The following is a 108,869-nucleotide window of genomic DNA, read 5'->3' as shown; positions in this document are numbered from 1 at the left end:
CGGAGCGGCCGCATCATGCGTTGAAATACAGAACCCCCGATGCGGTACATAGGGGGTTCTGAGTAGAGAAATGCTAGTTGAAAATGTGTAAACCTATTTCAGGACTAGACACTGCTTGCCGCAAACGGCCAACCTGAGCCCATAACAGGCCAGCCAAAGCAAAAAGGCGCATCCGGATGGACGCGCCTTGTTTACCTGGCCGATGCCGTTAACCGGCAGCGGGAACGCTCACTCAGGAGGAGAGTTTGCCATCCAGCTCGGCAATCTTGGCCGACCAGTAGGCAGGGCCGGTTTCGTGGATGTTGTTGCCTTCGGAATCGACCGCAACGGTCACCGGCATATCTTCCACTTCAAACTCGTAGATCGCTTCCATGCCGAGATCGGCAAAGGCCACCACGCGGGCCTTCTTGATGGCCTTGGCCACCAGATAGGCGGCGCCGCCGACCGCCATCAGATAGACAGCCTTGTGCTGCTTGATGCTCTCGACGGTTTTCGGGCCACGCTCGGATTTGCCGATCATGCCGATAAGGCCAGTTTCACCCAGCATCATGTCGGTGAACTTGTCCATCCGGGTGGAGGTGGTGGGGCCAGCCGGGCCAACTACTTCGTCACGCACCGCATCAACCGGGCCAACGTAATAGATAAAGCGGTTGGTGAAATCGACCCCTTCCGGCAGCCCTTCACCACGGGCCAGCATGTCGGCGATACGCTTGTGGGCTGCATCGCGACCGGTAAGGATTTTGCCCGATAGCAGCACGGTATCACCGCTCTTCCAGCTGGCCAGTTCGGCCTTGGTGATGCCATCGACGTTGACGCGGCGCACGTTGCCACCCGCTTCACGGGTGATCTCCGGCCAGTCGCTCAGTTTCGGCGGAGTCAGTTCGGCGGGGCCTGAACCATCCAGCTCGAAGTGAACGTGACGGGTCGCGGCGCAGTTGGGGATCATCACCACCGGCTTGGAGGCAGCATGAGTCGGCGCAGATTTCACCTTCACATCCAGCACGGTAGTGAGACCGCCCAGACCCTGGGCACCGATCCCCAGCTTGTTGACCTTGTCGTAGAGCTCGACCCGCAGCTTCTCTTCTGTGGTTTGCGGGCCACGGGCAATCAGCTCCTGAATGTCGATATGCTCCATCAAGGCCTCTTTGGCCAGTACCGCCGCTTTCTCGGCGGTACCGCCGATGCCGATGCCCAGCATGCCGGGCGGGCACCAGCCTGCGCCCATGGTCGGCACGGTTTTCAGCACCCACTCGACGATATCGTCAGAGGGGTTGAGCATCACCATCTTGGATTTGTTCTCGGAGCCGCCGCCTTTGGCCGCGATGCTCACTTCCACCTTGTTGCCGGGGATCATGTCGATATGCACCACGGCAGGGGCGTTGTCTTTGGTGTTTTTGCGACTGCCGGCCGGATCGGCCAGCACGGAGGCGCGCAGCGGGTTGTCAGGATTGGTGTAGGCACGACGGGTTCCTTCATCCACCATCTCCTGCACTGTCATGTCGCTGTCCCACTGCACCTGCATGCCGATCTTCACAAAACAGGTGACGATGCCGGTGTCCTGGCAGAGCGGACGATGACCTTCGGCGGACATGCGGGAGTTGATCAGGATCTGGGCCAGCGCATCTTTGGCGGCCGGGTTGGCCTCGCGGTCATACGCCGCTTTGGCAGCCTGAACAAAATCCAACGGGTGGTAATAGGAGATGTACTGGAGGGCATCTGCGATAGAATCGATGAAATCCTGTTTTTTTATAATGCTCATATCATCCTCACTGGTCCTTGTCTCTGCCACGGAGCAGGGCAAGGGCTTCCATATGATGGGCCGTGCTGACGTGCTGGCTAAAAACTATCAACCAGCAAAAAACGAACGACACGGCAGTTTTTTCTTAAGTCACCGACACCTATGATACGCTTGCCCACCAGCACCGACTAGGGTTCGGGAACCAAACTGTTGCCTGTGTAACATAAAATGACGCCAACACTTCATATCCATCATCTAGACCACAGTGCTGAACTCCATCAGCTTTTTGCCCGCCTGCAACATCAGCCGTGGGCCATGTTGCTGGAATCGGCGGGACCACTCGGTGCCGATAACGGCTTTGATATCATCACTGCCGATCCGCTGGCGACCCTCGAAACCCGTGGCGAGGTGACCACTCTGCGTGTCGGGGCGAATATCAGCAAACACCACGAAGATCCCCTCGCCCTGCTGGCCCATACCCAGCAACAGCTGCTGGGGGAGCTGGATTTGTGTGCCACTCACCTGCCCTTTATTGGCGGCGCCCTCGGTTTGTTTGGCTATGATCTCGGCCGTCGTTTCGAGCGACTGCCAGTGCAGGCCGCCGCCGATATCGCGGTGCCAGACATGGCGGTAGGTATCTACGACTGGGCGCTGCTGCGCAATGTGGCGACCGACGACTGGCAGCTGGTGCACTGGGGGGATAAAGCGGGCCTTGCCAACCGGCTGGCCTGGCTTGAACAGCAGCAGGCCAAACCGGCCCCCGCTTTTGCCTTGCAGGGGTCGTGGCAGAGCAATATGAGCCGCGCCGAGTATGGCGAGAAGTTTGCCCGCATTCAGGAATATCTCGCCGCGGGGGATTGCTACCAGATCAACCTGACCCAGCGTTTCAGCGCCCCCTATCAGGGGGATGAGTGGCAGGCCTACTGCCTGCTGGCAACCGCCAACAAGGCCCCCTTCTCAGCCTTTATCCGTTTGCCGGAGAGCGCGCTGCTGAGCCTATCCCCCGAGCGGTTCCTGCTGCTCGATGGCCGTCATATCGAAACCAAACCCATCAAGGGCACTCGCCCTCGCCACCCGGATTCGGTGACCGATCGGCAAGTCGCACGGGAGCTGGCGCAGGCCGACAAGGACAGATCAGAGAATCTGATGATCGTTGATCTGCTGCGCAACGACATCGGTCGGGTCAGCCGGCCGGGCTCGGTCAGCGTGCCTCATCTCTTTGCAGTGGAGTCGTTTCCGGCGGTACATCATCTGGTCTCCACCATCCACGGTGAGCTGGATGCACGCTGGCAAGGGGTCGATCTGCTGCGCGCCTGTTTCCCGGGTGGCTCCATCACCGGCGCCCCCAAGATCCGCGCCATGGAGATCATCGAAGAGCTGGAGCCCCAGCGCCGCAATGCCTATTGCGGCAGCATCGGCTATCTCAGCCAGCATGGCCGGATGGATACCAGCATCTGCATTCGCACTTTGATCGCCGAAGCGGGTCGCCTGCACTGCTGGGCCGGTGGCGGCATCATCGCCGACTCCGACGCCGACAGCGAATATCAGGAGACCTATGACAAGGTCGCCCGCATCCTGCCGCCGCTGTCGGCGCTGTAACCCTCCCCACTGTCTGGCCAACGCACAGGAGAGCTCCCCGCCATGGATCGCCACGAACTGCTGACCCGCTTCCAGTTGCAGCGACCCGCCCCGGCCCATCGACTCGCCATCGGCGGGCTCAGTCCGGCGGCGGTGTTGATCCCGGTGGTGATGCGCGATGAGGGGCTCAGCGTGTTATTGACCCGGCGCAGCCCCCGGCTGCGTCATCATGGGGGGCAGATCAGCTTCCCCGGCGGGCGACAGGATCCCGGCGACGAGAACCTGATTGCCACGGCGCTGCGGGAGACCGAAGAGGAGCTAGGCATTCCGGCACGGCTGATCGAGGTGATCGGCACCCTCAACCCGCTCAATACGGTGTCACGATTCGAGGTACTGCCGGTGCTGGGGCTGCTCGATGGCAACTATCCCCTCATCCTGAGTCCGGATGAGGTGGATCACGCCTTCGAAGTGCCGCTGACACATCTGCTGGATCGGCGCAACCACATCCCACTGACCCTTTCCAGAGGGGGGAAAGCACACACCATCTACTGGATCCCCTGGCAACAGCACTTTATCTGGGGGGCTACCGCCAGCATGATCAACCAGCTAGCCCAGCATCTCGCAAAATAACAATTTACCTACATTTGGCTGAGCGAGATTTAATCATTAACACTAAAATAACGTGCCAATTGATAAACAATAATTGAATTTTTCTTGTTTTGATCACATTTCCATAAGAAAGTGCGGTTTTTCGTGCCGTAAAGATGAATTTGATCAACATTTTTGATTAGAAAAACCGTATCCTTGCGCCGACTTAATAAGAACCACACATTCGGGGTGAGATAGATGTCAAACACAGTCACTGGCACGCAGGGAGTTGCGGCGTCAACAGAGCAAGGGATCAGCTCTACTCAAACCACTCGTTGGGAAAAACGCGACTCTACCTGGGTCATCAGTCTGTTCGGGACCGCAGTTGGCGCGGGGATCCTGTTCCTGCCGATCAACGCGGGTATGGGCGGTTTCTGGCCGCTGGTTGTCATGGCGCTGCTGGTAGGTCCCATGACCTATCTGGCCCACCGTGGTCTGGCCCGCTTCGTGCTCTCCTCCAAAAAGCCAAATGCAGACATCACCGAAGTGGTGGAAGAGCACTTTGGCGTGGGTGCCGGTAAATTAATCACTCTGCTCTACTTCTTCGCCATCTACCCCATCGTGCTTATCTATGGCGTGGGCATCACCAACACCGTCGAAAGCTTTATGGTCAACCAGCTGCAGATGAGTGCCCCGCCGCGCTGGATCCTCTCCATCGTGCTGATCATGGGCATGATGTCGGTGATGCTGGCCGGTGAAAAGCTGATGCTGAAAGTGACCGAGCTGCTGGTTTATCCGCTGATCGCCATTCTGGCCGGTATCTCCCTCTACCTGATCCCGGACTGGACCGGCGCGGCGCTGGAGCAAGTGCCCTCTGCCAAGGATTTCGCCACTACCCTGTGGCTGACCATCCCGGTACTGGTCTTCTCCTTCAACCACAGCCCGGCTATCTCCAGCTTCTCTCTGGCCCAGCGCCGCGACCACGGTGATCAGGCTGTCGAGAAAGCCGATGCCATCCTCAAGCGTACCGCCATGGTGCTGCTGGGCTTCGTGATGTTCTTCGTCTTCTCTTGCGTCATGAGCCTGACACCGGCCCAGCTGGCGGAAGCCAAGGCTCAGAACATCGCCGTGCTCTCCTATCTGGCCAACCAGCATGCCAGCCCCATCATCTCCTACTTCGGTCCGCTGGTTGCGTTCGTCGCCATCGTATCCTCCTTCTTCGGCCACTATCTGGGTGCCCGTGAAGGTCTGAAGGGGATGATCGTGCAGAACATGCGCAAGTCAGGCAAAGAGCCGAACGCCAAGAAAGTCGAGATGTTCATCATCGCCTTCTTCATCCTGACCCTGTGGGGCACTGCCATTGCCAACCCCTCCATCCTGGGCATGATTGAATCCTTGGGCGGCCCGATCATCGCTACCATCCTGTTCATCATGCCGATGTACGCCATCAAGCGCGTACCGGCCATGGCGAAGTATCAGGGCCATATCAGCAACGTATTTGTCGCAGTGATGGGGATGATCGCCATCTCCGCCATCCTCTATCAGCTGGTCGGTTAATCCCCCACCTGACACTGATAGCAAAAAGCCAGCCGAACTCTCGGCTGGCTTTTTTATCTCTGCACTCTGTGCCACCGCGATTACCCTGCTCTCTCCTTATTACTCTCCTCACCTTTTTGGATATCTGCATGCTCACCAGCGCCATGCCAGAGCACATCGGGTATCAACATGACCCCCCCTGCCCGCAGCTCAATATCGCCAACACGTTTACTCCCCCTCACCAAACCATGATGGCGTGTCTAATAAGACGGGTTGGGCTCATCTGCCGCAGCCAGCTATCTTCGTTCTTATGTGATGCTGTGATTGTCTTGAAGATCTGGGGTAAGCCATAGCAATCGGCTCTTGGCAGAGCAGGCAAAAATGTGTAACGCACAACAGAAGGAGGAAGCACGACTCAAAGGGATAAAGATAAGGCAGCGCCCTAGACAAGGGCGACAGAATGTCCGGCACATCAGCCAAAGAGCCTGCTTAAAGAGGAAAAGAGAGCAAATCCGGCAATAAAAAGCGCCCTCCGAAGAGGGCGCAAGTGTGTTGCGAAACTGACCGTTACGAGATCAGGCTTCGCGGCTCGGTACCGGAGCCACATCCAGCAGGGTTTCATCTTCAGCCATGCAAGCTGCGGCGGTGAACAGCACGTCGGTGGAGCTGTTAAGGGCTGTCTCGGCAGAATCCTGCAACACGCCGATGATAAAGCCGACAGCAACCACCTGCATGGCGATATCGTTGCTGATACCAAACAGACTGCAGGCCAGCGGGATCAGCAGCAAGGAGCCGCCCGCCACACCGGAGGCGCCACAGGCACTGATGGTGGCGACCACGGAGAGCAGAATGGCCGTTGCCATGTCCACTTCCATCCCCAGGGTATGTACCGCCGCCATGGCGAGCACAGTGATGGTGATGGCCGCACCCGCCATGTTGATGGTGGCACCCAGCGGGATGGAGACAGCGTAGGTATCTTTGGGCAGGCGCAGTTTTTCACAGAGCGCCATGTTGACCGGGATGTTGGCGGCAGAGCTGCGGGTAAAGAAGGCGGTCACACCGCTCTCTTTGAGGCAAGTCAGCACCAGCGGATAGGGGTTGCGCTTGATCTTCCAGAAGACGATCAACGGGTTGACCACGAAGGCGATAAACAGCATGCAGCCGATCAGCACCACCAGCAGTTGGGCATAGCCAAACAGGGCGTCAAAGCCGGTCTCTGCCAGAGTGGAAGCAACCAGACCCAGGATCCCGAGCGGAGCACAGCGGATCACCGCTTTCACGATGGCGGAGACACCGTGAGACAGGTCAGTGATGAGCGCCTTGGTGCTCTCGTTGGCATGGCGCATGGCGATACCCAGACCGATGGCCCACGCCAGGATCCCGATATAGTTGGCATCCATCAGCGCCTTGACCGGGTTGGTCACCACGTTGAACAGCAGGGTCTGCAGCACCTCTGTGATCCCGCCTGGCGGGGTGATCTCGGCAGTATTGGCCACCAGATGGAGGTTGGAGGGGAACAGGAAGCTGGCAATCACCGCGACCACGGCCGCAGAGAAGGTACCAAACAGGTAGAGCGCCAGCAGCGGGCGAATATTGGTCTTCTGACCCTGCTTGTGACCAATGATGGCCGCCATCACCAGTACGAATACCAGCAGCGGGGCTACCGCTTTCAGTGCACCAACGAACAGACTGCCGAGCAGACCTGCCGTTTTCGCCCACTCGGGCGCAAACAGTGCCAGCAAGATACCGAATACCAGACCAACCAGGATCTGGCTGACCAGGCTGGTGCTATTGACCAGCCGAAGGAGGGGGTGTTGTTGTGTCATCAAAAAAGTCCCTAAGCACCGTAGTGCATGAATCATGAGTCCTGTCTGCAACCACTCATCGGGAAACCCCTGTCGCCCGAATGTGGTGTCTGTGGCCAGCCTTCTGTCGGGCCGATCCGCCAGTCACCGGATTGCATGACGGAATATCCCATTCGCCATCTTTTTTTTCCAGAGACTCACCAAAAAATATCCCGTTTCCATCACAAAAAACCGCAACAAAACCTTAACCACAGCGCAACCACCCATTTTCGTACGTTTTATCGACACTCTCTGCCCTCACCCTCACGACTATTCCTGTGTCATCCATGACCGGCATCGCTGTGCTATCATCCCCCATTTGCCGCGGAGCCTTGCCATGATCACATCCCTGCTCAACCAGTATTTTGGTTTCTCAGCACTCAGGCCAGGTCAGGAGGCGGTGATCAGCCGGGTGCTGGCAGGTCAGAGTGCCGCCGCCATCTTTCCCACCGGCTCCGGCAAGTCCCTCTGTTATCAACTGCCGGCCCTCGCCCTGCCTCACCTGACCCTGGTTATCTCGCCGCTGCTGGCGCTGATGCACGATCAGCTCGCCTTCCTCAAAAGCAAGGGAATAAGCGCCGCCACCCTCGACTCAAGCCAGAGTCCGGAGGAGAGCCGACGAGTGATGCAGCAGGCGCTGGATGGCCAGCTCAAGATCCTGATGATCTCGGTGGAGCGACTCAAGAACGAGCGCTTTCGCCGCTTTATCCAGCAAGTGCCGCTCTCGCTGATGGTCGTCGATGAGGCGCACTGTATCTCGGAGTGGGGCCACAACTTTCGCCCCGACTACCTCAAGTTGCCGAGCTATCGCCATGACCTCAAGATCCCGCAGGTGTTGCTGCTCACCGCCACCGCCACACCGGCGGTTATTCAGGATATGCAGACCAAATTCGGCATCGAACCGGAGGGGGTCGTGGTCACCGGTTTCTACCGATCCAATCTTGATCTGGCGGTCATTCCCCTATCGCCCGACGCGCGGGATAGCTGGCTCGCGCAGGAGTTGGCCAACGATCCGGCGGCCCCCACCATCGTCTACGTCACCTTGCAACACACCGCAGAAGCCTGTGCCGAGCAACTCATTAGAGAAGGGATCAACGCCCGCGCCTATCATGCCGGACTCGACTCGGCGCTGCGCAGTCAGATCCAGCACGACTTCATGGCGGGCAAGGTGGATTGCATCGTCGCCACCATCGCCTTTGGCATGGGGATCGACAAAGCGGATATCCGGCGGGTCATTCACTACGATCTGCCCAAATCTATCGAGAACTACAGCCAGGAGATTGGCCGCGCCGGACGGGATGGCCAACCATCGCGCTGTATCGTGCTGGCCAACCAGAGCCAGCTGCCGGTGCTGGAGAACTTCGTCTACGGCGATACGCCGGATTTGAGTGCCATCCTCCAGCTCCTTGCCCTCATCAAACAGAGCGGGAGCGAGTGGGAATTCACCCTGCTGCGCCTCTCCAACGACACCAATATCCGCCAGTTGCCCCTTAAAACCCTGCTGGTCTATCTGGAGATGGCAGGCATCATCACCCCGGCCTACAGCTACTACGCCGACTACCGCTTCAAGTTTGTGCTGGATAAAGGCGAGATAGTGAGCCGCTTCAATCCGGATCGTCGCCAGTTTCTGGAGCAGCTGTTCGCCTGCGCCCCGCAAGCCCGCAGTTGGTGCACCATGGACTTTGACGCCCTCTGGCAGGGCTATCAAGGGGAGCGACAGCGGGCGGTTGCGGCGCTCGACTACCTGCAGCAGCAAGGCTGGATCGAGCTTGAAAGCAAACAGATGACCGAGGTCTACCGGATCACCCGTCAGGGGTGGGACAACGAGCAGGAGGCAAAAGCCCTGCACACCCTGTTCCTGCAAAAAGAGCAAAGTGAGCTGGCCAGACTGCAAGCCATGCTCGACTTTTTCACCTCGGATGAGTGCCTGAGCCACCGCCTCGCCCGCTATTTTGCCGATGAGGTGGCGCCGGTTCATTGTGGCCACTGTTCGGTTTGTCGCGGCAAGGTGGCACATCTCCCTCCCCTGCCCCAACTGGCCATGCCAAACGAGGCGGGGATCCGCGCCTGGTGCGATCCGCTGATTGCCAAGACAGGTTCGGTGGATGCGCGTGTTCTGGCCCGTTTTTTGTGTGGTATCGCCACACCGCTGACCAGCCGGGTCAAGGCCAAATCGCTGGCGGGCGCAGGCCAACTGGCCGCCCACCCGTTTGCCCGCGTCCTGGCGGCAGTGCAACAAGCCTACCCTTGCTAGGTGAGTGCTGGCGGCGTCAATAGCCACCAGCAGAAACAAGCGTTTACAGACGCAGAAAAAGAAGACCCTCGCGGTTGCGAGGGTCAAGCCAACGGAAACGTGCTTAAACAGAGCTTGGTGAGGCAACAGTCAACTCTCTTGCTAAAGCGTCTTGCTGCTCACACATCGCCAATCTATTGCACTCAAAATGTAGCGTCAATGTAAAAATTAGAGCCTAAACTCCAAACAAGGTAACTTACGTTGACGTTCACGTAATGGCATTTCTATTCATAACCCCGCCAACCCGCAGCCCCATTGCCTTTCGTCAAACCCCTTAATCTTTTCGCAATAAGTTCCCTGTTTCCCATAAACATTTATTTTTTATGTCTTTGACATTTACCTCACTATCGTGGCAAAAATAATTTAACAGTCAGTAACATAGCGGTGTTGTTGACTGACCCTCCCCGCACAAGGATCGGGCAGGTTTCTTCAGAATTTAACCTATCAACCGTGATGGATTACTGGAGTCTGTTGACTAGGCTTTAAAAGCGCACAACACAAAAGCAGTCATCCACTTTTTTCAGGGTAAGCGACTATAACGAGGGCAAAGTTATGGGCATATTCGAGCATTACCAACAGCGATATGAAAAAGCGAGAGAAGAGGAATATACCATCCAGGAGTTCCTGGATATGTGTAAGCAGGACAAAGCCTGCTACGCCTCCGCAGCCGAACGTCTGCTGACCGCCATTGGTGAGCCGGAGATGGTAGACACCTCAGCCAACCCCAGACTGAGCCGACTCTTCTCCAACCGCGTCGTGGCACGCTATCCCGCCTTCAAGGATTTCTACGGGATGGAAGAGGCCATCGAACAGATCGTCTCCTACCTCAAACACTCCGCCCAGGGGCTGGAGGAGAAGAAACAGATCCTCTATCTGCTGGGCCCCGTTGGCGGCGGTAAATCCTCGCTGGCAGAGAAACTCAAATCCCTGATGCAGAAGGTGCCCATCTATCGCATCAAGGGCTCACCGGTCAACGATCACCCCTTCTGTCTGTTTGACATCGAAGAAGATGGGGAGATCCTGGAAAAAGAGTACGGCATCCCGCGCCGTTACCTGCGTCCCATCATGTCCCCCTGGGTGGCAAAACGCCTGCACGAGTTTGGCGGCGACATCACCAAGTTCAAGGTGGAGAAGGTCAACCCTTCCATTCTCGATCAGATTGCCATAGCCAAAACGGAACCGGGTGATGACAACAACCAGGATATCTCCTCACTGGTCGGCAAGGTCGACATCCGCATGCTGGAGCACTTCGCCCAGGATGACGCCGATGCCTACTCCTACTCAGGTGCGCTGTGTAAAGCGAACCAGGGGGTGATGGAGTTTGTGGAGATGTTCAAGGCCCCCATCAAGGTGCTGCACCCGCTGCTGACAGCAACCCAGGAGGGTAACTACAACGGCACCGAGGGGCTCTCCGCCCTCCCCTTTGACGGCATTCTGCTGGCCCACTCCAACGAATCCGAGTGGCAGCAGTTCCGCAACAACAAGAACAACGAGGCCTTCCTCGACCGCGTTTACATCGTCAAGGTCCCTTACTGCCTGCGCGTCTCCGAAGAGGTGAAGATCTACGAGAAACTGCTGATCAACAGCGAGCTGACCGAGGCCAAATGCGCTCCGGGCACCCTCGAGCTGCTGGGCCAGTTCTCTGTGTTGTCACGGCTGAAAGAGCCGGAAAACTCCAGCATCTACTCCAAGATGCGGGTCTATGATGGCGAGAGCCTGAAAGACACCGATCCCAAGGCGAAGAGCTATCAGGAGTATCGCGACTACGCCGGTGTGGACGAGGGGATGAATGGTCTCTCTACTCGCTTTGCGTTCAAGATCCTCTCCCGCGTCTTCAACTTCGACCACGCGGAAGTGGCCGCCAACCCGGTGCATCTCTTCTATGTGCTGGAGCAGCAGATCGAGCGCGAGCAGTTCCCGCAAGAGCTGCACGATCGCTACCTTGAGTTCATCAAGGGCTATCTGACCCCGCGCTATGTGGAGTTCATCGGCAAGGAGATCCAGACTGCCTATCTCGAGTCCTACTCCGAGTACGGTCAGAACATCTTTGATCGCTACGTCACCTACGCCGACTTCTGGATCCAGGATCAGGAGTACCGTGATCCCGAAACCGGCCAGCTGTTTGACAGAGCGTCTCTCAACAGCGAGCTGGAGAAAATTGAAAAACCCGCCGGGATCAGCAACCCGAAGGATTTCCGTAACGAAATCGTCAACTTCGTGCTGCGTGCCCGGGCCAACAATGCAGGCCGTAACCCCAACTGGACCAGTTACGAGAAGCTGCGCACCGTGATCGAGAAGAAGATGTTCTCCAACACGGAAGAGCTGCTGCCGGTTATCTCCTTCAACAGCAAAACCTCGGCCGAGGAGCAGAAGAAGCACGATAACTTTGTCGAACGGATGATGGAGAAAGGCTACACCCGCAAACAGGTGCGACTGCTCTCCGAATGGTATCTCAGGGTACGCAAGTCATCCTGACCCTGACTGTTCAAGGGGGAGTTATGGCGCATTTTATCGACCGCAGGCTCAACGGCAAAAACAAAAGCGCTGTCAATCGGCAGCGCTTCATTCGCCGCTACAAGAAGCAGATAAAACAAGCGGTCTCGGATGCTGTCTCCAAGCGCAGCATTCAGGACGTAGACAAGGGCGAAAGCATCAGCATCCCGACCAAGGATATCGGCGAGCCCCATTTTCATCAGGGGCACGGCGGTAAACGGGAGATGGTGCATCCCGGCAATGATCAGTTCGTCTCCGGCGACAAGATTGACCGCCCCAAAGGAGGGGGCGGTGGACAGGGTTCCGGCGAGGGACAGGCATCCAATCAGGGAGAAGGGGCCGATGATTTCGTGTTCCAGATCTCCAAGGATGAGTATCTCGATCTGTTGTTTGAAGACCTGGAGCTGCCCAGGCTGCAGAAAACCCAGCTCAACCAGCTGATGGAGGTGAAAACCTATCGGGCGGGCTACACCTCAAACGGGGTGCCCGCCAACATCAACGTGGTGCGTTCCCTGCAAAATTCGCTGGCACGTCGCATGGCGCTGCAAGCAGGCAAGAAACGCCAATTGCATGAACTGGAAGATCGGCTGGCCCTGCTGGCCAACGATCCCAACGAGCACTTTGCCGAAATAGCCCTGCTCGAGAAGGAGATTAGGGAGCTGAAACGACGGATCGATGCGGTGCCGTTTATTGACACCTTCGACCTCAAATTCAACAACTTCGTCAAACGGCCCGTCCCTTCCAGTCAGGCGGTGATGTTCTGCCTGATGGACGTATCGGGCTCCATGGATCAGGCCACCAAGGAGATGGCTAAGCGTTTCTATATCCTGCTCTATCTGTTCCTGAGCCGGACCTATAAGAATGTCGAGGTGGTCTATATCCGCCACCATACCCAGGCCAAGGAGGTGGACGAGCACGAGTTCTTCTACTCCCAGGAGACCGGCGGCACCATCGTCTCCAGCGCCCTCAAGATGATGAATGACATCATCAACGAGCGTTACCCCGCCAACCAGTGGAACATCTATGCGGCGCAGGCATCGGATGGTGACAACTGGGCTGATGACTCACCGCAATGCAGGGAGATCCTGGCGCGGGACATCATGCCAAGGGTGCGGTACTACTCCTACATCGAGATCACCACCCGTGCTCACCAGACCCTGTGGCACGAATATGAGTCGGTAGCCAGCCAGTTCCCCCACTTTGCGATGGAGCACATTCGCAAGGTCGAGGATATCTATCCGGTGTTCCGCGAGCTGTTCAAGAAACAAGCGGCGTGAGGAGGTCACATGATCGAAACAGAAAAACGTGTAGCGCCACTGGATGACGGACCAGACTGGAACTTCGATCTGCTGGAGACCTATCACCAGGAGATCGCCCGGGTCGCCCGTTTCTACAAGCTGGACACCTACCCCAACCAGATCGAGGTGATCACCGCCGAGCAGATGATGGATGCCTACTCCAGCGTCGGCATGCCCATCGGCTATCAACACTGGTCGTTCGGCAAGCGCTTTATCCATACCGAGCGCAACTACAAGCGCGGCCAGATGGGGCTGGCCTACGAGATCGTCATCAACTCCGATCCCTGCATCGCCTACCTGATGGAGGAGAACACCATGCCGATGCAGGCGCTGGTGATGGCCCACGCCTGCTACGGTCACAACTCCTTCTTCAAGAACAACTACCTGTTCAAGGCCTGGACCGATGCCTCCTCCATCATCGACTACCTGCTGTTCGCCAAGAACTACATCACCCAGTGTGAAGAGAAGCATGGCATCGAGGCAGTGGAGCAGCTGCTCGACTCCTGCCATGCCCTGATGAACTTCGGGGTGGATCGCTACAAGCGTCCCCAGAAGATCTCGATGGCCGAGGAGACGCGGCGTCAGAAGGCGCGGGAAGATTATCTGCAAACTCAGGTCAACGAGCTGTGGCGTACCCTGCCCAAACAGCATAAAGCCGCGGGGGTAGAGGACAGGCGCTACCCCGCAGAGCCCCAGGAGAACATTCTCTACTTTATCGAGAAGAATGCCCCCTTGCTGGAGCCCTGGCAGCGGGAAGTGGTGCGCATCGTGCGCAAGATAAGCCAGTATTTCTATCCACAAAAGCAGACTCAGGTGATGAACGAGGGGTGGGCCACCTTCTGGCACTACACCATCCTCAATCACCTCTATGACGAGGGCAAACTGAGCGATCGCTTCATGATGGAGGTGCTGCACAGCCACACCAACGTGGTCTATCAACCTGCTTACAACAGCCGCTACTACTCGGGGATCAACCCCTATGCGCTGGGGTTTGCCATGTTTACCGACCTGCGCCGCATCTGCGAGAACCCGACCGAGGAAGATAGATACTGGTTCCCCGACTATGCCGGCAGCAACTGGGTCGAAACCCTCCACTTTGCCATGCAGAACTTCAAGGACGAGAGCTTTATCAGCCAGTTCCTCAGTCCCAAGGTGATGCGCGACATGAAGCTGTTCGCTATTGATGACGACGATCTGAAGAACTATCTGAAGGTCTCAGCCATCCACAATGACGAGGGGTACCGTCAGGTGCGCAATACCCTGTCGGCCCAGTACAACCTCAGCAATCTGGAGCCCAATATTCAGGTGTACAACGTCGCCGTGAAGGGGGATCGCTCCCTCACCCTGCGCTATGTGCCCCACAACCGCATCCCCCTTGGCGACTCACGCCATGAGGTGCTCAAACACCTGCATCAGCTGTGGGGATTCGACGTGGTGCTGGAACAGGATAACGGCGATCTGCCTGCAGATATCATCGGCCGCTGCCCGGAGCGCAAACCGGGGATCTGACCCGCGATCAGATATCTCTACGGCCCACTTCGGTGGGCCGTTTTTTAATCGGTTGCTTCTGCCAGAATGAGCGCAGCCCAAGCCGTACAACCCGAACAAACCACAATATAGAAAGAGGCCCGCATGGTGTGCGGGCCTCTTTGCCTTGCGGTCAATCGGCAGCGGTTATCAGTAGAAGGTCTGCTGCTCTGCGGCCATCGCCTTGAGGCGGGCACAGGGAGCAAACCGGTCGCCGTGGCGCTTCTGGTAATACTCCAGACGGCCAACCAGATGATCGATCCCGAGGGTATCCATGTAGCGGAACGGGCCGCCCAGGAAAGGCGGGAAACCGATGCCGAAGATGGCGCCGATATCACCATCACGGGCCGACGCCACCACACCGCTATCCAGCGCCATGGCCGCTTCGTTGAGCATCAACAATACGCAACGCTCGGCTATCTCCTGACGGGCCAGCTTTGCAGAAGGCTTGATGCCGAGCACGCCATAGACGCTCTCGTCCACCGTCTTCTTGCCCTCTTTGCCGGTCAGCTTGTTGCGCGGTGCCGCCTTGCCATAGAGGTAGAAGCCCTTGCCGTTCTTGCGTCCCTTGCGATCATTTTGCAGCAGCTTGTCGAACGCCTTGGGCGCCTGGAACTGCTCGCCGCCCAGCTCTTTCTCGAGAATGGGGGAGATCTTGGCGCCCACATCGATCCCCACCTCGTCCAGCAAGGTGATGGGGCCAACCGGGAAACCAAAGTCCAGCAGTGCGCTATCCAGCACCTCCACCGGCTCCCCTTCCAGCACCAGTCGCGCAGCTTCGTTCATGTAGGGCGCCAGGATGCGGTTGACATAGAAACCGGCTTCGTCCTTCACCACGATAGGCGTTTTGCCCTGGGCGCGGGCAAAGGCCAGAGTGGTGGCGACCGTCTCAGCACTGGTGCCAGCGTGGGGGATGATCTCCGCCAGCGGCATCTTGTCCACCGGGCTGAAGTAGTGCAGACCCACGACTCGCTCCGGGTGTGCCGCCTCTGCCGCAATCTGGTTGATGGGCAGTGAAGAGGTGTTGGAGGCAAACACTGTGTACTCACCGCACTCACGCTCCACGTCCTTCACCATCTGGTGTTTGAGATTGAGATCTTCAAACACCGCCTCCACCACCATGTCGACCCGGTGGAAACCGGAGTAGTCGAGGGTACCGGTCAACAGGCTCATCTGCTTTTCCAATTCGCTGCGCAAGATGTGACGGCGCTTGAGCTTCTTGGCCAGAATGTCATAGCTGTAGCGCATGGCATTGCCGATCCCGGCGCTTGCCACATCCTTGATCCGCACCGGCACGCCCGCCTTGGTAGCGGTGACGAACGCGATGCCGCCCCCCATCAGACCACCGCCCAGCACGGCGGCATGGGCCACCTTGCGCGGCTCGGCCCCCTGATAGGTGACCTCTTTCTTCATCTCGGTGGTGGCAAAGAAGATGGAACGCAGGGCCGCAGACTCAGCAGTCATCACCAGCTCGCCAAAGTGGCGGGATTCAGCGGCCAGACCGGCCTTCATCTCCTCCTCCACGCCGATGCGCACAACATCCAGGATCCGCTCCGGCGCCGGGTAGTTGCCGCGGGTCTTGGCTTTCACCCCCTTGCTGGCCTGATCGAACAGCACCTTGCGGCCCAGCTTGTTGGTCTCCAGCACCTTGCCCTGCAGATCCCGCTTCAACTGATGGCGCGGTTTGCCCTTCTTGGCCAGCTTGATAGCGGCATCCAACAGGATGGAAGGGGGCACCACATCGTCCACCAGCCCCAATTTCTTGGCCTGTTTGGCCCGCACCTGCTTGCCGGTCAGCATCAGATCCAGTGCCTTGGCCACCCCGATGAGGCGCGGCAGACGCTGGGTACCGCCAGAGCCCGGCAGCAGACCGAGCTGAACTTCCGGCAATCCCAGCACAGATTTGCCATGATCGGTCACCACCCGACCATGACAGGCCAGCGCCAGCTCCAGCCCGCCACCGAGGCAGGGGCCGTGAATGGCGGCGATGACCGGAATGGTCAGCCCCTCGATCTCGGCAAAGATCTCCTGCCCTTCTCGTGACAGGGTCTCGGCATCCTTGGCACTGGTGCAGGCGGCCAGCATGGTAATGTCAGCGCCGGCGATGAAGGAGTCCTTCTTGCCGGAGGTGATCACCAGCCCGATCAAATCCTTGTTGCGTTTTACCTCGTCCAGTACAGAGCGGATCTCCTCGACAAAGGCGGCCTTGAGGGTATTCATGCTCTCGCCCGGCACATCCATGGTGAGGATGCCGATGCCATCTTTTCGAACATCCAGGGAAAAAGTCTTAGCGCTCATCATTCAACCTCCAACACCATAGCCACGCCCAATCCACCCGCCGCACAAGCGGTGTTGAGCCCCAATCCCCCGCCGCGACGACGCAGCTCGTGCAGAGTCTGGGTGATCATCCGCGCACCGGTCGCGGCAAAGGGGTGGCCATAGGCCAGCGAACCGCCGAGGACGTTGAACTTCTCCATGTCCACCTCGCCGATGGCCTGATCGCGGCCCAGCTTGTCACGGGCAAACTCGTGGCTGGCAAACATCTTGAGGTTGGCCAAGGTCTGGGCGGCAAAGGCTTCATGCATGTCGATCAGGGTGAGATCACCGAGCGTGATACCGGCTCTGTCCAGCGCCAACGGCGTGGCATAGGAGGGCCCCATCAGCATGTCCTGCCAGACATCGATGGCCGAGAAGGCGAAGCTGCGGATATAGCCAAGCGGTTCGAGGCCCAGCTCTTTGGCTCGCCCTTCCCGCATCAACAGCACGGCAGCGGCGCCGTCAGTGAGCGGGGTGGCATTGGCAGCAGTGACTGTGCCATGGACTCGGTCAAACACCGGCTTGAGCTTGGCGTAGCTCGCGAGATCCGAGCTTTCACGGATATTGTTGTCCCGCTCGAGCGGCGACTTGTAGGGCGGCACATGGGCGGTAAACACCTCGCCACTGAGCTTGCCATCAGCCCAAGCCTGCGCGGCCAGAGTGTGGGAGCGGTGAGCCAGCGCATCTTGCGCCTCGCGGCTGATCTGGTGACTCTTGGCCATCTGCTCGGCGGTCTGTCCCATCGAAAGTCCCGTAGAGTATTCCGCCACGGCAGGCGGCACCGGCAGCAGATCCTTGACCCGCAGCTGGCGTAAAATGTTGAAGCGCTGCTGCAGATTGCGCGCCTTGTTGAGATCCACCAGGGCGCGGGCCAGCTTCTTGCTCACTCCGATAGGCAGTACGGAGGAGGAGTCAGCACCGCCAGCGATGGCGATGTCTACGGTACCGGCCATGATGGATTCGGTGACGTTGGCCACCGCCTGAAAGCTGGTGGCGCAGGCGCGGGAGACGCTATAGGCATCGGTATTGACGCTCATGCCGGTACCGAGCACGATCTCGCGGGCAATATTGGGGGCTTCCGGCATCTGAACCACCTGACCAAACACCAGCTGGTCGATAAGCTTGGGGTCGAGATCGGTACGGGCGAGCATCTCGCTCACCACCAGTTTGCCGAGATCGACTGCAGGCACGCCATGAAAGGCGGTGGCCTGCTTGGCAAAGGGGGTACGCAGCCCCGCCACGACGGCAATCCGTTCGCCCTGGCGAGTCGTCAGTTTCAATGGCTGTTTCATCCTGGCTCCTTGGTTTAAAAGGCAGAGGTCTGACCTCATTGCGCCACATCTTAACAATCCAATCACAAGTTTCATACAGCTGATTGAAACTAAATTAAGCGCGGCAAGGCCCCTTTGCTCGCCCTTGGGAAGCAACTGGAGTATAAAAAGATCAACTTCCATAAAAACAACGGGTTTATCGCATGGCAACGGCCGAGTTCAGAGCACTTAGGGACTATCTTGGCAGTCAGATCCTGGGGCAGGAGGAGCTAATAGAAGGGCTCCTGAATGCCCTGTTATGTGAAGGACATGTATTAATCGAAGGGGCACCCGGTCTTGCCAAAACCCGCGCCGTCAAGGCGCTCGCTGGCGCCGTCGAAGGGCGCTTTGCCCGTATCCAGTTTACTCCCGACCTGCTTCCCGCCGATCTCACTGGCAGCGAGGTGTTTCACCCGCAGGATGCCAGCTTTGTATTCCAGCCCGGCCCCCTGTTCAATCATCTGGTGCTGGCAGACGAGATCAACCGGGCGCCGGCCAAGGTACAATCTGCACTGCTGGAAGCCATGGCTGAACACCAGATCACTGTGGGTAAAAAGAGCTGGCGACTGCCGCCTCTCTTTATGGTCGTCGCCACCCAGAACCCCATCGAGCAGGAGGGAACCTATCCCCTGCCGGAGGCCCAGCTCGACCGCTTTCTGCTCAAGCTGATGGTGGATTACCCGAGCCCTACGATGGAGCTCGCCATCTTGCAGCTCAATGCCAGCGGGGAACAGCTTGGCGCGGCGCCAGTGACTCTGAGTCAGACCAACTTGCAACGTGCTCGCAGCGAAGTGCTGGCGGTGACCATGCAAAGCCGACTGGAGCACTATCTGGTGGAGCTGGTCTGCGCTACCCGCCCGGGCAGTGGTCTTTGCCCTGCCCTCGAACCGCTGATTGCCGTGGGGGCCAGCCCTCGGGCTACGCTGGGGCTGGCTCGCTCTGCCCGCGCCCGTGCCTGGCTTGCCGGACGTGACTATGTGCTGCCGGAAGATATCCAGCTGCAAGCCTATCCGGTGCTGCGCCACCGCCTTATACCCAGCTATCAGGCACTGGCCGACAATCTGGATAACGATATCCTGATCGCTCAACTGCTGGATCAGGTGCCATGCCCCTAGAACCCGGTCTGCATCCCGATATCGCCCTGTCGCTGCCACGGCTGCTCAATATCCGGCTATGGGCCAAGGCCAGGAAGCCACCTCACGCAGGCAGAAGCAGCAGCGAACGCGGCAAACCGGGCCGCTCTCCCGGACTCACGTTTCGGGAGCTGCGCGCCTATCAGGCTGGTGACGAGGTACGCCATATCGACTGGCGAGTGACGGCGCGCCTCGGTCGTCCCTATACCCGCCTCTATAGCGAGGAGCTCGATCAGGCGCACTGGCTGCTGCTCGATCTCTCTCCCGCTATGTATTTCGGCTCCACACGGCAGCTCAAGGCGCGTCTGGGGTGCGAGCTGGCAGCAGCCCTGATCTGGCAAGGGGAGAAGCAGCAAAACACCCTGATCTGCCACGGGCTTACCCCCCATCACCAGAGCCAGCGCGGCAGCGTGCTGCCTCTGCTCGAATCCCTCTGCCATCACTACCAGCAAGGGCTGGCACGTCGGCCCCTTTCTCACTCGCTGGCCGACACTTTGTCCGGCGTGAAGCTGCCTCACGGTGCCAAGCTGACGATCATCACCGATCACAGACCCTGCGAGTCGGCGCTCTGTCAGCAATTGCAGCTGCTCTCGCGGCGCCACGATATCCACTATTGGCAGATCCGCGACCCCCTCGAGGCAGCCCTTCCTCCTGACGGCCAGCTGCCAGTGGCCATCGATCGGCCAGGGCAACACTATCAGGGCTGGCTGGATGGGGGCCATGCCGGTTTCTCCCAGCGCTACCGGTATGCCGCCGAGCAGCAGCAGGCCCACGGCAAACAGTTGCTGTTGCCACTGGTGCAGCGCCTCTATCTGCTCGATAACAGCCAGACGCTGCAACAGCAGTGGCAGGAGGGGTTATGTCATCAGGGATGATCTCGCCCGCCGAACTCGACATTGCCGGTCCCGCCTCCGAGGCTATCACTCCGCCACTGGCCGCCCTGATGCGAGACATCCACCCGGGGCCGGATTTGATTGAACAGAGTCTTGACCCCAGAGTGCTGGCGCTATTGTGGCTCCTGATCGCCGGTTTTCTTCTGCGGCTGCTCGTCCTGATTGCCCGCAGGGTGATACGTTACCGCCGCTGGTGTCGCCAGCTGGAGGGGGATCCGGCGCTGCTGGTGGCGCAAATACAGGAGGCCCTACGTCATGAAGCGCTACAGCGCTGGCCCGAGGCGCGCCAACTGCAAGGTGAGGCGTGGCTCGCCTTCATCGATCGCCACGGCGGCAGCGATTTTAGCCAGTTCTCGTCTCACTGGAGCCGTTGGCTCTATGGCAGCCAGAACCCGACTCGCGAGCAGTGCGAACAGCTTCAGAAACATTATCGCCGTTGGGGTCAAACCCTCTTCTTCCAGCTCGCCCCCCGCTCGAGGCGTAAAACCGCGCGGAGGCATCCATGATCCTGGCCTGGCCCTGGTTTGCGCTGGCGCTGGTGCTGCCCTTGCTGGTGCGCTTCGGCTTGCCGCCCCTGCGCCGCGGCTATCTGGCTCACCCCGGGTTTGCGCTGCTGCGTCCTCAGGCCGGATTACCGCTCTGGCGCGCCATGCTGCTCTGGTGCGCCCTTATCCTCGCCCTCTGCCGCCCCCAGTGGTGGGGAGAACCGGTTATTCAATATGAAGGGAGTCGAGATCTGCTGCTGGCGGTGGATCTGTCAGACAGCATGCGTACCCCGGATATGCTCGACAATGGCGAGCAGCAAGCACGGCTAACGGCGGTGCGCCAGCAGATCAAGGCGCTGATCGCCAAACGGGCCGGAGACAGGGTGGGCCTCATCGTATTTGCCGATCACGCCTACCTGCTCTCTCCCCTCACTCAGGAGATCCCGGCACTGTTGACCTTGAGCGACGAGCTCGATTTTGATCTGGTCGGCCGAACCACCGCCCTTGGCGAAGCCATCCAGCTGGCACGCCAGCATGGGGATCCTGGTCGCCCCACCGCCCTGCTGCTGGTCACTGATGGCCGCAATACCGCAGGCAATGCCGACCCGCTGCAGGAGGCCAAACTCGCCGCAGCGCAGGGAATACGGATCTACACGCTGGGGGTCGGGGCCGATCCCGATACCTTTATCCAACCCTATGATGAGGCGGGCAGCGGTCAGGCCGACCCCAGCAGCGAACTGGACGAGCCGCTCCTGAAAGAGCTGGCAAAAACAGGACAGGGGCGTTACTTTCGGGCACGCACCCAAAGCGATCTCGATGCCATCAACACAACCCTCAATGCCCTTGAACCTGCCCCCATGCCGATTGCCCACTACCAGCCGGTGATCGAGCTCTACCCCTGGCCGTTGGCACTGCTTTGTGGCTTGCTGCTTCTGCCATCAGGGCACGGCAGACTGGAGTTCCGCATGGTGCGTAACTGGCTGGCACGAGGCACGCGCAGATGGAGCTGATCTTGCTCCGCCCTCTGTGGCTGATCGCACTCATACCCTGGCTCTGGCAAGGGTGGCGCCGTCGTCGTCAGCCCCCGCTGCTCGCACCTGCGATGCAGGCTTATCTGCTGCCAACCTCCCGTCCTCCGCGCCCCTGGCTCTGGCTGGCAACCCTGCCCGTGATTTTGGCCCTGAGCGGACCGGCACTGCGCGGTGAGCTGCAACAGCAACCTGCGGCGCCGCTCGATATCTGGCTGCTGGACTTGTCACGCTCGATGACCGCCACCGACCTCAAACCAGATCGGGCAACCCGGGTCAGATGGCAATTACAGCAGCTGCTGAGCCGCGCCAAGGGCGAACGCATTGCGCTGATCCTCTACGCGGGCGATGCTTACCTCGCCATGCCGCCAACCCGGGATCATCAGGCCCTTTCGCTGCTACTGCCCGACTTGCGCCCCGATATCATGCCGCTGCAGGGCAGCAACCCGGCACGGGCGGTGGAACTTGCCATGAAGCAGCTGGCCCCTGGAGAACATGCGCGTCTGCTGCTGATCACCGACGACCTCACCCGGAATCAGATCACCCAAATCGCCGCCCTGTGGCCCTGCCAGCAACGCCTTCTTTGCCGCGACACCCAGTCGGCACGCCTCGATATTCTACTTGCCAGCAGCGGTCAACCGGCCCCCATGCCCGCCATTCCTGCCAATGAGTTGGGGTTTGCCACCCGCATGCCCGCGCAGTTGCCCGCCCCCGATAGTCAGGCCATTGCCGCACTGGCCAATCGCCTCGGCGGTGAGCTGCAGTGGCTTGGCAGCGACATCCCCCGCTTTGCCCCTCTCCCCACCACGACCTCGGCCCTCACCCCAGCACCACTGGATCTTGGCCCATGGTTGCTGATCCCCTTGTTACCACTGGCCTTGCTGGCCAGAGTCGGGGCCCGGTTGATGATGGCGCTTATAGTGGGAGCTCAGCTGCTTGCGCCGCAAGACCTGCAAGCAACAGAGAGAGGAGACCTGCAAGTGATGCAGGCTTATCAAGAGGGGGATTTTCAGCGGGCCGCCCGCACCTTCAACGATCCAGTCTGGCGCGGCAACGCCTGGTATCGAGCCGGTGCCTATCCGCAAGCCATCGCAGCCTATCAGGAAGCGGCGAGTGCCACTGCCCACTACAACCGCGGTAATGCCCTACTGCAACTGGGGGAGTTTGCCGCAGCCAAAGAGGCCTATCTGGCCGCTCTGGCGCTTGAACCCGGCCATGAAGATGCGCTCTATAACCTCTCTCTGTTGCAAGGCGGAGCGGTGGCTGCACCCGATAGCAACAGCAGCAAGCAGCCCGAACCATCGGTAGCTCAGCAGGCGACGGCAATGCCCCTGCCACCCTCTCCCCCGGTGTTGCTGCTGGAGCAGCGACTGCGCAAAGAGGCGCTGCGCCGGGATCTGATCAAGGTGGAGGAGCCCTGGTGACGCGGGCAGGATGGGGGCTGTTGCTCGCACTCGCGAGTCAACTTTGCTGGGCCCTGCCCCCACGGGCAGAGCTGCTGCCGGGGGCCGACCCCAACGATTGGCTACTGATCATCGAAGCGGATGGCGAGCGCCAGAGCAACGAGCTGGAGATCTCCCCCCTACTGCGCCAATTTGCAGTGGGCAGAGTGACCATGAGCCGGGTCACCACCCCGGTACAACAACTGACTCGCTGGCAGATCCCGCTGCACCAGAGCGGTTCACCTGCAAATACCGAGGTGGTGATTGCCCCGCTCAAGCTGGGAAATGAGTTTACCCCCTCGCTCACCCTGCCATTGAGAGAGGCGAAAACTGCCTCGCTGCCGCACCCCGCAGCCCCCTCGCCCCTCGAGATGCAGGCCAGCCTTGAGCATCAGGGCCCACTCTATCCCGGCCAGCCGGTGATCTACCGGCTGACACTGTGGCTGCCCACCAGCATGCAAAACCCGGCGCTAAGCGAGCTTAGCTCTGCCCACTTCACCATCCGTCGCCTCGGTAGCGACGAGTGGATCGCCCCCGCTCAGGCTGGTCTACCCGGTCGGCTCACCCGCAGCTGGCTCGTTCAGGCAAAAGCGCCTGGGCTCTGGCACCTCGACTCGCCCCGCTTGCAGGGGCAGCTCACGCAGCAAGGGAACAAGCCGCAAAAACTCTCGGCCCGCGCGGCACCGCTAGAGGTGAGGGTCGACAAAGCCCCCGCCACGCCGGTGGCCACCCGGCTGACCCTGAGCCAGCGGCTTGAACCGGCCACCATGGGGGAAGTGGGTGAACCGCTGATCCGGATCCTCACCCTGACCATGGAGAATGGTGACAGCGGCCAGATACAGCTTGTCCCCCTGATGGCCCATCAACTGCCAAGCGGCATACAGGCACATCCCGATGGCGAGCAACAGCAGGAGCGTTACCGAGATGGCAAGCTGCTGTTTGAGCGACAGTGGCGCCAGACTCTGGTCGCGGAGCAGAGCGGTGACTACCAGCTTCCCCCCATTGATCTGCCCTGGTTTAATACCCAAAGCGGCCGGATTGAGCAGGCCAGCCTGCCTGCCATCACGCTGACGTTTCAGGCAACGACAAATCGGCAACCTGATCAGCAGACATCGCAGATGGTACTGCGAGAGAGCCTTTGGTGGGTCGTGCTGGCCATAACGCTGCGTGAACTATGGCGCCACTGGCCCCGCTGGCGCGCCTTCTATCAACTGCAACGTGCCCTTGCCCGACACCAGCCGGATGCCAGTCGCAAGGCACTGATCCGATGGGCGACCTTGCGCTGGCAGGTCTCCTATTATCAATTAGGCCAGTTGCCCGACGCTGGGCATAATCGGCTCGGCAACGCGCTCGCCGCACTCGAGCGAGCCTGTTTTGCACGACCCTCTTCTGGTCCGCCCATCGAGTGGCGCGCTCTGGCGCGTACCCTCAGGGCTGATGAAACCGCCGGTATTGCGTACCTGATTTACCTGCTGGCGCACGGGAGTTCCCGCTCCCGCCACCACGCCCCCTGACAAGGATTGCCCTATGGCACTGCTGTTTTTTAGAAAAAAACGTGCTCAGCAGCATATTGGTGGAAATGATCCGGCCACTTCGCCGGTCTCTGATCCCATGGCTGACAAACAAACCAAATTTGAAGCACTGGTTCATGCGCTGCATGGCGATCTCTACCGGTATGCCTACTGGCTGACCCGGGATCCCAACGTAGCGGAAGATCTGGTGCAAGAGACCTTCCTGCGTGCCTGGAAGGCTATCGACACCCTGCAGGATGACAAGGCGGCCAAAGGGTGGCTGATCACCATCCTCAGACGGGAAAACGCCCGCCGCTTTGAACGCAAACAGCTGGAGCTGGTTGATCTCGACGATCACCCTCAACCCCAGCACGATGCACTGCACAGCGAACAGGAGATGGAGAACGAGTGGTTGCACCGTCACATCGCCCGGTTGCCCGAGGAGTATCAGGAGCCACTGCTGCTGCAAGTCGTGGGAGGATTCAGTGGTGAGGAGATTGCCGAGATGCTCGGCCTCAACAAAAACACCGTCATGACCCGACTGTTTCGCGCCCGCAACCAGATCAAGGAGGCGATGGAGCAGAAGAACCAAGCAAGAGGACACGGACATGGATGAACTCGAATTTCGCCGCAACGCCATGATCCAGCCCAACGATAAACTGCCGGATTTTCTCAAAGCCGCAGAAGCAAGCCAGGCCAATCGGAACTATCTCGACGAGATGAAGCAGTTCGACAGAACTCTCAAGCACGCCATGCAGGTTGAGGTTCCCGCCGGACTGGCCGAGCGGATCCTGCTCAGGCAAGCCATGCTGCAAGACAGTGATGCGCCAGATGATATGCCGCCATCCCGACCCCTTGGCACGGCGCCAGTCAAGCTCCGGACATCGACATCCTGGCGCCAGATCGCCCTGGCTGCATCGGTCGCCTTCCTGCTGGGAATGAGCACCCGCTGGATCACGCTGCCAGAAACGGCTCCTGCGGCCCCCTCCCTCGCACAGGTAGCGATGGCTCATGTCTATGGCGAAGAACCCTTTATTGAAGGTGTCGATGAGCAGGTCAATCTGCATAACATCAATGCCAAGATGGAGAAGTATGGCGCCACCTTGAGCGGAATGGATGGGCTCAAGGTGACCTATGTCAATCACTGCTCGTTTTATCAGGGACCAGCCTTGCACATGGTGATCCAGGGAAAGATGGGGCCAGTCACCCTCTTTTTAGTGCCCAAACATGTTCCATTAACCCTGCAACAGGCCACCTTTGAAGATGGCACCCTCAAAGGGGAGATTGTCCAGCTCAAAGGCGCCAATATGGTACTGATTGGCGAGATGAAAGAGCCACTTGCCCCCGTTGCCAATGCTCTGCAGTCACGTCTGCAGTGGGACATTTAACATCGCCGGTTAACAACCTCAGAACCATCCTCAATAGCAGGCGGCGGTCACGAGCCGCAGCCTGTTCTCTCCCTGTTTACTCCCCTTTGTCACTCATTTGCCTCAAGATTTCGAAAAATTGACAAAATTATTTTTGTGACGGAGATCGGCAATCCAGGTCAATAATCCACCTTTAGACCCTGAAAATGATGAATTAAACAGCAGGTTAAAACAAATGATTAACACATCGATCACTTTTATGTATTCTGCTGTCACTGGTCTGATTTCTTACCTCCTACCAGATCCATAGAATCACGCCAGAATTGATTGGGAAGAAGCTGAAATAAAAACGGATTTTGTCGAGGTTTGCATTGAACGTGCAGCCAATATCGGCAAAAAAATCTGCCTACAAGAGAGAACACCATGACGACAACTATTTTCAAGAAGAGCCTGATTGCCGCCACCATCGCGCTGGCCACCGGTCAAGTCCATGCCGCGGCATTCCAGTTGAACGAGCACTCGGCCTCCGGTCTGGGTCGCGCCTATGCCGGTGAAGCAGCTATCGCCGACAACGCCTCCGTCCTGGCCCGTAACCCGGCGGCCATGACCACCTTCGACAAGATGGCAGTTTCTGTCTCCGGCACCTACATCAAACCGGATGTCGATGTGGATGGTGCTGTTTACGCTGGCGCGAACAAAATGGCTCCAGCCAGCGAAAGTGGAATTGCTCCGGCAGCCTTCGTTCCCGCCTCCTACTTTATTCAGCCGCTGAATGACCAGTGGGCTTGGGGTATTGGTATCTTCTCCAACTACGGTCTCTCCACCGAATACTCCAAAACCTTCCCGGCTGGTGCCGGTGCTGGTGATACCGAGTTGATGACCTTCAATATCAACCCGAACATTGCCTATCGTGTCAACGAACACTTCAGTGTCGGTGCTGGTATCAACGCCGTTTACGGTGCCGCCGAACTCAACCGCTATGCCGGTCTGCTGGGCCCGCTGAACCCACCTAGCCAAGGTGGCCCGCTGCCGACAGATACTCGTCTGGCTCACCTGAAAGGCGACACCTGGGGCTTTGGCTGGAACGTTGGTACCCTGTATGAAGTCAATGAAAACCATCGCTTTGCACTGACCTACCGTTCACAAGTCGATATGAGCTTTGACGGTGATTTCCAAGGTGCAAGCTCACTGAATCGCACCGTGGATGGCAACCTGAAGCTGGATCTGCCTGCACAAGCCGAGTTCGCTGGTTACCATCGCCTGAGCCCGCAGTTTGCTGTTCATTACTCTGTAAACTGGACTGACTGGAGCGCCTTCCAGGAGCTGAAAGCAACCAGCAGCCAATGTGCTGGCGGCGTATGTCTGCAAAAAGATGAGAAGTTCAAAGATTCTACTCGCTACTCCATCGGCGGTACCTGGTATATCAACCCGGCATGGGAAGCTCGCATGGGCTTTGCCTATGACAACACCCCGATCGAAGCTGACTACCGCAGCCTGAGCATTCCCGACTCAGACCGTATCTGGTACAGCGCCGGTGCCACCTACCATATCAACACCGATATGAGCGTTGACTTTGGTATGGCTTATCTGGACGGTAAAGAAGTTGACGTCAACGAAGGTCTGCGTAGCCACTCCGACAGCCTGCGTTGGAAAGGAACTTCCCACGGCAACGCCTTCCTGGCTTCTGCCCAGTTCAACATGAAGTTCTGATTATTGATAGAATGGAAAGAGCGCCGCCAGGCGCTCTTTTTTTGTCCGAAATAGCCAGTTCAGCGCACACATGTAGCACACACGTGTTTATTTTTCTTTTCTAATCAATCTATTAGAGTGCATCATCCCAGCATTTAATCTTGTTTTATCCAGATACTGGCCATTACCGTTGCCTTACTGGTCATACCATATAAAATCCTGCCTCCATTCATATGACCGATTGAACCTTCGGGTAACAGCAAGGATTTTGCCATGCATCCCATCATCAAACCGTCCGCCATCGCCCTGCTGGTGATCGCGGGTCAGACTCATGCCGCCGGGTTCCAGCTGGCTGAACAGTCCGCTACAGGCCTGGGACGCGCCTTTGCCGGTGAGGCCGCCATCGCGGATAACGCCAGTGTGCTCTCCCGCAATGCAGCAGCCATGACCCGCTTCGATCAGATGGCACTCTCTGGCGGAGTCATCTATGTCAGTCCTGACGTCAATATTGAAGGTAACACCCGCTTGCCGACCAAAGCCGGTATCGTCACCTCCGATGCCAGTGCACACGATATCGCCGCCGCAGCCTGGGTACCCAACGCCTATCTCATCATTCCACTCAACGAGCAGTGGCGACTCGGCTTCTCGGCAACCTCTTACTACGGTCTTGGCGTCAAGATGCCGGATAACTACAGCGCGGGACACTTTGGCAATGTCTCCGATATCAAGACCATGGATCTGGGTACCTCACTCGCCTATCGCATCAATGAGATGTGGTCAATTGGTGCCGGGATCTCTGCTATTCAGGGCGAAGGCGAAGTCGGTGGCACCTTCCCTTCTCGCAACCTGATCGCAAAACATTTGCAAGGAGATGGCTGGGCATGGGGCTGGAATGTCGGCACCTTGTTGGAGTTGTCCGAACAAACCCGAATTGGCCTATCCTACCGTCACGATGTCACTTTGACCCTCTCGGGAGATGCTATCGTGGGCCGACCCAATGCAGATGGCTCCGTTACCGAGATCAGAGATACCGGCAGTCTGGATCTGCCGTTGCCAGCGACGGCAGAGTTGGCGGCATTCCATCAGCTGACTGACAAGCTGGCTATCCACGGCAGCCTGAACTGGACCAACTGGAGCAAATTCGTTCAATTGGAAGCTGATCTCAACAATTTGCAGAACATGCACATCAAGGACGAGCACTGGGAAGATAGCTGGCGCTACGCCATCGGTATGACCTATCAGGTCACTCCCAAGTGGCAACTGCGCTCCGGTGTGGCCTATGACGCCAGCCCGGTGCCAGCCGATCGTCGTACCATCTCCATCCCGGATGCCGATCGGCTCTGGTACAGCCTGGGAATGGGGTATCAGTTCACGCCCAACCTGACCGTGGATCTGGGGCTGACCCTGATCGATGGCAAAAAGGTGGATGTCACTGAAAAAATGGAGCTGCAACCGGGTAATCCGATGACGACCTCCACCTTCCAGGGCACTTCCGAAGGGGATGCCTGGCTGGCTGGTGCACAATTGAGCTATCTCTTCTAAATTCCTTCCCTGCAAAAAACGCTATGCCAATTATTGCCTTACTCAATAAGGTGAACACTGGCATAGTGTTCTGCAACACCATAAAATCAACCCAGTACCTTTACTGGAGCAAGGCATGTATTCCTACGTAGCAAGACAGCCGATCCTCGACAGAGACCTCAAAACTCATGCCTATGAGCTGCTCTTTCGCGATAGTCTGAATAATGTCTTCCCGAGCATCTCCTCCCAACAGGCGACGTCACGCCTGGTGGTCGAACAGTTCCTGCAACAAAATATCGATCAGCTCTTGGGCGGCCGCCCCTGCTTTATCAACTTCCCCCACTCACTGCTGCTGGAGGGATTGGCAGAGTGCCTGCCGCCCGAAAAAGTGGTGATTGAGATCCTGGAAGATTCCCCACCGGATGATGCCCTGCTGGAAAAGGTGAAACAGCTGCACAAGCTGGGATATCAACTGGCACTCGATGACTTCACCATGTCACCGGATTGGGAGCGCTTCCTCCCCTTTATCCACATCATCAAGTTTGATCTTCGTGCCACCCCCCTGATGCAGATCAAAGTGTTTATCCAGCGGCATCAGACGCTGGGGCTCACCTATCTGGCGGAAAAAGTAGAGGACAAGGCGGAGTTCGAGCGGGTCAAACAGCTGGGGATCCAGCTGTTCCAGGGCTTTTTCTTCAGCAGACCCGAGATGGTCAAGCAAGCCACCATGGAGCCAGCGCAAGTCGTGGTGATGCAGTTACTCAACGTGGTCAACGAGGCAGAGCCTGATATCAACAAGATTGAGCAGCTACTCGGTCAGGATATCTCCCTCTCCCTCAAGCTGCTGCGCTATGTCAACCATCTCAAAGGTCACACCAACCCTATTTCGTCATTTCGCCAGGCTGCCATCTATCTGGGCAACACCCAGCTAAAGCGCTTTGTCTCGCTGGTAGCCGCGACCAGCGCCGGCAAGGGCAAGAGCGCCGAGCTCTACCAGATGTCAATGATCCGAGCCCGATTCTGTGAACTGCTGGCCCACGCCCACGCCCCGAGCCAGCAGGCACAACAGGCCTTTATCACTGGTCTCTTCTCCCTGCTGGATGTACTGATGGAGCAGCCGATGGACAAGCTGCTCGGCACTATCCCTCTTATCGACGATATTCGGCTGGCGCTGCTGGAGCGAAAAGGTAATCTCGGTTTCTACCTCGCGTTTTGTGAAGATTACGAGAGCGCCAACTGGTCACGGGTCACGGCCAGAACAGCCCGCCTGGGGCTGAGCGAGGATAAGGTGAGTCACCTCTATCTGGCCGCCACCACTTGGGTCACGGAACAACTGCTGGCGATGGAAGCCACTAATTAATTCGTCTCGTCATTCACCTCGACCGCGATAGCGGTCGCCTCCCCGCCCCCGATACAGAGCGCGGCCACGCCTCGCCGCAAAACCCGTTGCCGCAGCGCGGCGATCAGCGTCACCAGAATGCGCGCGCCACTCGCCCCCAGCGGATGACCAAGCGCACAGGCCCCACCATGCACATTAACCTTGTGATGAGGGATGCCGACCCCGCTCATGGCCAGCATGGTGACCATGGCGAAGGCCTCGTTGATCTCAAAGAGATCCACCTCTTCCACCGACCATGCCAGACTCGCCAGCAAGCGTGAAATGGCGCCAATGGGCGCAGAGGTAAATTCGGCGGGCAATGCCGCGTGGCTCTGATAACCGACGATCCGTGCCAGCACTGGTACCTGCCAGGCTTGCGCCGTGGCGCCATCCATCAATATCAGCGCCGCTGCACCGTCCGAGATGGAGCTCGAATTGGCCGCCGTAATAGTGCCTTCCTTGCCAAACGTAGGCTTCAGGGTCGGGATCTTCTCCGGTCTGCCCTTGCCGGGCTGCTCGTCTTCGGCCAGCAACAAGCGATCACCGCGATAGACACTTGCCAGCTCGGATGCAAACGCGCCGGCTTGCTGCGCATCGCGCGCACGCTGCAACGACGCAAGAGCAAACTCATCCATGGCACTGCGGGTCAAACCGGCCAGATCGGCGCTGCGCTGGGCATGTATCCCCATCAGCTGGCCATCATAGGCATCTTGCAAACCGTCGAGGAATAGGTGGTCCAGCACCTTTTGATGCCCCATCCGAAAGCCGCTGCGGGCATTATCCAGCAGATAGGGGGCACGGCTCATACTCTCCATCCCCCCCGCGACCACTACCCTGTTGTCACCAAGGCGGATGGTATCCGCCGCCAGCATCACTGCTTTCATGCCGGATCCGCACACCTTGTTGACCGTGGTAGCAGGCACACTATCTGGCAACCCTGCTTTCAACAACGCCTGCCGGGCTGGCGCTTGCCCCACGCCCGCCGCCAGCACATTGCCCATAAACACTTCATCGACCTGCTCCGGACTCAGCCCACTTTGCTGTAGTGCCGCCTCAATGGCACAGGCACCCAACTCAGGCGCAGTTACCTCTGCCAATGCCCCCTGAAACGCCCCCATCGGAGTCCGTTTTGCCGCCACAATTGCAATATCCATTTGCCTGCCTCTGTTTGTTACATGGCCATAACATAGGGGTTCTGACGCGATGGAACAAGAGTTGCAGTGCAGTTTACGTTTAGGTAAGGTGCAGACAGGATTTAGTTCGCCAAGAAGTCTGTATGAACAACAAGGATGAAGGACGGCGCTTCAGCATCAGTGAGCTGGCCCGGGAATTTGATATTACGACGCGCAGTATCCGTTTCTACGAGGATCAGGGGTTGCTCAATCCCGCCAGAGAGGGACAGACCCGCATTTACAGCAAGCAGGATCGGGTTCGCCTCAAGCTCACCCTGCGCGGCAAGCGGCTCGGATTCAGCCTCGCCGAGATCCGCGAGCTGTTTGATCTCTATGATGCCGACAAGAGCAGCCGCACCCAGTTACAGACCATGCTGGGACTGGTTGAGGAAAAACGGGAGACCCTGCAACAGCAGATGGAAGATATCAGGATGGTACTGCTGGAGCTTGATGCCGCCGAGCAGCGTTGCCAACAAGCCCTTAGCCAGCTGGGATAACCGCCTTGCTGGCTTATCTGGCAAGTCCCTTCAGCCTGATCACAAGATGCCAGATAGCAAAAAGCCACTCCTGAGAGTGGCTTTTCTTCAACCTGACGGTTCGCTATTAAACGCGAACGAAGTCCAGGTGGATCAGCTTGTAACGTACCGGGTGACGCTGAATAGCTTTCACTTTTACGTTAACTTCTTCACCGTTGATAACCAGAGTCAGTACAGACTCATAGAATTCCGGCTTCTCTTGAGCCAGGATCATTTTCTTGTGGTCAACAGTGATGGACAGGGCTTCTTTGCCTGCACCGTAAACGATGGCAGGAACTTGGTCAGCTTGACGCAGGCGGCGGCTCGCACCTTTCCCCAGGTCAGAACGGACTTCAGCTTGGAATACGAAAGACATAGTATGTTCTCTTTTGGATGAATTTATGGTGCTAACTGCGACCGGTCAGCACCTCGCAAAACGAGCGCGAATACTACCACGGGCCAAACTCTGATACAAGGTACCGACTCTGCATTTAGCGCCCCTGCTCCAACCGGGCGAATTGCTGCTGACGCTGAGCCGGGCTCAGGGCATCAAACCGCGCCAGGGTCTCGGCGCGCGGGCAGTAGAGACCCTCCCCCGTTCTGACTCGAATGCTCTTGCCAAGCCGCTGCTGGTTCTCTGCCACCAGCGCCAGCAAATAGCTGTAGGTATCTGCTCCCTGGGCGCTGGATAACTGATTCGCTATACGCCACAGGGTCTCCCCTGCTGCGACCTGATGACACACAGTTTGTGGACCGCCGGCCGCAGGAGCCGAGAGGGTAAGCATGACGTCAATGCCTGCGGATAAGCTAGCCGTGTGGCTGGCGAGCGCCATATCGGTGCTCGCTACTCCCTCATATCCTTGGGCACCACTCATCCCCGCAGTGCGAAAGGTCACCCCCAGCTGAACCAGTAGAGGTTCGTTCTCGGCGGGGTCGGTGAGCATATCAACACCACCGAACGCGTCTTGGGGTGTACGGAACTCGGCGATAAAGGGCGCGACAGGTTGCGCGTGATAATCAGGGGAACCACTCCCCTGCTGCACGATTGCAGCGACCTGGCCGGGGGCGACCCCGTAAGCCATCTCGTCGATACGCCGCAGCCTTGCCAGATAGGTTTTGGAGAGCTGCGCCTCCCCCTCGAACAGGTCGAAGGGGGGCACCAACCGGGCAGGAAAGAGGATCTGCCAGCGACCGTGCTTTTGCTTTTGGGCCAGCGGCGGAAACTGATTGCCACGCCAGGCCACAAACATCGCAGGCGGCGTGCGCGCCAGCGGGTAATATTCCGGGTTCAACTGCACCCAGGTTTGTTCCGCGATGGGTTGATAACCGCTGATCACCACCTGCGCCACACTCAACCAGATCCCCAGCATCCTTGCCTCCCTGACTTGCGGTTTGAAGGGGCTACCTGACCGGCAACCCCTTCTCAGCACCCGCTATCATGCTGTTAAAACAGTTAGATAGCAGCTTAGCACTGAGCGATGGCGTTAAGCACCCGTTTATCGGAGACCGGATAAGGGGTCCCCAGATTCTGGGCAAAGAACGACACCCGCAGCTCCTCAATCATCCAGCGGATATTGGCCACCTCGGTGGGAACAAGCTGGGATTTGGGGATCTTGGCCAGCAGCGCCTTGTACTCCGACTCCACACTGTGCACCTTGAGCATGTAGACCCGATCCCGGTTGGGATCGATGGCCAGCTTCTCCAGGCGACGCTCGATGGCCCGCAGATAGCGCAGCAAATCAGGCAACCGCTGCCAGCCGGTCTCGGTGACAAAGCCCTTGTGGATAAGGTTGCCCAACTGCTGCTGGATATCGGACATGGCAAAGGCGGTATCGAGCTGCATCTTGCCCTTGAGCCGCTTCTTGATCTCATGGGACAACGTCAGCACAGCCTCCACCTGCTTAGCCACCTCCACTACCGCATCATTGAGCTCGGCGCGGACAAACTCCTTGAGCGCCTCGAAACCGGCCTCGTCCCAGGCCAGCCCGCCATGCTGCTCGATCAGTTTGTCGCAGCCGCAGGCGATACAGTCATCAATCAGCTCCGCCACCTTGCCAAACGGGTTGAAATAGAGCCCGAGCTTGGCCTTGTTGGGCAGCTTCTCCTGCAGATACTTGATGGGAGATGGCACGTTGAGCAGCACCAGCCGGCGCTGACCGGCCCACATCAGCTGCTGCTGCACCACAGGGCTCTCCACCAGCTGAATAGCAACCGAGTCCTTCTCGTCCACCAACGCCGGATAGGCTTTCACCTCGAAGCCGCCGCGCTTCTGGCTGTACTCCTGGGGCAGCTCGCCAAAGCTCCACAGGGTGAGACCGGACTGCTCGATGTCATCATCCGCCACTTGCGACAGGGTCTCCTGCACCTTGCCACGCAGCGACTCTTTCAAGGCTTCCAGATCTTTCCCTTCAGCCACCTTCTTGTGCTTGTCGTCCACCACCCGGAAGGTGAGTTTCAGGTGGTCGGGCACCGCATTCCAGTCCCAGGATTCGCGAGGTACGGTGACGCCGGTCATGCGGCGCAGTTGACGCTCCATCTCGTCCAAGAGCGGCCCCTGCTCGGGGTTGATGCTGGCAAGCAGCGCATCGGCATAGTTCGGCGCCGGCACAAAGTTCTTGCGCATCGGCTTGGGCATCGACTTGATAAGGGCCACTAACAGCTCGTGGCGCAGCCCCGGGATCAGCCACTCGAACCCCTTCACCTCCACCTGATTCAGGAGCGGCAGCGGAATATGCAGGGTCACGCCATCGGCGGCCTCCCCCGGCTCGAACTGATAGGTCAGCTTGAGCTTGAGGCGCCCCTGCTGCCAGAAGTTGGGGTAGTCGAGATCGCTGATGTGGGCCGCATCCCCCTTCATCAGCATCTCTTTCTCGAAGTTGAGCAGCTCGGGATCCCGCTTTTGCGCCTCTTTCCACCACTTGTCGAAGTGACGGGCAGAGATCACCTCCTCCGGCAAACGGGCATCGTAGAAGCGGAACAGATCCTCGTCATCCACCAGAATGTCGCGCCGACGGGATTTGTGCTCCAGCGCCTCCACCTCGGCCAGGAGCTTGCGATTGTCGCTGAAGAAACGGTGGCGGGTCTCGAAATCCCCCTCCACCAGGGCGCGGCGGATAAAGAGCTCGCGGCACAGCGCCGGATCGATACGGCTGAAGTTGATGGTGCGCTCGTTGACCAGTGTCAGGCCATACAGCGTCACCTTCTCCTTGGCCATCACGGCACCATTTTTCTTCGACCAATGAGGGTCGCTGTGGTGCAGCTTGATGAGGTGGCCCGCCAGCGGCTCCACCCACTCGGGTTCAATCTTGGCGTTGATGCGAGCGTAGAGACGCGAGGTCTCAACCAATTCTGCGGCCATCACCCACTTGGGCGGCTTCTTGAACAAACCCGAGGCCGGGAAGAGGTGGAAACGGCCGTTGCGGGCCCCCAGAAACTCCGGCTTCTCCAGATCCTTGTTGCCGATATGGCTCAAGAGGCCTGTCAAGAGCGCACAGTGCACCGTCTTGAAATCTGCAGGTTCATGGTTGGCTTTAAAACCGAGCTCCTTGACCGTCTGACGCAGCTGGAAATGGATGTCCTGCCATTCGCGCACCCGCAAGTAGGAGAGAAACTCCTTCTGGCACATGCGGCGGAACGGGTTGCTGCCAAGGGCATCCTGCTGCTCTTTCAGGTAGTTCCACAGATTGACGAAGGCGAGGAAGTCGGAATCCTTGTCCTCAAAGCGCCTGTGCTGTTCGTCGGCGGCCTGCTTCTTCTCCATGGGCCGCTCGCGGGGATCCTGAATGCTGAGGGCGGCGGTGATCACCATCACCTCGCTCAGGCAGCCGGTCTGCGCCGCGCTGATCACCATCTTCGCCAGACGCGGATCAAGTGGGATGCGCGAGAGCTGGCGACCGATCTCGGTCAGTTGCAGTTTGGCCTCGCGATCGCCGGTGGCGGGAGGCTCGCGCACCGCCTCCAGCTCTTTCAGGAGGGTCAGGCCATCCTTGATATGGCGCGACTCTGGTGGCTCGACGAAGGGAAACGCCTCCATATTGCCAAGGCCGAGCGCCAGCATCTGCAGGATGACGGAGGCCAGGTTGGTGCGCAGGATCTCGGGGTCGGTGAAGGCAGGGCGGCTGTTAAAATCCTCCTCCGAGTAGAGGCGGATACAGATGCCGTCCGCCACCCGACCGCAACGCCCTTTACGCTGGTTGGCACTGGCCTGGGAGACCGGCTCGATGGGCAGGCGCTGCACCTTGGTGCGCCAGGAGTAGCGACTGATGCGGGCGGTGCCCGGGTCAATGACGTAACGAATGCCCGGCACCGTCAGCGATGTCTCCGCCACGTTGGTGGCTAGCACGATACGCCGTCCGGCATGTTGCTGAAACACCTTGTTCTGCTCGGCGTTGGAGAGACGGGCGTAGAGCGGCAACACCTCGGTATCGCGCAGATTGAGCTTGCGCAAGGCATCGGCGGTATCGCGTATCTCCCGCTCGCCGTTCATGAAGATAAGGATGTCCCCGAGCCCCTCGCGGGCCAGCTCTTCCACCGCGTCGAAGATCCCCTGCAGTTCGTCGCGCTCCTCCAGCCCCTCGCTCTTGTCACTGCTTTTTTTATCAACAAACAGTGGGCGGTAGCGCACCTCCACCGGATAGGTACGGCCGGAGACCTCGATCACCGGCGCCTTGTTGAAATGGCGGGAGAAACGTTGCGGGTCGATGGTGGCCGAGGTGATGATCACCTTGAGATCGGGGCGCTTGGGCAGCAGTTGCTTTAGATAGCCCAGTATGAAGTCGATATTGAGGCTGCGCTCGTGGGCCTCATCGATGATGATGGTGTCGTACTGGGTCAGCATCCGGTCATTCTGGATCTCCGCCAGCAGGATACCGTCGGTCATCAGCTTGATGTGGGTCTGCTCGCTCACCTGATCGGTAAAGCGCACCTTGTAACCCACATAGTGGCCAAGCTCGGACTCCATCTCCTCGGCAATACGGGCCGCGACGGTGCGGGCTGCCAAACGGCGTGGCTGGGTGTGGCCGATAAAGCCCTTCACCCCGCGCCCGAGCGCCAGACAGATCTTGGGGATCTGGGTGGTTTTGCCCGAGCCTGTTTCCCCTGCAATGATCACCACTTGATGTTCTTGAATGGCCTTGGCGATCTCAGCCTGCTTCTGGCTGACCGGCAGGTTGTCCGGATAGGTGACCTTGGGCACACCGGCCAGACGGGTTTGATAGCGCGCTTGCGCGGCATCCAGATCGGCAGCGATGGTCTCCAGCACGGCGGCCTGTTTGCCTTCAGGCAGCTTCTTGACCCCGTGCAGACGGCTGGAAAGGCGGCGGGCGTCGAGGTTCATGCAGGCAGAGAGACGGCGGCGCAGCGCCTCGATAGAGAGAGACAAGGTACGAATTCCTTAAATAGGTGCCCAAAGGGGCCATATCGATTAGCTGCGAGCGATCCTAAAGAGCGAGCGGGAACGGTGCAAGCCTTAACGTAGCGTTATCTATGGGAAGACAGAGAGATTGGCCGATCATCAAACATGACAAAACAACCATTGTAAGATGGCATAACATGAATAAATCGCAGCATATGAATAGCCAAGGCAAGCCGAAGCTTGCCTTGGGAGAGAGGAAAACAGGGTTAACCGTGGGAGTGATGGACAAAACAGGTGGTGAGCTGGGCGTGAATGGCCTGCATGACATTGTGGCGATTGATGACACCGAGCAGGCGTCCCTCCTCAACCACCGGATAGATCTTCGGCTTTTGTCCCATCATCATCTCCGCCAGGCTCAAAATGCTGGTATCGGGTCCCACCGACAACACCTCCTTGCGCATCACATCCTTGACCTGCGCCACCTGTTCGCAGTGATAGGCTTCCTTAAGCAGCACTGCGATGCAATCCTGCTCGGAGATCCAGCCAATCAGATGGCCCTGGCCATCCACCACCGGGCCACCGAGCTGATGACTGTTCAGAAATTTCTCGACCGCAGCTTGCACCATCATGTCGGCAGTGAAGGTGATGGGTCTGCTCTGCATATAATCCTTGGCTTTTAGCGATTCCATATCTGCTCCCCTACGGTAGTCCATCAAGCTGGCGTCTTGTGCGCCGGTACCGGCACCATGCTCGGCTTGTTCCAAGCATAGCTGGCTCACGGCAGTATGAGTCAGCGGCCAGCTTCTCCCTCAATTGATGGCATGATCCGGCTCGCGATCCGGAATGGCTGCCATCATCATCTGCGGCAGGTGATCGGCCAGCACCGCCACCACCGCAGGATCGACCCGCCCCTGATCCGCCAGTTGCTGCATAAAGGTCAATGCGTCACGGGCAGGCAGGCCGCGGCGATAAGGTCTGTCCTGCACCATTGCCTGAAAAATATCAGCGACCCGCAGGATCCGCGCTTCGAGCGCCATGGCGGATGCCGGCAGGTGGAACGGATAGCCCTCCCCATCAGGCTCCTCATGGTGATAGGCCGCCCAACAGGCAATCTCCTCAAACCCTTCGATATGACGCAGGATCTGGTAAGTCTCGAAGCTGTGGGTATTGATGATGGCCCGCTCCTCCTTCGTCAGGCTGGCAGGCTTGTCGAGGATCTCGTCCGGCACCCTGAGCTTGCCCAGATCATGCAGCAAACCGGCGATCTCCAACATGTCACAATGTATGGCACTGACTCCCATCTGCTCGGCCAATGCACGAGACAACCTGCTCACACCGAGCGAATGCGTCATCGTGAATGGGCTTTTGGCGTCGACAATGCCAGAGAAGATCTGCGCCAGCGCTTTTAGCTCCCCGTTGAAAGTCAAGCAAGGCTCCCGCACCTGCAGCATCTCCAGCATGTAATCATTGATGGAGCGAGCCTCCAGCTGCAGCCAAAATGCCTCAGAGCGAGACGCCTTGAGGAAGGCATCCACCAGCTCGGGGGCAAAGAACTCGTCCCGGAAATCCCGCAGGCGTGCGCGGATCTCGTTGGTATGCATCAACAATGAACCATCGCCATAGTAGGGCGCCGCCAACGCATCGCAGCGATCCACCAGAAAGATAAGGTTGGCCTGACGGGCCACATTGGGGTCCACATCGGCCATCTCGCGCAGCAGGTGCCAGTGGGTGTGGTGATAACGGATAGGCAGGGCCAACGGGGCCAGCAAACGGAAATCCTTGAGCAGCTGATATCCCACCTCGCAGTGGCGCTGGGAGGACTCCCAATCGAACTCGCTGACCAGATGGTGATGGGTGATGGTCGAGGAGACACCGATATCATGCAGCACCCCCAACTCGAACAGCAGACAGCGTTCGGCCTCACTCATCCCCAGCTCCCGACTGCACTCGGCAGCCATAATCCCGACCCGTTTACCGTGGGCCACATCGCCAATGCCCACCAGATCCAGCGAGGCTGACAGGGCATACACCACCTGCCTTAGATCCACTTGCAATGAAAAGGGGGCTGCGCCCTGCGCTCTGTCCATGATCCTGGTCCCATGCGATGTTGTCGTATCAAACTGGCGCTGTTTTATGCTTCGCCTTCTATCAACTTAGTCAATAGCCGAGCCTTTTACCTTGTTTTTATAGGCATTTATGAACCTGCGCCCCTTGAAAAGACAAAGATCACAGCTGGATTTATTTGGCCACTCCCATTCAAGTCATATTTATCCGTTCAAAAATATGCGGGCAGACTTTTTAAATCTCGCGTAGAGATTGTGAGCAGTTTTAAAAACTCATATCTAAGCGAAACAATCAACACCCCAACTTTACTTAATTATGACTTAATCAGAATTAAAGAGTGCTCGGTTTGCCAGTAATAATTTTGAATAAAGGCACACCACAACGCCCATAACTACCACCATCCCAAAATTAATTAACCGAACTGTGAACTCCATCACCCATTTATTCGCCTTGTCGCCATCGATAACGGTAGACACCTCACGCTTTCTGGACACAGCTTCCCATGCTCGCTCCAGCCCACCCGATAGCCTGCGACCGAAGGGTTGGAGAAAAAATAACGGATAACCAGCGGTTATATTCGCTATAAGGCGACAGGGATAAACGGGATTTATAGAGTGAAACTGTTGAAAGCTGATTTCCAAGCTGCGGTTAACTCGGGCTATTCAGGTCATATCACTCTTTGCAGGTCATAACGACAGCGATAAAGGGGAATGTGCCCATCCGGGTATTCCATCCCCTCCAACAGCCTGCACGGGATGATATTTCCACCGCGTTAAACGCACGCTGCTTTCATCGCCCATTTTGTGTACCAATTCACATCAGATTAGGAGTGGAGCCAATAATGGCCATTCAAATAAACAAAATAGCCATGAGCCTTGCCTTAATGGCCACCGCTGGTAGTGCCACAGCAGCCGCCAAGCCCAATATTCTTGCCATCATGGGCGATGACATCGGCTACTGGAACATCAGTGCCTACAACCAGGGGATGATGGGCTACCAGACCCCGAACCTGGACAGGATCGCCAATGAAGGGGCCCTCTTTACCGATCACTACGGTCAGCAATCCTGCACCGCCGGCCGTGCCGCCTTCATTACCGGTGAAGAGCCATTCCGTACCGGTCTGCTGACCATCGGCATGCCCGGATCCACCCACGGCATTCCGGATTGGGCACCCACCATCGGTGATCTGCTCAAAGAACAGGGTTACATGACGGCTCAGTTCGGCAAGAACCATTTGGGCGATCAGAACCAGCATCTACCGACCAAGCACGGTTTCGACGAGTTCTTCGGTAACCTCTATCACCTGAACGCGGAAGAGGAACCGGAAACCTACTACTACCCGAAAGATCCGGAGTTCAAGAAGAAGTTCGGCCCACGCGGCGTCATCAAATCTTCTGCCGACGGCAAGATTGAAGATACCGGCCCCATGACTCGCAAGCGCATGGAGCATGCTGACGAAGAGTTCCTCGAGTCCTCGCTGGCGTTCATGGAGAAAGCAGTCAAGGCCAAGAAGCCCTTCTTCATCTGGCACAACGCCACCCGCATGCACGTCTGGACCCGTTTGCAAGAGAAGTACCAGGGTAAATCCGGCGTCAGCATCTATGCCGACGGCATGCTGGAGCACGATGATCAGGTGGGGATCCTGCTCGACAAACTGGACGCGCTGGGGGTCGCCGACAACACCATCGTGATCTACACCACTGACAACGGCGCCGAGACCGTCAGCTGGCCGGATGGCGGCACCACCCCATTCTACGGCGAAAAAGGCACCACATGGGAGGGCGGGATGCGGGTTCCGCAACTAGTTCGCTGGCCGGGCGTGATCAAGCCAGGCACCAAGGTCAACGCCATGATGGCCCATCAGGACTGGATGCCGACCCTGTTGGCCGCAGCCGGTGTACCGGATGTGAAAGAGAAGCTGGCCAAGGGCTACAAGGCCAACGGCAAACAGTGGCGGGTGAAACTGGACGGTTACAACTTCATGCCGTACCTCGCCGGAAAAGCCGACACCTCCCCACGCAACTCCATGCTCTACTTCTCCTCAAACGGCGAACTCAACGCCGTGCGCTGGAATGACTTCAAGCTTAACTTTGCCACCATGGAGGGCAACATCACCGACGCGGCGCGTGTGACTCCGAACTGGCCGCAGATCATCAACCTGCGTGCAGATCCGTTCGAGAAGGCACCGCATGAGTCAGGCATGTATCTGCGCTGGATGGCAGACAACATGTGGCTGTTCGTACCTGCGCAGGGGATCCTGAAAGAGTTCTTCGACACTCTGCCCAACTACCCGATGCAGCAGAGCTTCCAGATGAACCCGGCCAGCATTAGCTCCCAGAGCCTGATGCTCAAGGGCAAACTGGCAGAGCTGGACGCACTCAAACAAAAAGTCGCCACCATCAAGTAAGGCGGTGACTCCAACGCCCATCACTCTCTGGTGGGCGTTTTCAATTTCCAGCCGGACGCCCCGTGCCGGCTGGAAATTGAAAACCCGTTGGCCCCCTTCTAGCCCTATCTCTGTCTCGTTAAATGTACCCTGTGGAAAACCCTATGAACTCCTTGCAACAACAGATCTCGCAACTTATCGAACAGGTTGGTCACAGTGTGGTCGGCCAGTCCCATGTGATCCGCGCCCTGGTCATCGGCCTGCTGACCAATAGCCACGTGCTCCTTGAAGGTTTGCCCGGCACCGCCAAGACCCGCTCGGTCAAGACACTGGCAGAAGCCCTCAATACCAGCTTCGGCCGCATTCAGTTCACCCCCGATCTGCTCCCCTCGGATGTAACCGGCACCGAGATGTATCAGGAGCGTGACGGAGCCCACCAGTTGCGTTTCCAGCCAGGCCCCATCTTCAACAGCATCGTACTGGCCGATGAAGTGAACCGCGCCCCCGCCAAGGTACAAGCGGCGCTGCTGGAGGCGATGGCCGAAGGCACCGTTACCGTCGGTGACAAGAGCCATCGCCTGCCCGCGCTCTTTATGGTACTGGCCACCCAGAACCCCATCGAGCAGGAGGGTACCTACCCGCTGCCAGAAGCCCAGATGGACCGTTTTGCCCTCAAGGTCTCGGTCGCCTACCCCGATGATGAGGCAGAGCTTGCCATCATTCGGCTGGTGCGGGCCGAAGAGCGCGGTACCCGCCAGCAGAACGAGGGGTTCGCCCCCCTCCCTCCTGAGCTCATCTTGCAGGCCAGATCAGAGCTCTCGGCCATGACGGTCTCACCGCTGGTGGAGCACTACATCATTGCGCTGGTCATGGCGACCCGACACCCCGATCGCTACCCAGCCACCGGGCTGCCACAGTGGATTGCGGTCGGCGCCAGTCCCCGCGCATCCATTGCTCTGGACAAGTGCGCACGCGCCTATGCCTGGCTGCAAGGGCGCAACCACGTGCTGCCCGACGATGTGCGCGCCATGGTGCCCAGCGTGCTTGGTCACCGCTTTACCCTCAGCTATGACGCGCTGGCAGATGGGGTGGATCACCAGCAGGTGGTGATGACTCTGCTCGATCACGTCGTCATCGGGTAAGCGATACCATGACACCTCGCTCCTTATCCCATGACAGGCTGACACAGTGCGGGCAACCGCCCAGTGGTGACCCCCGCATCCACTGTGACTACCTGACGCTGGTCCGGCTACAGGGGCTGGTCGGCCAGTTTTCACTGCTGCCCCGGTTAAACAGCGGCAACCTGCTGTGCGGCCGCCACCCGTCACGCTTTCGCGGCCGTGGACTCAACTTTGAAGAGCTGCGCCACTATCAGCAAGGGGATGATATTCGCACCCTGGACTGGAAAGTGACCCTGCGCACCGGCCGCCCCCATGTGCGCAGTTATAGTGAAGAGAAAGATCGTCACGTGATCCTCTGCGTTGATCAGCGCAGTTGCATGTTCTTCTCCTCGGTGGAGGTGATGAAGTCGGTAGTGGCCGCCGAAGTCGCCGCCCTGCTCGGCTGGCAAGTACTCAAAGAGAGCGATCGGGTCGGGCTCGCCATTTTGCACTGCGATGGCGTGGCGTGGCTGCGCGGCCAGCGCTCCCGTGGCCACTGGTTGGCAGGACTGCGCCAGCTCTGTGCCGCCAATCATGCTCTCTCGGCCACCAGCCGCGACAGCGAGGCGACCGGTCTGGCCCCCCTGCTGGCGATGCTGGGCCGCCTCAAGTTGAAAAATACCACCCTGATCTTTCTTAGCGACTGGGCAGGCGTCACCGAGGCCGACCTGACCCGCCTTGGTTACTTGCAGCAGCACAACGATGTGCTGGCACTGCACATCGCCGATCCCCTCGAGTCTACCCTGTCGACCACAGCCGCTGACGCCAGCTGGGTAGTCGGCGATGGCCAGTACCAGCTCAATATTGCTCCCCACCAGATCCCTGTGCTGGATCAGGGGCTAGCCCACCAGCAGCAACTGAAAAAAGATCAACTGCAGCGACTGATGGCCCTCAAGGGATTGCCGCTTATTACCCTCGACACCGGTGGCCACCACCTCGCCCGCCTCATTACCGCATTGGGAGGAGATCACTGATGAACCACAAGCTGCCCGGCACCTATATGCTGCGCGAATTGCAGGACGTGACCGTACCACCCACCATCAGCTGGCAACCGCAAACCACAGGCTGGCTGCTGCTGGCGCTGAGCCTGGGGGCGCTGGCGCTGCTCTGGCTCTATCACCGGGCACAGCGCTGGTGGCAACAGCGTTACCGCCGTGAAGCGCAGGCGGCCCTGCGCACGATCAACTGGTCTGATGCCGGGGCCAGTCTGGCGCTGTTTCACCTGATCAAGCAGGTGTTGACCCACCTAGATCCCCGGCACGGCAAGCTGTTTGGCATGGCATTGCTGCAGACCCTCGACAATGCCATGGCTGATAGGCAGCCCCGTTTCGCGACCGAACTGGGGGAGCGCTGGCTGGTATCGCTGGTCTGTGATCAGGTGGTGTTAAGCGTCAGTGATCAGCTCTGCCTCGTTTCCCTCTGCAACGACTGGCTTGCCCACCACCAGACTCCAATACAAACAGCCTCGTTGGCGACGGAGGCCCGTCATGCTTGATGCCGGTCTCGAGTTTGCCCACCCCCACTGTTTCTGGCTGCTGCCCCTGCCGTTGCTGGTGTTTCGCCTTATTCCGGCCTATCGCACCCGGCAGAGTGTCATCAAGGTGCCCTTCTTCGATCTGCTGATCGACCTGCTGGATGAGCGGCCGCGTGAGGGGGCAACCCAGCTGACTGCCAGCTGGTGGCAACGGATCGCCCTGACCACCGTTTGGCTACTGGCGGTGGTGGCGCTGGCCAAGCCTACCATCTATGGCCCGCCTCAGGTACGCGAGCGGTTCGGGCGGGATGTGATGATAGTGCTGGATCTCTCCGGCTCCATGGCCGAGACCGACTTCTCCCCCGACCCCGGCAAGTCCCTCAGTCGGCTCGACGCCGCCAAAGAGGTGCTTAAACAATTTGCTGCAACGCGTAAAGGAGATCGACTCGGGCTCATCCTGTTTGGGGATGCCGCTTTTCTCCAGGCGCCGTTTACCGCCGATCTCGACACCTGGCAAACCCTGCTGCAGGAGACCGATGTCGCCATGGCTGGTCAGAGTACCCATCTGGGGGATGCCATCGGTCTGGCAATCAAAGTGTTCAACAACAGTGATCGCCACGGGCAACTAGACCAGAACAGCGCCAAGCGGGAGAAAGTCGCCATCATCCTTACCGATGGCAACGACACCGGCAGTTTTGTCAGCCCGCGGGATGCGGCCCGGGTAGCCGCGGTCAACGGTGTGCGGCTGCATACTATCGTCATGGGGGATCCGGCCACCGTCGGCGAACAGGCACTCGATCTCGATACCTTGCAACAGTTGGCGACCCTGACCGGCGGCCAGTTGTTTCAGGCTCTTGATGAGGCGCAGTTGACGCGCGCCTATCAGGTGATCGGTGAGCTGGAGGCACAACGCTACGAAAGCACCCGCTTTCAGACCCGCGAAAGCCTGCACCATTACCTCATCGCCGTCAGCGTCGGCCTCTATCTCACTCTCTTTTCCCTGTTGACCCTCAGGCGCTACCGCCTGCGCACTGCTCTCTCAGGAGACACGCCATGATGGATCCCCTCTACTGGCAACAGCTCTGGCTGAATGCCCACTTTCTGCGCCCCTGGTGGCTGCTGGCCTTGCTCCCCCTTGTCGCCATCCTGCTGCTGCGCTGGCGCATGGATGAAGCGAACAGCTGGCAACAGCGGCTGCCGACCCATCTGCGCGAGGCGTTGACGCTGGGGGACACCGGCTGGAAAAAGAACCTGCCCCTCAAGGTGCTGGGGCTGCTGATGGGGCTGGCCATCCTGATCTGCGCAGGGCCAACCTGGAGCCGTAAACCCTCCCCCTTTGGCGAAGATCAGGGCGCCCTGCTGATCCTGCTCGATAACAGCGACTCCATGCTGGAAACGGATATCGCCCCCAACCGCTTGACGCGGGCCAAGCAGAAGATCAGCGATCTGCTGGCGACCCGCGATGGCGGGCGCAACGGGCTGGTGGTCTTTGCCGGCTCGGCCCACACCGCCATGCCGCTGACCCGTGACAATGCCGTCTATGACCCTATCCTCGCCGCCATCCGTCCCGAGATCATGCCTAAAGCGGGCAAGCGCACCGAACAGGTGATCCCGCTGCTCACCGAGCTTTTGGCCGATGAGACCGGCAGCACCGTTTTGTTGGTGAGTGATGGCATCAGCCCCTCCGCCATTGCCCCCTTGGCTGACTATTTCCGTGGTCAATCCCGTCAGCTGCTGATCCTGGCCGCTGGCGACCCGGCCCTGAGTGGCAAACGCCCGCTGGAGCTTGCCTCACTACGGCGACTGGCCAGTGACAGCGATGGCACCCTGCTCACCATGACGGTGGATAATGGCGACGTAGAGCGCATCAACCGGGGGATTGAACGCAACTTTTTGATCCACAACGACTCCCTGATGCCCTGGCAGGACATGGGTTACTACCTGCTCTTTCCGGTCGTCGCCCTGCTGCTGCTCTGGTTTCGCAAAGGCTGGCTGGTGCAGTGGGGTCTGGTGGCAGCCATCGGTCTCTCCCTGCTACAGACGACGCCTGCGCAGGCCACCACCTTCTCGCTGGCGCCCGCAGAGCCGACAGAGCCTGCGATCAATCACTGGGCAAAGGAGCTGAAACAGCAGTGGTTAAACCTCTGGCTCACCCCGGATCAGCAGGGGCAGTGGTACTTCCAGCAGGGGGACTATCTGGAGGCGGCTAAACACTATGAAGATCCCTTCTACAAAGGGGTGGCCTACTACTATGGCGCCGAGTTTGCGCTGGCCCAGTCAGCATTCCTGCAAGCCGACTCCGAACAGGCTCTGCTCTATGCCGGCAATGCCCTCGCCAGACAGCGTGAGTATCTGGCCGCCCGCCGGCTGTTCCGGAAACTGGCTGACGAGGCCAGCGACCCGAGCGTGCGTCAATCAGCCGCCCACAACTATCAGGTGATGAGCAGGATTGTTGACGAGATCAACCGCGCCAGTCAGAGCCAGACCGGCACGCCGGATGGACCTGATCACTCCAGTGAACTGCCCGATGATGAGCCACGCAGTGCCGACGGGGCGGAAGAGACAGTGGCTTCATCCCTGATGGCGCGCGAAACCCTGACCGCAGATCAGATCCTGGCCAATCCGGCGCAGGCCGAAAAGTGGCTGCGCCGGGTGGAGTCTGATCCCGGTGACTTCCTGCAAGCCAAATTCCGCCTCCAGCTACACGCGCAGCAAACGGGCGCAACCGCCCGTCCTCGTTCTGCCACCCACAAGGAACCTACCCATGTGCAACCGGCACAATAAACTCCGCCATTGGCTGTGCAGATATATGGCGACCGCTACCCTGCTCGGGGCTGTGCTGCTCACGGTCGAAGCACAGGCTGCTGAGGCTTCTGATGCGACTGACGCCACTCAGGTAACCCTCAAGAGCTGGTTGAAAGAGCAGGGGGAGGAGAAGCGCCCCTATGCCGTCAACCAACAGATCACCCTCTATCTGGAGCTGGCCACCAACCGCTGGTTTACCGCGGGTACCCGCATCGGCCAGTTCGAGCTGCCGGGGGTCATGGTCAAGCAGCGCAGCGAGCTGGCGACCAACTTCACCCAGCGCCGCGATGGCGAGACCTGGTCGCACCAGCGCTGGGAGCTGACGCTCTATCCCCAGCAATCCGGCCAGTTCGAGATCCCCGCCATCACGGTGCGGGCCACCGTGGCGCGCCCTGAAGGGGGCTCCCGGCAGATCACCCTTACCACCCACCCTCAGCGTTTTGCCGCCGCTCTGCCCGACCCAGCCCTAACGGTCGGCGGGCGTTGGCTGAGCGCCAGCAATCTCACCCTGAGCCAGCGTTGGCAGCGCTCTGCGGATGACCATGCTGACGGCGAGCTGCGGGTAGGGGATGCTATCACCCGCACCGTGACCGCCAGCGGGCAGGATACCCTCTCGGTACTGATCCCGCCGCTGATCACTCCGCTTGCAAGCGGTGGGCGGGTACAGGCCTATCCGGCGCAAGCCCGACTGAACGATACCCAGGAGCGGGGTGAGTACCTCTCGACACGGGAAGATCAGACTACCTATATCGTGCAGCGCGGTGGTGAGTTGACCCTGCCCGCGCTGGAGCTTGCCTGGTGGAACAGCCAGACTGGCCAGCTGCAAACCCTGACCCTCCCTGGGCAGACCCTGCAAGTGCGCCACACTCCCGCCTCCTGGCTGGCGGCCTACTGGCATCGGCTGCTTGGAGTAGCCAGTGGTGTAGCCCTGCTGGTGCTGGCGCTCCTGGCTATAGCCCGTTACTACCGTCACCACCCTCGCCCGCTCGGCTGGCAATATGGGGCCGCCATCTGGAGCAGGCAGTGGGGGGCGGTGCGGGTACTGGCCTATCGCTATCTGCGGGCCAAGAGGGGTTGGCTGGAACTTAGCCGTGTCAGTTCCGATCCGGCTTGGCAGCAACAACAGGTTGTATTCCAGCAAGATCCCCTTGATCGGGCTGATGCGCTCAGGATGGGCTGGCGCCTGCTGGTGCGCCTGCAAAGGCGACGGGGCGCCAGTCTTGGCAACATCCGTTCACGGTTGGGCCACATTATCGGCTGGCAAGCGGCCCTGCCGGAACTGACCCCCCTGACTGGCAAACCGACCTCTGCAGGTCAATCATCCAGCAAAGCAAACAGATAAATAAAGTGCACCACGCAGCAACCAGTCCTGCACTGGTTGTCCCACTTTACCCACTTCATTACACTGCCAAAGTGGGATACCAGCTGGCTGCCACGCCACCTGACTGGCGTAGCAGGTTCTCCCCTCCGGCTACCCGACAGTGCCAAGGCAATGTGAATTTTCCACAAACATGTAACGAGGCCTCTCTTGTTAGACATCAGAAGTACCGAGCTGAACCTGATCCCGATCTTTGTCGCCATCTATGAAGAGCGCAGCCTCTCCCGGGCGGCGACACGCATGGAGATCAGCCAACCCGCCGTCAGCAAGGCCCTCAAGCGACTGCGGGAGATCTACGGTGATCCTCTGTTTAATCGCAAGGTCGTGGGGATGGAACCCACCTCGTTTGCCATCGACATCTATCCGGCGATGGCGGCCGCGCTGAAAAACTTCAGCTCGACCCTCTCTACATCGCGCACTTTCAATCCACGCACCTCCCAGCGAGTCTTCTCCATCGCCTGTGTCAGACTGGTCAGCGCCCAACTGGTCCCGGCGCTGCTGTGCAAGATCCGGGCACACGCCCCAGGTATTTCGCTTGAGGTGCATCCCCTCTTTACCGAGGATATGGAGAGTGACCTGCGGATGCAGCGTTATGATCTCATCATCGACATGACCCAGAGCGGGCGCAGCATGCTCAAGAGCGAGATGCTCTATGGCGAGCAGGTGAAGGTGGTGTGTGCCAGCAACCACCCGCGACTGGGCAGCAACTTGACGGTGGAGGCCTATTTTACCGAGGAGCATGTGGCGTTGGCCCAGTGGCAGGTCAGAGGCAGCATGATCACCGCCGAGCACCTGCCGCAAATGGCCAACCGCAATATCGTGGTACGGGTGCCGACCGCCATGGAGATGCTGCCCATCATTGCATGCAGCGAGATCATCGGGGTTTTGCCTACCTCCATCATAAATACCTTTGCCGGCATGTATGATGTGCGGGTACTCCCCTTCCCCTTCGAGGAATCAGTATTCAGCCTGTCGGCCATCTGGCATCCCAGCCGGACCACCGAGGCGGGCCACCGCTGGCTACGCCAGCAGCTGTTCGAAGTGGTCAGCGAGCTGGGGCTGACCACCTCCATCGTTCAGTCCTAACGGGCATCTCGCACCAGTCGCAATCCCATGTCAGCCATCATCACCGACTGGCTGGCAAAATCACGCCGGAAATTTTCAGACAATTCAGCCTCATAGGCGTAGCTGCCGCCTCGCACCGACTTATGGGCGAGGTGGCTCTTGCTCTCCTGGGCATTGTTCGGGTTCTCTTGAGGAGTGTGGTGATAGAAGGTCTCTTCATAGGCATCAGCCACAAACTCCCCCACATTGCCGGTCATGTCGTATAGCCCCAGCTCGTTGGGCTTTTTCAGCCCCACCGGATAGGCGCGATTCTTGGCGTTGCCGCTGTACCAGGCCACTTCGTCAATCTGATTGGAGCCGCTGTAACGATAGCCTTTACTCAGCTTGCCCCCCTTGGCTGCATACTCCCACTCAGCTTCGGTGGGCAGGCGGTAGTGAGCGCCGGTCAACTCATTGAGCCTTGTCACAAACAGATTGGCCTGTTGCCAGCTGAGGTTGTTGACCGGTACATCCGGCGCCTGGAAATAGCTGATGGAGGGGCCCATCACCGACTCGAACAGAGCCTGGGTCACCTCGAATTTTGCCATGTAGAAGCTGCTGAGCGAGACCGCATGCTGTGGCCCTTCGCTCGCTTTGGCGGCAGGGTCGTTGGAGCCCATCTCAAAACGGCCCCCTTCCACCAGCACCATGTCCGCTTCAATCTTCTGTCGCAGCGGATGGAGCGGCTGGTTGCCCTGTTTGACCGAGAGGGTGCAGCCAGCCACCAGCAGGGTGCCCGCCAGCAACGGAATTGCGAATTTGAACGGTATGATCGTCATAACCTGACCTGTGCAGTAAGAGAAGTGGCAGCCATCACTGGCCAGCGGAAACCGGCGGCGTGCTCGTCTTGCTCGCGCGCTTGCTATTGAGCTCGGCCAGCACCTCGGGGGGCGCTATCTTGCCAAGTTCACTCATGCAGGTGTCGCTCTTGGGGTGATCGTGGCGAAGGTAGATATCGCACACCGCATAGAGCTGCTCCGGCGCGCCGGAGATCCGGTAGGCAAGCTCGAACGAGCCGATGGCTTTCTCGAGATCCAGCGGCTCTTGCAGCACCCCGTTGAGATACCAGAAGTAGCTGTTATTGCCAGCGAGCTCCGCCGCCCGTGCCATGGTGACTGCTGCTTCGCTCTTCTGATCGAGGCGCACCTGGGTCAGCGCCTTGGCGTAATGGAGGTTGGCATTCTGCGGCAGCGCAAGGATCGCCTTGTTGAGCAGGGCCAGCGCCTCGCCATCCCGTTGCTGGGCCCGCAAGTTGTCAGAGAGGCCAAGCCAGAGCTGGGGATTGTCAGGCTGATTGGCCAGCAGTTGTTCGTAGCTTGCCTGCGCCTTGTCCCACTGCCGGGTCCAGCGATAGAGATCTGCCTGCAACAGCTGCTGCGCAGGGTCCTGCTGCCGGGCGAGATACTCGCTCAACTCCGCCAGCGGCTGGCCAATGGCGCTCAGTTGCCCCTCATTCATGGCGCCATAATCGCGAGCCAGATTGAGGGTAGCGGCGCGGCGAACCTCGGCACTGCTGTCAGCCAGCAGTGGTGAGAGCAGTCGCCAGCGGTGCGCAAACTGATAAGGGTCGGCAGCTACGACCGCAGCTTCTCGCACCAGCGCACTCTCGTCTCGCAGAGTTCTGGCCACCGCCACCAGACTGTTCTGGTTCGGATAAGCCGCCAGCTGGCGCAGGGCATCGGCCCGCTTCACCGCTGGCAGGGAGATATCCTGCGCACTGTAGGCCCACTGCTGGATCTGGGCGGCTGAGGGCGCACTGGCCGCCACGGATGCAGTGGGTGCCCCATTCGCTGATGTGGTGACTGGCGGCTCAGGGCTGGCTACCGCCAGTGCTGGGCCAGACAGGGTCATGCCAAGGGCCAGCCACAAGGCGCTCATGGTGCCGGAGCGGGTGTGACGGAACTCGCAGCGACTCAACATGCTCTGCATCGCTTATTTCCTCTGACCATGTGTCATGACGCCGTTATTCATCCCCGCATCACGATACTTGCCATGGGCCACAGGGTAACCGGCACGGCGCAGGATATAGGCCATCGACTGATCGATATGGCTGAAAAACTTGTACCAACCGGCACAGAGGTAATTCAGACCTGCCTCCCCTTCGTGGGTGCGAATAAAGCGGTTCTTCGGGCACTCCCCATAGCAGGCAAACTGGTAGTCACACTGCTGGCATTGGCGGGTCAGGCTGCGCGATTTGGCAAAGCCGAACGCTTGCTGGGCGGGCGAATACGCCAGCTCACTGAGCGGCTGATGGTGGATATTGCCGATCTTGTACTTGGGATAGACATAGTGGTCACAGGCAAACACATCGCCGTTGGGCTCCATCGCCAGCCCCTTGCCGCAGATCTCCCCCAAGGTACAGAGGGGGTTCTTGCGTCCCATCCAGGTCTCGACACTCGCCTCGAAATATTGCACGAAGACCCGCCCCAGATCCCGCTGCACCCACTCATCGAAAATGGTGATGAGAAAATCCCCCCACCCCTCGGCCGAGACGCACCAGGGCTCGACCACCGAATTTTTGTGCCAGGGATTGAGGCGCTTGTCCCCCTGCTTGAGTTGCTCCTGCGGTTGCCAGGTCTGGGGCGCGGTGGTGCGAAAACTCTTCTGCTCGACGATGGGGATAAACTGCATCTGGGGCGACTTCACCTCATCACGCAGGAAGCGATAAACCTCCAGCGCATTCTTGCTGGTGAGGTTGTTCACGCAGGTCAGGGTGGCAAACTTCACCTTGTATTTGTGCAACAGCGCCACCGCCGTCATCACCTGATTGAAGGTACCGCGCCCGGCTCGGTTGACCCGATAGGCGTTGTGAAGCAGCTCGGGGCCATCAATGCTCAGACCGATGAGAAAGTTGTTGGCGGCCAGAAATTCACACCACTCATCGTTGAGCAGGATGCCGTTGGTCTGCAGGTCGTTGGCAATCACCACCCCTTGCGGCTGGTATTTGCGCTGCAACTCGACCACTTTGCGAAAATAGTCGAGCCCGAGCAACGTCGGCTCGCCCCCCTGCCAGGAGAAGATGATCTCGGGGGTATTCTGCCCCTCGATATATTGACGGATATAGGTCTCAAGGGTCTGCTCATCCATCTGGGGCGAACATCCCTTCTTGTATTCCAGCAGATCCTGCTTGCTGAGGTAGTAGCAGTAGGTACAGTCGATGTTACACACGGCCCCGATAGGTTTGGCCATCACATGCATCCGCTTGGATGCCTTGCCGTTGAACTGTGGACCCTGAGTAATCACCATAACTGCACCACCTGCAAAATTGCTGTTTTGAGGCCTGCAGTCTAAAGGCTCCCGCTGTCACACGCTGGTTATACCCCTTATAACCAGCGGATATGGGACCAGGCTAACATTCTGGTGTCATAAAAAATCATCGCATCCTACGAGATAAATTGGTCGTATAGTCCCGGTGAGCAAGACAGAAGTGCATAAGATATCGGGAGCAACCGCCCAATAAACCGCCACCTGCACGGCTCGCCCTTCGTTCTGCCTGCGCTATGGTTTACCATGCAGGCAATTGTGGTGCCTGGCACCGCCCACCCTAGCGCCAGGCGCTACCGTCATCGGATACCTCATCTCGAGCAACATGAGCAAAACAGCACACGCGGGCAACGAGCCAACATTCTATTTCCACGACTACGAGACCTTCGGCATCAGCCCCGCCAAGGACAGGCCGTCGCAGTTTGCCGGTATTCGTACCGATGCGGATTTCAACATTATTGGCGAGCCACTGGTCATCTATTGCAAGCCTCCGGCAGACTACCTGCCGGATCCGGAGGCGTGCCTGATTACCGGTATCACGCCGCAAAAGGCGATGAAGGATGGGCTGTGCGAGGCGGATTTCATTCGCCAGATCCACGAGCAATTCGCCACGCCGAATACCTGTGTGCTTGGCTACAACAGCATCCGCTTCGATGACGAGGTGACCCGCTACACCCTCTATCGCAACTTCTATGACCCCTATGCCTACAGTTGGCAGAACGGCAACTCCCGCTGGGATATTCTCGACATGCTGCGGGCCTGCTATGCCCTGCGGCCGGAGGGGATCGAGTGGGCCTTTGATGATGAAGGCAAACCGAGTTTCCGGCTGGAGAAGCTGACGGTCGCCAACGGCGTAGCCCACGCCAATGCTCACGATGCACTCTCTGACGTACTGGCCACCATCGAGATGGCCAAGCTGGTGAAAAAGGCCCAGCCCAAGCTGTTCAGGTACCTGTTTGACCTTCGCAACAAGAACAAGGTGAAGGCACTGATCGACGTGGTGACCATGAAACCGCTGGTACACGTCTCCGGTATGTTCTCCCCCTGGCAGGGGTGTGCAAGCTGGGTCTCACCGCTCGCCTGGCACCCCACCAACCAGAACGCGGTGATCATGGTCGACCTGACCCGCGACCCCACCCCGCTCATTGAACTCTCCAGCGAGGAGATCCGCGAGCGCCTCTATACCAAGAAAGAGGAGCTGGGAGATCTGGCGGGCATTCCGGTGAAACTGGTACACATCAACAAGTGCCCGGTGCTGGCACCGGCCGCCACCCTGACCGCGGAGCGGGCCGACGAGCTTGGCATCGATCGGGAGCAGTGCCGCAAGAGCCTGGATCTGCTACGCGCCCACCCCGAGGTGCGGGAAAAACTGGTGGAGGTGTTCAATCAGGAGTTCGCCGGCAGCAATGAGAGCGACCCCGATACCCAGCTCTACGCCGGATTCTTTGGCCATGGCGACAAGTCCACCATGGATCTGGTGCGTGCCACCCCCGCGGATCTGCTGGGTGAGCGGGAGTTCGCCTTTACCGACGCCCGGCTGCCGGAGATGCTGTTCCGCTACCGCGCCCGCAACTGGCCACACACCTTGAGCGAAGCAGAGCAGAAACGCTGGCGCCTGCACTGCAGCGACTACTTCAGCCGCCGTCTGCCGGACTATGTGCCCCGTCTCGAGGCGCTGGCCGAGCAAAACCAGAGTAACGAACGGAACTTTGCGATTCTAAAGAGTCTTTATCACTATCTGGAAGATTTATGAGTTGTGAGTAGTTTCACAATAAATCCTTCCCGCCCATCCCCTTCTTCAGGTCATAATGACGAAGGGGATTTCCCCAAAAACCAATATCTTGCAACATCCTGAGCGGATGTCTCCCAAGCAAGAGATCTCTTTGGCCGAACGGAAGCCATTTGCTGATGCCTCGTCACCACGCACTGCTCGGATTACTGGCCCTGCTGCCGCTGGCAGCCAACGCCGCATACCGGTTCGATGTGCCGGATTATCTTGCTCGCCTGCCCGAGCAGACCTATCGCATCGTAGAACAGAACTTCAACACCCTTTATCAGCAGACTGATTTCACTCCCCTGATCACCAACAGCTACTTCAACGGCTCCCATCTCTACAAGTTTGTCGGGGTACCGCTGGCCATCAGCGCCCAGTCAGGTTTCCAGCTGGAGGTGTTTGGTCAGGTCTATAACCGCGCTTCGCAAGCCTATATGCACCTGAGCGAGGATATGTCCCTCTATCGGGTGATGCGGGTCGATCTGATGGGGAACCCCAATGATCAGTTGGCCATCGGTTTTGGTCTGGGGGTGCCCATCACCCCGTTGCTGACCCTCAAGGCGATCGCCTCCGGCAGTGATATCCCGGGCTATGGCTCAGCCAAATACGCCGTCGGTTTTGAGTGGCGTTACTGAAAAACGTGGCTGATAACCGCTGATTGAAACAATTCAGGCTCCGTAATGGAGCCTGAATTGTATGTGGTGATGTTGTGATCAGGTGTAGCGGATCACCCGCCCCTCGCCCCCTTGCAGGGTCACGGTTGTGCCGACTGCCTGCCCCTGCCAAAAATCGGTTCCCCCCTCCGGCAGCAGAAACTCCTGTGGTTGCCCCTCCCAGTTGAAGAGGCAGAGCAGAGTGCCCCCCTCGGGCAGGCTTACTTCGCCGCAGGCAAAGTCCATCGACTCGAAACGGGCAGAAGGTGTCCGGGCCGCACAGAGCTCAAGCAGCTTGCGCAGTTGCGCCGCCTGCTCCTCATCGAGATCTTGCAGCCGATCACCCGCCAGCATCATGCCGCCGCTTGCCACCAACGCCGCCAGATGGAAACTATATTCCGCCTGGCTTGCCTGCTGGCTTGGCAGATCCCGCAGACAGATGCAGTCGGGATCGAGGGCCCAGAGCTTGTCATTTTGCCAGGCGCGGCAGAAGGCTTCGCGAGCGATCTGGCGATAGCGATGGCCATTGCGCTCCACGTCATCACTCACCCGCATGCCGTGCACCAGCCCAAGGCTTGGCCAGATAGGGGCGTTGCAACCGAGCAGGAAGGCCCCTTCACCTGCACCACGCAGGATGGCGGCCATGCCGCGCCGATAGGCCTCAACCCGGGTGGCAGCCGGATCGTGAAAACGACCACCGTGGAGGGCGCCCCAGAAGTTGGCATCGAGCTTGAAATAGCGGATGCCCCACTGCTCGCGCAGGGTACGGAACACCCGCTCGAGGTGCGCCTGCACCTCAGGGTGGGTGCCGTCCAGCACATACCAGGGGGTGCAGCGCCAGCCGCCATAGGTGACCCGCTCGGAGGGGAGCGGCAGACCGTCATCCCCCTTCACAAACCAGTCGGGGTGATCCTGAAACACCTGTGAACCGGGTTCGGCAATAAAAGGGGCGACCCAGAGAGCGGGCTCGCAGCCAGCCTGTTTGATCTCCGCAGCCAATGCAGCAACGCCCTGCTCGAACTTGGCCGATGGAGTGAGCCAGTCACCCATTTTGGCCTGATAGCCGTCGTCGATCTGCACATAGCGCAGGGCCGGGAAACGCTCGGCACGCACCTGCAGATTTTCACGAATATCGGCAGCACTCACCTCGGCGTAGTAGTGATACCAGGAGCACCAGCCGCTCGGGCGCTCACTCACCTTGCCGATCAGCGAGCCGTGCTCGACCTCGATCAGCCGTGCCAGCTCGGCCAGCAGATCCTCGCGCTCCGCCCCTTCGAGGCAGATCAGCGCCTCGCTCTGCCAGTGCTCACCGGCGGCAAGTTTTCGCCCTTCGCAGTTCATCAGGATCTGCAAGCGACCATCGGGATAGAGGCGGAACTCCCCGCCAAAACGGTGGCAGCTGGCAAAGGCGAGCAGCAGCCACCCCTTGCCATGCTCTACCAGCAACAGGTTGTGAATGGTGTGATAGCCATTGTCATCGGTGATGCGATAGACGCTGGCATCGGGGCAACGGCCGACATGTTGCGGTGATTGCCAGCAACCCATGGTCTGGGCCAGCATCTGGAATCCTTCGCCATAGATGGCGCTCTCCACCGGCAGGCCAAGCTTGCCGTCAAACAGCACCCAGCGCTCGACCGGGGTGGCATCAGAACCGGTGTTGTCGAGTCGCACCCGACACAGGGGCCCTTCCCACTCACGGGTTTGCAGCAGATGGGGTGGCAACGCATTATCGTTCGCCAGCTGGCGAACTCGGGACAAGAGGGATGTCATCACTACTCCTTGTAGTTCGAAAAAGGGTTCTATCAGACGATGTTCAACAGATAATCTGCATACAAATCAGCTTCAAATGAACTGATTTCAGTTGTTATTGTTTTAATGCCGCGACCCGGCCTCTCTGGTAAACTGCGATTTTTCTTCCCAGTCGATGAGGTTCACGTGATCGCGCAACGCGCCTTGCTGTACTTTCGTGACTTTATGGTCATCGTCGCCTGCCTGCTGGCAGGCAAATCCGTGGCAGCCATCCTGCCGTTCGCCTTTCCCGGCAGCATCATCGGCATGCTGTTGCTGTTCGTGCTGCTCTCCCTGCAACTGATCAAGCTGCACTGGGTCGAGCTTGGCGCAGGTTTGCTGCTGCGCCACATGGGCGTGCTGTTCGTGCCGGTCGCGGTCGGACTGGTGGCCTGGCTTGAGCCCCTGCGCCAATCCTTCGGCGTCATCATGCTCTGCATCGTGCTCGGGATCGTGCTGATCCTCGCCACCGTCGGTCGGCTCTACCAGAGGATGAACAAATGATCTTCTGGCTAGCCATTCCCCTGACCCTGGCGCTCTATTTCGCCACCCGTGCCCTCTATCGCCGCCTGCCCTGGCCCATCATCAATCCGGTGCTGGTGCCGACCGCGGTGATCATCGGCCTGCTGCTCTGGTTTGATCTGCCCCTTGAGCAGTACGAGCGCGGCAGCAGCCCCATTACCATGCTGCTGGAGCCCGCAGTAGTGGCGCTGGCACTGCCGCTCTATCAGCAGGCGCGCCAGATCCAGGCCAAGCTCAAGCCCATCCTAATCTGTACCCTCGCCTCCGTCTTGATCTCGGTGTGCACAACCTTGCTGATCGGTCATTTTATGGGCACAGATCCGGCGCTGCTCGCCTCCCTTGCCACCAAATCCATCACCACCCCGCTCGCCATGAGCGTCAGCCAGTCCATCGGCGGCATTCCCGCCATCGCGGCCGCCGTTGTTGTTGTGGTGGGAATTGTCGGCGCCCTGATCGGCTACCCGCTGCTCAAACTGCTCAAAGTGACCGATCCGGAAGCCCAAGGGCTCGCCATGGGGGCCTGTGCCCACGCCATCGGCACCGCCACCTCCGCCGAGAAGGGGATCACCCAAGGCGCCTTTGCATCGCTGGCCATGGTGGTGTGCGGGATCCTCACCGCTGCCGTCGCGCCGCTGCTGTTTGCCATCTATCACTGGCTGATCTGATCACCCCATTGACCACCTGTTGACCATTCCGAGGGGCCTGCTGGCCTCTCGGGGTGCGACCTGCCGCACAATTTGCACAAGACAAACGTTTCCATTAACATCCCCCTCCGTTTGCCCGTCAGGGCGTGAGCCGGCTCACACATTTACCCGAGCTTGCTCCCTACAATGGCCGCCCAATTGGCCTTTGAGGACACACTATGCATCCCCGTTTTGCCAAGCCATTCGATACCCTCTCTGCCCCGCTCAAAGCAGCCGTGCAGCCCATGCTGGATAGTGCCGACTTCAACGCCCGCTTCACGCCGGAGCAAGTCGCCACCCTGAAAGCCGCCACAGGTCTCGATGATCGCGCCCTGCGCCTCGCCCTGTTGCCGCTGGCAGCCGCCTGCTCGGTGGCGCCCATCTCCAAATTTTACGTAGGTGCCATCGCCTGCGGCCTGAGCGGCACCTGGTACTTCGGTGCCAACATGGAGTTTGCAGGGCAAGGGTTGTTCCACTCGGTTCACGCCGAGCAGTCCGCCATCTCCAACGCCTGGCTGGGTGGCGAGACCGGGATCAGCGAAATCACCGTCAACTACACCCCTTGCGGCCACTGCCGTCAGTTCATGAACGAGCTGAGCACCGCCAAGATCCTGAAAGTCTCTCTGCCCGATGACCTGAGCGCCCTGCAATCCTTCCTGCCCCACTCGTTTGGCCCGGCGGATCTCGACATCACGGATGCGCTGATGAGCCCGCAGGATCACGCCGAGCTTGAGCTTCAAAGCGAAGACCCGCTGTGGCAAGCCGCGCTGGCCGCCGCCCGTCAAAGCTACGCCCCCTACAGTCAGGGCTATGCAGCGGTGGCGCTGCAGTTTGCCGATGGCCGCATCTTCTCTGGCCGCTACGCCGAGAACGCCGCCTTCAACCCCAGCCTGCCGCCGATGCAGATGGCCTGCGCCCATGCGGTGCTTAATGGCGAAGATCTCGCCACCATCCGCCGCGCCGTGCTGCTGGAGAACAAAAACGGCCAGATCAGCCAGCGGGACTCCGCCCAGTCCACCCTCAAGGCGCTGGGCTCCGTCGAGCTGGAGTATCAGGCGGTCTGACCCCCGGCTTTGCTTCGATAAATGAAAGCCCCCGCACCTTGGTGCGGGGGCTTTTTTACTTGGCCGTTTAACCGGGAACGACCGGTGATCTGCACGGTTTGGCGCGGTTGATCACCCCGCCTAACCGGTTGCTGATCAGACCGGTTTCAGCCGCGCCGTGAAGTGGCGCAGCAGCGGCGGCTCGTAGTCAAAGGTAAGCCCGCGAATGTCGCTGGCCCGCGCTTTCACCGCGATCAGGCAGTCGGCCACATAGTCCATGTGATCCCGGGTGTAGACCCGGCGCGGAATGGTGAGGCGCAGCAGCTCAAAGTCCGCCGCCTCCTGCTTGCCGGTGGCGGGATCACGCCCCAGCAGCAGGGAGCCAATCTCTACCCCGCGCACGCCCCCTTCCAGATAGAGCTCGCAGGCGAGCGCATGGGCCGGGAACTGCTCGGCCGGAATATGGGGCAGCAGTTTCTTGGCATCGACAAAGACCGCATGGCCGCCGGTGGGGGTCTGGATGGGGATGCCCGCCTCGGCCAGCCGCTCGCCGAGATAGGCCACCTGACTGATGCGATAGGTGAGATACTCCTCATCCATCCCCTCGCGCAGGCCGATGGCGAGCGCCGCCATGTCCCGCCCCGCAAGGCCGCCATAGGTGACAAACCCCTCCATTGCCACGCAGCGCACCTGCACCGCGCGAAACAGGTCGAGATCTTCCTTGAAGCAGCAGAGTCCGCCGATATTGACCAGCCCATCCTTCTTGGCCGACATGGTGAAGATGTCCCCCAGCGCAAACATCTGGCGCACTATCTCCTTGATGCTGCACTTGGCATAGGCCGGATCCCGCTCCTTGATAAACCAGGCATTCTCGGCAAAGCGGGCGGCGTCGATCACCACCGGAATCTGGTGGCGACGGGCCAGCGCTGAGACCGCCTCCATATTGGCCATGGAGACCGGCTGGCCACCAGCGCTGTTGCAGGTCACCGTGATGATGATGCCGGCCACGTTGTCGGCCCCCAGGGTCTCGATGGTGTCGGTCAGGCGAGGAAGATCAAAATCCCCCTTCCAGGCGTAAGGGGCCGTGGTGTCGAGCGCTTTCGGGGTAAGCAGGTTGATGGCCCGCGCCCCAGCCAACTCCACGTGAGCCTTGGTGGTGTCGAAGTGGTAGTTGGAGATGAAGACCGGCGCCTTGCCCTTGCAGCGCTTGACCAGCTCGGGGAAGAGGATCTGCTCGGCCCCGCGCCCCTGGTGGGTGGGCATCACATGCTGATAGCCAAAAATCTCGCGCACCGTGCGCTCCAGCTCGACGAAGTTGCGGCTGCCCGCATAGGCCTCATCCCCCATCATGATGCCGGCCCACTGACGATCGGACATGGCACCGGTACCGCTGTCAGTCAGCAGATCGATATAGACATCCTCGGCCAGCAGCAGGAAGGGGTTCCAGCCAGCGGCCTCGAGGGCGGCGCGACGCTCAGCGCCAGTGGTCTGTTTGATGGGCTCGACCATCTTGATACGAAACGGCTCGGGTATACGACGCATAAAAGACTCCTCACCGGCGCTGGGCCAGTGTGTTTGAAATCGGGATTGGCAAAGAGGCCGGGGCGATCAGGGTCGTCCGGCTGACAAATTCAAACGGCGGGTGCCGCCAATCAGCGGTGAGGAAAGTCGAAGGTGAGAATGGGATCCCGGGTATACCAGTGGGCGAGCAGGCAAGCTGCCCGGGGCGTAGCTGTCATGATTGGCATCACTCCCCTCCATATTGGTTGTAGACAGTCGGTGGCCAACAAGATCCATTGATGGGTGCTGCCAGCGGGCAGCCTCGCCACGTTAACGGTTGGTTAATTGGCAAACAAGGGGCGCACCGACGGGCTGTGCGCCCGCTCACAAAGTGCGCAACTGAGCGGCAAACTGGCAGTGAGGTTGATCCGCCCGCGCCCCCGGTTCGTTATTCTCCCTACCTACACGCCACATCCCCCATCAACCAAGGCCGTAAGCCATCATGCATCGCAAACCCTATCTGCCCGAGAAGATCTGCCCCGTCTGCCTGCGCCCCTTCAGCTGGCGCCGCAAGTGGGCACGCAGTTGGGAGGAGGTTCGCTACTGCAGCGAACGCTGTCGCCACGCTCGTCACAGCAGCCAGCAACCTGAGGGGGAGCGAGTCTGATGGAGCTGCGCCTGATTCTCGGCGATCAGCTGAACGCCGGTCACAGCTGGTTTCGCACGCCAGATACGGCGGTCTGCTACCTGATGGCGGAGCTGCGCCAGGAGACCGACTACTGCCGCCACCATCGCCAGAAGGTGCTGGCCTTCTTTGCCGCCATGCGCGCCTTCGCAGCAGCACTCACTCAAGCGGGCCACCGCGTCTGTTACCTGACCCTCGATGAGAGCGCCCGCTGGCCCGACTTGCCCAGCCTGCTGGCCGCCCAAATCGCGGCGCATCAGGCCAGCAGCTTTGCCTGGCAGAGCCCGGATGAGTGGCGCCTCGCCAGCCAGTTGAAAAGCTGGGCGGCGGGTCTTGTCATCCCAGCTACCGAGGTGGAGAGCGAACATTTTCTCACCTCCCGCGATGGCTGGCAGCGCTACCCCCATAGCCGGATGGAGTTCTTCTACCGCGCCCTGCGAAAGCAATACCAAGTGCTGCTCGATGAGCGCGGCCAACCCCTTGGCGGGCGCTGGAATTTTGATGACGAGAACCGCGCCAAACTGCCGGCGAGCCAGCCCATCCCGGCGCCCCTCACCTTTGCCAACGAGGTGATCGAGATTGATGCCATGCTGACCCGCCACGGGGTCAGCACCATCGGCGAGGCGGATGCCAGCAGGCTGCCCTGGCCCATCACAAGGCGCCAGAGTCGCGAGCTGCTGGCCCATTTTCTCACCCACTGCCTGCCTCACTTTGGCCGCTATCAGGATGCCCTGAGCGAGCGGGGCTGGAGCCTGTTTCACAGCCGTCTGTCGTTTTCCCTCAACAGCAAGATGCTTAATCCGCTTGAGGTGATCCGCGCCGCCGAGACCCACTGGCAGGCCAATCAGGCCACCATCACGTTGGCGCAGGTGGAGGGTTTTATCCGCCAGATCCTCGGCTGGCGCGAGTTTGTCCGCGCCCTCTACTGGGAGAAGATGCCCGACTATAAGCAGACCAATTTTCTCGGGGCCAACCGGCCACTGCCCGGCTTCTTCTGGAATGGAGAAACCAGGATGGCCTGCGTGCGCCACGCCATCAACCAATCCCTTGAGCACGGTTACGCCCACCATATCCAGCGGCTGATGGTGACCGGCAACTTTGCCCTGCTGGCGGGGATTGACCCCGATGAGGTGGATCAGTGGTATCTCGGTATCTATGTGGATGCCATCGAGTGGGTGGAGCTGCCCAACACCCGCGGCATGAGCCAGTTTGCCGATGGCGGCCTGATGGGCAGCAAGCCCTACGCCAGCAGCGGCGCCTATCTCGAGCGGATGGGCCACTACTGCAAGGGGTGCCACTATCAGGTCAAAGCCCGCCACGGCGACGGAAGTTGCCCCTTCAACAGCCTCTACTGGCACTTTCTTTGGCGCAATCGGGACAAACTTGGCAGCAACCCTCGCCTCGCCCTCCCCTATGCCAACTGGGATGGCCAAGCAGCCGAACAGCAGCAGGCCATTCTGGCCACGGCAGAGCAGTACCTAATCCAGCTGGAGCAGTTGTAAGCGGGCCATACCCCTCACAACAGCGCAGCGATTTACGCTGGCAATCAGGCTCACCATCGCACCAAACACCAGCTTGTGACAGGCAAGCAGACGGAGATCCCAATCCTGCGCAGAGCGGTTGAATATCCTGTGGCGGCTGATTATGGTGGTGGCCACATCAAGGTTTCCATCAACCAAACATCAGAAAAACGAGTCTAAGGAAAGACGATATGGAGATAGTGGTTCTCGGTGGCGGCGTGATTGGGGTAACCAGCGCCTGGTATCTGGCCAAAGCGGGTCACAAGGTGACCCTGCTGGAGCGACAAGGTGGCGTCGCCCTTGAAACCAGCCATGCCAACGCCGGGCAGATATCCCCGGGTTATGCGGCCCCCTGGGCGGCCCCCGGCATCCCCCTCAAGGCCGCCAAGTGGATGCTGCAAAAGCATGCCCCCTTCACTGTGCGCCCCACTGCCGACCCCTTCCAGCTACGCTGGATGCTCAGAATGCTCGCCAACTGTACTCCGACCGCCTATGCCACCAACAAGGGGCGCATGGTGCGTCTGGCCGAATACAGCCGCGACTGCATGAAGCTGCTGCGCGACGAGCTGAACATCGATTACGAAGGGCGCCAGCTCGGCACCCTGCAGCTGTTTCGCAGCCAGTCCCAGCTCGATGCCAGTCAGCGCGATATCGAGGTGCTGGAGGAGTATGGCGTCCCCTACCAATCCCTCGATGCCAGCGGCTGCGAATCGGCAGAGCCTGCGCTGGCGCGAGTGCGTGGCAAAATCGTCGGAGGCTTGCGTCTGCCCGGCGACGAGACCGGCGACTGTTTCCGCTTCACCAAGGCCCTTGCCCTTGAAGCCGAGAAGCTCGGGGTCAAGTTCGTCTTCAACTGCGACATCGACGAGATTGAGCAAGCCCGCGGCCGCGCCGTGGCGGTGCGGGCGGGCGAGCAGCGCTATCGCGCCGATGCCATCGTCTGTGCGCTCGGCAGCTATGCCACCGGTTTTTTGCGGCCGCTGCTGCGCCCGCTCGGGCTGGAGCTGCCGGTCTATCCGGTCAAGGGCTACTCCCTCACCCTGCCGATGATCAATGCCGAGGCCGCGCCGCGCAGCACAGTGCTGGACGAAACCTACAAGGTGGCCATCACCCGCTTTGACGAGCGGATCCGGGTCGGCGGCATGGCGGAGCTGTCGGGCTACAACCTCGCTCTCAACCCCAGACGTCACGACACCCTAGCGATGGTGGTGGGGGATCTCTTCCCCGAAGGGGGCGATATCAGCAAGGCCGAGTTCTGGACCGGACTGCGCCCCATGACGCCGGATGGCACCCCACTGGTAGGGCCGAGCCCCATTCCCGGCCTCTGGCTCAATACCGGCCACGGCACCCTGGGCTGGACCATGGCGGCCGGTTCGGGTCAGCTGTTGTGCGATCTTATCAACGGCAGCGAGCCCGCCATCAGCGATGAGGGGCTGACCCTGGCCCGTTACGGCTAAGCGCATAACAGGTCGGGCTGTTTCACTCGCCAACTACGCCCTCAGACAACAGCAGAGGACGTCCTCAACCGCTTTATTGACAGGCCACCGCCAAAAACGGTGGCCTTTTCGTCTGATGTTGACCTTCTCTCTCCCCGTCTGCCTGAGCGGTGCGCTGGCTGCCGGTTAATGCAGCAAACGGCACAGAATATTGCGCAATTCGACTTGCGCAAGCCGCCACAATCCGTAATGTGGATAGACGCATTTTTCGCAGCGCATATTTTTTAAATGGCCTGTAAACCGCTTGTAAACAGGCGTCGCCAGACAAGGGGTTACGGGTGTCATCGCGAGTTTCTTTAGCAGCAATCCAGGGTAGGACAATATGAAAAAAGTAGGTTTGGTCGGTTGGCGTGGCATGGTGGGATCGGTTCTGATGAGCCGGATGCAGGAAGAGCAGGATTTCGCCCATATTCAACCCACATTCTTCACCACCTCCCAGGCCGGTGAGGCCGCTCCCAACTTCGGCGTCGATGCCGGTACTCTGCAGGACGCCTTCGATATCGAGGCGCTGGCCAAGCAGGATATCATCATCACCGCGCAAGGCGGCGACTACACCAAGGATGTCTATCCGCGTCTGAAAGCCGCCGGCTGGCAAGGTTACTGGATTGACGCCGCCTCCTCCCTGCGGATGGAGAAAGACGCCGTCATCATTCTGGATCCGGTCAACGGCGACGTCATCGAGCAGGCCCTGAACGATGGCATCAAGACCTTTGTCGGCGGCAACTGCACCGTCAGCCTGATGCTGCTGGCCCTCGGCGGCCTGTTCAAGGCCGATCTGGTGGAGTGGGTGAGCGTGGCGACCTATCAGGCGGCCTCCGGTGGCGGTGCCCGCCATATGCGCGAGCTGGTTACCCAGATGGGGATGCTGCGCGACGAAGTGGCAGTTGAGCTGGCAGACCCCGCCTCCGCCATTCTCGACATCGAGCGCAAGATCACCGAGAAGACCCGCTCCGGCACCCTGCCGGTGGACAACTTCGGCGTACCGCTGGCCGGTGGCCTTATCCCCTGGATCGATACCAAGCTCGACAACGGCCAGAGCCGTGAAGAGTGGAAGGGTCAGGCCGAGACCAACAAGATTTTGGGTATCGAGAACGCCGTCATTCCGGTGGATGGTTTGTGCGTGCGGATCGGTGCCCTGCGCTGCCACAGCCAGGCCTTCACCATCAAGCTGAAAAAAGATGTGCCGCTGGCAGAGATCGAAGCGCTGCTGGCTGCCCACAACGACTGGGTAAAAGTGATCCCCAACGATCGCGATATCACCGCCCGCGAGCTGACTCCAGCGGCCGTTACCGGCACCCTCAGCATTCCGGTTGGTCGTCTGCGCAAGCTCAATATGGGCCCGGAGTATCTGGCCGCCTTTACCGTGGGTGACCAGCTGCTGTGGGGCGCCGCCGAACCGCTGCGCCGCATGCTGCGTATCCTGCTGGCACGCTAATCCACGAGCTAGAGGCAGATACAACAAGGGCGGGGAGTCACACTCCCCGCCCTTTTTCATTGCCTGTTTTTATGACCCGTTTAACGGGTTCACGGCCTTGCCATTACTTGAGCAGAATGCGCTGGCAGCCGCTGTAGATCTCGGCCCGCCCGGGGCGGCAAAAGCCCACCAGCGTCAGGCCGGTCTGCTCGGCCCGCTCGACCGCAAGCTCGGTGGCGGCCGAAATGGCGAGCAGGATCTCGACCCCGGCGCTGGCGCACTTTTGCACCATCTCGAAGCTGGCGCGGCTGGTCACCAGAATTGCGCCGTCGCGCCGACCGCTGCGGCACAGATGGCCCACCAGCTTGTCCAGCGCAATATGGCGCCCCACATCCTCACGGATGGCGAGAATATTGCCCTCACCATCCAGATGCACCGCCGCATGGGTAGCGCCGGTGCGCTGACCCAATAGCTGGAGCGGGCGCAGCGCGGTCAATACCTTGTCGATATGGCCCACCGCCAGACGCTGACTATCGGGCAAGCTTGGCTGGGTGCGGATCACCTGCTCCAGACTCTCGCTGCCGCAGATGCCGCAACCGGTACGGCCCGCCAGCGTGCGCCGCTTCTCTTTAAGGCGATAAACGCAGCGGTTGGCCAGGGTGATATGCAGCTCAATCCCCTGACAGCCGTCAATCTGCTCGATGTCGTGGATATCGAGCAGGCTGTCGATGATCCCCTCGGATAGCGAAAACCCGATGGCGAAATCCCCCAGATCGGAGGCCGAGCACATCATCACGCTGTGGGCGATGCCGTTGTAGACCAGCGCCACCGGCGTCTCGGAGGGGAGCGCCATTTCGCTGTCGCAGGTCAAGGTATCGGCGCGGTAGTGCACCACCTCGCGGTGGATGGCGCAGCGGGCCAGTTCGTTCTGCGCCTCAAGCTCCAGTGCCTCTCTCATGGTGCGACCCCGTCAATGATCTCGGGATCTCTGGCCGAGATGCCGAGCCGCTTCATTTTCGAGAGCAAGGTGGTGCGCTTCATGCCGAGGCGGTTGGCCGCCCCCCGCTCGCCAGCGACGATGCCGTTGCAGTCACGCAGGGCAGCGATGATCGCTTCGCGCTCATCGGTCGGCCCCTCCTCGGCAAAGAGCGGCGTGGCGGGCTCGTCATACACCAGAGTCTCAATCTTGTGGTAGCCCTTGAGGGGCATCAGCTCATCGGACGAGAGGTTGAGCACATGACCGCGGGTCATCACCACGGCGCGCTCGATAACGTTCTCCAGCTCGCGGATATTGCCGTACCAGGGCAGCGACACCAGCATCTTCATGGCATCGGCGGGGATCGAGGTGATGGTGCGGCGCATCCGCTTGGCGATCTTCTTGATAAAGAAGTTGACCAGCAGCGGAATATCCTCGCGCCGCTCCCGCAGCGGCGGCAGCTCGATGGGAAAGACATTGAGGCGGTAGTAGAGATCGCTTCTGAAACGCTTGTTCTTGACCATGGAGAGCAGATCGCAGTTGGTGGCGGCCACCAGCCGCACATCCACTGCGATGGGGTTGCTGTTGCCCACCCGCTCCAGCTCGTGCTCCTGCAATACCCGCAAGAGTTTGGGTTGCAAGTCCAGCGGCATATCCCCCACTTCATCGAGGAACAGGGTCCCCTTGTGAGCCCGCTCGAAGCGGCCGATACGCTGGGTCAGGGCACCGGTAAAGGCCCCCTTCTCGTGGCCAAAGAGATCGCTTTCGATAAGGCCGGTGGGGATAGCGGCGCAGTTCACCTTTACCATCTCGTGGTCGTGGCGGGCACTCAGGGCGTGAATGGCCTGGGCGATCAGCTCCTTGCCGGTGCCGGTCTCGCCGAGGATCAGCACGGTGCTGTCGCTCTCGGCCACCAGCCGCACCTTCTCCAGCACACTCTCCATCACCGCGCTCTGGTAGATGATGTGGGGGAACTCCCCCTGCATCTGCGGCTCGTTGATGCGAATGGTCTTCTCGCGGGCCCCCGTGGTGTTGGAGATCTCCTGCTGCGCCTGCACGTTGTTCATGGCAATGGCCGTGCGCGCCGCCACCTGTTCCAGCAAGGAGATATCGATATCGGCAAAGAAGTCGGCGTTGGGATGCGAGAGGATCAGCACCCCCAGCAGGTTGCCCCGATAGCGCAGCGGCAAAATGCAGGAGCTGTCAGCCTCGGGCGGCAGGATCTGGGAGGTAAAGCGGCAGCGATTGCTGCAGCCGTGGCCGTGTTCGCGATAGACGAAAAACGGCTCGCTGTGGCCAAGGGCACCCTGCAGGCACTTCTTTTCAAAACAGGAGTGATCGATGATGCCCGGCTGATCGCTCTGGTGCTGATTGACCAGATAGCTTTTGAAGCTGTCGGAGGTGGCGTTGTACTCCGCCAGGCACAAGCTGCTGATGCCGAAGTGGTGATGCAGGATGGTAAACAGGCTCTTGGGCAGCTCGGCGATGCGCACCAGTTTGATTACCGCGTTGGTCACATCCACCAGAATTTTGCAGCTGTCGCGCTCAAGGCGCAGGGAGTTGGCCTGCTCCAGAGTGCGCTCCTTGTCGAGCACGTTCTCCAGCGCAATGGCGATAATGGCCGCCAGCTGGGTCAGCTTGGCGAGGGTCTCCATGGTGAAGCTGTCGAGCTGGGTGTTGATAAACTCGACCCCGCCCAGATGGCTGCGGGCGGTGGTGATGGGGAGCTGGCAGTAGGAGCGCAGCTCCCCGTAGACCCCTTCGCGATCCAGCGCCGGGCAGCGATTCTCAAAGCGGGCGGCAGCGAGAATGATGGCCTGTTCCGGGGTCTCTTTGGTAGGACGGGGGGAGAGGTGCAGCTCTGCCTTGGGGCAGACCAGATGCTTTGGGCCGGAATGTCCCATGAAGTAAAAGATGGCCTCCTCGTCCGCACCCATGTTGAGGATCAGGTTGACCCGGGTCACGCCGCCGAAGCTGGCATCTATCTTGTTGAGTTTGTGGATAAAATCATCGAGCGTCACGGCCGACAGGAGGGATTTGGAGAGCAGGAGAAAACCGTCGTCCCAGATGGGAGAGATCTCGTCCAGGGGGATGGCACTCACATTTAGCATTGCGGCCTCACGTTATATCGATTTAGTCACCAGTCAGGCTGTCCATGCCATCGCATCACGACAAGCACTCGTCACCAAAATAAATAGCCACAGCCCGTAATAGCGGCTGCCAATAAGAAAAGCGGTGACGAAAATTGTCGCATGTTGCAATTCCAAAGTTGTTATTAACGAACGACAACAAAAAGTAACATCGTTATCGGGGGATATATTGGAATGGCGACTCATCATAGATGAGCTCAAATTTCATTACAATCCGATTTAATATATCTGATGGCCATATTTAACCGGTTATTTCATCAGTTCTTGATCTCAATTAAGGCGCCCGAACAGTGGGCCGCCGTCAACTGTCAGATCTGCCTCTCCTCTTCGCTGGCTGCGGGTTTCAAGATGGGGTTTGCAACCCATCCATCGGCAATTTATGAGGTGATGATCCGGCTGTGGCAGCACTTCAGGCCACCGAAGATAAAGAGGGCCGACAGGCTCTGGAAGGCCATCAGCAGCCAACTGGCGTTGTCGGCAAGCTCGGCGGTGACGCTCTGGTGCGTGAGGTAGACCAGCAGGGTGATCACCCCCAGCAGCAGGCCGTTGATCAAGGTGGTGGAGATAAACCCGATCAGCCAGGCACTGGAAATACTCAAGGCAGAAAATACGCTGCTCATGGCAAGCCGTGCCGCCATAAAACAGCCGAAAAAACCGAAGCCGAGCAGAAATATCATCTCGTCGCGCCAAATATAGCAACCTATTCCCAGCAATATCGCCGCCAGATAGGTGCCAATATAGAAAAGTCCAAATAAGCGACCAATTTCATGTTGCATCATTTACTCCCCTTTTTTGGGTAATAAAAGGGTGCCCGACTCGATAAATCCGAGTCGGGTTCCCTTATTTGTGCAGAACCTCTTTTTTAGGGCGATCAGCCTTTGGCTGCGCTGCGCAATTTCGCCTTGAGCGCGCTGTATTCAGTCTGGACGTACACTTCCGCCTCAGGCTGATTGTCGATGCGCTCGATCTTCACCGCGCAGTACTTGTACTCCGGCGTGTGGGAGACGGGATCGACGTGCTCGATGGTGAGCTCGTTGCAGGCCCCGATCCACCACTGGTAGGTCATGTAGACCACCCCGGCGTTGACCCGGTCGTTATAGTTGGCCCGGGTAATCACCTTGCCACGGCGCGACGAGATCCAGACCAGCGCCTGATCCTTCACCCCGAGCTTTTTGGCATCGCTCGGGTGGATCTGCACATAGCCCGGCTCATCGGCCAGGGTTTGCAGCGCCGAGCAGTTGCCGGTCATGGAGCGGCAGGAGTAGTGACCCACCTCGCGCACGGTGGAGAGCACCAGCGGGTACTCGGCACAGGGCTGCTCCAGCGGCGGCCGCCACTCGGAGGCAATCAGCTGACCCTTGCCGCTCGGGGTGGTGAACACATTCCCCTCGAACAGGGTGCTGGTGCCCGGGTGATCCTCGGTCGGGCAAGGCCACTGCACGCTCTTGAGATCGGCCATCTTGTCGTAGCTGACCCCGGCATAGAGTGGGCAGAGCGCACGCATCTCGTCCCAGATCTCTTCGGTGTTGTGGTACTCCATGGGGTAACCCATGGCGGTCGCCATCAACGAGAAGATGGCCCAGTCCGGTTTCACGTTCTCAGGGGGCGTCACCGCCTTGTAGAAGCGCTGGAAGCCGCGATCCGCCGAGCTGTAGACCCCTTCATGCTCGCCCCAACTGGTGGCGGGCAGAATGACATCGGCCATCTCGGCAGTCTGGGTCATGAAGATATCCTGCACGATCACCAACTCCATCCCCGCCAGAGTGCGGCGGAACTGACCGAGATCTGCCTCGGTCTGCGCCGGATCTTCACCGAAGATGTAGAAGGCCTTGCACTTGCCCTCCTCCACCTTGTGGCCAAGCTCCGTCAGGCGATAGCCGGGTTTCCGGGAGAGCGACTCCACGCCCCACGCCTTGGCGAACTTGGCGCTGATCTCGGGATCGGCCACCGACTGATAACCCGGGAACTGGTGCGGCAGCATCCCCATGTCACAGGTGCCCTGCACGTTGTTCTGACCACGCACCGGCCCGCAGCCGGTGCCACGGCGACCAAAGTTGCCGGTCAGCAGCGCCAGACCCGCCAGCCCCTTGACCACGTCCACTGCCTGACCGTACTGGGTCACCCCCATGCCCCACAGGATCATGGACGCAGGCGACTCGGCATAGGTGCGAATGGCGGCACGGATATCGGCGGCTTTGAGGCCAGTGATCCCCTCCACATATTCCGGGGTGTACTTGGCCACCGTCGCCTTGAAGGTCTCGAACCCTTCGGTGTAGTTGGCGACAAATGCCTTGTTGTAGAGCCCTTCGTTAATCAACACGTTGGCGAAGGCGTTAACCAGCGCCATGTTGGAACCGTTTTTGAGCGGCAGCCACTGATCGGCGATGCGGGCGGTCTCCACCATACGGGGATCACACACAATCACCTTGGCCCCGTTTGCCTTCGCCTTGAGGATATGGCGAGCGACGATGGGGTGAGAGTCAGCAGCGTTGTAACCAAACACCAGCAGGCACTTGGTCTCTTGAATTTCGGGAATGGCGTTGCTCATGGCGCCGTTGCCTACAGTTGTCTCCAGACCGGAGACTGAGGGTGCGTGTCACACCCTCGCGCAGTGATCGACGTTGTTCGTCCCAATCACCGCACGGGCAAATTTCTGCATCACATAGTTGGCTTCATTGCCAGGGCCACGGGCAGAGCCGGTGGTCATGATGGCGTCCGGGCCATATTTCGCCTTGATGGCCGAGAGACGGCTACTGGCGAACTCGATCGCTTCGTCCCAGGAGACGGCTTCGAGCTTGCCACCGCGCTCGCGGCGGATCATCGGGCTCTTGAGACGGGGGGTCAGCAGGTTGGTGTCGTTCAAGAAATCCCAACCGTAATAGCCCTTGAGGCAGAGCTGCCCCTCGTTGGTCCGGCCGTTGGCGCCTTCGGCCCCCACCACCTTGTCGTTTTCAACCAGCAGGTTGATTTTGCAACCGGTGCCGCAATAGGGGCACACGGTAATGACTTTTTTCATGACTCACACTCTTGTTTGTTAACGAAAAACGGCTCGGCAAGCCCGCTCACACCCGCGCCGGCATCGCCAGCAGTGCCTCGGCACTGGCCAGCTGTTTCTGCCGGTTCAGGTTTTCAAGATGCTCCGGCGTGACCAGCCGCAGCGCCTGGGTCGGACACACCTCGACACAGGCCGGGCCCGCCTCGCGGTGACGGCAGAGATCGCACTTGAGCGCCTGCGCCTTGGTCTGCGGACGCTTGAAGAGCGAATCGGCAGTCGGGGGCACCTCTTTGAGCACCACCGCCATGGCGCCGTAAGGACAGGCCACCACGCAGGACTTGCAGCCGATGCAGCGCTCCTGCAACACCTTGACGCAACCATCCTCGCTGACGATGGCATTGTTCGGGCAGGCCATGGCGCACGGCTTGTCTTCACACTGGCGGCAGAGCACCGGCGTGGTCACCTTGCTGCCCACGATCACCTTCAGGCGCGGCTGAAAGTAGCTGTCCCTGGAGACCAGATGTCCATCCTCGATGGCAAGATGCAGGCCGCCCTCCCGCTCAAGGGTCCCGCTGCAAGACCCTGACTGGTGTGAAACGGCGCAGGCCACCTCACAGGTACGACACCCAATACAGAGACTGGGATCTGCAATCACGAAGCTGTTCATAGAGAGGGATCCTAAATGGTTCGTTACACCGGGCCGCCCGCCGACAGGCAAAGAGACGGCCAGCCCCCCACAAAGCATTTATCAGACCAAAACGGGCCAAGGGTGCGATAAAAATTTACAAGCAACTGAAAATAAAGAAGTAATCAGAAAAATTTTCGTGCTGAATGCCACCCCTGACGAGGGTGACGACGGGCTGGGAAGTGTGATCGACACGACAAAAGTGACGAGCTCGACACCGGCTGACCAGCCCTACCCCGCGTGATGAACAAGGTATTAAACAACACCATCAGAAAAGATACCGAGGCCGCTAGTTGTTGGGTTTTACTATCGCCTCAGCCCAGCATCACCAATGCCAAACAGAACAGAACAGAACAAAAAAACGCCACACATTGATAAAATTATTGAGCCAGAGCTGATTTTCAGCACCTGCCACTTCAGTTTCTCATCTGTCTGGCTACTATGAGCCAAATGAAAATCATTGCTGGGAAGGTTACGCGCATAATTCTATCTAATCTCTATTAAAAAATACTTTTAAATTAACAGCTATATCTAATACATAGTTAAAATATTAATTAGAAATTTCATACACATAAAGCGATAATGGAGTTAAGTAATGGATTTAATTTTAATTTCTGAAAAATCATATAAACAATATCATCCAAATTTTGTCATTGCTGGTAGAGAAGACTTATCCGCCCCAAAAAAAGATAATTACAAAAAAGCAGCAACTGCTGCAGCTGTAACATCGGGAATAGCCTCAACTGTTGCAGGCGGTGCAGCGAGTGGAGCGACACTTACTACGCTGGGTTTATTAGGTTCTATCCCATTTTTCACACCGGTAAGTATGTTAGCAGGTGCCTCATTAGCAATACCAGCCATATATAAATTACTTACATCAAAAGAAGATTCTGAATCAGTAAGCCAAGATAGCATAAACGAACTAAATGAATATATTTCCCGCCACTCTCTTACAAAAAATGAAGCCTTAGAGAAAGGCTTTAAATTCCCTCCTGGACATCCGAAGGTTGGGGGGACTTACGTACCTCATCCTTTATCTGGTTACCCAAACTCATCCAAGAAAGATCTCTACATACCCGAGCATGTTTTTGATGATATCTTGTTTGAAGAAAGAGAAGCCGAATTACTAACGCTGCTTGTAAAGTTAGGAGCTACTGAAGTCGAGATATCGAAAAATGTTAATTCAGTTTTCGTTGATCAAAAAAATATCAACATTGGCGCTAATGCTGGAGGCATTGGTAACACCTCTTTTTCTGGTGAGAAAAAGATAGAAAAAGAAAATGGTGAGAATGACACAAGAACTTTTTTATTAAAGGGTAAACCATGGGACAGTGAATCAAAAATAGACAGAAGTGAGTTTGCATGGTTAAATTTCGAGCCCTCATGGAATGCATTAATTACAGCGCGAGAAATAGGTGGTTGCACTTGTGCTAGCTTAGAGATAAAGGAAGCTTCAAAATATATATCAAACAAAAACATATCTATGCAATTACAAGCTGGCATTTATTCTGCTAATGGAGCTGGAGGTTTATCAATGCGAGATCTGCAGGAAACATCATACTCTGTAAAGGTAAAATTTTCTTAGATTATAAAATAGGGTGCAATATGCGCAGCGCATTGCACCCCTTGCCTCTTTTAATACTTGGTGCAATTCACTTCGTTCATTGCACCCTACGATTATATTTTAATGGCGTAAGATTTGATGAATATCAAAATCCATAATGAACATAAAGATGAAATTTTCAATGTACTTGTTGATAACCTTAGACAATTTAACTTTGATAAAATGGGGGAGGAACGCTCCCAACCTTTAATTGTTGCCATTCATGATGATAATGACGAAGTTGTCGGTGGCATTGCCGGACGTACTATTTATCATCAACTGTTGATCGAAGTACTTTGGGTACACAATGACAAGAGAGGACAGGGGCTTGGCATTAAATTAATGGAGATTGCTGAACGCGAGGCAAAAAAACGGGGATGTATTGCTGCTCAAGTCGACACTCTCTCATTTCAGGCTCCCAAATTTTATGAAAAAATGGGATTTAAAACAGTCGGTAAAGTGAGCGGCGTTAAAAATAGTCCTGACCGCTATTTTTTATTGAAGCACTATCATGGAGAGTAATAATTACTGTAGGGTGCAATAAGCGCAGCGCATTGCACCTCTGCATTTTTAATTAGAGGTGCAATTCACTTCGTTCATTGCCCCCTACCTTTTCCTCCTTTAGCAAATAAAGACTCCATTGCTACCCACCACCTCCCCTTTGCCATCCTGCCAGCATTTAATTAGCGATTACTTTATCGTCTATTTATTATCCGTTTTGGAAAAAGATTTTAGCCAAACCACTTCGCTAGATAAAACAAACAGTTGCCTGCATTGTCGCGGCCTATTTCAATCGCCGGATAATTAATTCTCTTACTCAAATTGAACTTTTGATTATTTATAACTGAGCATAGTCCCGCAGAGTGTGTGTCATTATAAGCTTAATGACAGATGAAAAGACTGTGTTTCATGACAAGCAGATCACTATTCCGTTAGCGCCCTTTCCCATCGCAATCCATTAATTCTCTCCCGATTAAATATCACGACTCTCTTGGTAGGTCGGGCAGCTGTGCGTTGGCAAACGTGTAAACATCAAACTGACAAGATGAACTCATGAACTGTGATAAACAACAAGCCACTCCCGGCGTTATGCTGGCGGCGATTGGCGTAGTCTATGGCGATATCGGCACCAGCCCGCTCTATACCTTGCGCGAGTGCCTGTCAGGTCAATTCGGGTTCGGCGTCGAGCCGGCCTCCATTCTCGGCTTTCTCTCGCTGATCTTCTGGCTGCTGATCCTGGTGGTGTCGGTCAAGTACCTCTCCTTTGTGATGCGGGCCGATAACGCCGGCGAGGGTGGCATTCTCACCCTGATGTCGCTGGCGACCCGCAACGCCTCCACCCGCTGGACACCGCTGCTGATCATCCTCGGCCTGATTGGCGGCAGCTTCTTCTATGGCGAGGTGGTGATCACCCCGGCGATGTCGGTGATGTCAGCCATCGAGGGTCTGAGCATTCTCACCCCCGCCCTCGACCCCTATATCGTCACCCTCTCGGTGCTAGTGCTAACCCTGCTGTTTGCCATCCAGAAACATGGCACCGCCATGGTGGGCAAGCTGTTTGCCCCCATCATGCTGATCTGGTTTATGACGCTGGCGGTGCTGGGGTTGCGCGGCATCATCCACAACCCCGAGGTGCTGGGGGCGCTCAACCCCGTCTGGGCGGTGCGTTTCTTTATCCAGTACCAGACCACCTCCTTCTTTGCCCTCGGTGCCGTGGTGCTGGCCATCACAGGGGTGGAGGCGCTCTACGCGGATATGGGCCACTTTGGCAAGAATCCAATTCGCCTCGCCTGGTTTATCGTGGTGTTGCCCTCCTTGGTGCTCAACTACTTCGGTCAGGGGGCGCTGCTGCTAAGCAATCCCGCGGCCATTGCCAACCCCTTCTTCCTGCTCGCGCCGAAATGGGCGCTGGTGCCGCTGCTGCTGCTGGCAACCATGGCGACGGTGATCGCCTCGCAGGCGGTGATCTCCGGGGTCTTTTCCCTGACCCGGCAGGCGGTGCGGCTCGGTTATCTCTCACCCATTCGCATCGTTCACACATCCGAGCAGGAGTCCGGCCAGATCTATATTCCGGTCATCAACTGGATGCTCTATATCTCGGTGGTGATCGTCATCATGAGCTTCGAGCACTCCAGCAATCTGGCGGCGGCCTACGGCATCGCGGTGACCGGCACCATGGTGCTCACCTCCATCCTCTCCTGCTCGGTGGCCAAGAACAGCTGGCACTGGAACAAGTATCTGGTGGCCATCCTGTTTGCCGCGCTGCTCTGTATCGACGTGCCGCTCTTTGCCGCCAACCTCGCCAAGATCTTCTCCGGCGGCTGGCTGCCGCTCACTCTGGGCGCGGTGATGTTCACCGTGATGACCAGCTGGAAGAGCGAGCGTTTCCAGCTTATTCGCCGCCTGAACGAACACGGCAACTCCCTTGAGCCGATGATCGCCTCGCTGGAGAAATCCCCGCCGACCCGGGTGGCCGGCACTGCCGTCTATATGTCGCGGGTGGTCAACGTGATCCCCCATGCGCTGCTGCACAACCTCAAGCACAACAAGGTGCTGCACGAGCGGATCATCCTGCTCACCCTGCGGGTGGAGGATGTGCCCTACGTCCACAATGTGCGCCGGGTCTGCATCGAGCAGCTCTCCCCCACCTTCTGGCGGGTAGTGGCAAGCTATGGCTGGCGCGAGACCCCGAACGTGGAGGAGATCTTCCACCGCTGCAACGCCGAGGGGCTGAGCTGCCGGATGATGGAGACCTCGTTCTTTATGGCCCACGAGTCGCTCATCATGAAAGACCGCCCCTGGTATCTCTATCTGCGCGGCAAGCTCTTTATGCTGCTGCAGCGCAACGCCCTGCGCGCCCCGGATCAGTTCGAGATCCCGCCCAACCGGGTTATCGAGCTGGGTTCGCAGGTGGATATCTGATGGCGGGTTGATGGCCTCTTGATGGCATTTAAAACGTCAGCAAATGGAGAGGGAGGCATTGGCCTCCCTCTGTTGTTTCCGTTAACCCAGTTACCGGCCCCCTCATCCCCAGCCCTTCTCCCGCGAGGGGAGAAGGGGGCAAACCACCGTGGCCATATGCTGCAAACGGTGCAATTCACTGCGTTCTTTGCACCCTGCTTATTGCTGCGTTTTCCAAGGTGACGAACCCTCTTGGCGGCTTCGTCACAAGTGACGAACGTCACAGTTCGACAGCCACATCAGCGCGTTCATCCAACCATGTGAATATTTTTATTTATTTAAAAACAGCCACTTAAAACCAATTTCGCTGCAAAAACCAATCTGGCCCGTATCTTGCCAACCAGCCCCTACTTTCTCCGTTCGCGACACGACAAGGTAGGCTATGAACCGCTTCGTTATCGCTGACCCCAAGCTTTGTATCGGCTGTGGCACCTGTATGGCGGCCTGCAGCGAGGTACACAAGGCGCAAGGTTTGCAGCAAGCCCCCCGTTTAACCGTTATGCGACACGAGCAGGCGACCATGCCGGTTCAGTGCCGTCACTGTGACGATGCCCCCTGCATCAAGGTGTGCCCGGTCGAGGCCATTCGCCAGACCGGCGATTGCGTGCAACTCAACGAGTCGCTCTGCATCGGCTGCAATCTCTGCGCCGTGGCCTGCCCCTTTGGCGCCATCCAGAGCGGCGGCAGCCGTCCGGTGGCCGTGGCCACCAGTTACGACACCTATATCCCCTGCTCCATCCGTTCCAGCAACCCCTCCACCTCCGCTGGCCTGCGCTGCTTTGGCGAGGATCTGCTGAGCTGGGAGCCGGGGGTGCGCAGCATCGCCGTCAAGTGCGACCTGTGCGAGTTTCGCGCCGACGGCCCGGCCTGTGTCGGTGCCTGCCCCTCCCAGGCACTGAAGCTGATCAATGACGGCGACACCGAACGCGCCGCCCGTATCCGTCGCCAGCAAGCGGCCGACACCAACCCGCAAGGGGCCTCCGCCTTCTCGGCGCCTGCCACGGCGCTCCCTGCATCCGATTTATCTACCACAGAGGGAGTTCGCTGATGTTGTCCCCCCTTGTTATGGCCACGCTCCTGCTCTTTTTGCTGGGCGCTGCCGCCGGTTTGCTGCTGCAAAAGCTGCCCGCACTGGCCAACCGCCTCAATAGCGGCTTTGCCCTGCTGGGATCACTCGCGGGTCTGGTCGCCGCCATCCAGATCTTTGCTCAAGGCACCCCCGTCGACGGCCAGCTTTGGCTGCTGGGCTCGGTGCACCTCGACATGCTGGCCGCGCTGATGCTGCTGGTGATTAGCACCGTCGGCGTCGCCGTCGCCCTCTACTCCTTTGCCTATATTCGCGAATATCAGGGCAAGGGGGATGTGGCCATCGGCGCGCTGATGAACCTCTTCCTCTTTGCCATGGTGGGCATGGTGCTGGCCGACAACGCGCTCGGTTTTTTGCTCTGCTACGAGCTGGTGACCCTCACCACCTACTGGCTGGTCAAGACCAACCCGGATGCTGCCAAACAGAGCCGCCTCTACTTGGTGATGAACCATATCGGCATGGCGCTGGTGCTGGTCGCCTTCTGGCTGCTCTGCCGCGAAAGCGGCTCGCTGGAGTTCGCCGCGCTGCGCGAGCACCATCTGGCGGGCGCCCTGGCATCCCTGGTGTTCCTGCTCAGCTTCTGCGGTTTTGGCCTGCGCGCCGGTTTCGTGCCGCTGCACGGCTGGCTGCCGGTGGCCGAGCCCGTTGCCCCCTCCCATATCTCGGCGCTGATGTCTGGCGTCATGGTGAAGCTGGGTCTGTTTGGCATCTTGCGAGTCAGCATCGACTTTCTCGGTGCCAGCCAACTCTGGTGGGGCTACATGGTACTGATCTTCGGTGCCTGCTCGGCAGTGCTCGGGGTGCTGTTTGCGCTGGCCGAGCATGACCTCAAGCGGCTGCTCGCCTACCACACGGTGGAGAACATCGGCATCATCCTGATGGGGATGGGCATCGGCATGATCGGCATCGCCAACCAGCAACCGGCACTGGTGGTGCTGGGGCTGCTCGGCGCCCTCTATCACCTGCTCAACCACGCCATCTTCAAGAGCCTGCTCTTTATGGGCACCGGCTCGGTGATGTTCCGCCTGCACACCCGTGACATGGACAAGATGGGGGGCCTGGCCAAGCTGATGCCCTGGACCGCGCTGGCGTTCCTCATCGGTGCCATGGCCATCTCGGCGCTGCCGCCGCTGAACGGCTTTGTCAGCGAGTGGTTTATCTATCAGTCGCTCCTTTCCATGACCAAGCTCGGCACCTCCGTCGTCGCGCCGCTCGCGGTAGTGATGCTGGCGGTGACCGGCGCCATGGCGGTGATGTGTTTCGTCAAGGTGTATGGCATCTGCTTCTGCGGCGCCCCGCGCAGCGAACACGCGAGCCACGCCCGCGAAGTGCCGAGCGCCATGGTGGCAGGCACCCTGCTGCTGGCCGCTGTCTGTCTGGTGCTGGGTCTGGGCGCCCCCTGGATTGCCCCCCATATCGCCAGCTATGGTCAGGCCCTCGTCTCTACTCAAGTCACGAGCCAGATAAGCGTCGCCACCGGCGCGACCCTGCTGCCGCTCGATAGCAGCCAGGCGATCCTCTCCCCGCCCGTTATCGCCATCACCCTGCTGGGGCTGTTCCTCATCCCGCTGCTGGTACTGGCCATCTTCAAGGGGCCCAAGCTCGGTCGTCGTCACGCCGGCACCCCGTGGGCCTGTGGTTACGCCTATGAGGAGCGCATGAGCCTCACCTCTGGCGGTGTCACCCACACCTTGCGCCAACTCTGCGCGCCACTCTATCGCAAGCAGCCGCAGCTCGATCTGGCCAGCGCCCTGCACGGGGTGAGCGATACCAGCGGGACAACCGGCTGGCTGCTGCACGGCATTGTGCTGGCGCTCTTTATCCTGATGGCTGTAGGAGTCTGATATGCCTGTTCTTGAAATGCCGAGCTGGGGCATGGTTGCCCTCGCCCTGACCCAGGCCATCGCCATGCTGGCGCTGGCGCCGCTCGCCACCGGTTTCAACCGGGTGCTGCGGGCCAAGATGCACTCCCGTCAGGGGCCGGGCCTGCTGCAGGATTACCGGGATATCGCCAAGCTCCTGCGCCGTCAGGAGGTAACCCCCGAGCCTGCCGGCATCATCTTCAACCTGATGCCTGCGCTGCTCATCGCCGCCCTCTTGCTGGTGGGGATGGCGCTGCCGACCCTGACTCATGAGTCCCCCTTCCCCATCGCCGGGGATCTCATCACCGACATCTATCTGTTCGCCATCTTCCGCTTCTTCTTTTCGCTGGCGGGGCTCGACAGCGGCAGCATGTTTGCAGGTATTGGTGCCCGCCGCGAGCTGACCCTCGGCATTCTGGTGGAGCCCATTCTGGTGCTCGCCTGCTTCATCATGGCGATGATGGTGGGCAGCTCGGATCTGGGCAATATCAGCAACTATGTGGCGACCCAGCCACTGGCCGCGCCGGTTGCCACCCTGCTGGCCGGTGCCGCCTGCGCCTTCGCGGTGTTTGTCGAGATGGGCAAGCTGCCCTTTGACTGCGCCGAAGCCGAGCAGGAGCTGCAAGAGGGGCCGCTCACCGAGTATTCCGGTGCGGGGCTCGCCCTGCTCAAGCTCTCCATCGGCCTCAAGCAACTGGTGGTGGTGCAGCTCTTTCTGGTGATTTTCCTCCCCTTCGGCAAGGCGGCCAACTGGAGTCTGCCTGCGCTCATCGGCGCGGCGCTGATCCTCGCCTGCAAGCTGCTGGTGGCCTTTTTACTGGCTGGCATCATCGAAAACGCCATGGCCCGTACCCAGTTCGTGCGCACCCACAAGCTCACCCGCTACGGGTTGGGGCTGGCCCTGCTGGCGCTGCTCGCCTATCTGGTCGGGATCTGAATCATGCCCGCCAGCACAGCGACTTTTTCCGATTTCATCATTTGTGAATGCTCATTCCCGAACATTAAAGTGAGAACTGCATGACCATCGCCATTTCGGATCGCATCGGCTGCGATTACATCCAGCAGGTGCGAGCACAACTGCCCCACGCCATCGTCGACGAGGAGTGGCAAACCGCCGATCAAGCCACCATCACCGTCAAGCCCACCAGTCTGGTTGAGACGGCCAGCCTGATCTTCCACCAGCTGGGGGGCTGGCTTCCGCTCTCCTTTGCCAATGACGAGCGCAGCCTCAACGGCCACTTCGCCGTCTACCACGTCTTCTCCATGGAGGGCGACACCAAATGCTGGATCACCGTCAAGGTGCTGGTGGATGCCGATACCCAGGAGTACCCCTCCATCACCCCGACCATTCCGGCGGCGGTGTGGGGCGAGCGGGAGATCCGCGACATGTACGGCCTGCGTGCCATCGGTCTGCCAGACGAACGCCGTCTGGTGTTGCCGGACGACTGGCCGGAGGATATCCACCCGCTACGCAAGGACGCCATGGATTATCGCCAGCGCCCGATGCCCACCACCGACACCGAGACCTACCCCTTCGTCAACGAACTCGGCAGTGATACCAACCGCATCGTGCCGGTCGGCCCGCTGCACATCACCTCGGATGAACCGGGCCACTTTCGTCTGTTCGTCGATGGCGAAGACATCATCGATGCCGACTACCGCCTCTTCTATGTCCATCGCGGCATGGAGAAGCTGGCGGAAACCCGCATGGGCTACAACGAAGTGGCGTTTCTGACCGACCGGGTCTGCGGCATCTGCGGCTTTACCCACAGCGTCGCCTACACCACCTCGGTGGAGAACGCCATGGGTATTCCGGTGCCGGAGCGGGCCAAGATGATCCGCGCCGTGCTGCTGGAGGTGGAGCGCCTGCACAGCCATATCCTCAACATCGGCCTGTCGAGCCACTTCACCGGTTTCGACACCGGCTTCATGCAGTTCTTCCGGGTGCGGGAAAAATCCATGACCCTGGCCGAGCTGCTGACCGGCGCGCGCAAGACCTACGGTCTCAACCTGATTGGCGGGGTACGCCGCGATATTTTCAAGGAAGATCGCATCAAGGGTGCCCAGCTGGTGCGCGAGCTCCGTGATGAGCTCAAACCCCTGGTGGACATGCTGCTGGATACCGCCAACATATCCTCCCGCCTCATCGGTATCGGCAAGCTCGAGCCGCAGATTGCCCGCGATTTCAGCTGTGTCGGCCCCATGGTACGGGCGAGCGGCTTCAAGCGCGACGTGCGCCGGGTCCACGACTTTGCCGGCTACCGTGAGCTGCCGATGGAGATCCAGACCAAGGCGGGTTGCGATGTGCAATCCCGGGTGCTGGTACGCATCCACGAGCTCTACGACTCCCTCGACATGATTGAGTTCGGCTTGGAGCACCTGCCGGAAGGGCCGCTGTTGACCGAAGGGTTCACCTACCAGCCGGGCAAGTTTGCGCTGGGCTTTACCGAAGCGCCCCGCGGCGAGAACGTCCACTGGAGCATGACCGGAGATAACCAGAAGCTGTTCCGCTGGCGCTGCCGCGCCGCCACCTACGCCAACTGGCCCGCCCTGCGCTACATGCTGCGCGGCAATACCGTGGCGGATGCGCCACTCATCATCGGCAGTCTGGATCCCTGCTACTCCTGTACCGACCGGGTCACCCTGGTCGACCCCAAGAAGGGCAAATCCACCGTGGTCTCCTACAAGGAGATCGAGCGCTACGGCATCGATCGCAAAAACTCTCCGCTGAAATAAGGGGTCATCATGATCAAGCTGTTCAAGACCATCCTCAAGGCTGGCACCCCGACCGCCAAGTACCCCTTCGCCCCTTACGAGGTGAACCGGGATTTTCGCGGCAAACCGAAATATCAGGCGGATCAGTGCATCGCCTGCGCCGCCTGCACCAAGGCCTGCCCGGCCAATGCGCTGGTGATGGAAGTGGACATGGAGACCGGCGAACGGCGCTGGGAGATCTCCATGGCGCGCTGCGTCTTCTGCGGCCGCTGCGAGGAGGTTTGCCCGACCCGCGCCATCGCCCTCTCCCCCGAGTTCGAGCTGGCGGTGACCAACAAGGCCGATCTCTATGAGGAGGCCCGCTTCGCGCTGGCCCCCTGCACCCTGTGCGGCACCTACTTTGCCCCGAGCAAGCTGGTAGCACTGGTGGAGGACACCCTCAAGCAAGCTGGCACGCCGCTGGCTCGCGATGCCAAGCCGCTGGCGCCGCCAGAGCGACTGCACCACTGCCCCGACTGCAAACGAAAACAGAGCATGCTGAGCCAGCCTGACTCGGCCCTGATCACACCGATAGCCACACAACAGGAGTGGATGTGATGAGCAAGATCAAAGGCATAGAACCGGTTGTCGGCCATGCCCATACCCGCGCCGTGCCGCTGGCACAGGATCCCGAGATCACCAAACTCAAGAAGACCCTGCTCAAGGACATTCGCCGCTCGGCCTATGTCTACCGGGTCGATTGCGGCGGCTGCAACGCCTGCGAGATCGAGATCTTCGCCACCATCACCCCGCTGTTTGATGCCGAGCGTTTCGGCATCAAGGTGGTTGCCTCCCCGCGCCACGCCGACATCCTGCTCTTTACCGGCGCAGTGACCCGGGCGATGCGGGTACCGGCCCTGCGCGCCTACGAGGCGGCGCCCGATCCCAAGATCTGCATCGCCTATGGCGCCTGCGGCTGTGACGGTGGCATCTTCCACGACCTCTACTGCGTCTGGGGCGGCACCGACAAGATCGTGCCGGTGGATGTCTATATCCCCGGCTGCCCTCCGACACCGGCGGCCACCATCTACGGCTTTGCCGTGGCGCTCGGTCTGCTTGAGCAGAAACTCAAAGCCACCAGCCACGAGGTGCAACCGGGTGAGCGGGTCGAACTGCGCCACACCGGTATCCCCAACGAAATCCGGGTGATGATCGAACGCGAAGCGCGCCGCATGGCCGGTTATCGTCAGGGGCGGATCATCGCCGACGAGTTTATGGCCCTGCTCGAAGGGGCGACCCAGCAGGATGTGGATCTGCGCATCCAGAGCTACCTCGATCAGCACGACGATCCGCGCCTGGCGGAGATCGTCCACAACCTCGCAAACGCCTGCCTCAACCGGGCGGCCGGCAAGGGAGAGGCGGTGCATGGCTAACGAGGTTTTCTTCTATCGCCTCTCGCGCAAGTTCGTCGACGAGCAGTTCGACGTGCCGGAAGAGGCCAGGGAGGTGATGTACTACAGCCTCGCCATCGGCCACCACCTCGGCATTGTCGATTGCCTGCGAGCAGACCTGGTCTGCTCGCTGACCGGTTATCGCGACTGGGTAGCCAAGCTGCCAGAAGGGAGCGAAGCGCGCCGCAAGATGGAGGGGTTTCTCACCTTTGGCGAGATCACCATCTATCGCGAGCACTGCCATATGCTGGCCTGCGCCTTCGACCGACTGCGCAAAGCCGACAATCTGCTCGATGAGCAGGAGCTGGGCTGGACCAACACCTTTATGGATCAGCTCACCGCCCTCTTTAACGACCCCCATATGTACCTGATGGTAAGGAGCCGCTGATGGGCTGCAATCTCGTGTTGACCGTGGGCAATGCCATGATGGGGGACGACGGTGCCGGCCCCTATCTTGCCGACAAACTGCAAGCCGCCCCCCTGCCCGGCTGGATCCATATCGACGGCGGCATCGCGCCGGAAAATGTGGTCTACAAGGTGCGGGAGTTGCAACCGGAGCGGGTGGTGCTGGTGGATGCCGCCGAGATCGGCGAGAAGGCGGGAACCCTGCAGGTGATCCCCCCCGAGACCATCGCCGAGATGTTTATCTTCTCGACCCACAATATGCCGCTCAATTTCCTGATCGACGAGCTCAAGACCTTTGTCCCCGAGGTGATATTTGTCGGGGTACAACCGGCCATCGTGGCGTTCTCCTTCCCGATGACCGAGATGGTGAGCGAGGCGATGGATTATCTTTATCAGCATCTTGATGCCGCCAAGGATACCGGTCTGTTAATAGATAAACTGGATCAGTGGAATATTGCCAACGCCAACCGGTGATTATTTATCGAGTTGTTAACGACCGTTATTGACCGACGGTTATGCCAATGTGATCGAGGCCCGATGTTAAATTAAAAACATCGGGCTAATTGTGCTGAACTTGATATAAAACAAGGTTCTTTGATTTTTTCAAAAAATCGCTAACTCTCGATTTTTTATGACAAAAAAAGCGTTGCCAGTCACAGAAATTTGCCACAAAATGACGACCGTTACGGAAGTTGATGGGGTCTGGTGGCCTCCTCGGTCTTCAAAACCGATGTGAGCCGAGAAGGCTTTGGCAGGTTCGATTCCTGCCTCTTCCGCCAAATTTATCTATTGAACAAATACTCTCTCGCTGTATTTATCAGCCTGAATGTTATTTTCTTCGTTTGTTCAATATGTTTGAAACAATACCTTAGTAAAAGGTGCTTGCCGCTTGCCAATATAATCCGAAGTCAGGTTATCTCGCTGGCCAAAAATTAATTTATCAGCATCGATGAAGCATTAATTTATACCCGCTCATTGATGCACCCAGTTTGCAGTTATCCGCAAATTGCCAGCAGTGCCATAACCCGTCAGCTCGGCCTCTCTATCGGCAAACCGGTGCGCATCCCGAACCCACGCACTGCACTGGTAATCCCATGCCGAACTCGTCTCACGCGCCAGCCATCCCCCATCGCCAGCCCGCATCAGGTACGGCTGCCGATGATTCACAGCCAGATTCTCAGCAACAGCCCGGCCAGCAACACACGCGCCGTCTGCCGCAAGTGGAACAGCTGCTGCAGCAACCCTTTCTCGCCGGGTTTATCGAGGCGCTGAGCCGCCCGCTGGTGACTCAGGCGGTGCGCGAGACCCTGAGTGCGCTGCGCCAGAGCGAAGATTTTCGCCAGCATGGCGTCGCCCCCGAGCAGACCGAGGCGCTGATTGCCAAGCGCTGCCGACAGCAGTTGCGCCAACGTCAAACCCGGGTGATCAACGCCACCGGCACCCTGGTGCATACCAATCTGGGGCGTTCGCCGCTCTGTAGCGAACTGTGGGACGAGGTGCGTGACCTCAACACCGGCTACAACAATCTGGAGCTGGATCTCGCCACCGGCAAGCGCGGCGGGCGCAAGGGGCTGATCGCCCCCCTGCTCCGTTGCCTCACCCAGGCCGAGGATTCGCTGGTGGTCAACAACAACGCCGCTTCGCTCTTTTTGCTGCTGCAGGAGGTGGCCAAGGGGCGCGAGGTGATCGTCTCGCGCGGCGAGCAGATCCAGATTGGCGGCGGCTTTCGCATTCCCGACATTCTGGCGCTCTCCGGCGCCAAACTGGTGGAGGTAGGCACTACCAATATCACTACCGCCAAAGATTACCTCGATGCCATCACCGATCAGACCGCGCTGGTACTGATGGTGCACAGATCCAATTTCGCCATTCGCGGCTTTACCGAATCACCCGATATCGGCGAGGTGGCCCGCGCCCTGCCCGAACATGTAGTGCTGGCGGTGGATCAGGGCTCCGGCTTGACCACCGAAGAGTTTGCGCCGGATGAAACCTCGGTGCGCCAGTACATCAAGGCGGGGGCAGATCTGGTCTGCTACTCAGGCGACAAGCTCTTGGGGGGCCCGCAATCGGGCATCATCAGCGGCCGCGCCGATCTCATCAAGCGGCTGGAAAAACACCCCATGATGCGTACCTTCCGCCCGAGCCGCATCGTCTACTCCCTGCTCGAACGCCTGCTCATCCACAAACTCAACAAATCTCCCGTCGGCGAGGGTATCGCCCAGCGCACCTTGAGCAACCCGGCCGCCATGCAGGCGAGAGCCTCCCGGCTGATGTCCGCCCTGCCCGGCTGTTTTGTGCCGGTCCCCGCCCAGCTGGTGGTGGGCGGTGGCACCTTGCCGGACGAGTTCTATCCGGCCCCTGCGCTCGAATGCACCGACCCGCGCCCGGCCCAGCAGCTGCTCGATGATTTGCGCGAACTGCCGGTGCCGGTCATCGCCACCGTGCGCCAGCAGAAGGTGCTGCTCAATATGGCGAGCCTGCTGCCGACCGAGATGGAACTGCTGATCGCCCAACTCAAGGAATTGCTGCTGCCCGCCCCGTTCAATGCAACAAATGCGACCGAGGAGCCCTGATCCCATGACCCCCTATCGCGCCGTTATCGGTCTTGCTGGTCACGTGGACCACGGCAAGACCCTGCTGATCAAGGCCCTCACCGGCATCACCACCGCCCGCGCCCTCGAGCAGGCCATCGGCATGACCCAGGATCTCGGCTTTGCCCACTTTGACGACGGTCAGGGCAACACCATAGGCGTCATCGACGTGCCCGGCCACGAGCGCTATATCCGCAACATGGTGGCGGGGCTCTGGAGTCTGGATCTGGTGCTGCTGGTGATTGCCGCCGACGAGGGGTGGATGCCGATGACCGGCGATCACCTGCGCCTGCTCAAGGCGATGGGGGTGCCGCGCCTCCTGGTCTGCATCAACAAGTGCGATCTGGTCTCCCCCGACGAGCTTTTGCTGTTGGAAGAGAGCCTGCTGGAGCGGGTAATGGACGAGAGCGGCATGGTGCCCGACATCGTCAGCGTCAGCGCCAAAACCGGCGCCAATATGGCAGCCCTGCACACCGCCATCGTCTGCCAGCTAGGAGATATGGCTGAGCATCATGCTCCCCTCGAACAGGCCGCCCCGCGACTGTATGTAGACAGGGTCTTTACCGCCAACGGCACCGGCACCGTGCTTACCGGCACCTTGCAGCAGGGCAGCCTCAAGGTGGGGGACAAGCTGCGCCTCTACCCCGCCGATCGGGAGGTGCAGGTGCGCTCCCTGCAGGCCTATCACCAGAGCGTCGACGAGATCGGCGCCGTCTGCCGGGTGGCGGTGGGCCTGAAAAAAGTGCCCCACAAGGAGGTGGCTCGCGGCCACAGCCTGACCAGCGCAGCTGGCCAGTGCGAGGCGGCGACTCACCTCATCGTGCGGCTCAACACCGAGAGCCTGAGCGGCAAGGCACTACGCCCCTCTCTGCACAACAAGGAGGTCGAAGTAGCCCTCGGCAGCTGGCATGGCCGGGCCCGTTTCGTGCCGATCAAGGACTCCCGGCTGGCGCGGCTGATCTTTGCCAGCCCCATCCCCTGCTTCTTTGGCCAGCCGCTCGCCATCATTCGCCACGGCAGCAGCGAATTGCTGCACGGCGCCCGCATCGTCTGGTGCGGCGACATCCATCCCGCCAGACGCAAGGCGCTGCACACCCTGCTCGGTGAGCTGCCTGATGAGCTCGAGCACTACAACCCGGCCACCCTGCAGCTTGGCCTCAATGGCTATGTGCTGGCCAGCCGCTTTGACCAGCAGCCAGAGCAGGTCACCCCCCTCGGTGAGTGGCTGCTGGATAGCTGCTGGCTGGCCCAGAGCCGCGACCAGCTGCTGGCCACGCTGGCCAGCGAACCGCTCAGCGCCGCCGAGCTGGCAACCCGCTTTGGCATCGCCCTGCCGGTCATTCAGGCCCTGCTCCAGCAGCTCAAGAGCGAGCAGCTTGTTCGCCTGCACCATGACAAGTGGCAGCAGGGCAGCGGCGAGTCGGAAGATGATCTGGGGGAAGAGGCGCAGCTGGTGCTCAAGGTGGTGCGAGATCAAGGCAAGGAGGGGTACGAGCCCGGTAAACTGGGCCCCGGCGGCGTAGAGCTGGATCCCTTTATCACCCGCAAGCTGCCCGCCGCCCTGCTGCAGGGCTTGCAACAAAAAGGCGCGTTGCAAAAGCAGCTGCGCAATCTGGCGCGACTCAAGTATCTGGTGCAGCTCGATGGCCCCATCTACTACGACGCCGAGCTTTACAACCAGATGGTCGCCGAAGTGCTGGCGGGCCAGCAGGTGGGAGATCTGATCGACATGGCATCCCTCAAGGAGATCACCGGCTTGTCGCGTAAATACGCCATTCCGTTCTGCCTGCGCATGGAGATGGATGGCTGGGTGCGGCGCGAGGAGAACGAGCGCCGGGTGCTGCGTTTGCCGCAGACTCAAGATGAGATGGAGCCGGCATGAGCTCCACCATCGCCCCTTCTGGCTCTGCCAATCCTGTGGCCAACCGGCTGCGCCGCGAATTTCATATCGACGGCATCGTACAGGGGGTCGGCTTTCGCCCCTTCGTCTATGGGCTGGCGCTGCGCCACGGCCTTGCCGGTTATGTCTTGAACGATGCCAACGGCGTCACCATCGGCGCCGAAGGATCGCCTGAGCAGCTCGCCAGCTTTGCCCGTGAACTGCGAGAACTGGCGCCGCCGCTTAGCCGCATCGATCATTTCAGCGAGCGGGAGCTGCCCCTCGCTCATGATCCCGACTTCGATGGCCAATTTCATAGCCAGTTTCGAATTAAAGCGAGCCAGCAGCAGAGCGCGGCCACGGTCGCCATCTCGCCGGATCAGGGGATGTGCGAGGCGTGCGCCACGGACGTGGCCAATCCCAACGATCGCCACCACCACTACCCCTTTACCAACTGCACCCACTGCGGCCCGCGCTACACCATCATCCGCCGCCTCCCCTACGACCGCCCCCATACCGCCATGGCCGGTTTTGCCATGTGCCGGCGTTGTGCGGCGGCCTATGAAAACCCGCTGGACAGACGCTACCACGCCCAGCCGGTGAGCTGCCCCGAGTGCGGGCCCCACCTCAGCTGGCGAAATGGCCGTGGCGATGCCCTAGCCGAGCGCGAGGATGCCCTGCACGAAGCTGCACGTGACCTGCAAGCGGGGGCGCTGATTGCAGTCAAGGGGATGGGGGGGTATCACCTGATATGTGATGCCCGCAATGAACAGAGTGTGGCCAGATTGCGAACGCTCAAGCGGCGCGCGCGCAAGCCACTGGCGGTGATGATGGGCTCCCTTGCCGAGGCCAAATTGCATGTCACCGGCTGCGAGGCAGAGTGGACGCTGCTCGCCTCTCAGGCCAGACCCATTACTCTGCTGCGCAAACGCAAAAACGATGATCGGCCGTCAGAATCGCAACAATCTGCTGCGCCGCTGGCCGAGGGGATCGCTCCCGGCATCCCCTACCTTGGGGTTATGCTCCCCTATACCCCGCTCCATCAGCTGCTGCTGAATGCCTGCGCCATGCCGCTGGTGGCCACCAGTGCCAATGGCCGCGGCAGCCCGATCCTTATCGAGTGCGAGGCGGTGGTCAGGGAACTCGGCAGCGAGATTGACGGCATCCTGGATCACAATCGCCCCATCCTGCACCCGTGCGACGACAGTCTGGTGCAGTGGGCAGGCGGGCGGCGCCAGACGTTGCGCCTCGCCCGGGGTTATGCCCCCTGCACTCCCAGCCTGCAAGAGGCGGTCAAGGCGCCGCTGCTGGCGGTCGGGGCGCAGCAGAAGAACCAGCTGGCGCTCGCCTTCGGCCGCCAGCGCATCTACAGCCCCTATATCGGCGATCTGCACAGCCTGCCGATGCAAGAGCACTTCGAGCAGACCCTGGCGACCTTTCGCGACCTCTACGATCTCAAGCCAGAACTGCTGGTCTCGGATCGCCACCCGGGCTACCTCAGCCATCAGTGGGCCAAAGGCTATTGCCATGATCAGGGGGCAACCCATCTCGAGGTGCAGCACCATCACGCCCACCTGCTGGGGGTGATGGCCGAGCACAACATCACGGGCCCGGTGCTGGGTGTTGCCTTCGATGGCACCGGCCTTGGCGATGACGGCACCCTCTGGGGTGGCGAGCTGCTGCTGGCCGATGTGAAGGACTTCGAGCGCGTTGCCCACCTCAAACCCTTCAAGCTGATCGGCGGCGAGGCGGCCATCCGCGAGCCGGTGCGCCAGCTGCTGGGGCTGCTGTTTGAATCGCACAGCCCTGAGCAGATCAGTGCCCTCGATATTCCGTTGATCAAGCAACTGCCCCTTAAGCGGATCAGCAACCTGCACCAGCTCTGGCAGCTGGGTCGCAACGCCCCTTACACCAGTTCCATCGGCCGGCTGTTCGATGCGGTGGCGGCGCTCTTGGGAGTGATCGATACCCCGGATTACGAGGGCGAAGCGGGACTCCTGCTGGAGGCAGCCGCCTTACAATTGGCCCCCGATGAATTGCCCTTCCCCCTCGCCTTTGATCTCAGCCAATCAACAGAGGGACCACTGCAGATCCAGTGGGCCGAGCTCATCAATACCCTTGTCAGCGAGCGGCGCAAAGGCACCGCCACCGCCAGCCTGGCCGCCGGTTTTATCCGCGCCATCAGCAATCTGGTCATCGCCCTTGCCGAACGCTTCCCCGGCTATCCGGTGGCGCTCGGGGGCGGCGTCTTTCAAAACCGGGTGCTGATGGACCAGCTGGTTCCCGCTCTCGAAGCGGCCGGCCGGCAGGTATTGACCTCTGAAACCCTGCCGCTCAATGACGGTGGCATCGCCGCCGGTCAGCTCTGGTTTGCCATCCACCATCTTGCCACGCACCAGCCTGTCACCACCGGCTGTGCCACCTTGTCGGAGTCCTGAAATCCATGTGTCTATCCATCCCCTCTCAGGTGGTGCAGCTGCACCCCGAAGATAGCTGCGTCACCGTCGACACCCTGGGAGTGCAGCGGCGCGTCAGCTGCATGCTGCTCGAAGAGCCTCTCAACATTGGCGACTATGTGCTGCTCCATATCGGCTTTGTGATGAGCAAGATTGACCAGGAAGAGGCTCAGGCCAGCCTCGAGAGCTTCCGCCAGATGGTGGCCCTGATGCCCAAACAGGATATCTTGCCATGCTGACCTTGAATGATCTCTTTCAGGGCTTTCGCCAGCCCGAGGTGATCCGTGCCCTCGCCGCCCAAATTACAGAACTGGCCAAGGATTTGCCCGAGCCGCTGCGGGTGATGGAGGTGTGTGGCGGCCATACCCACACCATCATGAAGTACAGCCTGCACCAGCTGCTGCCAGCCAGCATCGAGTTCGTTCACGGCCCCGGCTGCCCGGTCTGCATCATGCCCAAAGAGCGCATCGATCAGGCCATCGAGCTGGCGAGTCAACCGAATGTCATTCTGGTCACCCTGGGGGACATGATCCGGGTGCCGGGCTCCAAAGGCACGCTGGCCCAGCAGCGCGCCAAGGGGAGCGATATCCGCCCGGTCTATGACCCCCTCGATGCCCTGCGTATCGCCCGTGAGAACCCTGAGAAAACCGTGGTCTTCTTCGCCATCGGTTTCGAGACCTCCACCCCCATGACCGCCGCCTTGCTGGCTGCGGCTGAAGCTGAGGGGATTGAGAACCTGCTGTTTCATATCAACCATGTGCTGGTGCCCCCCGCCATTCATGCGGTGATGGCCGACGGGGTGGCCAAGGTGAACGCCTTTATCGGCCCCTCTCACGTCAGCGTCATCACCGGCGCCGATATCTACCTGCCCATCGTCGAACGCTATCAGGTACCTGTGGTGGTGAGCGGCTTCGAGCCGGTGGATGTGATGGAGGCGCTCTTGATGATGGTGCGCCAGAAGGTGGAGGGTCGCTACGCGCTGGAGGTGCAATACAGCCGCGCCGTCACCGCCAGCGGCAATAAAGCCGCCCAGCGGCTGGTCGAGCGCTTTTTCGAGACCCGCGAGCACTTTCGCTGGCGGGGTCTGGGGGATATCAACGCCTCGGCCCTGCGCCTGCGCGATGCCTTTGCCAAGCGCGATGCGGAGCGTCACTTCGCGCTCAATCAGACCCCCATCGATGACCACAAGGCGTGCCAGTGCGCCGATATCCTGCGCGGCCTTGCCAAGCCTAACCAGTGCAAAGTCTTTGGCCGGGGCTGCACCCCGACCCAGCCCATGGGCAGCTGCATGGTCAGCTCCGAGGGGGCCTGCAATGCCTACTACCGATATATGGGGATCCAGGAACGATGAGAGAAATCCAACTTAGCCACGGTGGCGGCGGTGTAGAGATGAACCAGCTGATCAACCAGCTCTTCTTTCGCCACTTTGGTAACGAGATCCTGCTGCGCGGTGAAGATGCCGCCCTGTTGCCGGTAGAGGGCCCCGTCGCCTTCACCACCGACAGCTTTACCGTCTCGCCGCTCTTCTTCGAGGGGGGCAATATCGGCAAACTGGCTATCGCCGGCACGGTCAACGATCTCGCCATGATGGGGGCCAAGCCCGAGTATCTGAGCGCCAGCTTTATCATCGAGGAGGGGTTCCCCTACGCCGATCTGGCCCGCATCGTCGAGTCGATGGCCTCAGAGCTGGCCAAGAGCGGTGCCCACATCGTCTGCGGCGACACCAAGGTGGTGCCCAAGGGGGCAGCCGACAAGATCTTTATCAACACCAGCGGGGTCGGCACCTTCCCGCTGCCTGAGCAGAGCCGGGGCATATCGGTGCGAAACCTCAAGGCCGGTGACGCCATTCTGGTGTCGCGGGATATCGGCAGCCACGGCGCCTGCATCCTGATGGCCCGTGACGCCCTGCAACTGGGCTCCGATCTCAAGAGCGACTGCACCACCCTCTGGCCGCAGGTAGAAGCACTGCTAAAAGCGGGGATTACCCCTCACGCCCTGCGCGACGCCACCCGCGGTGGCCTTGCCGCCGTGCTCAACGAGTGGAGCAGCGCCTCCGGTGTTGCCATCGAACTGGAGGAGTCCGCCATTCCGGTGTGCGATCCGGTGCGCGGCCTGTGCGAACTCTACGGTTTCGAGCCCCATGATCTCGCCAACGAGGGAACCATGGTGCTGGCCCTGCCTGCCGAACAGGCACAGGACGCACTGGGCATCTTGCGGCAATTCAACCCCGCGGCAAGCCAGATCGGTGTGGTGCAGGCGAGCGATCGCCACAAGGTGATCCTCAACAACCCCTGGGGCAGCCGCCGCTATCTGGAGCTACCGCAAGGGGAGCTGCTGCCGCGGATCTGTTGAGCGGCCATGCCGTTTCGTCAATTACAGGGAGGAGTCACTGCTCCTCCCCATATCGGTTAAGGAGCCACCATGCACGAAATGTCTCTGGCCATGGCCGCCATCGATCTGGCGGCCGAACAGGCCACCCAGCGGGGCTTTACCAGGGTGACCGCCCTCTGGCTCGAGGTCGGCAGCTTCTCCTGCGTCGACCCGGACACCATTGCCTTCTGTTTCGAGGCGGCCGCCAAGGGCACCGCCGTCGAGGGGGCCCAACTGCACTTTCAACACCAGGCGGCAGAGGCCTGGTGTTATGACTGCAACCAGACGGTCACCCTCACCGAACGCGGGCAGGCCTGTCCCGAGTGTGGCGGATACAAATTACGAGTCGCGCAGGGTGATAGCCTGCGCATCACCGACATCGAGGTAAGTTGATATGTGTAGCGTATGCGGATGCGGCCAGGCGCGGATCGCCGGCCATGAGCACGATCATGAGCATCATCACGAACATGAACATCACCATGAACATGGTCATGAGCACGACCATCATCATGCCCATGACGCCCATCACCATCATGACCACGAGCAGAGTGCGCCGCGCACCCTGATCATTCACCACCACTATCACCATCAGGGGGATGTCCATCACCACTACCACGGGGTGCGGGCTCCCATAAGCCACGAGGGTCATGATCACCCCCATGAGCACCATCATGATCACCCCCACGACCATCATCATGATCATGCCCACTCTCATGACCACGGCCATTCCCATGATCACAGCCATGACCATGACCATGACCATGACCATGACCATCAGCAGGGTGATCTGCACTATGGCAAAGGGGAAGCGGGATTGTCGGTGCCCGGCATGGGTCAGCGCCAGCTGATCGCCATCGAGATGGATGTGCTGGCCAAAAACAATGCATTGGCCGCCCACAACCGCGAACACTTCGACGAAGCGGCCCAGCTGGTGCTCAATCTGGTCTCTAGCCCGGGGTCAGGCAAAACCACTTTGCTGTGCGAAACCCTGCGCCAGCTGGCCGACAAGCGCCCCTGCGCGGTGATCGAAGGGGATCAGCAGACCAGCGCCGATGCGGATCGCATTCGTGCTACTGGCGTCCCTGCCGTGCAGATCAACACCGGCAAGGGCTGCCATCTGGATGCCAAAATGGTTCACGATGCATGCCACCAGCTGCCCGCCAATCAAGGGGGCATCCTCTTTATCGAGAACGTGGGCAATCTGGTCTGCCCCGCCAGCTTCGATCTCGGCGAGAAGTACAAGGTGGCGATCCTCTCCGTCACCGAGGGGGAAGAGAAGCCGCTGAAATATCCGGATATGTTCGCCGCCGCCCAGCTGATGGTGATCAACAAGATCGATCTGCTGCCCTACGTCAGCTTTGACGTGGCCCGCTGCATCGAGAACGCCAAACGGGTCAACCCCTATATTCAGGTGATCCAGGTCAGCGCAACTACAGGCGAAGGAATGGATGCCTGGCTCAACTGGCTGGCCAGTGCCTGAACCAGTTAAACGCTGCTGATAACGGTAGAAAACAAGAGAGGGAGGCTGATGCCTCCCTCTCTTTTATCTATGAACCTTGTCGGCCGTGCTATCTGTTTGGAGTAGCCAGCGTCCCCTCACCCTGGCCCTCTCCCCAGGGAGAGGGAACCGGTTTGTGGATGCCGGCAGCATGCTGCAACTATACGACTCCCTCAAACGCCTCAGGGGGCGCTTCGAGCATAACAACCAGCCATATTCTTAAACCCCGAGATTTTCCAAACCCTAAACCCCGAGCGTGGTGAGATGGCACCTTCTGCTCCCTTCTCCCCTTGCGGGAGAAGGGCTGGGGATGAGGGGGAACTAACTATCAGGCCGCATTTTCAGCCAATACACCAGTCACGGGCTGCACCTCCCCAAAGCGCAGCACCCGATGGCAGATCTGGCGTAATAATGCCTGCTGGTGACTGAAGATCACCATGCCAAGCCCGCGCTGCTCGCATTCAACCATCAACTCCCGCCAGAGCTGACGCTGTATTTGCGGATCCAGCTGGGCGGTCACCTCGTCGGCAACCAGCAGACGAGTGCGAGGATCGAGGGCGCGCAACAGCGCGATGCGGGCCAGCTCGCCACCGGAGAGTTGACCGGGTTTACGACCAAGCCATTCAGGCTTGACCATAAAGCGGGCCAGCATGGCGTCATCGGGGCGCCATACATCCCAGAGCGCCTGCCCTGTGGTGCGATAGGGATTGAAGGTCAGTTCCGGATGCTGGGGCACCAGCTGGATGGGGTTATAACCTTTTACCTGTTCAGGTACTGGCTGCCCATCCAGCAGGATCTGCCCGCCAGCCCCAACCGGTTGCCAACCGGCCAATACCCGCCCCAGCGTGGTCTTACCATGGCCGCTGGGGGCAGAGATACCGAGCCGCTCCCCCGCTTTCACCGTCAGCGATAACCCCTGCCAGAGGGGGCGTTCCCCCTGGGCGATGGTGAGATTTCGTACTTCCAACATCAGGAGACCTCCGGCACAGAGAAGAGCGCATTGAACTCGGGCAGCGCCTGCCAGTGGGCGCGGAGCATCTCGCTCCCCTGCCCCTGGCGCAGATGGTGGCAGCTCAAGGTATCGCTCACCTGCCCCTGATGCAGCGCCACAATGCGATCGGCAAAGCGAGCCGCCAGCGCCAGATCGTGGGTCACCCAGAGGATACCGTTGCCCTGATTGGCCAATTCACGCAACTGGCCGAGCAGCAGACAGGCCAGCCCCTCGTCGAGCCAGGCGGTGATCTCGTCTGCCAGAATGTAGCGAGCACCGCCGAGCGCCGCAGTACAGGCCAGAATGCGCTTGGCCATGCCACCGGAGAGCTGGCGCGGATAGCGATCCAGAGTGGCAGCAGGCAGCTGGTAGCGCAGCAGCTGCTCGCCGAGCCGCTTGCGAGAACCGCTCTGGCCGCAGAGACGTGCCGCACGCCCCAGCTGGCGCTCCACCGTCAGCAATGGATTGAGGGCGCTTACTCCCTGTGGCACATAGCAGAGAGTGTGACCGCGCAGACGGGCGCGGCTGGCATCGCACAGAGGTGTGCCATCGAGGGAGATGCTGCCGCGCATGCGCAGATTGTCCGGCAGCAATGTCAGGGCGCTTTGCAGCAACAGGCTCTTGCCCTCGCCGCTCCCCCCCACCAGTGCCACTATCTCCCCCGGCGCCAGTTGCAGGCTGATATCGGTCAGCAATGGCAGCCAGCTGCGCCGCCCCAGCCAGGAGTAGTGGGCCGCCTCTATGGTCACCTGATCAAAACTCAGCATGGTTCACTCCTGTGCCACAGCAGCTGTTGCAAGGCGCGGGTAGCCTGATCAAACAGCAACACCAGCAGCAGCAACATCAGTCCCGGGAAGAGGGCCAGCCACCAGCCGCCACCGGCCAGATAACGCAGGGCATCGGCCAGCAGCAGGCCCAGCGAGGCCTCGTGGGCCGCCAGACCAAAGCCTAGAAAGCTCAAGGCCGCGCTGTGCAGCACCGCATGGGGAAACATCAGCAAAGTCCCGATAAACCACTGGGGCAGCAGCCCCGGCAGCAGGTGGGTACGCCAGCGACGCAGCGCCCCCATCCCCTGACAGCGGGCCAGCACTACGTAGTCGCTGCAGGCGATCCGCCGCGCTTCTGCGCAAAGGATCAGCGCCAACTTGGGCCAGTGGGTGAGCGCCACCGCCAGGATCACCCCGCGCATGCCGCCCCCCACGGTAAAGCAGATAAGGATCAAGAGCAGCATATGGGGCAGCGCCAGCATGGCGTCGATCACCATTCGCACCGCCGCATCACATCTGGGGTGAACGAGCGATACGCTTGCCGCCACCATGGCCAGCAGGCCACTGCAGAGAGCCGTGCTGATGCCGAGCTCCAGACTGGTGAGGGTGCCCTGAAAGGCGCGCAACCAGAGATCCCGCCCCATCTGATCGGTGCCGAACCAGTGGGTCAGCGAGGGAGGCTGCTGGCGCGCCAGCAGATCCATCGGCACATCCTGATGAGAGAGGCTCCAGCCGTAAGTGGCCAGCAGCGCCAATCCGAGCAGGGCTACAGCGAGGCGCAGTATGGAGGGAAACGGATTAAACAGCATGCTCGCCCTCCCAACCCCGATTGATGCGCGTCAGCAGCAAACTGGCCACCGTGTTGCCAATAAAGACCAGCAGGGTACAAAAAAGCACTATGCCCATCAGCAAGGGGATATCCCCCCGCAGCCCCGCATCCACGGTGGCCTGGCCGAGCCCCGGATAGGAGAAGACCTTCTCGGCCAAGAGCGATCCGCCAATCAGCTCGCCAAGGGAGGCAAACTGCAGGCAGAGCGCCGGGGTCAGGGCGTGGCGCAGCACATGAAAACGCAGCATGGGCCAGCCGCCATCCCCCTGAGCGCGGGCGTAGCGGATAAAGTCGCTCTCCAGCACCTCGGCCACCCGCCCCCGGGTATGCAGGGCAATATTGCCCAGCCCGAGCAGGGCGAGCGTGGTGACCGGCAGCAGCAGATGACGCAGCCGCATGGCCCAGTCCACCTCCTCGGCGGAGAGGCCCGGCGTCCAGGCGCAGCAAACTGGCAGTAGTGGCCAATGCACCGCAAACAGGGCGAGCAGCAACAGGCCGACCCAGAAGGTGGGCAAGGAGGCGAGCAGGTAGGCAAAGCGACAGATCAGGCGATCGGGCCAGCGGTTGAGATAGCGACCAGCACAGAGGCCCAGCAAAATCCCGAAAAAGCCGGAGAGCAGCCAGGCACCCGCCAGCAGCAGGAAGGAGGCAGCAAAACGCTGGCCAATGACCTCACCCACAGGTGCGTTGTAGAGCATGGAGTAGCCGAGATCCCCCCGCAGCACCTGGGTAAACCAGTGCCAGTAGCGCAGCCAGAGCGGCTGATCCAGCCCCCAACGGGCGGCGATGCGGGCGTACTGCTCTGGCGGCACATGGAGCAGATCGTTGCCAATATAGGCCTTGATGGGGTCGATGGGGGAGTAGCTCAGCAGCACAAAGGTGGCGACCGAGACCAGACAGAGCAGCCCTGCCAGACGCAGCAGGGCTTTCAGACTTGTGCTAATCAACGTGGACGAACTTAACGGCACGTCCACCGCCAATCTTGCAGGTTGTTGAGCAGGGACCAGCTACCGTGGATTTCCGGCGCTCCCTTGCCAAGGTCGATGCAGCGGTTGGCGAGATAGGTGTGCTGCACATTGAGCAGCCAGGCCCAGGCGGCATCTCCCTGCACTCCGGCGCCGGTCTTGCCATCCCACTCCACCTGCTGCCAGAACGGCACGGCCGCCTGCCAGTTCGGGGCATCCAGCGCCTGCTTGAGGTGGCCATCCACCACAGGGTTGCTGTAGTAGCCCGGGTTGTAGAACTCCACGCCACCGGAGCCGCTCTGGTAGTGGTGATAGAGCTCCATGGGATCCAGACTCCCCCACCCCATCAGCACCGGATTGGCGTGCATCTCCCGCTCCACCTGCTCCCAGCTGCCGGACTTGAGGCTCACCTCAAGACCGATGGGCCCCAGCATGGCCCGCACCGCTTCCGCCAGATCCCGGCGGGTGCTGTCACCACTGGTGTACCAGAGGGTAAAGGCGGCGCGCAGGTCGCCCTTGTGGCGAATGCCGTCACTGCCCATCTTCCAGCCCGCCTCATCGAGCAGGGCGTTGGCATGGGCGACATCTCCATCCTTGAAGGCGGTGGCTTTGTTTAGCCAAGGCAGGCCTTCTACCGCACTGTAGGCGGGGATGGCGTGCCCTTCCAGCAGCTGGTCGGCCAGCAGCTTGCGGTCGATGGCGTAGTTGATGGCGCGGCGCACCGCCACGTCAGAGGTCACGTCGTTGCCGATGGGATAACCCTTGGCATCCTTGCCGCCAGCAGGCGGAATGGGGAAGACGATGCCGCGGTTCTCCACGCTCGGCCGCACCCAGAGCTTGAGGGAAGCAGGCACGGTGGGCGCCAGTGACGGGGCAATGCGCACCACATCGAGCTGGCTGCTCTGGGCGGCGGCATAGGCGCTCTCTTCATCGATAAAGACAAAGACCAGCCGTTTGAAGTCATTGTTGCCACCGGCGTAATAGGGGTTCGCCTCCACCACCAGCTGTTGACCGGGCAGGAAGCTCACCAACCGGTAAGGGCCGGCACCGACCGGCTTTTGGGCATATGCTTTTGCATCGTAATCCCGCTTCGACACTATCCCCAAGGATCCCAGCACGTTGACGAAGGTGCTCTGAGGGGCGCTAAGAGTGATGGCCACCTCGGTGGGTGAGAGCACCTTGGCCGAGACAAAGTTGCCCATGTCGATCTTGCCGCCGCCCTTGGCTGCGCTGTTGTAGGTAAAGGCCACATCCTCGGCGGTGAGCGGCGCGCCGTTGGAGAATTTCAGGTCAGGCTTGAGGGTAATGAGCCATCCTTTGCCATCCTTGCTCGGGGTCACCGATTGGGTGAGCACATTCTGCCAGCCGAGATCGGCACTATCGCCAGCAATCTGTTTGAGCAGCGGGCTGTGCAGCAGCAGGTAGCTGCCGTGACTCCAGCCAAGCAGAGGGTCAAACCCTTCGGTGGGCTCACTGCCGATGGCGAGCTTGAGCTCGGCAGGCACAGGTTGGGCAGCGGCCAGCGCCGCGTGAGAAGCGGTGCCCAGCAGCAGGGTCAACAGGGCGGTAGCGCTGGATCTGGCGTAATGGCGAAGGGAATTGCGAGAAACAGTCATGGGGATCCTTCTTGTTTTGTACCACTCACGGATCATCACTCAAAAAAGAGGCGGAATGCGTGTCTGAACATGGGAGTGAGGGGCCAAAATGGCCCCCTATTCTAAACTTGATTTCGCGTGAAACCTAGCGACTATACCGGTTGACCGCGCCGGGCACCGAATAGCCGTCTGCGACCCAGATCCACGCCGCCAGCCCCTTGCTGCACCGGCAAGGAGAGCAGCATCTTGAGGGTACTGCCCACCAGTGCGCGCCCCTCCCCGGCCCCGAGATGGGGATCGAGCGGCGACATCAGGGAGCAGGCCAGCAACTGACCACTTTCGGGCAATTCACCCACCATAAAGGTCATGTTGCCGCAGGGGAGCTGCAGGGCGAGCCGATCGCTGCTGCTGCGAATCGGCCAAAGCTGATCCGGCCCCGGCAGCACCACCACGCTCAGCATCCAGGGGGTGAGCACGCAGCCGAGCCACTGGTCTTCAAACAACACGCACTCCGCAACGATGGGCATGCTGGCGTGATAGAAGGGCAACGCCTGCATCTCTTCGCGAGCGATCCGCTCGTACTGGGCTACCAGCAGAGGCGCGGGATCGCTGGCAAAACCGACAAACTCCTGTGCCGTCTCCGGTACTCTCTCCAGCACTCTATCAACCTCGCTTAAATGGGACTGCGCCATAGGCCCTCCCGCGCTTGTTCAGCTTTCTCCTGCTCAGAGAGCGGGATGGCGGGGGCACCGACACTGGCCAGCAGGGTCAAAATCCGATCCGTCGCCTCCCCCATGGCAGCCGCCACCTCAGGGGTGAGGCCGATGCGCGGTTCGAGGGATTCGGGCTCGACCCCGATCAGGGTGAGCCGCTTGGGCGACTCCCCCGTCATATGCAGCGCCGAGAGCACATCCGCCAGCCCCAGCTGATGGGGGGAGATCTTGCGGCCAAACAGGGTCGGGATCTCCTCATCTTTCAGGGTCACCACTGTGCCCGGCGGATTACCGCTGCGCACCGCATCCACCAGAATGATGTGATCGCGACTGGCCATCGCTTCGAGCAACTCCATGCCGGCGGTACCGCCATCGAGCAGCTCGATACCGGGGGCGAAACGGTATTCGCGCCCCAGCCCCTCAACGATGCGCACGCCGACGGCCTCGTCACTCAAGAGCAGGTTGCCCACGCCCAGGATCAGGATGTTCATCACAACACCTTTACCTGAGTCGTTTCACCATTTTGGGTATCCACCACATGCACCGCGCAGGACATGCAGGGGTCGAACGAGTGAACGGTGCGCACCACTTCCAGCGGCTTGGCCGGATCGGCTACCGGGGTGCCCACCAGCGCCTGCTCGTAGGGGCCGGGTTCGTCGTTGAAGTTACGCGGGCCCGAGTTCCAGGTCGATGGCACCACCGCCTGATAGTTCTCGATCTTGCCATCCTTGATGACGATCCAGTGGGAGAGCATGCCACGCGGCGCCTCTTCAAAGCCCACCCCGCGAAACTCTTTATCCGCCGGGATCTCCGCCTTGATGTAGGCGGTGGTGTCCCCCTTGCCGATGTTGTCCACCAGCGCCTTCCACTGATGTGACAGGGTGTCTTTGAGCACACAGCAGCGCACCGCGCGACCGATGATGCGGCCCATGGTGGAGTGCAGCTGTTCAGTCTTGATGGCCGAACCGGTGAGCGCCTTGTAGATGCCGTTCAGCTGGTCGAAGTGCGCCACCGTCTCCGGGTGTTTGGCGGCAAGCTTCACCAAGAGGTCTGCGAGCGGCCCCACCTCCACCACCTTGCCGTAGAAGGTGGGGGATTTGACCCAAGAGTATTTGCCGTCATCCTGCCAACCGGTGTAGTTCGGCTCGGTCTTGCCCTCCCACGGCTTGAGCGGCTCGTCATCCTTGTACCAGGCGTGCTTGTTGCTCTCGGCAATGCCATCCATCAGCCAGGCATCCTGATGACTCTCGATGGGGCGATAACCCGCCAGATTGCCATTCTCGATATAGCCGCCCGGCATCAGGAAGCTGCCACCGTTGGCGTCGGTGGGCAGCTCCGGCACGCTCAGGTAGTGCTTGGCCCCCTGCCCCAGGTTCAGCCACTCAGGGTAGTGGGCAGCGATGATGGCGGCATCCACCTTGTAGACCTGCTCGATAAACTCGCCAAGCCGGTCGATAAAGCTCTTCACATAGAGCAAGCGCTCCAGGTTGAGCACGCTCGGTGCATCCAGATTGATGGGGTTGGCCACGCCGCCCACCGCCAGATTCTGGATGTGCGGGCTCTTGCCACCGAGGATGGCGACAATGCGGTTGGCATCGCGCTGGCACTCCAGCGCCTGCAGGTAGTGGGCCACGGCGATGAGGTTTACCTCCGGGCTCAGCTTCATCTCCTTGTGACCCCAGTAACCGTTGGCAAAGATGCCAAGCTGGCCGCTCGCCACCAACGCGCGGATCTTGTCCTGCACCTTGGTCAGTTCATCGGCACTGTTGAGGGACCAGGTTGATACCCCCTTGAGCATGTCCGCCGCTTTTTGCGGATTGGCCTCAAGGGCCGCGGTGATATCCACCCAGTCCAGCGCGGAGAGCTGGTAGAAGTGGACGATGTGATCGTGGATGTTGTGGGCCGCGATGATGAGGTTGCGGATAAACTGGGCGTTGACCGGCACCTTGGCACCGATGGCGTTCTCCACCGCCCGCACTGAGGCGATGGCGTGAATGGAGGTACATACCCCGCAGATGCGCTGCACTATCATCCAGGCATCGCGCGGGTCGTTGCCCTTGACGATCTCCTCCATCCCGCGCCACATGGTGCCGGACGACCAGGCTTTGGTCACTTTTCCGCCTTCGATTTCGCAGTCGATACGCAGGTGCCCCTCAATGCGGGTGATGGGGTCTATGGTGATACGTTGGCTCATACGTTGGCTTTCCCTCGGGCCTGATAATCTTGGTGAACACGTTCAAGTGATGGCAGTACCGGCAGCAGCCGGATCAACAGCAAATAGGCACACACCTCGATGGCAACGAAGCCCAGAGAGATCAGTACCTCCTCCGCGGAGGGGAAGTAGTGGTAGCCGTTGCCGGGGTTGAAGGCGAGCAGGGAGTAATCCAGTCGCCAGAGGGCGGCGCCCAGCAGCATGCTGAGGGCCCCCAGGAACAACATGCGCGAATCCCGGCGGCTCTTGTCCCAGTGGAACACCAGCAGCGGGAAGATCATCAGCGCAATCTCGCTCCAGAACATGATAGAGAAGCGATTGAACTCGGAGAGATACTCCGACTTGTCGTGGATGACGATCTCGGCAAAGCGCAGCGCCACAAACAGGATCAGGAAGATATCGATCACCTGGGTCAGCTTGTAGAAGAGCGACTTCTCATTGGGGCCCCGCCCCGCCAGTCCCGCCTGCACCAAAGAGCCCTCAAATACCACGATGGAGAAGCCCATGATGAAGGCGGTCAGCAGCGAAAAGACCGGCAGCAACTCGTAGCTTTGCCAGAGCGGATGGATCTTCTCCCCCGCCACGATCATCAACGAGCCCATGGAGGATTGGTGCATGGTGGGCAACAGAGCCCCCAGCGCCAGCACGAAGAACATGATCTTGTTGAGGCGAATGAGTGACGCCTTCCAACCGAACTTCTCCAGCAGCACGGGAGCGAACTCCAGCGCCATAACCCCGATATAGATGGTCATGCAGACCGCCGTCTCGAACAGCACCGAGGAGGTGTTGAAGTGACCGGGCAGGTAGAAGTACGGCAGGTTCCAGTAACGGCCCACGTCGATGGTGATGGAGAGGCCACCGAGCGAGTAGCCAAACAGGCTTGCCAACAGCGCCGGTCGCACCAGCGGGTGGTACTCGCCCCGGTTGAACACATAGACAGCCCAGGCCAGTGCCCAGCCGCCGCAGGCGAAACCGGTACCGATCAAGAGATCGAACGAGATCCAGAGCCCCCAGGGGTAGCCGCCATTCAGATCGGTGACCGAGCCCAGCCCGAAGACGAGGCGTTTCAAGATCAACATGCCGCACAGCACGGCAAAGGGGGCCAGCACCAGCACAGGCCAGCTGACCAGCTTGCCGCCGAGGGGATGTGCCTTGTGATTACTCATGATCCATGCCTCCCTTTGTGGTGCCCTGATCCTTGATCTGCGCACTCCCCTGATCATGGCCATCATCGTGATGGTGATCGTGACCATTCTTGGTGTTGCGGCGAATGAGCACCGAAAGGCCGGTCAGCACCACCATGGGCAGCACCATCCCCTTGTAGAGGGTGTGCTGGATATGCTCGGAGCGGGCACCGGAGGAGAGCTCCGGCAAGTCGGGCATGTCGAGCTTGGTGTAGGGCACCCCGGCCAGCACCAGCACCTGGGTGCCGCCCCCCTCCTTCTCGCCATAGACGTAAGGCTGGTAGTTGGGCACTTCGTGCAGGTAAGGGTCGTTGGCAGAGAGGGTCTGGCGCGGATAGGCATATTCGCTGCCCGGAGTCGCCAGCAGACGACGCTTGGCCTCGGCCATCAGCTCCTCGCGGGTGCCGAAGATCACGGCACCGGTGGGGCACACCTCGACGCAGCCGGGCAATTTGCCTTGATCGATCCGTTCAAGCCCCTTCTGGTTGCAGAGCTCGCACTTGTGGATCGCCCCCAGCGGGTTGTCATAGTCATATTTGGGTACATCGAACGGGCAGCCCACCATGCAGTAGCGACAGCCGGTGCAGACGCTCGGGTCGTAGTGAACGATGCCGGTCTTGGGATCTTTTTTAAGAGCCTGCACCGGGCAGACAGAGACGCAGTTGGGATCGACACAGTGCATGCACTGCTTCTTGATGTAGGCGTAGCCATCCACAAGCTGATCCTTGTGCTCGCCAGTGCCGCTCTTCCACACCTGAATGATGTTGTTGGTGTAGGGGGTCAGCTTGTCGTTGTTGGACCAGGTTTGCGCCCCGGCTGGATTGGCCGGGTTGCCGTTGAGGCGCTGACACTCCGCCACACAGGCCTGACAGCCGACGCAGAGGGTGGAGTCATACAACATGCCGAGCGCGCCGGGAATGGGCGGCTTGTTCTTGGCCGCCGCCAGTGCGGTGCCGGGTACGGCTGTGCCCGCCGCCAGCGCACCGACGGAGGCGAATTTGAGGAAGTTGCGTCTGTTCACGGTTACTCCTCCCGTGATGGGTGCTGCCCGGCTTCGTGGCGCTTCTGCTGGCGACCGAGTTCACGCACCGTCATCAGACTCACCCCCACCAACACCCCGAGGGCGCCACCGATAAGGCCGGTCGCGGTGGGCGAGGTATAGCCCCCCTCCTGAATTTTCACATCGGGTTTATCCACCCGCGGAGTCGGGTTCTCGACCTTGGCAAGCTGGAAGATCCCCTTGCTAAAACCAACCCCCTGCTCGTTGCAGCCATAACAGGGGTGACCGATGCCGACCGGCCAGATGCCGCCGCCCACATCGCAGAACTCCAGAGTTGAACAGTTGCCGTAGGTCTCCGGCCCCTTGCAGCCCAGATGGTAGAGACACCAGCCCTGCCGGTGGCCCTCATCGCCAAACTCCTTGGCAAAACGCCCTGCATCGAAGTGCGGACGGCGCTCGCAGTTCTCGTGGATCAGCCGTTCATAGGCAAACAGCGGACGCTTCTTGGCATCGAGCGCAGGCAGCTTGCCGTAGGTGATGTAGTAGGCAACCGTGGTGAGGAAGTTGTGGGGATTGGGCGGGCAACCCGGGATATTGATGATGGGAGTGCCGATATTGCCGAGGGCCTCTTCGAGACTGACGGCACCGGTCGGATTGCCACCGCTGGCAGGCACACCGCCCCAGGCGGCGCAGGAGCCGATGGCGATCACCGCAGCCGCGTCGGCGGCAGCACGGCGAATATGGTCGACGATAGGCTCACCGGCCACCATGCAGTAGACGCCGCCATCCTTGAGCGGAATGGAGCCATCCACCACCAGCACATACTTGCCTTTATAACGCTTGATGGCGTTGTGCTTGTTCTCTTCCGCCTGATGACCAAAGGCCGCCGAGAGCACCTCGTGGTACTCCAGCGAAATGGTGTTGAGGATCAGGTTCTCGATGGTGGGGTGCGTGGCGCGCAGCAGCGATTCGGTACAACCGGTGCACTCCTGCGCCCCAATCCAGATCACCGGCGGCCGTTCGGGGCTGGTGAGCGCAGTGGCCATCTTGGCGACGGCATGCTGACTTAATCCCAGGGTTGCGGCCATCCCGGCACACAATTTCATAAAATCACGGCGATTAATCCCATGAGCCGATAAAAAATTATCCTCGACCATTCTTCTTATTCCCGTAGTGAGCACTTGTTTGATAAATGCTTAATAGCGGAAATGCTAAGGACTCACCCACCCTGCAGTATTGATCTCTATCAATTTCGACCGGCTTACCCCTATTTTCATAGCGAGCCACATCACAAATGAAATTAATTACCCCCAAAGAGATATTTAGCAACCCCGTAAATTTTATGAACTTAATTGGATATTAAATAATTAATCACCGCATATCCTCTCTTTCACCGCGAGCCAAATTAACATGATTGAAATATTGGCTATACCGCTCATTTCACAATACTGATGCCCACCCATAAATGATCCATTGAATATATCTTTACTCATTCCATTGCATATTCCATACAGTCATCCACGGGACAACCTCCTGACTTGCCTCTCCACACCAAAACGGTCTCACGGCCAGCTACCACCGGTAGCAAGCACGGCCTGCACGGCACGATTTACCTGCTGTCGCTTGGTTTCAGTTTGCATTTAGCCTGCACTGGACGGCGATGATTGCTTCTGCTAACCCACACAGCACAACCCCGCTTGGCCTCCCTGCCGTTTAACACCGCTTAATGAAAAGATGCCGCCGAGGTATGCATATCAATACGCTCCCCCCCACTCTTTTTTGTCTTGGATGCTGGTGAGTAAAATATCGCAATCACGGATATGTTTACGCATCATCGTGAATCTGCATTCAAATTAATGGTAAGAGAAAAGGCAAGGTGGAAGACTGTCTGCAACATAGACATCATATTTAACTCGCGATGCATTCGCTCATCCGGTTACAGATGTTACCGCCCACCTTCACACTATTTACCTTCACGTCACCCTGCGTAATTAACCAGAGCGTAAATATCCATTCCCATCGATATAGATGATAATTATTCTTGTTCAATGGCAACCCCAAAAAATGAGTTTGGATGACGATAAACATGACAAACGATAAGCGTGTTAATCATCAGCCGAGCAGTGGCTCCAGCCACTACCTTGCCTGATCGAACTCGAACTCGTTGACAGCCCTGATCACCTCGTGAAATGCAGCCCGCAGCAGTTGCAGAGAGAATGCCTCCCCCCT

87 protein-coding genes and 1 tRNA gene are annotated in these 108,869 nt (G+C 59.5%); 56 read left to right on the top strand and 32 right to left on the bottom strand.

From position 1 onward, the window contains the following. Window positions 1-232: 232 nt before the first annotated feature. Complete coding sequence (locus ACB042_RS03730) at window positions 233-1,759, bottom strand: fumarate hydratase (RefSeq protein ID WP_005345328.1); 1,527 nt, start codon at window positions 1,757-1,759, stop codon at window positions 233-235. Between the two features lie 294 nt (window positions 1,760-2,053). On the opposite strand from ACB042_RS03730, the gene pabB reads away from it, so the two are divergent. The 3 genes from pabB (at window position 2,054) to ACB042_RS03715 (ending at window position 5,461) form a co-directional block, all read left to right on the top strand. Beyond that, window positions 2,054-3,337 (top strand): aminodeoxychorismate synthase component I, encoded by a 1,284-nt coding sequence (gene pabB, locus ACB042_RS03725; protein ID WP_371177834.1) that lies wholly within the window; start codon window positions 2,054-2,056, stop codon window positions 3,335-3,337. Window positions 3,338-3,379: 42 nt separating this feature from the next. Next, window positions 3,380-3,946, top strand: coding sequence for a CoA pyrophosphatase (locus tag ACB042_RS03720; protein WP_005351753.1), 567 nt, complete (start codon window positions 3,380-3,382; stop codon window positions 3,944-3,946). A 216-nt stretch (window positions 3,947-4,162) separates the two neighbouring features. Next, window positions 4,163-5,461 carry a serine/threonine transporter gene (locus tag ACB042_RS03715; RefSeq protein ID WP_005345325.1) on the top strand — a complete coding sequence of 433 codons (1,299 nt, stop codon included), beginning with the start codon at window positions 4,163-4,165 and terminating at the stop codon, window positions 5,459-5,461. Between the two features lie 554 nt (window positions 5,462-6,015). Here ACB042_RS03715 and sstT read toward each other — a convergent pair. Next, window positions 6,016-7,266 (bottom strand): serine/threonine transporter SstT, encoded by a 1,251-nt coding sequence (gene sstT, locus ACB042_RS03710; protein ID WP_103251982.1) that lies wholly within the window; start codon window positions 7,264-7,266, stop codon window positions 6,016-6,018. Window positions 7,267-7,621: 355 nt separating this feature from the next. Between sstT and ACB042_RS03705 the strand changes: the two genes are divergently transcribed. The 4 genes from ACB042_RS03705 to ACB042_RS03690 all read left to right on the top strand — a co-directional run bounded on the left by ACB042_RS03705 (window position 7,622) and on the right by ACB042_RS03690 (window position 14,877). Beyond that, window positions 7,622-9,538 (top strand): ATP-dependent DNA helicase RecQ, encoded by a 1,917-nt coding sequence (locus ACB042_RS03705; protein WP_371177817.1) that lies wholly within the window; start codon window positions 7,622-7,624, stop codon window positions 9,536-9,538. Window positions 9,539-10,129: 591 nt separating this feature from the next. Further along, a complete protein-coding gene (locus tag ACB042_RS03700) occupies window positions 10,130-12,052 on the top strand; it encodes a PrkA family serine protein kinase (RefSeq protein WP_005333223.1) in 1,923 nt (640 codons plus the stop codon). Window positions 12,053-12,075: 23 nt separating this feature from the next. Continuing rightward, window positions 12,076-13,347 carry a YeaH/YhbH family protein gene (locus tag ACB042_RS03695; RefSeq protein ID WP_005351738.1) on the top strand — a complete coding sequence of 424 codons (1,272 nt, stop codon included), beginning with the start codon at window positions 12,076-12,078 and terminating at the stop codon, window positions 13,345-13,347. A gap of 9 nt (window positions 13,348-13,356) precedes the next feature. Continuing rightward, entirely contained in the window at window positions 13,357-14,877 is a 1,521-nt protein-coding gene (locus ACB042_RS03690) for a SpoVR family protein (RefSeq protein ID WP_371177816.1), read from the top strand. A gap of 168 nt (window positions 14,878-15,045) precedes the next feature. Here ACB042_RS03690 and fadJ read toward each other — a convergent pair whose 3' ends face one another. Together fadJ and fadI are read right to left on the bottom strand one after the other, a co-directional pair. Then, entirely contained in the window at window positions 15,046-17,193 is a 2,148-nt protein-coding gene (gene fadJ, locus ACB042_RS03685; RefSeq protein WP_371177833.1) for a fatty acid oxidation complex subunit alpha FadJ, read from the bottom strand. Continuing rightward, entirely contained in the window at window positions 17,193-18,503 is a 1,311-nt protein-coding gene (fadI, locus tag ACB042_RS03680; RefSeq protein ID WP_113739488.1) for an acetyl-CoA C-acyltransferase FadI, read from the bottom strand. Before fadI ends, fadJ begins: the two co-directional genes overlap by 1 nt. 182 nt (window positions 18,504-18,685) lie before the next feature. Here fadI and ACB042_RS03675 point away from each other — a divergent pair, with 182 nt between their 5' ends. The 11 genes from ACB042_RS03675 (at window position 18,686) to ACB042_RS03625 (ending at window position 30,950) form a co-directional block, all read left to right on the top strand. Beyond that, a complete protein-coding gene (locus ACB042_RS03675; protein ID WP_371177815.1) occupies window positions 18,686-19,636 on the top strand; it encodes an AAA family ATPase in 951 nt (316 codons plus the stop codon). Beyond that, the gene (locus ACB042_RS03670) at window positions 19,627-20,529 is read left to right on the top strand and encodes a DUF58 domain-containing protein (RefSeq protein WP_371177814.1); all 903 of its coding nucleotides are present in this window, start codon (window positions 19,627-19,629) and stop codon (window positions 20,527-20,529) included. The genes ACB042_RS03675 and ACB042_RS03670 overlap by 10 nt, the downstream gene beginning before the upstream one ends. Then, window positions 20,514-21,053, top strand: a complete 540-nt coding sequence (locus tag ACB042_RS03665) for a DUF4381 domain-containing protein (protein ID WP_371177813.1) — start codon at window positions 20,514-20,516, stop codon at window positions 21,051-21,053. Before ACB042_RS03670 ends, ACB042_RS03665 begins: the two co-directional genes overlap by 16 nt. Continuing rightward, window positions 21,050-22,042 carry a VWA domain-containing protein gene (locus ACB042_RS03660; protein ID WP_371177812.1) on the top strand — a complete coding sequence of 331 codons (993 nt, stop codon included), beginning with the start codon at window positions 21,050-21,052 and terminating at the stop codon, window positions 22,040-22,042. Before ACB042_RS03665 ends, ACB042_RS03660 begins: the two co-directional genes overlap by 4 nt. Further along, window positions 22,033-23,484, top strand: a complete 1,452-nt coding sequence (locus ACB042_RS03655) for a VWA domain-containing protein (RefSeq protein ID WP_371177811.1) — start codon at window positions 22,033-22,035, stop codon at window positions 23,482-23,484. Before ACB042_RS03660 ends, ACB042_RS03655 begins: the two co-directional genes overlap by 10 nt. Window positions 23,485-23,504: 20 nt before the next feature. After that, window positions 23,505-25,016 carry a hypothetical protein gene (locus ACB042_RS03650; RefSeq protein ID WP_371177810.1) on the top strand — a complete coding sequence of 504 codons (1,512 nt, stop codon included), beginning with the start codon at window positions 23,505-23,507 and terminating at the stop codon, window positions 25,014-25,016. Window positions 25,017-25,029: 13 nt separating this feature from the next. Beyond that, window positions 25,030-25,629 carry a sigma-70 family RNA polymerase sigma factor gene (locus ACB042_RS03645; RefSeq protein ID WP_005333245.1) on the top strand — a complete coding sequence of 200 codons (600 nt, stop codon included), beginning with the start codon at window positions 25,030-25,032 and terminating at the stop codon, window positions 25,627-25,629. Beyond that, window positions 25,622-26,401, top strand: a complete 780-nt coding sequence (locus tag ACB042_RS03640; RefSeq protein WP_371177809.1) for a DUF3379 domain-containing protein — start codon at window positions 25,622-25,624, stop codon at window positions 26,399-26,401. Before ACB042_RS03645 ends, ACB042_RS03640 begins: the two co-directional genes overlap by 8 nt. Window positions 26,402-26,803: 402 nt before the next feature. Beyond that, window positions 26,804-28,090: an outer membrane protein transport protein gene (locus tag ACB042_RS03635; protein ID WP_005360328.1), complete on the top strand. Its 1,287-nt coding sequence runs from the start codon at window positions 26,804-26,806 to the stop codon at window positions 28,088-28,090. Between the two features lie 252 nt (window positions 28,091-28,342). After that, window positions 28,343-29,611: an OmpP1/FadL family transporter gene (locus tag ACB042_RS03630; protein ID WP_139747200.1), complete on the top strand. Its 1,269-nt coding sequence runs from the start codon at window positions 28,343-28,345 to the stop codon at window positions 29,609-29,611. 115 nt (window positions 29,612-29,726) lie between these two features. Further along, the gene (locus ACB042_RS03625; RefSeq protein ID WP_005333249.1) at window positions 29,727-30,950 is read left to right on the top strand and encodes an EAL and HDOD domain-containing protein; all 1,224 of its coding nucleotides are present in this window, start codon (window positions 29,727-29,729) and stop codon (window positions 30,948-30,950) included. Here the strand turns inward: ACB042_RS03625 and ACB042_RS03620 are convergent. Further along, window positions 30,947-32,122, bottom strand: coding sequence for an acetyl-CoA C-acyltransferase (locus ACB042_RS03620; protein WP_371177808.1), 1,176 nt, complete (start codon window positions 32,120-32,122; stop codon window positions 30,947-30,949). The genes ACB042_RS03625 and ACB042_RS03620 overlap by 4 nt on opposite strands. 122 nt (window positions 32,123-32,244) lie before the next feature. On the opposite strand from ACB042_RS03620, the gene ACB042_RS03615 reads away from it, so the two are divergent. Then, entirely contained in the window at window positions 32,245-32,637 is a 393-nt protein-coding gene (locus ACB042_RS03615; protein WP_005360322.1) for a MerR family DNA-binding transcriptional regulator, read from the top strand. 106 nt (window positions 32,638-32,743) lie between these two features. Here the strand turns inward: ACB042_RS03615 and rplY are convergent, their stop codons facing one another. The 5 genes from rplY to ACB042_RS03590 form a co-directional block, all read right to left on the bottom strand. Next, a complete protein-coding gene (gene rplY / locus ACB042_RS03610) occupies window positions 32,744-33,031 on the bottom strand; it encodes a 50S ribosomal protein L25 (RefSeq protein WP_005333252.1) in 288 nt (95 codons plus the stop codon). Window positions 33,032-33,146: 115 nt separating this feature from the next. Continuing rightward, a complete protein-coding gene (locus tag ACB042_RS03605) occupies window positions 33,147-34,025 on the bottom strand; it encodes a hypothetical protein (protein ID WP_371177807.1) in 879 nt (292 codons plus the stop codon). 95 nt (window positions 34,026-34,120) lie between these two features. Next, the gene (hrpA, locus tag ACB042_RS03600) at window positions 34,121-38,035 is read right to left on the bottom strand and encodes an ATP-dependent RNA helicase HrpA (protein ID WP_371177806.1); all 3,915 of its coding nucleotides are present in this window, start codon (window positions 38,033-38,035) and stop codon (window positions 34,121-34,123) included. A gap of 239 nt (window positions 38,036-38,274) precedes the next feature. Continuing rightward, a complete protein-coding gene (locus tag ACB042_RS03595; protein ID WP_021230185.1) occupies window positions 38,275-38,697 on the bottom strand; it encodes a CBS domain-containing protein in 423 nt (140 codons plus the stop codon). A gap of 120 nt (window positions 38,698-38,817) precedes the next feature. Then, on the bottom strand, window positions 38,818-40,095 hold the full coding sequence (locus tag ACB042_RS03590) for an HD domain-containing phosphohydrolase (protein ID WP_103251966.1): 1,278 nt from the start codon (window positions 40,093-40,095) through the stop codon (window positions 38,818-38,820). 845 nt (window positions 40,096-40,940) lie between these two features. Between ACB042_RS03590 and ACB042_RS03585 the strand changes: the two genes are divergently transcribed. The 8 genes from ACB042_RS03585 (at window position 40,941) to ACB042_RS03550 (ending at window position 50,361) form a co-directional block, all read left to right on the top strand. Continuing rightward, complete coding sequence (locus ACB042_RS03585; RefSeq protein ID WP_235630079.1) at window positions 40,941-42,479, top strand: arylsulfatase; 1,539 nt, start codon at window positions 40,941-40,943, stop codon at window positions 42,477-42,479. Window positions 42,480-42,622: 143 nt separating this feature from the next. Then, the gene (locus tag ACB042_RS03580) at window positions 42,623-43,600 is read left to right on the top strand and encodes an AAA family ATPase (protein ID WP_371177805.1); all 978 of its coding nucleotides are present in this window, start codon (window positions 42,623-42,625) and stop codon (window positions 43,598-43,600) included. Window positions 43,601-43,608: 8 nt separating this feature from the next. After that, window positions 43,609-44,592, top strand: coding sequence for a DUF58 domain-containing protein (locus ACB042_RS03575; RefSeq protein ID WP_371177804.1), 984 nt, complete (start codon window positions 43,609-43,611; stop codon window positions 44,590-44,592). Then, window positions 44,592-45,113, top strand: a complete 522-nt coding sequence (locus ACB042_RS03570; RefSeq protein WP_258720561.1) for a DUF4381 domain-containing protein — start codon at window positions 44,592-44,594, stop codon at window positions 45,111-45,113. The genes ACB042_RS03575 and ACB042_RS03570 overlap by 1 nt, the downstream gene beginning before the upstream one ends. Beyond that, on the top strand, window positions 45,106-46,149 hold the full coding sequence (locus ACB042_RS03565) for a VWA domain-containing protein (RefSeq protein WP_371177803.1): 1,044 nt from the start codon (window positions 45,106-45,108) through the stop codon (window positions 46,147-46,149). Before ACB042_RS03570 ends, ACB042_RS03565 begins: the two co-directional genes overlap by 8 nt. Then, the gene (locus tag ACB042_RS03560; protein WP_371177802.1) at window positions 46,146-47,876 is read left to right on the top strand and encodes a VWA domain-containing protein; all 1,731 of its coding nucleotides are present in this window, start codon (window positions 46,146-46,148) and stop codon (window positions 47,874-47,876) included. Before ACB042_RS03565 ends, ACB042_RS03560 begins: the two co-directional genes overlap by 4 nt. A 25-nt stretch (window positions 47,877-47,901) precedes the next feature. Continuing rightward, window positions 47,902-49,239, top strand: coding sequence for a BatD family protein (locus ACB042_RS03555; protein WP_371177801.1), 1,338 nt, complete (start codon window positions 47,902-47,904; stop codon window positions 49,237-49,239). Between the two features lie 186 nt (window positions 49,240-49,425). Further along, window positions 49,426-50,361: a LysR family transcriptional regulator gene (locus tag ACB042_RS03550; RefSeq protein ID WP_371177800.1), complete on the top strand. Its 936-nt coding sequence runs from the start codon at window positions 49,426-49,428 to the stop codon at window positions 50,359-50,361. On the opposite strand, the gene ACB042_RS03545 is transcribed toward ACB042_RS03550, so the two are convergent. Genes ACB042_RS03545 through ACB042_RS03535 form a run of 3 tightly spaced genes read right to left on the bottom strand, consistent with a single transcriptional unit; the run spans window position 50,358 to window position 53,625 of the window. Continuing rightward, complete coding sequence (locus tag ACB042_RS03545) at window positions 50,358-51,158, bottom strand: formylglycine-generating enzyme family protein (protein ID WP_371177799.1); 801 nt, start codon at window positions 51,156-51,158, stop codon at window positions 50,358-50,360. The two genes, ACB042_RS03550 and ACB042_RS03545, sit on opposite strands and share 4 nt — an antisense overlap. A 34-nt stretch (window positions 51,159-51,192) precedes the next feature. Next, window positions 51,193-52,308, bottom strand: coding sequence for a tetratricopeptide repeat protein (locus ACB042_RS03540; protein WP_371177798.1), 1,116 nt, complete (start codon window positions 52,306-52,308; stop codon window positions 51,193-51,195). Window positions 52,309-52,311: 3 nt separating this feature from the next. Next, window positions 52,312-53,625 (bottom strand): anaerobic sulfatase maturase, encoded by a 1,314-nt coding sequence (locus ACB042_RS03535; protein WP_206874584.1) that lies wholly within the window; start codon window positions 53,623-53,625, stop codon window positions 52,312-52,314. A gap of 343 nt (window positions 53,626-53,968) precedes the next feature. Here ACB042_RS03535 and sbcB point away from each other — a divergent pair, with 343 nt between their 5' ends. Beyond that, entirely contained in the window at window positions 53,969-55,396 is a 1,428-nt protein-coding gene (gene sbcB, locus ACB042_RS03530) for an exodeoxyribonuclease I (RefSeq protein ID WP_371177797.1), read from the top strand. Window positions 55,397-55,551: 155 nt separating this feature from the next. Continuing rightward, entirely contained in the window at window positions 55,552-56,052 is a 501-nt protein-coding gene (locus tag ACB042_RS03525) for a hypothetical protein (RefSeq protein WP_005360277.1), read from the top strand. Between the two features lie 78 nt (window positions 56,053-56,130). On the opposite strand, the gene ACB042_RS03520 is transcribed toward ACB042_RS03525, so the two are convergent. Next, window positions 56,131-57,840, bottom strand: a complete 1,710-nt coding sequence (locus ACB042_RS03520; RefSeq protein WP_371177796.1) for an alpha-galactosidase — start codon at window positions 57,838-57,840, stop codon at window positions 56,131-56,133. A gap of 165 nt (window positions 57,841-58,005) precedes the next feature. Between ACB042_RS03520 and ACB042_RS03515 the strand changes: the two genes are divergently transcribed. From ACB042_RS03515 to cdd, 3 genes are all read left to right on the top strand, one after another. After that, window positions 58,006-58,362, top strand: a complete 357-nt coding sequence (locus tag ACB042_RS03515) for a CidA/LrgA family protein (protein ID WP_005333279.1) — start codon at window positions 58,006-58,008, stop codon at window positions 58,360-58,362. Then, window positions 58,359-59,045, top strand: coding sequence for an LrgB family protein (locus tag ACB042_RS03510; RefSeq protein WP_005333281.1), 687 nt, complete (start codon window positions 58,359-58,361; stop codon window positions 59,043-59,045). Before ACB042_RS03515 ends, ACB042_RS03510 begins: the two co-directional genes overlap by 4 nt. Window positions 59,046-59,242: 197 nt before the next feature. After that, complete coding sequence (gene cdd / locus ACB042_RS03505; RefSeq protein WP_005333283.1) at window positions 59,243-60,127, top strand: cytidine deaminase; 885 nt, start codon at window positions 59,243-59,245, stop codon at window positions 60,125-60,127. A 135-nt stretch (window positions 60,128-60,262) separates the two neighbouring features. Here cdd and ACB042_RS03500 read toward each other — a convergent pair whose 3' ends face one another. After that, the gene (locus ACB042_RS03500) at window positions 60,263-61,648 is read right to left on the bottom strand and encodes a tryptophanase (protein WP_371177795.1); all 1,386 of its coding nucleotides are present in this window, start codon (window positions 61,646-61,648) and stop codon (window positions 60,263-60,265) included. Between the two features lie 460 nt (window positions 61,649-62,108). Here ACB042_RS03500 and ACB042_RS03495 point away from each other — a divergent pair, with 460 nt between their 5' ends. The 4 genes from ACB042_RS03495 (at window position 62,109) to asd (ending at window position 66,742) form a co-directional block, all read left to right on the top strand. Then, the gene (locus ACB042_RS03495; RefSeq protein WP_219594198.1) at window positions 62,109-62,273 is read left to right on the top strand and encodes a DUF2256 domain-containing protein; all 165 of its coding nucleotides are present in this window, start codon (window positions 62,109-62,111) and stop codon (window positions 62,271-62,273) included. Then, the gene (locus tag ACB042_RS03490; RefSeq protein WP_371177794.1) at window positions 62,273-63,793 is read left to right on the top strand and encodes a cryptochrome/photolyase family protein; all 1,521 of its coding nucleotides are present in this window, start codon (window positions 62,273-62,275) and stop codon (window positions 63,791-63,793) included. The genes ACB042_RS03495 and ACB042_RS03490 overlap by 1 nt, the downstream gene beginning before the upstream one ends. Before the next feature lie 179 nt (window positions 63,794-63,972). Beyond that, on the top strand, window positions 63,973-65,268 hold the full coding sequence (locus tag ACB042_RS03485; RefSeq protein ID WP_371177832.1) for a D-amino acid dehydrogenase: 1,296 nt from the start codon (window positions 63,973-63,975) through the stop codon (window positions 65,266-65,268). A 361-nt stretch (window positions 65,269-65,629) separates the two neighbouring features. Next, complete coding sequence (gene asd / locus ACB042_RS03480; protein WP_005345266.1) at window positions 65,630-66,742, top strand: aspartate-semialdehyde dehydrogenase; 1,113 nt, start codon at window positions 65,630-65,632, stop codon at window positions 66,740-66,742. A gap of 103 nt (window positions 66,743-66,845) precedes the next feature. Here the strand turns inward: asd and fdhD are convergent, their stop codons facing one another. The 5 genes from fdhD to ACB042_RS03455 all read right to left on the bottom strand — a co-directional run bounded on the left by fdhD (window position 66,846) and on the right by ACB042_RS03455 (window position 73,509). Next, window positions 66,846-67,679: a formate dehydrogenase accessory sulfurtransferase FdhD gene (gene fdhD / locus ACB042_RS03475; protein ID WP_371177793.1), complete on the bottom strand. Its 834-nt coding sequence runs from the start codon at window positions 67,677-67,679 to the stop codon at window positions 66,846-66,848. Then, window positions 67,676-69,808, bottom strand: coding sequence for a sigma 54-interacting transcriptional regulator (locus tag ACB042_RS03470; protein ID WP_371177792.1), 2,133 nt, complete (start codon window positions 69,806-69,808; stop codon window positions 67,676-67,678). The genes fdhD and ACB042_RS03470 overlap by 4 nt, the downstream gene beginning before the upstream one ends. 416 nt (window positions 69,809-70,224) lie before the next feature. Further along, window positions 70,225-70,623 carry a hypothetical protein gene (locus ACB042_RS03465; protein ID WP_005351584.1) on the bottom strand — a complete coding sequence of 133 codons (399 nt, stop codon included), beginning with the start codon at window positions 70,621-70,623 and terminating at the stop codon, window positions 70,225-70,227. 95 nt (window positions 70,624-70,718) lie between these two features. Then, a complete protein-coding gene (gene fdhF / locus ACB042_RS03460; RefSeq protein ID WP_371177791.1) occupies window positions 70,719-72,863 on the bottom strand; it encodes a formate dehydrogenase subunit alpha in 2,145 nt (714 codons plus the stop codon). A gap of 46 nt (window positions 72,864-72,909) precedes the next feature. Next, window positions 72,910-73,509 carry a 4Fe-4S dicluster domain-containing protein gene (locus ACB042_RS03455; protein WP_100653847.1) on the bottom strand — a complete coding sequence of 200 codons (600 nt, stop codon included), beginning with the start codon at window positions 73,507-73,509 and terminating at the stop codon, window positions 72,910-72,912. A gap of 613 nt (window positions 73,510-74,122) precedes the next feature. On the opposite strand from ACB042_RS03455, the gene ACB042_RS03450 reads away from it, so the two are divergent. The 19 genes from ACB042_RS03450 to hypA all read left to right on the top strand — a co-directional run bounded on the left by ACB042_RS03450 (window position 74,123) and on the right by hypA (window position 95,279). Next, on the top strand, window positions 74,123-75,112 hold the full coding sequence (locus ACB042_RS03450) for a hypothetical protein (RefSeq protein WP_371177790.1): 990 nt from the start codon (window positions 74,123-74,125) through the stop codon (window positions 75,110-75,112). Window positions 75,113-75,229: 117 nt separating this feature from the next. Continuing rightward, the gene (locus ACB042_RS03445) at window positions 75,230-75,652 is read left to right on the top strand and encodes a GNAT family N-acetyltransferase (protein ID WP_371177789.1); all 423 of its coding nucleotides are present in this window, start codon (window positions 75,230-75,232) and stop codon (window positions 75,650-75,652) included. Between the two features lie 531 nt (window positions 75,653-76,183). Next, window positions 76,184-78,052: a low affinity potassium transporter Kup gene (gene kup, locus ACB042_RS03440; RefSeq protein ID WP_107682899.1), complete on the top strand. Its 1,869-nt coding sequence runs from the start codon at window positions 76,184-76,186 to the stop codon at window positions 78,050-78,052. Between the two features lie 421 nt (window positions 78,053-78,473). Continuing rightward, a complete protein-coding gene (locus tag ACB042_RS03435) occupies window positions 78,474-79,139 on the top strand; it encodes a 4Fe-4S dicluster domain-containing protein (RefSeq protein WP_371177788.1) in 666 nt (221 codons plus the stop codon). Continuing rightward, window positions 79,139-81,022 (top strand): hydrogenase 4 subunit B, encoded by a 1,884-nt coding sequence (hyfB, locus tag ACB042_RS03430; RefSeq protein WP_371177787.1) that lies wholly within the window; start codon window positions 79,139-79,141, stop codon window positions 81,020-81,022. Before ACB042_RS03435 ends, hyfB begins: the two co-directional genes overlap by 1 nt. A gap of 1 nt (window position 81,023) precedes the next feature. Further along, on the top strand, window positions 81,024-81,977 hold the full coding sequence (locus ACB042_RS03425) for a respiratory chain complex I subunit 1 family protein (protein WP_100645946.1): 954 nt from the start codon (window positions 81,024-81,026) through the stop codon (window positions 81,975-81,977). An 80-nt stretch (window positions 81,978-82,057) separates the two neighbouring features. Then, window positions 82,058-83,776: an NADH-quinone oxidoreductase subunit C gene (locus ACB042_RS03420; protein WP_371177786.1), complete on the top strand. Its 1,719-nt coding sequence runs from the start codon at window positions 82,058-82,060 to the stop codon at window positions 83,774-83,776. A gap of 9 nt (window positions 83,777-83,785) precedes the next feature. After that, complete coding sequence (locus tag ACB042_RS03415) at window positions 83,786-84,352, top strand: formate hydrogenlyase complex iron-sulfur subunit (RefSeq protein ID WP_371177785.1); 567 nt, start codon at window positions 83,786-83,788, stop codon at window positions 84,350-84,352. After that, the gene (locus ACB042_RS03410) at window positions 84,352-85,167 is read left to right on the top strand and encodes an NADH-quinone oxidoreductase subunit B family protein (protein ID WP_371177784.1); all 816 of its coding nucleotides are present in this window, start codon (window positions 84,352-84,354) and stop codon (window positions 85,165-85,167) included. Before ACB042_RS03415 ends, ACB042_RS03410 begins: the two co-directional genes overlap by 1 nt. After that, complete coding sequence (locus tag ACB042_RS03405; RefSeq protein WP_158109995.1) at window positions 85,160-85,573, top strand: formate hydrogenlyase maturation HycH family protein; 414 nt, start codon at window positions 85,160-85,162, stop codon at window positions 85,571-85,573. Before ACB042_RS03410 ends, ACB042_RS03405 begins: the two co-directional genes overlap by 8 nt. Next, on the top strand, window positions 85,573-86,064 hold the full coding sequence (gene hycI / locus ACB042_RS03400; RefSeq protein ID WP_201957220.1) for a hydrogenase maturation peptidase HycI: 492 nt from the start codon (window positions 85,573-85,575) through the stop codon (window positions 86,062-86,064). Before ACB042_RS03405 ends, hycI begins: the two co-directional genes overlap by 1 nt. 213 nt (window positions 86,065-86,277) lie before the next feature. Continuing rightward, a tRNA-Sec gene (locus tag ACB042_RS03395) sits at window positions 86,278-86,369 on the top strand. A 315-nt stretch (window positions 86,370-86,684) separates the two neighbouring features. Further along, window positions 86,685-88,163, top strand: coding sequence for an L-seryl-tRNA(Sec) selenium transferase (gene selA, locus ACB042_RS03390; RefSeq protein ID WP_179901626.1), 1,479 nt, complete (start codon window positions 86,685-86,687; stop codon window positions 88,161-88,163). Window positions 88,164-88,167: 4 nt separating this feature from the next. Beyond that, window positions 88,168-90,063 carry a selenocysteine-specific translation elongation factor gene (gene selB, locus ACB042_RS03385; protein WP_371177783.1) on the top strand — a complete coding sequence of 632 codons (1,896 nt, stop codon included), beginning with the start codon at window positions 88,168-88,170 and terminating at the stop codon, window positions 90,061-90,063. Then, a complete protein-coding gene (gene hypF, locus ACB042_RS03380) occupies window positions 90,060-92,498 on the top strand; it encodes a carbamoyltransferase HypF (protein WP_371177782.1) in 2,439 nt (812 codons plus the stop codon). Before selB ends, hypF begins: the two co-directional genes overlap by 4 nt. Before the next feature lie 5 nt (window positions 92,499-92,503). Further along, entirely contained in the window at window positions 92,504-92,755 is a 252-nt protein-coding gene (locus tag ACB042_RS03375; RefSeq protein WP_371177781.1) for a HypC/HybG/HupF family hydrogenase formation chaperone, read from the top strand. Next, on the top strand, window positions 92,749-93,867 hold the full coding sequence (gene hypD, locus ACB042_RS03370) for a hydrogenase formation protein HypD (protein ID WP_371177780.1): 1,119 nt from the start codon (window positions 92,749-92,751) through the stop codon (window positions 93,865-93,867). Before ACB042_RS03375 ends, hypD begins: the two co-directional genes overlap by 7 nt. Beyond that, window positions 93,864-94,868, top strand: coding sequence for a hydrogenase expression/formation protein HypE (hypE, locus tag ACB042_RS03365; RefSeq protein WP_371177779.1), 1,005 nt, complete (start codon window positions 93,864-93,866; stop codon window positions 94,866-94,868). The genes hypD and hypE overlap by 4 nt, the downstream gene beginning before the upstream one ends. Before the next feature lie 69 nt (window positions 94,869-94,937). After that, window positions 94,938-95,279 carry a hydrogenase maturation nickel metallochaperone HypA gene (gene hypA / locus ACB042_RS03360; protein ID WP_045526958.1) on the top strand — a complete coding sequence of 114 codons (342 nt, stop codon included), beginning with the start codon at window positions 94,938-94,940 and terminating at the stop codon, window positions 95,277-95,279. On the opposite strand, the gene ACB042_RS03355 is transcribed toward hypA, so the two are convergent. Beyond that, the gene (locus ACB042_RS03355; RefSeq protein WP_230599208.1) at window positions 95,257-95,637 is read right to left on the bottom strand and encodes a hypothetical protein; all 381 of its coding nucleotides are present in this window, start codon (window positions 95,635-95,637) and stop codon (window positions 95,257-95,259) included. The two genes, hypA and ACB042_RS03355, sit on opposite strands and share 23 nt — an antisense overlap. Here ACB042_RS03355 and hypB point away from each other — a divergent pair. Then, complete coding sequence (hypB, locus tag ACB042_RS03350) at window positions 95,518-96,366, top strand: hydrogenase nickel incorporation protein HypB (RefSeq protein ID WP_371177831.1); 849 nt, start codon at window positions 95,518-95,520, stop codon at window positions 96,364-96,366. The genes ACB042_RS03355 and hypB overlap by 120 nt on opposite strands. 346 nt (window positions 96,367-96,712) lie before the next feature. On the opposite strand, the gene ACB042_RS03345 is transcribed toward hypB, so the two are convergent. The 11 genes from ACB042_RS03345 to hybO form a co-directional block, all read right to left on the bottom strand. Then, window positions 96,713-97,354 (bottom strand): ATP-binding cassette domain-containing protein, encoded by a 642-nt coding sequence (locus ACB042_RS03345; protein WP_371166682.1) that lies wholly within the window; start codon window positions 97,352-97,354, stop codon window positions 96,713-96,715. Further along, window positions 97,354-98,142 (bottom strand): ATP-binding cassette domain-containing protein, encoded by a 789-nt coding sequence (locus ACB042_RS03340; protein ID WP_371177778.1) that lies wholly within the window; start codon window positions 98,140-98,142, stop codon window positions 97,354-97,356. The genes ACB042_RS03345 and ACB042_RS03340 overlap by 1 nt, the downstream gene beginning before the upstream one ends. After that, window positions 98,136-98,951, bottom strand: coding sequence for an ABC transporter permease (locus ACB042_RS03335; RefSeq protein ID WP_371177777.1), 816 nt, complete (start codon window positions 98,949-98,951; stop codon window positions 98,136-98,138). Before ACB042_RS03335 ends, ACB042_RS03340 begins: the two co-directional genes overlap by 7 nt. Beyond that, a complete protein-coding gene (locus ACB042_RS03330; RefSeq protein ID WP_371177776.1) occupies window positions 98,941-99,945 on the bottom strand; it encodes an ABC transporter permease in 1,005 nt (334 codons plus the stop codon). The genes ACB042_RS03335 and ACB042_RS03330 overlap by 11 nt, the downstream gene beginning before the upstream one ends. Further along, window positions 99,930-101,552, bottom strand: a complete 1,623-nt coding sequence (locus ACB042_RS03325; RefSeq protein ID WP_371177775.1) for an ABC transporter substrate-binding protein — start codon at window positions 101,550-101,552, stop codon at window positions 99,930-99,932. Before ACB042_RS03325 ends, ACB042_RS03330 begins: the two co-directional genes overlap by 16 nt. Before the next feature lie 131 nt (window positions 101,553-101,683). Next, on the bottom strand, window positions 101,684-102,223 hold the full coding sequence (hybE, locus tag ACB042_RS03320; RefSeq protein ID WP_204418840.1) for a hydrogenase-2 assembly chaperone: 540 nt from the start codon (window positions 102,221-102,223) through the stop codon (window positions 101,684-101,686). Next, window positions 102,205-102,735 (bottom strand): HyaD/HybD family hydrogenase maturation endopeptidase, encoded by a 531-nt coding sequence (locus ACB042_RS03315; protein WP_101531152.1) that lies wholly within the window; start codon window positions 102,733-102,735, stop codon window positions 102,205-102,207. Before ACB042_RS03315 ends, hybE begins: the two co-directional genes overlap by 19 nt. Continuing rightward, entirely contained in the window at window positions 102,735-104,438 is a 1,704-nt protein-coding gene (gene hybC / locus ACB042_RS03310; RefSeq protein WP_371177774.1) for a hydrogenase 2 large subunit, read from the bottom strand. The genes ACB042_RS03315 and hybC overlap by 1 nt, the downstream gene beginning before the upstream one ends. Further along, window positions 104,435-105,622 (bottom strand): Ni/Fe-hydrogenase cytochrome b subunit, encoded by a 1,188-nt coding sequence (gene hybB / locus ACB042_RS03305; RefSeq protein ID WP_005351459.1) that lies wholly within the window; start codon window positions 105,620-105,622, stop codon window positions 104,435-104,437. The genes hybC and hybB overlap by 4 nt, the downstream gene beginning before the upstream one ends. After that, window positions 105,615-106,661 (bottom strand): hydrogenase 2 operon protein HybA, encoded by a 1,047-nt coding sequence (gene hybA, locus ACB042_RS03300; protein ID WP_371177773.1) that lies wholly within the window; start codon window positions 106,659-106,661, stop codon window positions 105,615-105,617. Before hybA ends, hybB begins: the two co-directional genes overlap by 8 nt. Window positions 106,662-106,663: 2 nt before the next feature. Beyond that, window positions 106,664-107,797, bottom strand: a complete 1,134-nt coding sequence (gene hybO / locus ACB042_RS03295; RefSeq protein WP_371177772.1) for a hydrogenase 2 small subunit — start codon at window positions 107,795-107,797, stop codon at window positions 106,664-106,666. Window positions 107,798-108,869: the final 1,072 nt, after the last annotated feature.

The sequence above is a fragment of the Aeromonas sp. S13(2024) genome, from assembly GCF_041402405.1.
In the GTDB taxonomy this organism is placed as follows: Bacteria; Pseudomonadota; Gammaproteobacteria; order Enterobacterales; family Aeromonadaceae; genus Aeromonas; species Aeromonas veronii.
This window is presented reverse-complemented; position numbering and strand designations above follow the sequence as displayed.

What these genes read in the sequence shown, in the direction of transcription:
- ACB042_RS03730 (WP_005345328.1), bottom strand. Translation starts at nt 1,759, where the DNA reads ATGAGCATTATAAAAAAACAGGATTTCATCGATTCTATCGCAGATGCC.
- pabB (WP_371177834.1), top strand. Translation starts at nt 2,054, where the DNA reads ATGTTGCTGGAATCGGCGGGACCACTCGGTGCCGATAACGGCTTTGAT.
- ACB042_RS03720 (WP_005351753.1), top strand. Translation starts at nt 3,380, where the DNA reads ATGGATCGCCACGAACTGCTGACCCGCTTCCAGTTGCAGCGACCCGCC.
- ACB042_RS03715 (WP_005345325.1), top strand. Translation starts at nt 4,163, where the DNA reads ATGTCAAACACAGTCACTGGCACGCAGGGAGTTGCGGCGTCAACAGAG.
- sstT (WP_103251982.1), bottom strand. Translation starts at nt 7,266, where the DNA reads ATGACACAACAACACCCCCTCCTTCGGCTGGTCAATAGCACCAGCCTG.
- ACB042_RS03705 (WP_371177817.1), top strand. Translation starts at nt 7,622, where the DNA reads ATGATCACATCCCTGCTCAACCAGTATTTTGGTTTCTCAGCACTCAGG.
- ACB042_RS03700 (WP_005333223.1), top strand. Translation starts at nt 10,130, where the DNA reads ATGGGCATATTCGAGCATTACCAACAGCGATATGAAAAAGCGAGAGAA.
- ACB042_RS03695 (WP_005351738.1), top strand. Translation starts at nt 12,076, where the DNA reads ATGGCGCATTTTATCGACCGCAGGCTCAACGGCAAAAACAAAAGCGCT.
- ACB042_RS03690 (WP_371177816.1), top strand. Translation starts at nt 13,357, where the DNA reads ATGATCGAAACAGAAAAACGTGTAGCGCCACTGGATGACGGACCAGAC.
- fadJ (WP_371177833.1), bottom strand. Translation starts at nt 17,193, where the DNA reads ATGAGCGCTAAGACTTTTTCCCTGGATGTTCGAAAAGATGGCATCGGC.
- fadI (WP_113739488.1), bottom strand. Translation starts at nt 18,503, where the DNA reads ATGAAACAGCCATTGAAACTGACGACTCGCCAGGGCGAACGGATTGCC.
- ACB042_RS03675 (WP_371177815.1), top strand. Translation starts at nt 18,686, where the DNA reads ATGGCAACGGCCGAGTTCAGAGCACTTAGGGACTATCTTGGCAGTCAG.
- ACB042_RS03670 (WP_371177814.1), top strand. Translation starts at nt 19,627, where the DNA reads ATGCCCCTAGAACCCGGTCTGCATCCCGATATCGCCCTGTCGCTGCCA.
- ACB042_RS03665 (WP_371177813.1), top strand. Translation starts at nt 20,514, where the DNA reads ATGTCATCAGGGATGATCTCGCCCGCCGAACTCGACATTGCCGGTCCC.
- ACB042_RS03660 (WP_371177812.1), top strand. Translation starts at nt 21,050, where the DNA reads ATGATCCTGGCCTGGCCCTGGTTTGCGCTGGCGCTGGTGCTGCCCTTG.
- ACB042_RS03655 (WP_371177811.1), top strand. Translation starts at nt 22,033, where the DNA reads ATGGAGCTGATCTTGCTCCGCCCTCTGTGGCTGATCGCACTCATACCC.
- ACB042_RS03645 (WP_005333245.1), top strand. Translation starts at nt 25,030, where the DNA reads ATGGCACTGCTGTTTTTTAGAAAAAAACGTGCTCAGCAGCATATTGGT.
- ACB042_RS03640 (WP_371177809.1), top strand. Translation starts at nt 25,622, where the DNA reads ATGGATGAACTCGAATTTCGCCGCAACGCCATGATCCAGCCCAACGAT.
- ACB042_RS03635 (WP_005360328.1), top strand. Translation starts at nt 26,804, where the DNA reads ATGACGACAACTATTTTCAAGAAGAGCCTGATTGCCGCCACCATCGCG.
- ACB042_RS03630 (WP_139747200.1), top strand. Translation starts at nt 28,343, where the DNA reads ATGCATCCCATCATCAAACCGTCCGCCATCGCCCTGCTGGTGATCGCG.
- ACB042_RS03625 (WP_005333249.1), top strand. Translation starts at nt 29,727, where the DNA reads ATGTATTCCTACGTAGCAAGACAGCCGATCCTCGACAGAGACCTCAAA.
- ACB042_RS03620 (WP_371177808.1), bottom strand. Translation starts at nt 32,122, where the DNA reads ATGGATATTGCAATTGTGGCGGCAAAACGGACTCCGATGGGGGCGTTT.
- ACB042_RS03615 (WP_005360322.1), top strand. Translation starts at nt 32,245, where the DNA reads ATGAACAACAAGGATGAAGGACGGCGCTTCAGCATCAGTGAGCTGGCC.
- rplY (WP_005333252.1), bottom strand. Translation starts at nt 33,031, where the DNA reads ATGTCTTTCGTATTCCAAGCTGAAGTCCGTTCTGACCTGGGGAAAGGT.
- ACB042_RS03605 (WP_371177807.1), bottom strand. Translation starts at nt 34,025, where the DNA reads ATGCTGGGGATCTGGTTGAGTGTGGCGCAGGTGGTGATCAGCGGTTAT.
- ACB042_RS03595 (WP_021230185.1), bottom strand. Translation starts at nt 38,697, where the DNA reads ATGGAATCGCTAAAAGCCAAGGATTATATGCAGAGCAGACCCATCACC.
- ACB042_RS03590 (WP_103251966.1), bottom strand. Translation starts at nt 40,095, where the DNA reads ATGGACAGAGCGCAGGGCGCAGCCCCCTTTTCATTGCAAGTGGATCTA.
- ACB042_RS03585 (WP_235630079.1), top strand. Translation starts at nt 40,941, where the DNA reads ATGAGCCTTGCCTTAATGGCCACCGCTGGTAGTGCCACAGCAGCCGCC.
- ACB042_RS03580 (WP_371177805.1), top strand. Translation starts at nt 42,623, where the DNA reads ATGAACTCCTTGCAACAACAGATCTCGCAACTTATCGAACAGGTTGGT.
- ACB042_RS03575 (WP_371177804.1), top strand. Translation starts at nt 43,609, where the DNA reads ATGACACCTCGCTCCTTATCCCATGACAGGCTGACACAGTGCGGGCAA.
- ACB042_RS03570 (WP_258720561.1), top strand. Translation starts at nt 44,592, where the DNA reads ATGAACCACAAGCTGCCCGGCACCTATATGCTGCGCGAATTGCAGGAC.
- ACB042_RS03565 (WP_371177803.1), top strand. Translation starts at nt 45,106, where the DNA reads ATGCTTGATGCCGGTCTCGAGTTTGCCCACCCCCACTGTTTCTGGCTG.
- ACB042_RS03560 (WP_371177802.1), top strand. Translation starts at nt 46,146, where the DNA reads ATGATGGATCCCCTCTACTGGCAACAGCTCTGGCTGAATGCCCACTTT.
- ACB042_RS03555 (WP_371177801.1), top strand. Translation starts at nt 47,902, where the DNA reads ATGGCGACCGCTACCCTGCTCGGGGCTGTGCTGCTCACGGTCGAAGCA.
- ACB042_RS03545 (WP_371177799.1), bottom strand. Translation starts at nt 51,158, where the DNA reads ATGACGATCATACCGTTCAAATTCGCAATTCCGTTGCTGGCGGGCACC.
- ACB042_RS03540 (WP_371177798.1), bottom strand. Translation starts at nt 52,308, where the DNA reads ATGCAGAGCATGTTGAGTCGCTGCGAGTTCCGTCACACCCGCTCCGGC.
- ACB042_RS03535 (WP_206874584.1), bottom strand. Translation starts at nt 53,625, where the DNA reads ATGGTGATTACTCAGGGTCCACAGTTCAACGGCAAGGCATCCAAGCGG.
- sbcB (WP_371177797.1), top strand. Translation starts at nt 53,969, where the DNA reads ATGAGCAAAACAGCACACGCGGGCAACGAGCCAACATTCTATTTCCAC.
- ACB042_RS03525 (WP_005360277.1), top strand. Translation starts at nt 55,552, where the DNA reads ATGCCTCGTCACCACGCACTGCTCGGATTACTGGCCCTGCTGCCGCTG.
- ACB042_RS03520 (WP_371177796.1), bottom strand. Translation starts at nt 57,840, where the DNA reads ATGACATCCCTCTTGTCCCGAGTTCGCCAGCTGGCGAACGATAATGCG.
- ACB042_RS03510 (WP_005333281.1), top strand. Translation starts at nt 58,359, where the DNA reads ATGATCTTCTGGCTAGCCATTCCCCTGACCCTGGCGCTCTATTTCGCC.
- cdd (WP_005333283.1), top strand. Translation starts at nt 59,243, where the DNA reads ATGCATCCCCGTTTTGCCAAGCCATTCGATACCCTCTCTGCCCCGCTC.
- ACB042_RS03500 (WP_371177795.1), bottom strand. Translation starts at nt 61,648, where the DNA reads ATGCGTCGTATACCCGAGCCGTTTCGTATCAAGATGGTCGAGCCCATC.
- ACB042_RS03495 (WP_219594198.1), top strand. Translation starts at nt 62,109, where the DNA reads ATGCATCGCAAACCCTATCTGCCCGAGAAGATCTGCCCCGTCTGCCTG.
- ACB042_RS03490 (WP_371177794.1), top strand. Translation starts at nt 62,273, where the DNA reads ATGGAGCTGCGCCTGATTCTCGGCGATCAGCTGAACGCCGGTCACAGC.
- asd (WP_005345266.1), top strand. Translation starts at nt 65,630, where the DNA reads ATGAAAAAAGTAGGTTTGGTCGGTTGGCGTGGCATGGTGGGATCGGTT.
- fdhD (WP_371177793.1), bottom strand. Translation starts at nt 67,679, where the DNA reads ATGAGAGAGGCACTGGAGCTTGAGGCGCAGAACGAACTGGCCCGCTGC.
- ACB042_RS03470 (WP_371177792.1), bottom strand. Translation starts at nt 69,808, where the DNA reads ATGCTAAATGTGAGTGCCATCCCCCTGGACGAGATCTCTCCCATCTGG.
- ACB042_RS03465 (WP_005351584.1), bottom strand. Translation starts at nt 70,623, where the DNA reads ATGCAACATGAAATTGGTCGCTTATTTGGACTTTTCTATATTGGCACC.
- ACB042_RS03455 (WP_100653847.1), bottom strand. Translation starts at nt 73,509, where the DNA reads ATGAACAGCTTCGTGATTGCAGATCCCAGTCTCTGTATTGGGTGTCGT.
- ACB042_RS03450 (WP_371177790.1), top strand. Translation starts at nt 74,123, where the DNA reads ATGGATTTAATTTTAATTTCTGAAAAATCATATAAACAATATCATCCA.
- ACB042_RS03445 (WP_371177789.1), top strand. Translation starts at nt 75,230, where the DNA reads ATGAATATCAAAATCCATAATGAACATAAAGATGAAATTTTCAATGTA.
- kup (WP_107682899.1), top strand. Translation starts at nt 76,184, where the DNA reads ATGAACTGTGATAAACAACAAGCCACTCCCGGCGTTATGCTGGCGGCG.
- ACB042_RS03435 (WP_371177788.1), top strand. Translation starts at nt 78,474, where the DNA reads ATGAACCGCTTCGTTATCGCTGACCCCAAGCTTTGTATCGGCTGTGGC.
- hyfB (WP_371177787.1), top strand. Translation starts at nt 79,139, where the DNA reads ATGTTGTCCCCCCTTGTTATGGCCACGCTCCTGCTCTTTTTGCTGGGC.
- ACB042_RS03425 (WP_100645946.1), top strand. Translation starts at nt 81,024, where the DNA reads ATGCCTGTTCTTGAAATGCCGAGCTGGGGCATGGTTGCCCTCGCCCTG.
- ACB042_RS03420 (WP_371177786.1), top strand. Translation starts at nt 82,058, where the DNA reads ATGACCATCGCCATTTCGGATCGCATCGGCTGCGATTACATCCAGCAG.
- ACB042_RS03415 (WP_371177785.1), top strand. Translation starts at nt 83,786, where the DNA reads ATGATCAAGCTGTTCAAGACCATCCTCAAGGCTGGCACCCCGACCGCC.
- ACB042_RS03410 (WP_371177784.1), top strand. Translation starts at nt 84,352, where the DNA reads ATGAGCAAGATCAAAGGCATAGAACCGGTTGTCGGCCATGCCCATACC.
- ACB042_RS03405 (WP_158109995.1), top strand. Translation starts at nt 85,160, where the DNA reads ATGGCTAACGAGGTTTTCTTCTATCGCCTCTCGCGCAAGTTCGTCGAC.
- hycI (WP_201957220.1), top strand. Translation starts at nt 85,573, where the DNA reads ATGGGCTGCAATCTCGTGTTGACCGTGGGCAATGCCATGATGGGGGAC.
- selA (WP_179901626.1), top strand. Translation starts at nt 86,685, where the DNA reads ATGCCGAACTCGTCTCACGCGCCAGCCATCCCCCATCGCCAGCCCGCA.
- selB (WP_371177783.1), top strand. Translation starts at nt 88,168, where the DNA reads ATGACCCCCTATCGCGCCGTTATCGGTCTTGCTGGTCACGTGGACCAC.
- hypF (WP_371177782.1), top strand. Translation starts at nt 90,060, where the DNA reads ATGAGCTCCACCATCGCCCCTTCTGGCTCTGCCAATCCTGTGGCCAAC.
- ACB042_RS03375 (WP_371177781.1), top strand. Translation starts at nt 92,504, where the DNA reads ATGTGTCTATCCATCCCCTCTCAGGTGGTGCAGCTGCACCCCGAAGAT.
- hypD (WP_371177780.1), top strand. Translation starts at nt 92,749, where the DNA reads ATGCTGACCTTGAATGATCTCTTTCAGGGCTTTCGCCAGCCCGAGGTG.
- hypE (WP_371177779.1), top strand. Translation starts at nt 93,864, where the DNA reads ATGAGAGAAATCCAACTTAGCCACGGTGGCGGCGGTGTAGAGATGAAC.
- hypA (WP_045526958.1), top strand. Translation starts at nt 94,938, where the DNA reads ATGCACGAAATGTCTCTGGCCATGGCCGCCATCGATCTGGCGGCCGAA.
- ACB042_RS03355 (WP_230599208.1), bottom strand. Translation starts at nt 95,637, where the DNA reads ATGGTCATGGCTGTGATCATGGGAATGGCCGTGGTCATGAGAGTGGGC.
- ACB042_RS03345 (WP_371166682.1), bottom strand. Translation starts at nt 97,354, where the DNA reads ATGTTGGAAGTACGAAATCTCACCATCGCCCAGGGGGAACGCCCCCTC.
- ACB042_RS03340 (WP_371177778.1), bottom strand. Translation starts at nt 98,142, where the DNA reads ATGCTGAGTTTTGATCAGGTGACCATAGAGGCGGCCCACTACTCCTGG.
- ACB042_RS03335 (WP_371177777.1), bottom strand. Translation starts at nt 98,951, where the DNA reads ATGCTGTTTAATCCGTTTCCCTCCATACTGCGCCTCGCTGTAGCCCTG.
- ACB042_RS03325 (WP_371177775.1), bottom strand. Translation starts at nt 101,552, where the DNA reads ATGACTGTTTCTCGCAATTCCCTTCGCCATTACGCCAGATCCAGCGCT.
- hybE (WP_204418840.1), bottom strand. Translation starts at nt 102,223, where the DNA reads ATGGCGCAGTCCCATTTAAGCGAGGTTGATAGAGTGCTGGAGAGAGTA.
- ACB042_RS03315 (WP_101531152.1), bottom strand. Translation starts at nt 102,735, where the DNA reads ATGAACATCCTGATCCTGGGCGTGGGCAACCTGCTCTTGAGTGACGAG.
- hybC (WP_371177774.1), bottom strand. Translation starts at nt 104,438, where the DNA reads ATGAGCCAACGTATCACCATAGACCCCATCACCCGCATTGAGGGGCAC.
- hybB (WP_005351459.1), bottom strand. Translation starts at nt 105,622, where the DNA reads ATGAGTAATCACAAGGCACATCCCCTCGGCGGCAAGCTGGTCAGCTGG.
- hybO (WP_371177772.1), bottom strand. Translation starts at nt 107,797, where the DNA reads ATGGTCGAGGATAATTTTTTATCGGCTCATGGGATTAATCGCCGTGAT.